The 115,343-nt window shown below is 62.0% G+C and carries 101 protein-coding genes and 1 pseudogene (2 of these 102 only partly in view); 32 read left to right on the top strand and 70 right to left on the bottom strand.

The annotated features are described in order from the left end of the window. Together FJ977_RS26550 and FJ977_RS26545 are read right to left on the bottom strand one after the other, a co-directional pair. A protein-coding gene (locus tag FJ977_RS26550; protein WP_140775114.1) for a sugar ABC transporter ATP-binding protein crosses the window boundary here: on the bottom strand, positions 1-352 show its 5' portion. Its footprint begins 1,244 nt before the window's first position; the window shows 352 of its 1,596 coding nt (coding positions 1-352); its start codon is at positions 350-352; the stop codon falls past the left edge of the window. 11 nt (positions 353-363) lie between these two features. Beyond that, positions 364-1,065 carry a GntR family transcriptional regulator gene (locus tag FJ977_RS26545; RefSeq protein WP_140775113.1) on the bottom strand — a complete coding sequence of 234 codons (702 nt, stop codon included), beginning with the start codon at positions 1,063-1,065 and terminating at the stop codon, positions 364-366. 209 nt (positions 1,066-1,274) lie between these two features. Here FJ977_RS26545 and FJ977_RS26540 point away from each other — a divergent pair, with 209 nt between their 5' ends. From FJ977_RS26540 to FJ977_RS26530, 3 genes are read left to right on the top strand one after another with little or no spacing between them, the layout of a single operon-like run. Then, a complete protein-coding gene (locus FJ977_RS26540; RefSeq protein ID WP_140775112.1) occupies positions 1,275-2,501 on the top strand; it encodes an iron-containing alcohol dehydrogenase in 1,227 nt (408 codons plus the stop codon). A 17-nt stretch (positions 2,502-2,518) separates the two neighbouring features. Next, on the top strand, positions 2,519-3,997 hold the full coding sequence (locus tag FJ977_RS26535) for an NAD-dependent succinate-semialdehyde dehydrogenase (protein ID WP_140775111.1): 1,479 nt from the start codon (positions 2,519-2,521) through the stop codon (positions 3,995-3,997). A 10-nt stretch (positions 3,998-4,007) separates the two neighbouring features. Beyond that, positions 4,008-4,832, top strand: coding sequence for an alpha/beta hydrolase (locus FJ977_RS26530; RefSeq protein WP_140775110.1), 825 nt, complete (start codon positions 4,008-4,010; stop codon positions 4,830-4,832). A 378-nt stretch (positions 4,833-5,210) separates the two neighbouring features. On the opposite strand, the gene FJ977_RS26525 is transcribed toward FJ977_RS26530, so the two are convergent. The 8 genes from FJ977_RS26525 to FJ977_RS26490 all read right to left on the bottom strand — a co-directional run bounded on the left by FJ977_RS26525 (position 5,211) and on the right by FJ977_RS26490 (position 16,299). Then, entirely contained in the window at positions 5,211-6,593 is a 1,383-nt protein-coding gene (locus FJ977_RS26525; RefSeq protein ID WP_140775109.1) for an aminotransferase, read from the bottom strand. Positions 6,594-6,717: 124 nt separating this feature from the next. Beyond that, positions 6,718-7,785 (bottom strand): sn-glycerol-3-phosphate ABC transporter ATP-binding protein UgpC, encoded by a 1,068-nt coding sequence (gene ugpC, locus FJ977_RS26520; RefSeq protein WP_140775108.1) that lies wholly within the window; start codon positions 7,783-7,785, stop codon positions 6,718-6,720. A 48-nt stretch (positions 7,786-7,833) separates the two neighbouring features. Then, positions 7,834-9,132 (bottom strand): aspartate aminotransferase family protein, encoded by a 1,299-nt coding sequence (locus FJ977_RS26515; protein WP_140775107.1) that lies wholly within the window; start codon positions 9,130-9,132, stop codon positions 7,834-7,836. 45 nt (positions 9,133-9,177) lie between these two features. Further along, positions 9,178-11,100 (bottom strand): hydantoinase B/oxoprolinase family protein, encoded by a 1,923-nt coding sequence (locus tag FJ977_RS26510; protein ID WP_140775106.1) that lies wholly within the window; start codon positions 11,098-11,100, stop codon positions 9,178-9,180. Between the two features lie 51 nt (positions 11,101-11,151). Continuing rightward, complete coding sequence (locus FJ977_RS26505; protein WP_140775240.1) at positions 11,152-13,170, bottom strand: hydantoinase/oxoprolinase family protein; 2,019 nt, start codon at positions 13,168-13,170, stop codon at positions 11,152-11,154. A gap of 63 nt (positions 13,171-13,233) precedes the next feature. Next, complete coding sequence (locus tag FJ977_RS26500; protein ID WP_140775105.1) at positions 13,234-14,061, bottom strand: carbohydrate ABC transporter permease; 828 nt, start codon at positions 14,059-14,061, stop codon at positions 13,234-13,236. Continuing rightward, positions 14,058-14,930 (bottom strand): sugar ABC transporter permease, encoded by an 873-nt coding sequence (locus FJ977_RS26495; protein ID WP_181180080.1) that lies wholly within the window; start codon positions 14,928-14,930, stop codon positions 14,058-14,060. Before FJ977_RS26495 ends, FJ977_RS26500 begins: the two co-directional genes overlap by 4 nt. Before the next feature lie 70 nt (positions 14,931-15,000). Continuing rightward, on the bottom strand, positions 15,001-16,299 hold the full coding sequence (locus FJ977_RS26490) for a sugar ABC transporter substrate-binding protein (protein WP_140775103.1): 1,299 nt from the start codon (positions 16,297-16,299) through the stop codon (positions 15,001-15,003). A 303-nt stretch (positions 16,300-16,602) separates the two neighbouring features. Here FJ977_RS26490 and FJ977_RS26485 point away from each other — a divergent pair, with 303 nt between their 5' ends. From FJ977_RS26485 to uxuA, 3 genes are all read left to right on the top strand, one after another. Continuing rightward, entirely contained in the window at positions 16,603-17,304 is a 702-nt protein-coding gene (locus FJ977_RS26485) for a FadR/GntR family transcriptional regulator (RefSeq protein WP_140775102.1), read from the top strand. Between the two features lie 166 nt (positions 17,305-17,470). Beyond that, positions 17,471-18,949 (top strand): mannitol dehydrogenase family protein, encoded by a 1,479-nt coding sequence (locus tag FJ977_RS26480; protein ID WP_140775101.1) that lies wholly within the window; start codon positions 17,471-17,473, stop codon positions 18,947-18,949. A gap of 11 nt (positions 18,950-18,960) precedes the next feature. Then, positions 18,961-20,133 carry a mannonate dehydratase gene (gene uxuA, locus FJ977_RS26475; protein ID WP_140775100.1) on the top strand — a complete coding sequence of 391 codons (1,173 nt, stop codon included), beginning with the start codon at positions 18,961-18,963 and terminating at the stop codon, positions 20,131-20,133. A 189-nt stretch (positions 20,134-20,322) separates the two neighbouring features. Here the strand turns inward: uxuA and FJ977_RS26470 are convergent, their stop codons facing one another. Further along, a complete protein-coding gene (locus FJ977_RS26470) occupies positions 20,323-20,982 on the bottom strand; it encodes a ThuA domain-containing protein (RefSeq protein WP_140775099.1) in 660 nt (219 codons plus the stop codon). 241 nt (positions 20,983-21,223) lie between these two features. On the opposite strand from FJ977_RS26470, the gene FJ977_RS26465 reads away from it, so the two are divergent. Continuing rightward, entirely contained in the window at positions 21,224-21,724 is a 501-nt protein-coding gene (locus FJ977_RS26465) for a VOC family protein (RefSeq protein WP_181180079.1), read from the top strand. Between the two features lie 24 nt (positions 21,725-21,748). Here FJ977_RS26465 and FJ977_RS26460 read toward each other — a convergent pair whose 3' ends face one another. From FJ977_RS26460 to FJ977_RS26440, 5 genes are all read right to left on the bottom strand, one after another. Continuing rightward, positions 21,749-22,549: an IclR family transcriptional regulator gene (locus FJ977_RS26460; RefSeq protein ID WP_140775097.1), complete on the bottom strand. Its 801-nt coding sequence runs from the start codon at positions 22,547-22,549 to the stop codon at positions 21,749-21,751. 209 nt (positions 22,550-22,758) lie between these two features. After that, on the bottom strand, positions 22,759-23,562 hold the full coding sequence (locus FJ977_RS26455) for an ABC transporter permease (RefSeq protein WP_181180078.1): 804 nt from the start codon (positions 23,560-23,562) through the stop codon (positions 22,759-22,761). Position 23,563: 1 nt separating this feature from the next. Beyond that, positions 23,564-24,475 (bottom strand): ABC transporter permease, encoded by a 912-nt coding sequence (locus FJ977_RS26450; RefSeq protein WP_140775095.1) that lies wholly within the window; start codon positions 24,473-24,475, stop codon positions 23,564-23,566. Positions 24,476-24,477: 2 nt separating this feature from the next. Then, on the bottom strand, positions 24,478-25,530 hold the full coding sequence (locus FJ977_RS26445; protein ID WP_140775094.1) for an ABC transporter ATP-binding protein: 1,053 nt from the start codon (positions 25,528-25,530) through the stop codon (positions 24,478-24,480). Positions 25,531-25,584: 54 nt separating this feature from the next. Beyond that, positions 25,585-26,631 carry an ABC transporter substrate-binding protein gene (locus tag FJ977_RS26440; protein ID WP_181180077.1) on the bottom strand — a complete coding sequence of 349 codons (1,047 nt, stop codon included), beginning with the start codon at positions 26,629-26,631 and terminating at the stop codon, positions 25,585-25,587. Positions 26,632-26,850: 219 nt separating this feature from the next. On the opposite strand from FJ977_RS26440, the gene FJ977_RS26435 reads away from it, so the two are divergent. The 4 genes from FJ977_RS26435 (at position 26,851) to FJ977_RS26420 (ending at position 30,760) form a co-directional block, all read left to right on the top strand. Then, positions 26,851-27,246: a hypothetical protein gene (locus tag FJ977_RS26435; protein ID WP_140775092.1), complete on the top strand. Its 396-nt coding sequence runs from the start codon at positions 26,851-26,853 to the stop codon at positions 27,244-27,246. After that, the gene (locus tag FJ977_RS26430) at positions 27,239-27,883 is read left to right on the top strand and encodes a 4-carboxy-4-hydroxy-2-oxoadipate aldolase/oxaloacetate decarboxylase (RefSeq protein ID WP_140775091.1); all 645 of its coding nucleotides are present in this window, start codon (positions 27,239-27,241) and stop codon (positions 27,881-27,883) included. The genes FJ977_RS26435 and FJ977_RS26430 overlap by 8 nt, the downstream gene beginning before the upstream one ends. Before the next feature lie 65 nt (positions 27,884-27,948). Next, positions 27,949-29,586, top strand: coding sequence for a choline dehydrogenase (locus tag FJ977_RS26425; protein ID WP_140775090.1), 1,638 nt, complete (start codon positions 27,949-27,951; stop codon positions 29,584-29,586). Continuing rightward, positions 29,573-30,760 carry a serine hydrolase gene (locus FJ977_RS26420; protein WP_140775089.1) on the top strand — a complete coding sequence of 396 codons (1,188 nt, stop codon included), beginning with the start codon at positions 29,573-29,575 and terminating at the stop codon, positions 30,758-30,760. Before FJ977_RS26425 ends, FJ977_RS26420 begins: the two co-directional genes overlap by 14 nt. Before the next feature lie 395 nt (positions 30,761-31,155). Here the strand turns inward: FJ977_RS26420 and FJ977_RS26415 are convergent, their stop codons facing one another. From FJ977_RS26415 to dsbD, 16 genes and pseudogenes are all read right to left on the bottom strand, one after another. Then, positions 31,156-32,640 (bottom strand): NAD-dependent succinate-semialdehyde dehydrogenase, encoded by a 1,485-nt coding sequence (locus tag FJ977_RS26415; RefSeq protein WP_140775088.1) that lies wholly within the window; start codon positions 32,638-32,640, stop codon positions 31,156-31,158. Between the two features lie 403 nt (positions 32,641-33,043). Next, the gene (locus tag FJ977_RS26410) at positions 33,044-33,994 is read right to left on the bottom strand and encodes a LysR substrate-binding domain-containing protein (RefSeq protein ID WP_140775087.1); all 951 of its coding nucleotides are present in this window, start codon (positions 33,992-33,994) and stop codon (positions 33,044-33,046) included. A gap of 7 nt (positions 33,995-34,001) precedes the next feature. Next, positions 34,002-35,879 (bottom strand): hypothetical protein, encoded by a 1,878-nt coding sequence (locus FJ977_RS26405; protein ID WP_140775086.1) that lies wholly within the window; start codon positions 35,877-35,879, stop codon positions 34,002-34,004. Beyond that, positions 35,876-36,340 (bottom strand): hypothetical protein, encoded by a 465-nt coding sequence (locus FJ977_RS26400; RefSeq protein WP_140775085.1) that lies wholly within the window; start codon positions 36,338-36,340, stop codon positions 35,876-35,878. Before FJ977_RS26400 ends, FJ977_RS26405 begins: the two co-directional genes overlap by 4 nt. A gap of 28 nt (positions 36,341-36,368) precedes the next feature. Further along, a complete protein-coding gene (locus tag FJ977_RS26395; protein ID WP_140775084.1) occupies positions 36,369-38,564 on the bottom strand; it encodes a flotillin domain-containing protein in 2,196 nt (731 codons plus the stop codon). A gap of 59 nt (positions 38,565-38,623) precedes the next feature. Beyond that, positions 38,624-39,313 (bottom strand): bacteriorhodopsin, encoded by a 690-nt coding sequence (locus tag FJ977_RS26390; RefSeq protein WP_140775083.1) that lies wholly within the window; start codon positions 39,311-39,313, stop codon positions 38,624-38,626. Between the two features lie 9 nt (positions 39,314-39,322). Continuing rightward, positions 39,323-40,723, bottom strand: a complete 1,401-nt coding sequence (locus tag FJ977_RS26385) for an ABC transporter permease (RefSeq protein WP_140775082.1) — start codon at positions 40,721-40,723, stop codon at positions 39,323-39,325. Further along, positions 40,720-42,099, bottom strand: a complete 1,380-nt coding sequence (locus FJ977_RS26380) for an ABC transporter permease (protein WP_140775081.1) — start codon at positions 42,097-42,099, stop codon at positions 40,720-40,722. Before FJ977_RS26380 ends, FJ977_RS26385 begins: the two co-directional genes overlap by 4 nt. 23 nt (positions 42,100-42,122) lie before the next feature. Next, a complete protein-coding gene (locus tag FJ977_RS26375; RefSeq protein WP_140775080.1) occupies positions 42,123-43,079 on the bottom strand; it encodes an alpha/beta hydrolase in 957 nt (318 codons plus the stop codon). Positions 43,080-43,100: 21 nt separating this feature from the next. Then, positions 43,101-43,505 (bottom strand): hypothetical protein, encoded by a 405-nt coding sequence (locus tag FJ977_RS26370; protein ID WP_140775079.1) that lies wholly within the window; start codon positions 43,503-43,505, stop codon positions 43,101-43,103. 35 nt (positions 43,506-43,540) lie between these two features. Next, positions 43,541-45,715 (bottom strand): YbhB/YbcL family Raf kinase inhibitor-like protein, encoded by a 2,175-nt coding sequence (locus FJ977_RS26365; protein WP_181180076.1) that lies wholly within the window; start codon positions 45,713-45,715, stop codon positions 43,541-43,543. Between the two features lie 97 nt (positions 45,716-45,812). Then, a complete protein-coding gene (locus tag FJ977_RS26360) occupies positions 45,813-46,991 on the bottom strand; it encodes an ABC transporter substrate-binding protein (RefSeq protein ID WP_140775077.1) in 1,179 nt (392 codons plus the stop codon). Positions 46,992-47,226: 235 nt separating this feature from the next. Further along, positions 47,227-47,313: pseudogene (locus FJ977_RS26355) on the bottom strand (IS6 family transposase); the annotation flags it as partial. A gap of 82 nt (positions 47,314-47,395) precedes the next feature. Next, a complete protein-coding gene (locus tag FJ977_RS26350) occupies positions 47,396-48,061 on the bottom strand; it encodes a L,D-transpeptidase (RefSeq protein WP_140775239.1) in 666 nt (221 codons plus the stop codon). Positions 48,062-48,075: 14 nt separating this feature from the next. Next, complete coding sequence (locus FJ977_RS26345; protein ID WP_140775076.1) at positions 48,076-48,720, bottom strand: DsbA family protein; 645 nt, start codon at positions 48,718-48,720, stop codon at positions 48,076-48,078. A gap of 26 nt (positions 48,721-48,746) precedes the next feature. Beyond that, positions 48,747-50,519: a protein-disulfide reductase DsbD gene (gene dsbD, locus FJ977_RS26340; protein ID WP_140775075.1), complete on the bottom strand. Its 1,773-nt coding sequence runs from the start codon at positions 50,517-50,519 to the stop codon at positions 48,747-48,749. Positions 50,520-50,631: 112 nt separating this feature from the next. Between dsbD and FJ977_RS26335 the strand changes: the two genes are divergently transcribed. Together FJ977_RS26335 and FJ977_RS26330 are read left to right on the top strand one after the other, a co-directional pair. Then, positions 50,632-51,294 (top strand): response regulator transcription factor, encoded by a 663-nt coding sequence (locus tag FJ977_RS26335; RefSeq protein ID WP_140775074.1) that lies wholly within the window; start codon positions 50,632-50,634, stop codon positions 51,292-51,294. Beyond that, positions 51,291-52,616 (top strand): ATP-binding protein, encoded by a 1,326-nt coding sequence (locus FJ977_RS26330; protein ID WP_140775073.1) that lies wholly within the window; start codon positions 51,291-51,293, stop codon positions 52,614-52,616. Before FJ977_RS26335 ends, FJ977_RS26330 begins: the two co-directional genes overlap by 4 nt. 21 nt (positions 52,617-52,637) lie before the next feature. Here FJ977_RS26330 and FJ977_RS26325 read toward each other — a convergent pair whose 3' ends face one another. From FJ977_RS26325 to FJ977_RS26285, 9 genes are all read right to left on the bottom strand, one after another. Beyond that, on the bottom strand, positions 52,638-53,903 hold the full coding sequence (locus FJ977_RS26325; protein WP_140775072.1) for an FAD-dependent oxidoreductase: 1,266 nt from the start codon (positions 53,901-53,903) through the stop codon (positions 52,638-52,640). Between the two features lie 23 nt (positions 53,904-53,926). Further along, on the bottom strand, positions 53,927-54,709 hold the full coding sequence (locus FJ977_RS26320) for an aldolase/citrate lyase family protein (RefSeq protein WP_140775071.1): 783 nt from the start codon (positions 54,707-54,709) through the stop codon (positions 53,927-53,929). Between the two features lie 17 nt (positions 54,710-54,726). Continuing rightward, positions 54,727-56,421, bottom strand: a complete 1,695-nt coding sequence (locus tag FJ977_RS26315) for a GMC family oxidoreductase N-terminal domain-containing protein (protein ID WP_140775070.1) — start codon at positions 56,419-56,421, stop codon at positions 54,727-54,729. A 14-nt stretch (positions 56,422-56,435) separates the two neighbouring features. Continuing rightward, positions 56,436-57,914, bottom strand: coding sequence for an aldehyde dehydrogenase family protein (locus FJ977_RS26310; RefSeq protein ID WP_140775069.1), 1,479 nt, complete (start codon positions 57,912-57,914; stop codon positions 56,436-56,438). An 85-nt stretch (positions 57,915-57,999) separates the two neighbouring features. Beyond that, positions 58,000-58,857, bottom strand: a complete 858-nt coding sequence (locus FJ977_RS26305; protein ID WP_140775068.1) for an amino acid ABC transporter ATP-binding protein — start codon at positions 58,855-58,857, stop codon at positions 58,000-58,002. Continuing rightward, on the bottom strand, positions 58,854-59,507 hold the full coding sequence (locus FJ977_RS26300) for an amino acid ABC transporter permease (protein WP_140775067.1): 654 nt from the start codon (positions 59,505-59,507) through the stop codon (positions 58,854-58,856). The genes FJ977_RS26305 and FJ977_RS26300 overlap by 4 nt, the downstream gene beginning before the upstream one ends. 74 nt (positions 59,508-59,581) lie before the next feature. Further along, a complete protein-coding gene (locus tag FJ977_RS26295; protein WP_140775066.1) occupies positions 59,582-60,424 on the bottom strand; it encodes a transporter substrate-binding domain-containing protein in 843 nt (280 codons plus the stop codon). A 28-nt stretch (positions 60,425-60,452) separates the two neighbouring features. Continuing rightward, the gene (locus FJ977_RS26290; protein ID WP_140775065.1) at positions 60,453-61,445 is read right to left on the bottom strand and encodes a proline racemase family protein; all 993 of its coding nucleotides are present in this window, start codon (positions 61,443-61,445) and stop codon (positions 60,453-60,455) included. Between the two features lie 3 nt (positions 61,446-61,448). Next, complete coding sequence (locus FJ977_RS26285) at positions 61,449-62,129, bottom strand: GntR family transcriptional regulator (RefSeq protein WP_064987884.1); 681 nt, start codon at positions 62,127-62,129, stop codon at positions 61,449-61,451. A 112-nt stretch (positions 62,130-62,241) separates the two neighbouring features. Here FJ977_RS26285 and FJ977_RS26280 point away from each other — a divergent pair, with 112 nt between their 5' ends. Then, positions 62,242-63,672, top strand: a complete 1,431-nt coding sequence (locus FJ977_RS26280) for an NAD-dependent succinate-semialdehyde dehydrogenase (RefSeq protein ID WP_140775064.1) — start codon at positions 62,242-62,244, stop codon at positions 63,670-63,672. Positions 63,673-63,784: 112 nt separating this feature from the next. Here FJ977_RS26280 and FJ977_RS26275 read toward each other — a convergent pair whose 3' ends face one another. Then, positions 63,785-64,258 (bottom strand): RidA family protein, encoded by a 474-nt coding sequence (locus FJ977_RS26275; RefSeq protein ID WP_140775063.1) that lies wholly within the window; start codon positions 64,256-64,258, stop codon positions 63,785-63,787. Then, positions 64,255-65,037 carry an aldolase/citrate lyase family protein gene (locus FJ977_RS26270; protein ID WP_140775062.1) on the bottom strand — a complete coding sequence of 261 codons (783 nt, stop codon included), beginning with the start codon at positions 65,035-65,037 and terminating at the stop codon, positions 64,255-64,257. The genes FJ977_RS26275 and FJ977_RS26270 overlap by 4 nt, the downstream gene beginning before the upstream one ends. A 418-nt stretch (positions 65,038-65,455) precedes the next feature. Here FJ977_RS26270 and FJ977_RS26265 point away from each other — a divergent pair, with 418 nt between their 5' ends. After that, positions 65,456-66,595: an amino acid deaminase gene (locus FJ977_RS26265; RefSeq protein WP_210243870.1), complete on the top strand. Its 1,140-nt coding sequence runs from the start codon at positions 65,456-65,458 to the stop codon at positions 66,593-66,595. Between the two features lie 51 nt (positions 66,596-66,646). After that, a complete protein-coding gene (locus tag FJ977_RS26260) occupies positions 66,647-67,474 on the top strand; it encodes an SDR family NAD(P)-dependent oxidoreductase (RefSeq protein ID WP_140775060.1) in 828 nt (275 codons plus the stop codon). 44 nt (positions 67,475-67,518) lie between these two features. On the opposite strand, the gene FJ977_RS26255 is transcribed toward FJ977_RS26260, so the two are convergent. From FJ977_RS26255 to FJ977_RS26230, 6 genes are all read right to left on the bottom strand, one after another. Further along, positions 67,519-68,262 carry a GntR family transcriptional regulator gene (locus FJ977_RS26255; protein ID WP_140775059.1) on the bottom strand — a complete coding sequence of 248 codons (744 nt, stop codon included), beginning with the start codon at positions 68,260-68,262 and terminating at the stop codon, positions 67,519-67,521. 97 nt (positions 68,263-68,359) lie between these two features. Further along, positions 68,360-69,409 (bottom strand): oligopeptide/dipeptide ABC transporter ATP-binding protein, encoded by a 1,050-nt coding sequence (locus FJ977_RS26250; protein ID WP_181180075.1) that lies wholly within the window; start codon positions 69,407-69,409, stop codon positions 68,360-68,362. After that, the gene (locus FJ977_RS26245; RefSeq protein ID WP_140775057.1) at positions 69,406-70,407 is read right to left on the bottom strand and encodes an ABC transporter ATP-binding protein; all 1,002 of its coding nucleotides are present in this window, start codon (positions 70,405-70,407) and stop codon (positions 69,406-69,408) included. Before FJ977_RS26245 ends, FJ977_RS26250 begins: the two co-directional genes overlap by 4 nt. After that, complete coding sequence (locus FJ977_RS26240; protein WP_140775056.1) at positions 70,404-71,255, bottom strand: ABC transporter permease; 852 nt, start codon at positions 71,253-71,255, stop codon at positions 70,404-70,406. The genes FJ977_RS26245 and FJ977_RS26240 overlap by 4 nt, the downstream gene beginning before the upstream one ends. 8 nt (positions 71,256-71,263) lie before the next feature. Further along, entirely contained in the window at positions 71,264-72,283 is a 1,020-nt protein-coding gene (locus tag FJ977_RS26235) for an ABC transporter permease (protein WP_140775055.1), read from the bottom strand. Positions 72,284-72,322: 39 nt separating this feature from the next. After that, the gene (locus FJ977_RS26230) at positions 72,323-73,942 is read right to left on the bottom strand and encodes an ABC transporter substrate-binding protein (protein ID WP_246683338.1); all 1,620 of its coding nucleotides are present in this window, start codon (positions 73,940-73,942) and stop codon (positions 72,323-72,325) included. A 377-nt stretch (positions 73,943-74,319) separates the two neighbouring features. Here FJ977_RS26230 and FJ977_RS26225 point away from each other — a divergent pair, with 377 nt between their 5' ends. The 3 genes from FJ977_RS26225 to FJ977_RS26215 all read left to right on the top strand — a co-directional run bounded on the left by FJ977_RS26225 (position 74,320) and on the right by FJ977_RS26215 (position 78,292). Next, positions 74,320-75,198: an SMP-30/gluconolactonase/LRE family protein gene (locus tag FJ977_RS26225; RefSeq protein WP_246683337.1), complete on the top strand. Its 879-nt coding sequence runs from the start codon at positions 74,320-74,322 to the stop codon at positions 75,196-75,198. Positions 75,199-75,264: 66 nt separating this feature from the next. Continuing rightward, positions 75,265-76,728, top strand: coding sequence for an FAD-binding oxidoreductase (locus tag FJ977_RS26220; RefSeq protein ID WP_140775054.1), 1,464 nt, complete (start codon positions 75,265-75,267; stop codon positions 76,726-76,728). A gap of 16 nt (positions 76,729-76,744) precedes the next feature. Continuing rightward, entirely contained in the window at positions 76,745-78,292 is a 1,548-nt protein-coding gene (locus tag FJ977_RS26215) for an acetolactate synthase large subunit (RefSeq protein WP_348643231.1), read from the top strand. Positions 78,293-78,497: 205 nt separating this feature from the next. Here the strand turns inward: FJ977_RS26215 and FJ977_RS26210 are convergent, their stop codons facing one another. From FJ977_RS26210 to FJ977_RS26160, 11 genes are all read right to left on the bottom strand, one after another. Next, positions 78,498-79,427 (bottom strand): LysR substrate-binding domain-containing protein, encoded by a 930-nt coding sequence (locus tag FJ977_RS26210; protein ID WP_140775053.1) that lies wholly within the window; start codon positions 79,425-79,427, stop codon positions 78,498-78,500. Between the two features lie 58 nt (positions 79,428-79,485). After that, positions 79,486-80,400 (bottom strand): SMP-30/gluconolactonase/LRE family protein, encoded by a 915-nt coding sequence (locus tag FJ977_RS26205; RefSeq protein WP_140775052.1) that lies wholly within the window; start codon positions 80,398-80,400, stop codon positions 79,486-79,488. Between the two features lie 15 nt (positions 80,401-80,415). Next, the gene (locus FJ977_RS26200) at positions 80,416-81,918 is read right to left on the bottom strand and encodes an aldehyde dehydrogenase family protein (protein ID WP_140775051.1); all 1,503 of its coding nucleotides are present in this window, start codon (positions 81,916-81,918) and stop codon (positions 80,416-80,418) included. A 21-nt stretch (positions 81,919-81,939) separates the two neighbouring features. Continuing rightward, complete coding sequence (locus tag FJ977_RS26195; protein ID WP_210243875.1) at positions 81,940-83,400, bottom strand: aldehyde dehydrogenase; 1,461 nt, start codon at positions 83,398-83,400, stop codon at positions 81,940-81,942. 35 nt (positions 83,401-83,435) lie between these two features. After that, entirely contained in the window at positions 83,436-83,813 is a 378-nt protein-coding gene (locus FJ977_RS26190; RefSeq protein ID WP_140775049.1) for a carboxymuconolactone decarboxylase family protein, read from the bottom strand. 29 nt (positions 83,814-83,842) lie between these two features. Next, entirely contained in the window at positions 83,843-84,250 is a 408-nt protein-coding gene (locus FJ977_RS26185) for a hypothetical protein (RefSeq protein ID WP_140775048.1), read from the bottom strand. A 1-nt stretch (position 84,251) separates the two neighbouring features. After that, positions 84,252-85,925 carry a GMC family oxidoreductase gene (locus tag FJ977_RS26180; protein WP_140775047.1) on the bottom strand — a complete coding sequence of 558 codons (1,674 nt, stop codon included), beginning with the start codon at positions 85,923-85,925 and terminating at the stop codon, positions 84,252-84,254. A gap of 36 nt (positions 85,926-85,961) precedes the next feature. Next, the gene (locus tag FJ977_RS26175; RefSeq protein WP_202323747.1) at positions 85,962-86,930 is read right to left on the bottom strand and encodes an ABC transporter permease; all 969 of its coding nucleotides are present in this window, start codon (positions 86,928-86,930) and stop codon (positions 85,962-85,964) included. A 2-nt stretch (positions 86,931-86,932) separates the two neighbouring features. Beyond that, positions 86,933-87,883, bottom strand: coding sequence for an ABC transporter permease (locus FJ977_RS26170; RefSeq protein WP_140775045.1), 951 nt, complete (start codon positions 87,881-87,883; stop codon positions 86,933-86,935). Continuing rightward, positions 87,880-89,421 (bottom strand): sugar ABC transporter ATP-binding protein, encoded by a 1,542-nt coding sequence (locus tag FJ977_RS26165; protein WP_140775044.1) that lies wholly within the window; start codon positions 89,419-89,421, stop codon positions 87,880-87,882. Before FJ977_RS26165 ends, FJ977_RS26170 begins: the two co-directional genes overlap by 4 nt. A 73-nt stretch (positions 89,422-89,494) precedes the next feature. Next, positions 89,495-90,709 carry a substrate-binding domain-containing protein gene (locus FJ977_RS26160; RefSeq protein WP_181180074.1) on the bottom strand — a complete coding sequence of 405 codons (1,215 nt, stop codon included), beginning with the start codon at positions 90,707-90,709 and terminating at the stop codon, positions 89,495-89,497. Between the two features lie 315 nt (positions 90,710-91,024). On the opposite strand from FJ977_RS26160, the gene FJ977_RS26155 reads away from it, so the two are divergent. From FJ977_RS26155 to FJ977_RS26135, 5 genes are all read left to right on the top strand, one after another. Next, on the top strand, positions 91,025-91,789 hold the full coding sequence (locus tag FJ977_RS26155; protein WP_140775042.1) for an electron transfer flavoprotein subunit beta/FixA family protein: 765 nt from the start codon (positions 91,025-91,027) through the stop codon (positions 91,787-91,789). 3 nt (positions 91,790-91,792) lie between these two features. Then, a complete protein-coding gene (locus FJ977_RS26150; RefSeq protein ID WP_140775041.1) occupies positions 91,793-92,761 on the top strand; it encodes an electron transfer flavoprotein subunit alpha/FixB family protein in 969 nt (322 codons plus the stop codon). Position 92,762: 1 nt separating this feature from the next. Continuing rightward, positions 92,763-94,718, top strand: coding sequence for a (Fe-S)-binding protein (locus FJ977_RS26145; protein ID WP_140775040.1), 1,956 nt, complete (start codon positions 92,763-92,765; stop codon positions 94,716-94,718). A gap of 69 nt (positions 94,719-94,787) precedes the next feature. Beyond that, positions 94,788-95,711, top strand: a complete 924-nt coding sequence (locus FJ977_RS26140; protein ID WP_140775039.1) for an NAD(P)-dependent oxidoreductase — start codon at positions 94,788-94,790, stop codon at positions 95,709-95,711. A 104-nt stretch (positions 95,712-95,815) separates the two neighbouring features. Continuing rightward, the gene (locus FJ977_RS26135) at positions 95,816-96,508 is read left to right on the top strand and encodes an N-acyl homoserine lactonase family protein (protein WP_246683336.1); all 693 of its coding nucleotides are present in this window, start codon (positions 95,816-95,818) and stop codon (positions 96,506-96,508) included. Positions 96,509-96,734: 226 nt separating this feature from the next. Here FJ977_RS26135 and bktB read toward each other — a convergent pair whose 3' ends face one another. The 8 genes from bktB to FJ977_RS26095 all read right to left on the bottom strand — a co-directional run bounded on the left by bktB (position 96,735) and on the right by FJ977_RS26095 (position 105,752). Then, positions 96,735-97,919 carry a beta-ketothiolase BktB gene (gene bktB, locus FJ977_RS26130; RefSeq protein WP_140775038.1) on the bottom strand — a complete coding sequence of 395 codons (1,185 nt, stop codon included), beginning with the start codon at positions 97,917-97,919 and terminating at the stop codon, positions 96,735-96,737. A gap of 250 nt (positions 97,920-98,169) precedes the next feature. Then, positions 98,170-98,940 (bottom strand): enoyl-CoA hydratase-related protein, encoded by a 771-nt coding sequence (locus FJ977_RS26125; RefSeq protein ID WP_181180072.1) that lies wholly within the window; start codon positions 98,938-98,940, stop codon positions 98,170-98,172. Continuing rightward, positions 98,937-99,542 carry a 2-hydroxychromene-2-carboxylate isomerase gene (locus FJ977_RS26120; RefSeq protein ID WP_181180071.1) on the bottom strand — a complete coding sequence of 202 codons (606 nt, stop codon included), beginning with the start codon at positions 99,540-99,542 and terminating at the stop codon, positions 98,937-98,939. Before FJ977_RS26120 ends, FJ977_RS26125 begins: the two co-directional genes overlap by 4 nt. Before the next feature lie 4 nt (positions 99,543-99,546). Beyond that, positions 99,547-101,154, bottom strand: coding sequence for a carboxyl transferase domain-containing protein (locus tag FJ977_RS26115; protein ID WP_140775035.1), 1,608 nt, complete (start codon positions 101,152-101,154; stop codon positions 99,547-99,549). A 2-nt stretch (positions 101,155-101,156) separates the two neighbouring features. After that, on the bottom strand, positions 101,157-101,654 hold the full coding sequence (locus FJ977_RS26110) for a biotin/lipoyl-containing protein (protein WP_140775034.1): 498 nt from the start codon (positions 101,652-101,654) through the stop codon (positions 101,157-101,159). A gap of 2 nt (positions 101,655-101,656) precedes the next feature. Further along, complete coding sequence (locus FJ977_RS26105; protein ID WP_140775033.1) at positions 101,657-103,144, bottom strand: biotin carboxylase N-terminal domain-containing protein; 1,488 nt, start codon at positions 103,142-103,144, stop codon at positions 101,657-101,659. Then, positions 103,141-104,973 carry an acyclic terpene utilization AtuA family protein gene (locus FJ977_RS26100; RefSeq protein WP_140775032.1) on the bottom strand — a complete coding sequence of 611 codons (1,833 nt, stop codon included), beginning with the start codon at positions 104,971-104,973 and terminating at the stop codon, positions 103,141-103,143. The genes FJ977_RS26105 and FJ977_RS26100 overlap by 4 nt, the downstream gene beginning before the upstream one ends. After that, positions 104,970-105,752: an enoyl-CoA hydratase-related protein gene (locus FJ977_RS26095; protein ID WP_140775031.1), complete on the bottom strand. Its 783-nt coding sequence runs from the start codon at positions 105,750-105,752 to the stop codon at positions 104,970-104,972. Before FJ977_RS26095 ends, FJ977_RS26100 begins: the two co-directional genes overlap by 4 nt. 223 nt (positions 105,753-105,975) lie before the next feature. Here FJ977_RS26095 and FJ977_RS26090 point away from each other — a divergent pair, with 223 nt between their 5' ends. Next, a complete protein-coding gene (locus tag FJ977_RS26090; protein ID WP_140775030.1) occupies positions 105,976-107,184 on the top strand; it encodes an acyl-CoA dehydrogenase family protein in 1,209 nt (402 codons plus the stop codon). Then, positions 107,181-108,047 carry an SDR family oxidoreductase gene (locus tag FJ977_RS26085; RefSeq protein WP_140775029.1) on the top strand — a complete coding sequence of 289 codons (867 nt, stop codon included), beginning with the start codon at positions 107,181-107,183 and terminating at the stop codon, positions 108,045-108,047. The genes FJ977_RS26090 and FJ977_RS26085 overlap by 4 nt, the downstream gene beginning before the upstream one ends. 13 nt (positions 108,048-108,060) lie before the next feature. Here FJ977_RS26085 and FJ977_RS26080 read toward each other — a convergent pair whose 3' ends face one another. Together FJ977_RS26080 and FJ977_RS26075 are read right to left on the bottom strand one after the other, a co-directional pair. After that, positions 108,061-109,059: an NADPH:quinone oxidoreductase family protein gene (locus FJ977_RS26080; protein ID WP_140775028.1), complete on the bottom strand. Its 999-nt coding sequence runs from the start codon at positions 109,057-109,059 to the stop codon at positions 108,061-108,063. After that, complete coding sequence (locus FJ977_RS26075) at positions 109,056-109,721, bottom strand: TetR/AcrR family transcriptional regulator (RefSeq protein WP_181180070.1); 666 nt, start codon at positions 109,719-109,721, stop codon at positions 109,056-109,058. The genes FJ977_RS26080 and FJ977_RS26075 overlap by 4 nt, the downstream gene beginning before the upstream one ends. A 243-nt stretch (positions 109,722-109,964) precedes the next feature. Here FJ977_RS26075 and FJ977_RS26070 point away from each other — a divergent pair, with 243 nt between their 5' ends. From FJ977_RS26070 to FJ977_RS26045, 6 genes are all read left to right on the top strand, one after another. Further along, positions 109,965-111,041, top strand: coding sequence for a phosphotransferase family protein (locus tag FJ977_RS26070; protein WP_140775026.1), 1,077 nt, complete (start codon positions 109,965-109,967; stop codon positions 111,039-111,041). Continuing rightward, a complete protein-coding gene (locus tag FJ977_RS26065) occupies positions 111,038-111,511 on the top strand; it encodes a hypothetical protein (RefSeq protein WP_140775025.1) in 474 nt (157 codons plus the stop codon). Before FJ977_RS26070 ends, FJ977_RS26065 begins: the two co-directional genes overlap by 4 nt. Before the next feature lie 126 nt (positions 111,512-111,637). Next, positions 111,638-113,248 carry an AMP-binding protein gene (locus FJ977_RS26060; RefSeq protein ID WP_210243869.1) on the top strand — a complete coding sequence of 537 codons (1,611 nt, stop codon included), beginning with the start codon at positions 111,638-111,640 and terminating at the stop codon, positions 113,246-113,248. A 111-nt stretch (positions 113,249-113,359) separates the two neighbouring features. Beyond that, the gene (locus tag FJ977_RS26055) at positions 113,360-114,562 is read left to right on the top strand and encodes an acyl-CoA dehydrogenase family protein (protein ID WP_140775024.1); all 1,203 of its coding nucleotides are present in this window, start codon (positions 113,360-113,362) and stop codon (positions 114,560-114,562) included. Continuing rightward, the gene (locus FJ977_RS26050; protein ID WP_140775023.1) at positions 114,559-115,017 is read left to right on the top strand and encodes a MaoC/PaaZ C-terminal domain-containing protein; all 459 of its coding nucleotides are present in this window, start codon (positions 114,559-114,561) and stop codon (positions 115,015-115,017) included. The genes FJ977_RS26055 and FJ977_RS26050 overlap by 4 nt, the downstream gene beginning before the upstream one ends. Next, positions 115,014-115,343: the 5' end (the start) of a hypothetical protein gene (locus FJ977_RS26045; RefSeq protein WP_210243868.1), read on the top strand. The gene runs 678 nt beyond the window's last position; only the first 330 of its 1,008 coding nucleotides appear in the window; the start codon lies at positions 115,014-115,016; its stop codon lies off the right edge, out of view. Before FJ977_RS26050 ends, FJ977_RS26045 begins: the two co-directional genes overlap by 4 nt.

The raw sequence follows: 115,343 nt of genomic DNA, 5'->3' as shown, positions 1-115,343 counted from the left end.
TCAACGCCTCGGCGAGCAGGATCTCCTGATGCACCAGTGCGATGCCGGCATCCTGGGCCTGGCTGGGTTTGGTGAATTTCACCGGGTGGCCGTTCATCGACAAGGTGCCGCTGCTTGGCTCGACATAGCCGGACAGCAGCCTCATCAATGTCGACTTGCCGGCCCCGTTTTCGCCGATGATGGCGTGGATCTCACCGGGCAGGACGTCGAGCGTGACGTCCGCGAGCACCGTCACCGGGCCGTATTGTTTCGACAGGTGCCCGGCGCTCAGCACCGGCTCGACGGCGCCCGGCATGTCACCAGAGGGCAGCGTGCTTCCTCCCTCCCCTGCGATATTGGCGGCAATGGACATCGGTTCCAGCCTCAATCGAATGCCGGAAGCAAGCGATCGCGGGAATGCTCGATATGGACGCGCATAGCCTCTTGGGCGGCGTCCGGGTCGGCGCGACCGAATGCGGCGAGAATCGCCTCGTGTTCGTCGAGCGCTTCCTCGGTCACGCGGGAATGGTACATCAGGCGGAAGATGTGGAAGTGGGTGTGCTGGTGGCTCAACGTCTCCCGAATGAGTTCGTTTTCGGAAAACTCCATGATCTTGTCGTGGAAGATCGCGTCCTGCCGGGCGAAATTCGAATAGCGCAGGCGATCGTCCTTGCCTTCGCGCCGTGACATCACGCCGGCCGCTTCCAGCAAAGTGTTGAGCTTCGCTTCGTCCATGGCAGCGGCGGCTTTCGCCGCGGCATGCGGTTCAAGCAGAAGGCGCATCTCGTACAATTCATCGAAACGGCGACGGGTAATCTGGGGTGCCGCTCGGTAACCAATGAGATGCGTCTTGAGCACCAGGCCTTCACCCTCGAGGCGGCCGAGCGCCTCCCGGATCGGCGTGTGCGAGACGTTGAATTCCTTGACCAGGCTATCGACGGTGATGCGTGAACCCGGCGCGATCTTCAGCGCCATAAGCTGAGCGAAAATCGCTTCGTAGACATCCTCGACCAAGCTGTTGGAACGCTGGATGCGACCGCCGCCGGCGGTCGTTTCAGTCGTGTCGGTTAAGTTCGCGGTCTGCATCTTTTTGCCTCTTGACAGTGAGGACTGCTAACACGATGCTCTGGCCGATGCAATCCTATATCCTATACGATTTTAAAGCGGATATGTTTTTTGAACCGTCACGAGGGTGCTGCAGGGCGTCCAAGAGCCTGTGCGGACAGATGGCGGATCCGTCGCGATAGCCTTCCCCAGTTCCCAGTTGAGCCGCCGTCAAAGGACAAAAGATCATCATGAGCCTCTTCGCCGCCCTCCGGCTTCCGCGTGAAATCCTTTTCGGGAAAGGCCAGCGCCACGCGCTGCCGACAGTCGCCGCCAGGTTCGGGCGGCGCGCGCTGATCTGCACCGATGAGCGTTTCGCCGGCACCGAGGTGTTCGCGGAGGTGGTCAAATCGCTCCAGGCCGCCTCGATCGAAGTGCTGGTGCACGACCGCGTCCTACCTGATGTGCCGCGTGACACCGTCAGCATCTGCGTCGACGAGGCGAAAGCGTTCCGGCCTGAGATGGTGATCGGCATCGGCGGCGGCAGCTGCCTCGACTTTGCCAAATGCACCACCTTGCTGCTCAGCCATGGCGGCAAACTCCAGGACTATTATGGGGAGTTCAAGGTGCCCGGTCCCACGCTGCCGCTGATCGCCGTGCCCACCACAGCGGGCACCGGCTCCGAAGTGACGCCGGTCGCGGTGATCTCCGATCCCGACCGGACGCTCAAGGTCGGCATATCGAGCCCGTATCTGATCGCCACGGTTGCCTTGTGCGATCCCGACCTGACGATGACCTGTCCGCCCGGGCTGACAGCGATCGCCGGCGCCGACGCATTGACACACGCAATCGAGGCCTTCACCGCCATGCGGCGCGGCGAGGACCCGGACCTGCCGCAAAAGCACGTGTTCATCGGCAAGACGGCGTTGACCGATCATTTCGCGCTGCTGGCCATAAAGCTGCTGGGGCGCAGTCTGCAGAAAGCCTGCACGGACGGCACCGATGCCGATGCGCGTGCCGATGTGATGATGGGCGCGTTGGCGGCAGGGTGTGCATTCGGCACCGCCGGAACGGCGGCGGCGCATGCCGTGCAATATCCCGCCGGGGCGCTCACGCACACCGCGCACGGCTTGGGTGTGGCAACCATGATGCCCTACGTCATGACCTACAACAGACGTGTGGCCGCCGCCGAAATGGCCGAGATCGGTCGCGCGCTCGGGCTCTCCGCGGATGGGCGCAGTGAAGACGAGCAGGCCGGCGCTGCCATAGAGGAGATCAGGCGGCTGTTCGCGGCGATCGGCATCACCTCGACGCTGGCGGATCTTGGCCTACCCGCTGATAAACTAGACTGGACCGCCGAGCAGGCGCTCGGCATCGACCGCCTCATCAAGAACAATCCGCGCCCATTCGATCTCGCCACCATGCGACGCCTGGTTCAGGCAGCCCACGACGGCGACCTCGCGGCCTGCGCCAATTGAACGAACGGAACAAGATGATGAACCTTGCCCAGCAAATCGACCAGGATGGCTATGACGTGCGCCGGTTTTCGCACGGGCTCTACATCGACGGCACGTGGCGCCCCTCTTCCGATGGCCGGCTCATCGATGTGGTCGATCCGTCCTCGGGGGCCGTGATCGCGGCGGTTCCCGATGCAACGCTCGAGGATGTCACAACGGCCGTCGAGGCCGCAGCCAAGGCCGCCAAGGGATGGCGAGAGACAGCGCCGCGCAAACGCTCGGAAATCCTTCGGCGCTGTTTCGAACTCATGGTCGAACGGTCTGAAACGCTCGCCATGCTGATCTCGCTGGAGAACGGCAAGGCGTTGCGGGACGCGCGTGGCGAGGTGGCGTATGCGGCCGAGTTCTTTCGGTGGAACGCCGAAGAAGCGGTCCGGATCACCGGCGAATTCGGCACCGCACCCTCCGGCACCAACCGGATCGTGGTCGACTATGAGCCGATCGGGATCTGCGTGCTGATCACGCCCTGGAACTTTCCCGCCGCGATGGCGACCCGCAAGATTGCGCCGGCACTGGCGGCAGGTTGTACGGTCATCCTGAAACCCGCCAGCGAAACGCCACTGACGGCCTACGCTTTGGCCGCGCTCTACAGTGAGGCCGGGGTGCCGGCCGGCGTCGTCAACGTCCTCACCACGACCAGTCCTGGTCCGCTGACATCGGCCATGCTGGCCGATCCGCGTGTCAGGAAGCTCTCCTTCACCGGCTCCACCGGGGTCGGCCGAACCTTGCTCGGCGAGGCCGCCAAGCATGTCATCTCCTGTTCCATGGAACTCGGCGGCAATGCGCCCTTCGTCGTTTTCGACGATGCTGATCTTGATGCGGCGCTCGACGGCGCAATGATCGCCAAGATGCGCAATGCCGGCGAAGCATGCACCGCCGCCAACCGCATCTATGTCCAGTCAGGCATCCACGAACGGTTCGCTGACGGGCTTTCCAAACGCATGGCGGCGCTCAAAGTGGGAGCGGGAACCAATGCCGATACCGAGTGCGGTCCGATGATCACAAAAAAGGCCGTGGACAAGATCGACCGTCTCGTCAAGGACGCGGTGGAGCGGGGAGCCAAGGTGCTTTGCGGCGGCTCGATTTTGGACAGCGAAGGCTTTTTCTATCCACCGACCGTACTGTCGGCGGTATCGCCCGAAGCCGAAATGGCGCATGAGGAGATCTTCGGGCCGGTGGCGCCCATCACCATGTTCGAAACCGAGGCGCAGGCCATCGCATATGCCAATGACACGGAATATGGCCTTGCCGCCTATATCTATACGCGCGATGTGGGACGTGGAATGCGTGTGGCGTCGGGTATCGAGGCCGGCATGATAGGGCTCAACCGCGGGCTGATGTCCGATCCAGCGGCGCCTTTCGGCGGCGTCAAGCAAAGCGGCCTTGGCCGTGAAGGCGGTCAGCATCACGGCATCGCTGAATTCATGGAGGCGAAATACATCGCCGTCACCTTCTGATCGGGCTCCCATGCAGAAAGACCCCTTCCGCACCCGCGACCACGTTGCCGATTTTGATGACATCGTGGCCGATATCGTCGCGCGCAGCGCCGCGACCCGGGCGACGCTGGCCATGGCGGGCGATCTCGCCTATGGCGAGCACCCTGCCGAGAAGCTCGACCTGTTTTTTCCGCCCGGCCGGGGCAGTAATCTTCCGGTTCATATCTTCATCCATGGCGGCTATTGGCGCATGTTCTCCAAAGCCGACTATTCCTATGTCGCGGATACCGTGACCAAGGCTGGCGCGATCGCGGTGATCGTCGACTATGCGCTGATGCCCGAGGTCAGGATGGCGGCGATCGTCGATCAGGTCCGGCGCGCCAAGCAATGGGTGCTGGACAACATCGCCAGCCATGGCGGCGACCCCGGCCGGATAAGCCTCAGCGGCCATTCCGCCGGGGCGCATCTGGCGACATTCCTGTTCGAAAAGACGCCGGCGCCGTCACACATCCGTGCAGTGCTGCTGCTGAGTGGCCTCTACGACCTGAAGCCCCTGCAGACGTCTTTCCTCAAGCCACTAATCGGCATCACCGACGAGGAGGCTTTAGCCTTCACACCAATGACGCGGCAACACGATCCTGATACCGCCGTGACGATCGTGGTAGGTGCCCAAGAAACGCCGCCATTCCAAAAGCAGGCGGCTGATTTCGCCACGCGATTGCGCGCGCACGGGCTCGGTGTCCGCAACCTGTCCCTGAAAGATCGGAACCATATGAATAGCGTACGGGATCTGGGCATCAGCGGCACGCAAGCTGGCGATTGCTTACTAGAAATTATCGAAGCGACGCGCGACTAGAGCATTTCACCGTTTCACGGAAACGGCGAACCGCTCTAACTCTTTGTTTTGACGCAATTCCCAAGGGCAAGCGCTACGCGCTTGTCCCGGGAAAACCGTTCACACTTTTCCTGGAATTGCTCTAGTCCGGCTGGGTTTCCGCGCAATGCCATAGACGGCGGCGGGCGGTATGTTCCGCAGCGTCCTTCCGATCCATCTTGCTTCCAACCCAAAGGTCTTCGAGCATCGCCAGGATCAGATCCGCCGCGTCAACTCCCTGGCGCAGCAGCGTGCGCGTGAGGACGCCGGTTGGCCCGAGTGACCGGTCCGCTCCATATGGCACGACCGATGGTGCCTCCTCTCGACTTGGAGGTTTTTCAGCCCCCTCACCCGCCGGATCTAGCGTACAACGCCGACGTAGTCTTCGACCTCCAACAAGGTCCGCTCAAAGAGGCAGGCTATCTCGTCGATATCGTCGTCGCCGATGATGAAAGGAGGACAAAACGCGATGATATCGTCTATCGGGCGAATGACGAGACCGTTGGCAAGCGCCTTGCGATCGAATTCCGCCCCGACCTTGAGTTCTGGATCGAATCGTTGACGCGTCTCTTTGTTCTTGACCATCTCAACCGCGAGCATGAGGCCTTCGCCGCGCACCTGGCCGACAATCGGGGAATTCGCGCCGATGGTTTGCAGCCGACCCTTGAGGAGTTTCCCGCGCTCCCTCACATGCCCGACGACGCCCATTTCCCTGTAGATCGCCAATGTTTCGAGCGCGACCGCCGCTCCCACCGGGTGGCCGCAATTGGTGAAGCCGTGGCCAAAGACGCTGCCGTCGCGGTTGAATTCGCGCACGCTCTCATAGATCCGCCGGGACACAATCACCGCCGACAGGGGGAAGTGCGATGACGTGATGCCTTTCGCCAAAGCCATCATGTCGGGTTTCATCCCAACGGTCTCCAGCCCGAACATGTTGCCTGTGCGGCCGAAACCACAAACGATCTCGTCGTCGAGGCAGAGAATTCCGTATTGGTCGAGCACTGCCTGGATCGCGGGGAAATACCCCGCCGGCGGCACCACGACGCCACCGCCGGCGTTTATCGGCTCGGCGATGAATGCCGCAATCGTCTCCGGCCCTTCCGTTTCGATCATCTCCCGCAGGTCTTCGACAAGCCTGGCGACAAATTGCCCTTCGGTTTCGCCCTGTCGCCCCTCGCGATAAAAGTCCGGGCAGCCGGTGTGGAGAAAGCCTGGCAAGGGCAGCCCAAACTCCCGATGCAGGCGCGGCAATCCCGTCAGGGACGCGCCAACGACGGTTGAGCCGTGGAACGCACGCTGGCGCGAGATGATCTTTCTCCGCGACGGGTTCCCATTCTGGGCGTGGTAAAGCCAGGCAAGCTTTACCATCGTTTCGATGGCTTCCGATCCCGACGTCGCGAAATAGGCCCGCCCATCTTCGAAGGGCGACATCTTGACGAGCTGCTCGGCAAGATCGACGCTTATCGCGGGCGTCTTCTGATTGAAGGTGTGATAGAAGCCCATCTTCTTGTACTGGTTCGCGGCCGCGTCTCCGAGCCTTTGGTTGGCGAAACCCAGCGAGGCACACCACAAGCCCGCCATGGCGTCTATCAACCTTCTGCCACCCTCCTCGAAGACATGGGCGCCCTCCCCATGCGTAAAGATCATCGGCCCTTGCCGTTCGAGGACGATGGGGCTGGTTTGGGAATGGATATGATAAAGCGTGTCGCGCTCGGCTACACTGTGATTGCTGCGGTCATTCATCATAAACTCTTGCCTCTGGCGGATCTGGCTTCGCGGCTCGCCCGGTTCGGAAAGCCGGAGGCCGGTCGGCAAAGCTCCGCGCTACCTGGAGCTTCGGCGCTCCAGGCGTTGAAAGTGGAGCGGCTCAGTTCAGCCTTTCGCCTGTCGCCTCGTCAAAGAGATGGACGTTCTGGAGTGAAATGCTGATCGGCAGTATCGACCCAGGACCCACGGTCAAACGTTCGCGAGTCGCGCAAATCACATTCTGGCCCGCCAGTTTTCCAATGATCTGCGTTTCCGAACCCGTCGGCTCCACCACGACAACTTCGAGCGACAGTTTTCCGCTTGGATCGAAAGCGAGATGTTCCGGGCGGACGCTATAGATGGCCGGCGCCCGGCTCATACTTCCGGCCGAAGGCGAAAGAGGCAATCGAGTGCCGTCCTGCGCAATGAAACTGGCCGGCTCGTCATGGCTGACCTTGCCCTTGAGGAAATTCATTCCCGGGGAGCCGATAAAGGAAGCAACAAAGAGATTCTGGGGCCGATCGTAGAGTTCAAGCGGCGCTCCGATCTGCTCGATAACGCCTTGCCGCATGACCACGATCCTGTCAGCCATTGTCATGGCCTCAATCTGGTCGTGCGTCACGTAAACGGTTGTGGTTCGAAGCCGCTGATGGAGCTCCTTGATTTCCGTGCGCATCGCGACGCGCAATTGCGCGTCCAGATTCGACAGCGGTTCATCGAATAAAAAGACCGCCGGGTCCCGCACAATGGCCCGCCCCATCGCGACGCGTTGGCGCTGACCGCCCGACAGTTGTTTAGGGGTCCGTTCCAGCAGTTCCTGCAAGCCAAGGATCTCGGCGGCCCGCGCAACGCGTGACGCGATTTCGCCGGCGGGCATCTTCTTGATCTTGAGGGAGAACTCCATGTTCTCCCTCACTGTCTTGTGCGGGTAGAGCGCATAGTTCTGGAACACCATGGCGATGTTCCGGCTCTTCGGAGGAAGATCGTTGATCACCCGGTCGCCGATCCGGATCTGCCCTTCGCTCAGATCTTCCAATCCGGCGATCATGCGCAACAGCGTCGATTTTCCACAGCCCGACGGTCCGACAAGGACGACGAATTCGCCGTCCGATATATCGAGCGAGACCTTATGCAGGACGGTCACATTGCCGAAGCTCTTCTTGACGCCATCGATTCGTAGAGAACTCATTTCTTGCTCCTGCAAATTGGAGCCCTCACGCGAGGGGACCAAGGACCGTTAGTGCCGCTGAAGAACGCCTTCGATGATGTCGAGACCCTCATCGGCCAGCTCGTCCGTGATCGTCAAAGGGGGCGCGATCCGAACGACGTTGCCGAAGCGGCCGATTGGCGCCATCGCGGACAAACCGGCCTGAAGCAGTTCGCGAACGAACTGCTGGGTGAACTCCGGATCGGGCTCCTTTGTCTGCTTGTCCTTGACGAATTCCAACGCGAGGGCGAGGCCCATGCCACGGACGTCGCCGACGAAGCGGTGGCGTTCCTTCATCTCGTTCAGGCGCTTGACCATCTTCTTGCCGACGACCTCGGCGCGGTGGGCGAGATTCTCCTGCTGAATGACCTCGATCGAGGCGATACCGGCCGCGCAGGACAGCGGATTGGCGCCGTAGGTGCTGCTGAGCGAGCCGCGCTTCAATCCGTCCATGACGGAGCGGCGCGCGACGACCGCGGCGGTTGGCAGACCGCTGGCGATACCCTTGCCGAGGACGACGACATCCGGAACGATCTCGTAGTTCTCGAATGCGAACATCCTGCCAGTACGCCCGAAGCTTGCCTGGACCTCGTCGAAGATCAAAAGAATATCGTGCCGTTTGCAGAAGTCGCGCAGGCCGTGCACGAAGCGCTTCGAGGGGATGATCGAGCCGGCGCCGCCCTGGTAGGCCTCTGTGATGAGCGCCGCGACGCTGCCGGTCGACTGGGTCTTGAGCACAGTTTCGAGGTTGGCCAGGCAACGCGCATCGATTTCTTCTTCCGTGCCTTCCATACGGTAGTAATCGGGGAACGACGCGCGCAGGATGCCTGGAACAAGCGGCCCGAAACCAGCCTTCGAGCCCACCATGCCGCCAACCGACATGCCGCCAAACGTGCGTCCATGGAAGGCGTTGTCGAACGCAATGACTTCCTGCCTTCCGGTCGACACGCGTGCGATCTTGAGGGCTGCGTCGATGGCCTCGGAGCCACTGCTGAGGACCAGGACGCGCTTGAGGTCTTCAGGCATCAGGGAGGCCAGCTTCTCGACGAATTTCGATCGCAGGGGGTGGGCGGAGTCGTAGCAGTTCAAGAGGACCGCTGCCTGGTCCTGAACAGCCTTGACGACCCGCGGATGGCAATGGCCGGTATTGGTGACCAGCACGCCAGAGGTGAAATCGATATACCGATTGCCGTCGACATCGGTGACGATACAGTCCTTCGCGCTTTCCCAGATGAGCGGCATCGGGGTGCTGATCGAAGGCGAAAGGAACTGCTCCTGGAGGTCGAGGACGGCCGTGCCTTTTGGCCCGGGAATCTGGTAGCTTTGCATGGTGGTCTCAATTCTCAATAATGGTTGGTGATCAGGGCGCGCGCCTTATGCGTCGGCCTCTTCGGAGAACCCGTAGACTTCACGGGCGATTTTTTCAGAGATGAACCCTTCCAGCAGGTCTTCCTTGACCTGCTCCCTGCTGCGGGCTGAAGGATCGCCATAGCCACCACCGCCCGGAACGGTGATCTTGATGCGATCCCCGTCTAGAACGCGGATGTTGGCGAACTTGCTGGTCGAGACCTTGTTGTAGGCTTGCGACACGGTCTGCCATTCCTGGCTCCCGTTTTTTTGAATGAACGTCGAACCGAGGCCACCCGTTTGGCCGCCGAACAGCGACCATGGCGCAACTTCGTGGTGGTCGGTGCATTGACTGACGGTGATTTCCTTGGCGGTCGCCACCAGGGTGCGGGTAAAACCAAGGCCGCCGCGGTGGGTGCCGGCGCCACCGGAATCCTGGCTGATCGCAAAGTTCTCAACGCGCCAGGGGTAACGGGTCTCGAAGACCTCGGTGGGGTTGAGGCGGCAATTGCCGCTGATCACGACGACAGCGTCGTTTCCGTCGGAGTCGGCTCGCCCTCCCCAACCGCCGAACATGACATCGTAGCAGACGTAATAGTCATCTGTGTCGGGATGCCGCCCGCCGAACACAAAGTTGCCGCCGGTGCCGGCCTCGGACGCCATCACACGATCCGGAACACATTTCGACATCGCACCGAAGACGATGCCCGCGAAACGGGGATGCAATTCCGTATTGCCGGCCACTTCGGGCGCCGGATAGTTCACGTTGGCCAGCGTCCCCGGCTTGGCGACAATACGAAGTGGGCGGAATGCGCCGGAATTCTTGGGGATCGACGGGTCCGTCAGGTGAAGAAAGGCGTTGTATGTCGCGCCCATGGCAACGCCAAGCGTTGCATTGATCGGTCCGCGAGCCTGCGGATCCGTCCCGGTGAAGTCGGCAACGATTTCGTCACCCTGGACATAGACATCGACATGCAGCTTATGTCTTTTGCCCGCCTCGATACCGTCGTTCTCGACGAAATCCTCGAAGGTGTAATGTCCGTCGGGGAATGCCGCGAGTTCGGCACGCATGCAAGTCTCGGAATAGTCCATCAGGTCCTGGCAAGTCTTGACGAAGACGTCCTTGCCGTATTTCCGGACCAGTTCGGTGATGCGGCTGACACCGAGATCGACCGCGCCGATCATCGCGCGAAAGTCGCCGTAATTGTGCTTTGGTGTCCGGACGTTGGCGAGCAGCATCTTCCAAACGTCGACATTGTCCTCACCTTTGACCCTGATCCTTACCGGGGGAACACAAAGCCCCTCGTGGAAAATCTCGGTCGCCTCGCCGTTGAAGGCCCCAGGCACCGTGCCTCCGATTTCGGCGACATGGCCGATGCAGGCGGCAAAGCCCAGCAGTTCGCCATCGACATAGAATGGCTTGATGAGTGTGTGTTCCGGCAGATGCAGGCCACCGCGGTGGGGATCGTTATGCATCACGACGTCACCCTCGCTGAAGGAGTCGAGGGGTATTTCCTTGGTGATGGTTTTCACGATCAAGGGCATACCGCCGATCATCGAAGGGCAGAATTCGCCGACCGCGATCAGATCGCCATTGCGGTCCGCAAGCGCGCAGGTGAAATCCAGACCTTCGTTGAAGATTGTCGAATAGGACGTCTTCATCATGAGAATGCCCATCTCCCTGCAAATGGAGACCATCGCGGAATCGAGGATGTTCATGGTGACGACGTTGCGGGTGCCAAAAACGCCGTTGGCCTCCCTTGGGAGTGGAAGGGGGGCCGGCGAAGTGCCGCTCTCACGCCGATCGAACCACTCGACGCACCACTCGGAACAGAACAGGCCGCTTGTGCCGCCGGCTTTCCTTGTCAGCCCGTCCTTGTAGATAAGAAGTCCGCAATTGCAGCACTTCACGTATCGCTCGACATAGTAGCCGTTGTCGGACAGTTTCATTTCAGGGACTCCGCAAAATTCTTGCCGTGCACGATGCTCGCCGGTGAGACGTCACTTCTTCTCTATGATGATGTGGCCATAGGCATCGATTTCCGCCCGGTGCCCCGGACCGATCACGGTGACCGAAACGGCCTCTTCGATCAGCGCCGGCCCGGCTATCTTCACGCCGGCAAGAAGGGTCTCGCGCTTGAAGATAGGGACCTCGATGGCGCCTTCTTCGAAATGCACCAAGCGTCGGGCGACCGGTGTCGCCGAACCATCGCCAACGGCAAGCTTGTGAAGCTGGGGGGTTGGCGTGTGTCCGATGGCCGTGACGATGAAATTGACGATCTCGACGGTTTCGCCCGGAAACTTGAAGCCGAAGCGGGCTTCGTGGGCATCGTGGAAACTGTTCCAGAGCCTATCTTCCTGGCTGGTCTCGAAGAGCTTCCGATCGATCGGAAGCTCCAATTCGTAATTCTGGCCGTGGTAACGCATCTCCAACGAACAGAGCACCGCGATGCTATCGGACTTCTGCTGTCGCGAGAGATCCGCGAGCGTTTCCTCGATCAACTGGCTTAGAACCGTGGACGCACGTTTGGCATCATAGTCGAACGATGTCATATGCGTCGTGCGTTGGCGGTCCACGCGGGCATCGGTCAAGGTGAAGCCGAAGGCCGACTGCTGGCCAGGATGGTTTGGCACGAGGCCGCGAGGGATGCCCGCCATATCCATGAGTTCGCTGATATGCAGCGGACCGGCGCCGCCAAAGCCCATGAGGGTGAAATCGCGCGGGTCCAGCCCACGCTCGATCAGCACGCTACGCAGGGCTCCTTGCATGTTGTTGTTGGCGATATGGACGATCGAGAGGGCGGCCCGCTCGCGCGTCAGGCCGAGCGGCGCGGCGACCTTGTCCATGGCATCCATGGCCGCGGCGAGATCGAGTTTCATCTTGCCGCCCAGGAAATTCGCGGGATTGATGCGTCCAAGCAGAACGTTGGCATCGGTGACTGTTGGTTCCGTGCCACCCTGGCCATAGCAGGCAGGTCCAGGGAAGGATCGCGAACTTTCCGGTCCGACACGCAGCATGCCGCCCTTGTCGATCCAGGCGATGGAACCACCGCCGGCGCCTATCGTGCGCACGTCGATCATCGGAATCTGGATCGGCACTCCCCACTCGATCTCAAACTCCGTCGTGAAGGTCTCCTGTCCATCGCGGATAGTGGCGCAATCCGTCGACGTGCCGCCCATGTCGAAAGTCACGAGCGACGGCAATCCAAGCAGATTTGCCAGGTGCTTGGCGGCGACGACTCCACCGGTGGGACCGGAAAGTGCCAGTTGAATGGGGGTCTCGGATGCCGCGTCCAATGTCATCTCGCCACCGTTGGAGCGGATGACCGACACCGATTTGCCGATGCCGTTCTCCTTCAGCCGGTCGCGAACGCTGTCCATCTGGCGACTGACGATCGGCTTCAGCGCCGCGTCGGCGATGGTGGTTGATGCCCGCTCATATTCCTTCCAGCGCGGAAGCACATCATAGGAGATGGAAACCGGCAGCGCCGGTGCCTCTTGCGCGAAAATCGCCTTGACGCGCTGTTCATGGGACGGATTGACGTATGAAAAGAGCAACACGACCGCCACGGCTGCGATGGTTTCGTCGTTCGCCAGCTTCCTGGCGAGTTCGCGAACCTGCCCGTCGTCGAGTGGCGTGACCACGTTGCCCTTGTTGTCGATACGCTCGTCGAGCTCGTAGCAGTCCCGGCGCTTGACCAGCGGCCTGGGCTTCTTCCAGCTCAGGTCATAATGGAAGCGGCGATGACCGCGCTGGATAAAGAGGACGTCCTTGAAGCCGGCGGTGGTGACATAGGCGATTGGCGCAACAGTACGCTCAAGCAGCGCATTGGTCGCAACGGTCGTGCCGAGGCGCACGACATCGATCCTGTCACGGTCCTCGAACTGTTCCAGGCCCCGCAGGATACCGGCGACCGGGTCGCCGGATTCCGACAGTGATTTCCAGACGGTCGTCTTGCCTGTCGCGGCGTCCTGCGCAACGAAGTCGGTAAAGGTCCCGCCGACGTCAATTCCCAACATAATCGTCACCGGATATGCTCCTGAAAAAGGTAACTGCTTGTTTATCGAGGCGGATGATCGAGGCTACTTCACGCCACCCATGGTCAGACCGCGGATCAAGTGCTTGCGGGCAAGCAGCGCGAAGAAGGCCACCGGCACATAGGTGATGACGGCGGTCGCACACAGATTGCCCCACAAGACGAGCCGGTCGGTGACGAAGCCGGCAGCTGCCACCGGCAAGGTCTTCGCGTTGAAGTTCGTCAGGATCAATGCAAACAGGAATTCGTTCCAGCAGAAGATGAAGCAAATGATGCCGGCCGCCGCGATGCCAGGTGCTGCCAGAGGCAACACGACCTTCAAGAATGCGCCACCGCGAGAGCAGCCATCGACCATGGCCGCCTCGTCGATTTCGGCAGGAACTTCGCTGAAGAACCCACGCAGCAGCCAGATGACGAAACCGATGTTGAAGGTGGTGTAGGCGACGATCAGGACGAGCTTGCTGTCGAGAAACCCGAAGGAACGAGCGATCAGGAAGAACGGCAGCACGACGGCAACAGGAGGCGTCATTCGCGTTGAAAGGAAAAAGAACGCGATCTGTTCGCGGCCGCGGAAATTGAAGCGCGCCAGGGCGTAAGCCACGGGTGCTCCAAGCGCCACGGAGAGTACGGTGCTCACCGTTGCGACGATCGCGCTGTTCATGAGGCTGCGCCAGAGCACCGGCTGCGAGAAAATCTGGCGGTAGTATTCGAAGGTGGGAGTGAAGAAGAACGCGGGCGGGTTCTGCGGGATGAGGTCAACGGGTTTGATCGATGTCAGTACCGTCCAATAGATCGGAAAGCCGAAGAACAGGACGATAACGGCGACCGCGGTATAGATCAGGATGTTCGAGAGAAGGCCTCTGGTGCGCATCATGCCACCGCCTTGGAATTGAACGAGCGGATCATGATCCTCACAAGGACGGTGATGGCAGCGACGTATATCAGCGAATAGGCCGCCGTCTGACCGATCTGGAAGTATTTGAAACCGTAGATGTAGATGCGGAACCCAAGGAGTGCCGTGTCGTTGGCGGGTCCGCCATAAGTCATGATGAAGACCTTGTCGACGAAGCGGAAGCAGTCGATCAGACGCAGCAGGACCACCGAGACTATGATGGGTTTGATTGCCGGCAAGGCGACATGCCACTGGACCTGCAGCCAGTTCGCCCCATCCAGCCGGGCCGCCTCGATGCTGTCCTGGGGAACCGATTTCAGGCCCGCCAGGCAAACCAGGAAGACAAGCGGCGTCCACTGCCATACGTCAGTGATGACAAGCGAGGCCATGGCGAGGCCGGGCGTCGTCAACCAGGACAAACGCTCAAAGCCGAGCACTTCCAGGAAGTAGTTCAAAATTCCGTATTCGGCATTGTAGATCCATCGCCATATGAGGCCGACAACAACCTCGGACATCACCATCGGCAGAATAAGAATTGCGCGGATCCAGCCCTCGCCCTTGAAATTCGTGTCGAAAAGAAACGCAATAGCGAGGCCTAAACCCACCTCAAGCACCATGCAGGACGTGACATATATCACTGTCCTGCCGATGGAATGCCAGATGTCGCTGTTGAGAAAGAACCCCAGGTAGTTTTGCAAGCCGACGAATTGGAACGAGTTCAGCTTGGCCAGATTCCAGGTATGGAAGCTCAAATAGACAGTATAGACCAACGGGCAGATTGCTACGATCAGCATCAGCACCAGTGCGGGACCGACAAGATAGAAAATGCTGCTTTTATCTGCTTGGTTCATCAAGGCACTCGTTGCGATCGGGTCAAAGAGCGGTGCGGCTCCAGGCCTCGGCCTGGAGCCGTATCCGTCTTCAGTAGCCGGCATCCTTCATGAACGATGCGACGCGGGTTGCCGCTTCGTCCAATGCTTCCTTCGGGCTCTTGGTGCCCGCGAAAGCCGCGGAAAGTTGCTCGCCGATGATCTGGTCGACAGCTGCCCATTCGGGAATGAGCGGCACCGGCCGCGCCGTGTCGATCGTCTTGGTCTCGATGTCGCCCTTGACCGAAGGATACATCTGCTCGATGTCCGCGTCGTTGTAGATTGACTTGCGCCAGCTCATCGCACCTTTAAGCGTGGCGGCCTTGGCGCGTTCGACACCCTGTGCCCAGACCGTGAAGAGGTAGGCAGCTTCCGGGTTTGCGGCGCTGGTGGGAACAGACGCCGTGATGCCGGCCAGCAAGCTCACACGTTTCCCGTCATGCGAGACCGGCGGAGCGCATTCGAACTTGTCGATGATCTTGGAGTCCTTTCGAGCAACCGAAGCCAGGTCCTGGAACGTCCAGGCCATCGCGGCATGACCCTGCATGAAGGAAGTCCATTCCTCGGTGATGTGGTAGGCGCCGACACCCGGAGGCGAAAGCTTGCCAAGCGCAATATAAGTCTCGAGCGCCTTGACTCCTTCCGGGCTGTTGAAGATCGGCTTGAAATCCTTGTCGAAGAAATCACCGCCATACGTCCAGAGATAACCGGACCAATCGTAGACGATACGAGGTTGTTTTGCCGACATCACGTATCCGTAGGTGCCATTCTTCGGATCGTTCATCGCTTCCGCGTATTTCAGCAGGTCGTCCATGGTTTCAGGCGGCTTGTCAAAACCAGCCTTCTTCAGAAGATCCGTGCGGTAATAAAGCGGATTGAAGCCTGCGATCCACGGAATTCCGTATGTCCCCTGCGGTAGCTTCCAGACGTTGTCCTTTGCATAGGCACCGGAAATTTCCGTGGCGAAGAAGTCGTCGGGATAACCGAAGTTGGCGGGGGTGAGTTTACTGTCCGAAAGATACGGCGTCAGATCGCGGATCCATCCGGCTTTCGAGAATTCCGGGGTCCACATCGTGTCGTACCAGACGACATCATAGGTCGGGGCGCCACCGACGAAAGTCGTTTTGAGCTTTTCGTACATGACATCGAAGGAGATGTCCTCGAACTCGACTTTGATGCCTGTCTGCTTGGTGAATTCGGGCGCCATCGCCTTGAAGACATCGGCCCACTGACTTGACTGTGTGCCAACGTGGATCGTAACGCCATCATAGGGCTTGTCCTGCGCAAAGGCGGAACTACCCGCATAAACTGAAGCTGCGATCGCAGCTGCAACGACGAGAGTTTTTTTCATATTTGGTTCCCTTTTTTACAATTTTCACCCACATCCACCCGCGCTCCCGCACAGGATTCCGAACGCGTGATCGTCGAGTAGAGCTCCAATCTCGCGCAACTAAGCACTTGATTTAAAGAATTTTTATATCGTTCCCTTGGCGAGCGATGGCTCGCTCGTCCTTGTCGTTGAGCGTCATCAAATATTCAAAAGTCGAGGGTGTCAAGAACAAATTGGCCTTACCACCTTACCACCAGATAGCTTAAACAGCTTGACCAAATTTGAGACGCCCGCTAGGTACGAAACGGGAAGGAATCTCCGTCGATGCTCCTGCAGACAGTCGAAACACAGCGCCTCTACCAACTCGTCGCCCAGCAGATTGAAGACATGATACGCACGGGCAAGATCGAGGCCGGGGCCCGCCTGCCGTCGGAGCGAGAGCTTGCCGCCCAGCTTGGCGTCAGCCGTCCCTCCGTCAGGGAGGCAATGATCGCTCTCGACATAGCCGGGCTCGTGGAAATCCGAACCGGATCGGGCATCTATGTGCGACATGATCTGCCGCCGAAAGGCGATGACAGTGTTGCCGCCCCGTCAATGTCCCAAAGAGATGCGGGGCCGTTTGAAATCCTGACGGCCCGGATGACCATTGAACCGCACGTGGCGGCCGAGGCGGCACGGAATGCCACGGCCGAGGATATCGCCGCGCTCTGGCGGATCATTGAAAAAATGAAGGAGCCGACAGATCCGCGAACCGGGCTCGAACGCGATCGCGAGTTTCATTTCCTGGTGGCCTGCGCCACCAAGAACATGACCCTTGCGCGGATCGTCGATGAATTGTGGTCGCATCATTTTACGCCGATGCATTCCGGGATCTCGACCTTGACGGGGCTTTTCCATACGGACGCCATGGATATCAGCGACCACACGGAGATCGTCCGGCACATCGAGGCTCGATCCGTTGTCGCCGCTCGCAAATCGATGAAGGCTCATCTTAATCACGTTCGAGCAATCTTGTTGAAGGCCTAGTGCCGATCGACATTTATGGATTAGGCGCGACGCAAGCCAGGCGAAGCCAATCCTGGTCATAGGCGCCGTTGCCACCTCCACACTCCAAGAGAAAGCGCGCGACAATGGTGTTTTGGCGGCATTCGGAAGTCCGGCGACATGGCGCCTTTTTGCGAGCGATACTGCCATGAGCGCCCGTCTCGGTGACGCAACACTGTCATTGCTTGCTCCTGGCGTAGTCACGCCGGCTTATCGGCGATCGGCTGTCACCCCGGGTATCGTTCACCTGGGGGTGGGTGCGTTTCATCGCGCCCATCAGGCTGTTTTCGTCGATGATTGCTTAAACCGCGGCGAGCACGAATGGGGCATTGTCGCGGTCTCGCTCCGCAGCCCGGAAACGCGAGACGCCCTGAAACCGCAGGATTGCCTCTACACACTGATCCAGCGCGACGGATCTGGGGATCGTCTCAGAGCGATCGGTTCGCTGCTCGATGTCGTCGTCGCGCCGGAATCGCCCGAACAGGTGCTTCGGCACCTGGCCGATCCGCGCATACGAATCGTGACGCTGACGATAACCGAGAAGGGGTACACGGCGAATCTGGCCACAAGGACGGTGCTTTGGGATCACCCCGATATCCAGCACGACCTCGAGAACCCGGGCAGGCCACGAACCGCGCTCGGTTACCTGACCGAAGGACTCAAACGCAGGCGCGATCGTGGCATCGCCCCCTTTACCGTGCTTTCCTGCGATAACCTTCCATCCAACGGCAGAACGCTGAAGGCCTTGCTGGTCCAGTTCGCTGGTAACGGCGATCGCCTGCTTGCGAACCATATCGAACAGCAGGTGGCCTTTCCATCGAGCATGGTGGATCGGATCGTACCGGCCACGACCGACGACGATCGGGCCGAGGCGGCGTCACGTCTCGGAGCCGAGGATGCATGGCCCGTTGTCGCCGAACCGTTCTCCCAGTGGGTCATCGAAGACCATTTTCCGGAGGGCCGGCCCGGACTCGAAGCAAGCGGCATGGAGTTCGTGACCGACGTCGAGCCCTATGAACACATGAAGCTCCGGCTTCTGAATGGCGCGCATACCACCATTGCGGCGATCGGGCAGAGCGCGGGACTGGCGACGGTGGCGGACGTGTTTGGCGAGCCTGTCGCGCAGCGCTTCATCTCGGCCTACTGGAAGGAGGTTTCGGCCACGCTCGACGCGACGGTCGACGCGGTTCGTTACTGCGAGCGTCTGGCCCAGCGATTCCTGAATCCGGCATTGAGACATCGGACGGCCCAGATTGCCATGGATTCATCACAGAAACTTCCGCAGCGCATCCTTGCTCCACTCGCCGAACTCACCGACGCGCGAAAGCCCGCTGGCGCCGTCGCCTTCGCCGTCGCCATCTGGATGCGGTCCTGCCTTGGCGTGAACGAAAGCGGTGTCGCGAATTCCGTCAGCGACCCAGCGCTGGCCGCCTGGCGCCGGGATCAGGACCTGTCGGCCCTGTCGGCTGCCGAGATCGTCGATGCGTTCCTTGGCCTTTCTTCTGTCTTCGACGCGCGATGGCGAGAGAGAACCGGGGTTCTGGACGAGATCACAAGCGCACTCGAGCAGATCAACCGCGTTGGAACGCTGTCGGCGATTGCCGGGGCATTTCCAGAGAAGACTTGAAAGGAAAGGCAGTGGAGCAGACCTGGCGATGGTTTGGCGAGCAGGATCCCATTCCGCTCGACCATGTCAAACAGACCGGAGCAACCGGTGTCGTCACCGCCTTGCATCACCTGCCGGCTGGACAGGTGTGGCAACCCGAGGAGATTGCGAAGCGCAAGCACGTCATTGAAGAGGCCGGCCTCAGCTGGAGCGTATGCGAGTCGATCCCGACCGAAGACAGCATCAAACGCGGCGACGCCAATGCAAGACGAGCGATCGACACATGGAAGGACAGTCTCGCCAATCTGGGACGGGCCGGTGTTCCGGTCGTGTGTTACAACTTCATGCCGATCCTCGATTGGACCCGGACCGACCTTATGTTTCGGCTCCCGACGACCGGTTACGCGCTTCGCTTCGATATGATCGATTTCGTGGCCTATGATGTGTTCATGCTCAAGCGCAATCGCGCTTCGCAGAGCTATGACCCATTGCTTGTCGAGAAAGCCGAACAACGAATTGCCGGGAAAAGCGAGGAGCAGAAGAAGCTGCTCGAGACGAATATCATCGCCGGTCTTCCCGGCGGCGCTTCGGCGCAGACACGGTCTTCCATCTCGTCGCTGATCGAATCCTTTCAGGGTATCGATGACGAAACCATGCGCGGCAATCTCTTCGCCTTCTTGAAAGAGATCGTTCCGGTGGCGGAAGAGTTCAACGTCAGGCTCGCGATTCACCCGGACGATCCCCCCTTCCCGCTGTTTGGGTTGCCTCGCGTCTTATCGACGGCATCCGACATCAGGAGGCTGCTGACAGCATACGAAAGTCCAGCCAATGGCATCACGCTATGCACCGGTTCGTACGGCTCTCGCCCGGACAATGATCTTGTGGCGATCACCAGGGAATTTGCTCATCGGGTGAACTTCGCGCATCTGCGAAACACGACGGTGGAACCCGATGGCTCATTCTATGAGGCCGAGCATCTCGAAGGAGATACCGACATGGTGACGGTCATCGAGCTTCTCCTGAGGGAAGAGGAAGAGGCTGGGCGACAGGGTCGGCGTCCGCGCATCCCGATGCGGCCGGATCACGGCCATCTCCTTGCCGGAGATATAGATCGCCAGACCAATCCTGGCTATTCCTATAATGGACGCCTCAAAGGTCTGGCGGAACTCAGGGGCGTCATACGCGCCTTGACGCGCGGCATTTAAAGCTCGTCGACTGAAACCTTGCGACGCAGATCCCTATTCCAATGCGCCGCACTTTCCCCGCTTGCCGGACGCGTGGATGCTGCCGGCTTGCGCACGCCAGCGCGCCGGGCCTTGGCGGCTGGCGATGGTGATCGTTGTCCACCGCCCGTGCATCGGCTCACGGCAACGAGCGCCGCGCGACGGTTCTACCTACTGAGGCCGAGACCTCGTGCGGCTGGCCCAATTCAGCCCTCGCCGCAGGATAGTACCCATGGACGGATTGTCGAATTCCTCAGGGACATGGCCGAGTGCGCTGAAGAAGACGCGGCCGTGGCCGAACGGCTTTTTCCAAACTGTCGGCATAACCACGCCGTCGATCCAGGGATAGTCCTCGCCGGTGAAACGGACGGTCGCCAGCACCTCGTTCGCCGGATCAACATGCATGTAGTACTGCTCAGAATGATATTCGAAGTCGGAAATACCAGCCATGATCGGGTCGTCCCGGCGTGCGATCTCAACCGTATAGCGTTTTATGCCGCCGGGTTCGCGCACATAGGCGCCGCCGACCATGTAGCGGAACCGGTCGTTGTCACGGAATCCGTCGGCCATGCCGCCATGGAAGCCCCCAAGTCCGACACCCGACCAGATTGCCGCCCAGAGCTTCTTTGAGGTGTCGACACTCATCTGGCCCACCGTCCAGTTGGGAACGATCAGGTCATAGCCGGCGAGATCTTCCAGGTCATAGGCACTGAGCGTTTCGCTATGCGTCACGGCGAATCCGTCTTCCTCGAGCATCGACCTGACGCGCTCGCCGGCCTCGACGGCGCGATGCGGCGCGTAGCCTCCGGAAATGATCAGACACCGCCTCATGAAATCCCTCTTCACCTTTTGGCTATCCACATTGTGGATGCGCATACCGTATAAAACAACAATTGTATCAAATTTTCAAGGCGAACGAAGGCGTTATCGCGAGAGGTCTCGCTTATCGATCCTTGACGGCTTCCCTGATGCATCTCATAGAACAATTATTGTTGATATTTATTCCAAGTTGCGCGATGTTGCCGGGGATTTCGGCCGACGAACGGCCGCACCCGCCCCGGAGGAGCGAATGATGAGCCAACGACCGCAGTCAGCCACACTGAACCATGTCAGCATTCCCGCCCACGACCTTGCGGAGTCGGAGGCGTTCTATCGCGAAGTGCTGGGATGCGAGCGCGTGCAGGCGCCGAATTTCGGCTTCCCGGTGTGTTGGATGCGGCTCGGCAATTTGCAGCTCCACCTCCAGCAGGTCGGCCCGACCGCCGGCGTGCGCACCTACCAGCATTTCGCGGTCGAGGTGGCCGACTTCATGGGCGCCTACCGGGCATTGCAGGCGCGGGGCGCCTTCGAGGAAGGCACACGCTATGCCGACCTGTGGCTTTTGCCGTCGGGCGAATTACAGATGTTCGTGCGTGATCCCTCGGACAATCTGTTCGAGATCGACCATCCCGATGCCACGCAGCTTGACCTGTCGGCCTTCGAGACTCCCTTGCGCCGGCTGGAGAACGAGCAGGAACAGTCGCAGCAGAACCGGCTTGCCACCCTCTTCCTCTACCGCAAGGCGGCAGCCTGATCGCGGGCGTGCAGGGCGCGCGTGCTACACGGCAAGATTCGTGGTGATCTCGTTGCCCATCGCCTGGATGGAATGGATCAGATGCTCGAACCTGCCGGGTTCCGCGCCGACCAGCGCCGTCACGCAGGTGATGCCGATCGAGGCGACGGGAATGTTGTCCTTGCCAAAAATCGGGCGGGCGACGCAGGTCAGCCCCTCGTGGGTCTCGTTCGCGTCGATCGCATAGCCGCGCTCGCGCGTGACCGCCAGATCGATGCGCAGTGCATCCGCGTTCATGATGGTGTTGCCTGTAAGGCGGACGAACTCGATGTTGTTGATCAGTGTCTCGCGCTGTTCCTGCGGCAGGAAGGCGAGCACGGCCTTGCCCACGGCGGAACTGTAGAGCGGCTCGAGAACGCCGATGCAATGGCGGATCGAGATGATCGAATCCGACAGCGCGAAATCGGCTAGCAGCACCCGGTCGTTGACAAACAGCCCCAGATGCGTGGTCTGCTGGGTGATGCTGGCCAGCCGCTGCAACTGGTCGTGGAAGGAATCGATCAGCCGCGTTTTCTCGCGCAGCCGCGACGCCCAATAGTAGATGCGCCCGCCGACGTCATACTCCTTGGTCGTGGTGTCCTTGCGCAGGAAGCCGCGATGCTCGAGCGTCTGCAGGAAACGGAAGGCGGACGCACGATCCATGTTGAAGCGCCGTACAATATCCGACAGCTTGAGCGGCGCCGGCGCCTCGATGATCTCATCGAGGATCCGCAGGCCTTTTTCGAGGCTCTGGATGTGGCCGGCCGGACTCTCGCCCTCGTGCGCGGGGTTCGGATTGTCCAACATTGTCTCCCGAAAGTTTGATTATGAAACAATGGAATAGGCTGTCGCCCATCACCTGTCAAACGAACAAACCGGGCGCGTCTGGTTGAGCTCTGCGCCAATTCTGGCAGATTGTCGATCCGATCGCCCAGGGTGCGCCAGACACTGACAAGGTCCCCAAGACAACAATTGTTTCTCAATGACTTTGCAAACACGCCTGAACTCGGGCGACCTCAGGCCTTCAGCGCCGCCACACCCTTTCGCAGGATGACGATCACCGCCAAGGTCGCGACCACCAGCAACACCGTCGACACGACGGCGATGGTCGGGTCGATCTTGTCGCGCAGCGCGGTGAACATCACCTTGGGCAGCGTCGCATTGTTGCCGCCGGACACGAACATGGCCACCACCACCTCGTCGAGCGAAGTGACGAAGGCAAGCAGGCCGGAGGCGACGATGGGTCCGCTCACTTGCGGCAGCACGACCCTGAGCCAGGCCTGGTGCCAGCGCGCGCCCAGGCTGCGCGCGGCGCGTTCCTGGCTGAAATCGAACTGGCTGAAGGCGGCGCTCATCACCACGAACACCACCGGGATCGCCAGCGCCACATGGCCTAGCACCAGCCCGGTCATGGTGCCGACCATACCGATGCGAGCCAGCACGAAGAACAGGCCGATGGCGATGAGGATCGACGGTATCACTGCCGGCAGGACGATGAGCCCGCTGACCAGCAGCCGCCAGCGCTGGCTCAGTTGCGTGGCGCCGTAGGCGGCGAAGATGCCGATCGGCACCGACACCAGCGTGGTCAGCGTACCGGCGGTGAGCGACGCGCGCGCCGCCTGGGTCCAGGTGATGGAGTCCAGAAAGTATTGATACCAGCGCAGCGACAGCGACGGCGGCGGAAACGCCAGGAAATCCGACGATGAAAACGACATCGGTATGACGATGAAGGACGGCGCCGCCAGGAACACGACCAGCAGAATGGCAAGCAGCCATTTCAGTCGCTCGATAAGCGGCGTGTCCTCGAACCCATCAAGCATGTCAGCTCCTCTGCCGCGAAAGCAGGACGCGCTGCACCGCATAGCTCAGCGCGAACAGCAAGGCCGTGAACACCAGCAGCAGCACGCCGAGCGCGCTGGCGGCGCCCCAGTTGGAATAGTTGGACAGGCTGCGCGCGATGCGCATCGAGATGACGTTGACGTTGCCGCCGCCGAGGATGGCGGGCGTGACGTAGAAGCCAAGGCTCATCACAAAGACGAGGATCGCGCCGGCCGCAATGCCCGGCACGACGAGCGGCAGGAAAATCCGGCGATAGGTATAGGACCTGGACGCCCCCATGCTGGCCGCGGCGCGGATCAGCGCGCGGTCGATGTTGCGCATGGCCCCCAGCACCGGAAGGATGAAGATCGGCAGCATGATGTGGGTCATGCCGAGCACCGTGGCGAAATGGTTGAAGGCAAGCTCCAGCGGCGCCTTGGTGATGCCAAGCCACATCAGCATCGAATTGACGATGCCGGTGCGCTGCAGCAGCACCAGCCAGGCATAGGCCCGCACCAGCAGCGAGGTCCAGAACGGCAGCAACACCGCCGCCAGGAAAATCACGGAGCGCCTGGGCGGCAGCCCGTTGATGAAGGTGGCGAAGGGCACGCCTATCACCACGCACGCGGCCACCGTTGCCAGCGCGACCTGAAAGGTCGTGACGAAGATGCGCGCGTAGCTCGCTCCATCCAGGATGCGCTGGTAGTTCTCGAAACTTGGCTTGCCGTCCGCGCCGAAGGCCGACAGGAAGAACAGCCAGGCGCAGGGTACGAGTACGCAAAGCGCCACGACCGCCAGGCAAGGCAGCGTGAAGGCCAGGGAGACGAAGCGCTCAAGCCTGGCGTCCCATGCCAGCCGCCCGCCATTGTCGGCTTGCGCCGCAGAGTTCGGAATGGTCGCATTCAGGGCGGACATGTCTACACCTGAAGGAAATGCACGCGGTCGCGCCGAACGTGCAGGTCGATGGGCTGTCCCACCTGGAGGTCGGCGACCTCGGAACTGAAATGCTTTTGCGCGCGCGCCGTGATGGCTTGCCCGCCGGCAAGGTCGACCTGCAGCAGCCAGCTGTCGCCTTGGAAGACGACGCCTCGCAGCAGGCCGGCGACCGCAAACCAGTCGCTCTCGTGGCCGCTCCTGGCCAGGCAGAAATCCTCGCTGCGCACCATCAGCGCATGCGCCGAAGGCGCCACCGCACCGAGATCCCCAGACACAACGCCGCGCGCCTCGGCCAACGGCAATATGGTCGCCTCGCCGATGAAGCGGGCGACGAACTCGTTGGTCGGCCGCCGGTAGATGGTTTCGGGACTGTCGAGCTGGACGATCCTGCCCTTGTCCATGACGGCGACGCGATCGGCGATTGTCAGCGCCTCGCGCTGATCATGGGTCACGTAGAGCGTGGTGATCTGCAGCTTGTTGTGCAGTTCGCGGATTTCGATCTGCATCTCCTCGCGCAGGATCTTGTCGAGGGCCGATAGCGGCTCGTCCATCAGGAGCACCTTGGGCTCGAACACGATGGCGCGGGCGAGCGCCACGCGCTGACGCTGGCCGCCCGAGAGTTCGCCGATGCGCCGCGATCCGTAGCCGCCAAGCTTGACGACGTCGAGCGCCGCTAGTGCCCGCTTGCGCGCCGCGTCCTGCGGCACGCCGCGAACCTCCAGCGGAAACGTCACATTGGCCATGACGTCCATATGCGGAAACAGGGCATAGCTCTGGAAGACGACGCCGAAGCCGCGCTGGTTGGCGGGAAGCCTGACGATGTCGCTGTCGCCGAAGAAGATCCGCCCGCGATCGGGGCGGATGAAACCGGCGACGGCCATCAAGAGCGTGCTCTTGCCTGAGCCCGAGGGACCGAGAATGGCGACGAATTCACCGGCCTCCACCGTCAGGCTGACATCGTCGAGGGCGCGGAAATCGCCATACATCTTGGACACGGCCTCGATGCGGACCGATTCTGCGGAACGACTGCTCATATGACCTGTCTGGCTGCGGGTGGAGGCCGGGGAAAGAAGCATAGGGGACAGCGCCTATTCGGTCATCATGTCTTCGAACAACTGCTGGACGTGGTCGTTGTTCTTCGCCCACCAGTCGATGTCCTGAACGATCATCGCGCCCGAATTGGCCGGGCTCGTCGGCAGCACGGCCTCGGCTTCCTTGCTGATGATGCCGGTCTTGTAGGCGCCCTGGTTCAGCGGACCGTAGGAGACGTATTTGGTGAGGCCGGCCTGCGACTGCGCCGACGACATCTCGTTGATCATCTTCATCGCCTCGGCCTTGTGGGTCGAGCCCTTGGTCACCGCGAAACAGTCGTAAGTCAGGATGCCCTGGTTGTAGGTGTAGTTCACCGGGCCGCCAGCTTCCTTGGCGGTCTGGAAACGGCCGTTCCACCCGGTCGTCATGTCCACCTCGCCGTCCTTCATCAACTGCCCATGCTGCGCACCCGAAGACCACCAGACGGAGATACTGGGCTTCAGCGTTGCGATCTTGGCGATGGCGCGTTTGATTCCGTCCTCGGTGCCCAGCACCTTATAGACATCCTTGGGCGCCACGCCGTCGGCCAGCAACGCCATCTCGACCTGCGCCTCCGCGTCGGAACGCATCGAGCGCTTGCCCGGAAATTTCTCGACATTCCAGAAATCGGCCCAACTCGAAGGCGCGTCCTTGGCGTAGGTCTTGGTGTTCCATGCCATCACCGCCGCGTAGCCGTAGATGCCGACGCAATAGGGCGCCGCCGTTCCCGGCAGGAACTCGGAAGCGTCGACGGCCTTGTAGTCGATTGGCTCCAGCATGCCTTCGGCCCCGGCGATCGCCGCCTGGTAGCCACTCATGATGATGATATCGGTCTTGACCGAATTGGAGCCCACCTCGAGCCGAAGTACGTCGAGGGCGTTGTCGGCCGTCTCTTCCTTCACCTGGACGCCGAGCTTCTTGGCAGCCGGCCCCCAGAGCACGGCGCGCCCACCTTCCTGTACGGCACCGCCGGGCGTGTTGAGCGTAAGCGTTGCCTCCTCGGCGGACGCCGTTCCGGCAAACGCGGCCGCAAGAATGCCTGCAGCCAGTATCGAACCACGCATAAATCGTCTCCCACTCTTGTTCATGTCGTTGGCAATTGTTGTTTTTAACACAACGTTTATGCCTGACAATTCGATGTAAGGCCACAGAGTCACCGATTGTCAAGCAATTTCGTTGGCTTTTTGCGATGATCGCAATTTGTTTTTCTTATAAAACAATTTCTATTGATCAAGATTCCGGCGGTCGATATGGGTAACCCTGACCAAGGAGGATGGCGCCAGATGAGTGACGGCGAGGCAAAACTGATCAATCTCGCATTCCGCGTCGGCAGCGTGGCCGAAGCGGAGGCGCTGGTTGAAAGCACCGGCGGCTGGTCGAAGCGGGCCATGCACGACATCGATGGCGAACAGTTCCTGGAAGCCCGCTTTGGCGGCATCAGCATCAATTTCTTCGAGACCGCGCTCTATGACGGAAAGAACGTGCCTTCGGCCGGCGGCTTCCTGCACGCAAGCTTTGCCGTGCCGAGCCTTGCCGCCATTCTCGAAAATCCCGACTGGAACGCCAGGCTTATTTGGGGCCCCTCCACGATTCGTGGCGGCTTCGGCCATCGCCGGATCGCCTTTTTCGAACCACTACCCGGCTGCCGCATAGAATTGATGGAGGAAATCGATGATTGAAGCATCGCAGTTGCGGTTCTTCGCCCGCGCCGGCGCGGCCACCGTCTATGAAGCTTACGGGCGCATCGGCGATCTCGATCCGGGCGTGCGGACGATGGTGCCAGGCCTCGCGATTGCCGGTCCGGCCTTCTGCGTCAGCTGCGAGCGCGGCGACAATCTGGCGCTGCACCGCGCGGTGGCCGAGGCAGCGGCCGGTGACGTGATCGTGCTGTCTGGTCATGGCGAGGCCTGCGGCTATCTCGGCGACATCCTCGCCGAGGCGGCGGCATGCCGGGGCATTGCCGGCGTGGTGGTGGACGGCTTCGTGCGCGACGCGGCGGAGCTAAACAAGATGCGCTTTCCCGTATGGGCCCGGGGCCTGGCCATCCGCGGCGCAACCAAGATCCATGCCGGATCGATCGGTGCCCCGGTACAATGCGGCGGCGTCCGCATCGCGCCCGGCGACCTTGTGGTCGCTGACGACGACGGTGTGTGCGCGGTGGCGAGCGTCGATCTTGGCCGCGTCTTCGAAAGCACCGGAGAGCGCCTTGCACAGGAAATCGCGATGCGCGACCGGCTGCGCCAAGGCGCGCTGACGCTGGATCTTCTCGATCTTCGCAAATATCTGTCGGCCGCCGGCGAGGATCTGCCGCGATGATCCATTGCCGAGACTGTCGCCGGCCGCCCGCGTGCCAGTCCCTTTCGTGTCCGAGGTCATAGACGATGCCCGATGCCCAGAATGCCCTGCCGCTTGATGGCGGCCCCTATGACTTCATCGTCATTGGCGCGGGTTCGGCCGGTGCGGTGCTGGCCGCGCGCCTTAGCGAAAGCGGCCGCAAAAAGGTCCTGCTGCTCGAAGCCGGCCCCAGGGACCTGAACCCCTGGATCCACCTGCCCATGGGCTATTCCAAACTGTTCACCGACAGCCGCTACAACTGGATGTACGAGAGCGAGCCGGAGAGCGCCCTTCAAGGACGCGTGCTCTACCAGCCGCGCGGTAAGGTGCTGGGCGGATCGAGCTCCATCAACGGCATGATGTATGTGCGCGGCAACGCCGAGGATTTCGACGATTGGGCAAAGGCCGGCTGCGACGGCTGGTCTTATGACGAGGTTCTGCCCTATTTCCGCAAGGCCGAAGACCAGTCGCGCGGCGCCGACCATTGGCACGGTGTCGGCGGCCCGCTGAAAGTGTCGGACCAGTCGTTCGAGCATGAACTGCCGAACGCGCTCTGCGCGGCGGCGGTGCAGGCCGGGCTTGAGCGCAACGACGATTTCAACGGCGCCGCGCAGGACGGCTTCGGTTACTACCAGATGAACATCCACAGAGGCCGGCGCTGGAGCACGGCGCGCGGCTATCTGACCCCGGCCCGCAAGCGCGCCAACCTCAGGATCGTCACCGGTGCCCGGGTGGAGCGGATCGTCGTCGAGAACCGCGTCGCCACAGGCGTATTGTTCAGCCAAGGCGGGCAGAGGCGGATCGCGACGGCTGGCGAAATCATCCTGTCGGCAGGCACAATCGCCTCCCCGCAACTACTCATGGTGTCCGGGATCGGGGCCGCCGCGCCTATGCAGGATCTCGGCATCGGCTGCGTCCTTGACCTGCCGGAAGTCGGCCGCAACCTGCAGGACCATACCTGCGTCCAGCTGATGTTCCGCTGCACCAAGCCGATCACCGTCAACGACATCGCCAACAGTCTGGCGAGGCGGATCGGCGTCGGCATGCAATATGCTGTCACCCGCAAGGGCTACCTCGCCGAGACTGGCATCTATGTCGGCGGCTTCGCGCGTAGCGACGACACGCAAGACCGGCCGGACATCCAGATGGCGATGGCGGCCTGGAGCGTCGGCGAGCGCACGGCCAAAGGTGCGAAGCCGCATCCGTTTTCCGGCTTCAGCTTCAGCCCCGAACATGTCAATCCCGATGCGCGCGGTGCGGTCACGTTGCGCTCAGCCGATGCCATGGCCGCGCCGAGGATCAGCTTCAACTTCTTCCAGACCGAATACGACATCCGCGCCATGACCTTCGGCATAAGGTTGGTGCGCAGGATTTCCGAGCAGCCAGCCATGAAGCCCTACGTCGCCTCGGAATTGCAGCCGGGCAAGGACGTACAGACCGATGACGAGATCCTCGACTTCATCCGCCAGAAGGCGGGCTCCGACATCCATGCCGTCGGCACCTGCCGGATGGGCCCTGATGCCGGCGCCGTGGTCGATCCACGCTTGCGCGTGAACGGCATCGCTGGCCTGCGCGTGGTCGATGCCTCCATCATGCCACGCATCGTGCGAGGCAACACCCATGCCGCCGTGGTCATGATCGCGGAAAAGGCGGCGGACATGATCCTGGCCGATGCGCGATCCTGAACCCGGGCGCCTGCCCCGTCCCGAGGACCTGACACTGGCCAACTGGGACCGCGCGCCTCGCAATCGCTGGGCCTACCAACATGTGAGCGATTTCCTGCCCACGGCCCCCATCGCCGGCGCGGAACCGATGCCGCTCATAGCGGCGCACACCGGCCTCCACCTCGCCGCCCTCACCTTCGCCGACCATCGCGGCGACAGGGTCAATGCGGCGGCCGTGCTTGACGGTTCATGGACCGACGGCTTTCTCATCCTGCATCGCGGCCGGGTCGTCGTCGAGGATTACAGGAACGGCATGCGGCCCGGCAGCGTGCATCTGACGCAGTCGGTTTCGAAATCGGTCGTGGCAGCGCTGGCGGGCATCCTCCATCACCGGGGCAGTCTCCCGCTGGACAGGACCGTGGCGGCCTATGTGCCCGAATTCTCGGACTGCGCTTATCGTGACGTTACCATCAGCCAGTTGCTGGACATGACCAGCGGCGTGCACTTCCCCGAGGATATGGCCGACCCCGTGTCCGGCATCGGCCTGATGGATATCGCGGTCGGCTGGAAGCCCGCGTCGGCGGAAAATACGAGCCCGGGGACAGTGCGCAAGCTGGTGGGATCCTTGCGCGGCCTGTCGCGCCCGCACGGCCAGGAGTTCGAGTACCGGTCGATGGAAACCGAAGTGCTGGGTCTTTGTATCGAGGCGGCCGTGCGGGGCAGGCTCGCCGACCTCGTTTCCGAACTGATCTGGCGACCCATGGGCGCCGAGGACGAGGCGAATTTCGCGGTCGATCCGGAAGGATATGCCATCGCCGACGGCGGCCTGTCGGCAAGCCTGCGCGATCTCGGCCGCTTCGGCCTGATCTACGCGCAGGACGGCTGCACCAACGGCAGGCAGATCGTGCCGGAGCAATGGGTGGCGCACACACGCATCGGCGACACCAGCCTGTTTCCCGAGCGCTACCGGGCCGACCGCCCCAATGGCGCCTACCGCAACCAGTTCTGGATCGCCGATGTCGATGCCCCGGTCATCCTGGCGCTGGGGGTCTACGGGCAGATGATCTATATAGATCATCAACGGGATTTCGTCGGGGTGAAACTGTCGACCTGGCCGGAGGCTATCAACCCGGACATGCGCATCGACATGCAGAACCTGATGGGGACGATCGCCGAGAATCTCAGTTCGATCTGAAGGCGGTCTGACGGTTTCGGCTGAAATTCGGAGACGTGCGGTACTCGGTTTGGCTCTCGGGCTTATGTGGCTGAAGGTCGCTGTGCTGACCGCTTGCCGCCGTTGCTTTCTCCCGCGCCGCGCGACGGTTAATAAGGGCGAGACCATGAACGGATTGTAGAACTCCTCCGGGGCCAAGTGCGCTGAAGAAGGCGCGGCCTTGGCCGAACGGATGGCGACATCACTATGTTCAAGAACATCGGTGGCAGTCGTTGGCGCTTCACGCCAGGGTTTCGAGTTCTGCGTCGTGAGCTGACATCACTCTCGTTTCGAGGTACCCGGAAATCCCTGTTTCCAAGCAACGGCCCCTGGGATCCCACATGCATCTCCACACATGAGCGCCAACCCTGCGCGCGTTAAGCGATACCGCCGAAGCAGAGATATTTGAGTTCCGTGAAGTCATCGAGGCCGTACTTCGAGCCTTCCCGCCCAAAGCCTGACTGCTTGATGCCGCCGAACGGCGCCACTTCCGTCGAAATCAGGCCAGTGTTGATGCCGACCATGCCGTACTCAAGGGCTTCGGCCACAGCCCAGACGCGCGACATATCCTTGGCGTAGAAATAGGCCGCCAGCCCAAACTCGGTGTCATTCGCCATGGCAATGACATCCTCGACGGTATCGAAACGGAACAGGGGTGCCAGGGGACCAAACGTTTCTTCACGGGCTACCGCCATTTTGGCTGTCACGTCGGTCAGGACGGTCGGCCAGATGAAATTGCCGCCCAGGGGGTGGTCCGGGCCGCCGGCCACGATGCTGGCGCCATGAGCGACGGCGTTCTCGATGTGGCGCCTGACCTTGGCCACGGCGCGATCGTCGACCAAGGGACCGATCTCGGTGCCTTCCGCGAAGCCGTCGCCCACCTTGAAAGCTTTCACACGGCGGGCAAGCTTTTCCGCAAACTCCTCGTAAATGCCGGTCTGCACGTACAGGCGGTTGGCGCAAACGCAGGTCTGTCCGGCATTTCGATACTTGGAGACCACGGCTCCCTCGACAGCAGCGTCGATGTCGGCATCGTCGAACACGATAAACGGTGCGTTGCCGCCCAGCTCCATGCTGAGCTTCATCACCTGGGCCGATGCTTGCGCCATAAGCGTGCGGCCGACTTCAGTGGATCCGGTAAAGGTGAGTTTGCGTACCTTTTCGTTTTCGCAGACCTCATCACCGAAGTCCGAACTCTTGGTGATCGGGACCACGCTCAGCAAGCCGGCCGGGACCCCTGCCCTTTCCGCAAGCACGGCCAGTGCCAAGGCAGACAGAGGGGTCAGGGCTGCCGGTTTGAAGACCATCGAACAGCCGACCGCCAAGGCCGGAGCGATCTTGCGCGCCACCATCGCCGAAGGAAAATTCCAAGGCGTCACGGCCCCGACGACGCCTACGGGTTGCTTGATTACGACGATCCGCTTGTCACGAGCATGCCCAGGGATGGTGTCACCATAGACGCGCTTGGCCTCCTCGCCGAACCATTCGATGTAGGACGCGCCGTAAAGGATTTCGCCTTTCGACTCTGCGAACGGCTTGCCCATCTCGGCGGTCAAGATGGTGGCCAGATCATCCAGATTCGCGATTGTGAGATCGTACCAGCGACGCAGAACGGCAGCGCGCTCCTTGCCCGTACGGGCAGCCCATTCCTTCTGCGCCACATAAGCTGCGTCGATGGCTTTCGCGATTTCCACTCGCGTGAAATCCGGCAATGTCGCCAGCACCTCGTTCGTTGACGGGTTGGTAACGTCGAAGGTTTGGCCGGACTGCGATCGACCGAGCCATTCTTTGCCGATCAATCCCGCTTCGCGGACCAGGTCCTTATCCTTGATCCTGCTTAGGAGCGTCGCTGATACGGCCATGACTATTCACCTTTACTGGATTGCTGGCGCCCGCAATTAAACATCAGGCGCTCCGCGCGATACGGACTTGGGGACGAACATCCCCGCGGCGTCGAAGAGCCCCAGCGAACGTCTCGAGCGGTTCCGAACTGCCGCCGGCGACAAGTTGCGTACGGGCTTTTGCGCAGCGGAGACACGTCTTGCGGGGGCGGTTTCCACTACGATCTTGGCTCCCCATGATTCAGGTGACGGTCGTTCCATCCAGCGCGCCTGGCATGGCTCGCTCCCTATCCTGCTTTTCCGATACCATCGCACCGGAAGGGGGCTCTCCGTCAAATAGCGTTTTGTAATGGGAGATATAGCGAAACGGCACACTCGGCTCCCTACGGGGTGATGGTAGGGCCACGAGGCAATGCCTCTTATTCTAGGCCTGTCCCAGCGGCACCGTGTCTGCGCTACCCTGCGATTTCTTCAGCCGCTGCGCCAACCGGCGGATTTCGTCAATCAGGATGGGGAGGACGACGTGCTGGGCCGCGCTTTCCTGCGGCCGCACCAGGGCGATGGTTCGCGTCATGTCCCTGTCGGCGATGGCGGAGGCACTCAATGCGTGTTGAGAGAGTTCACGGGCAACGCTTGAGTGAGGCAGAATGGTTGCATATTGCGTGGCCTTATCCGCGATCACGGTTTTGACCGCGCCAAGGGAATCGAGTTCCAGCTCCGGCTTGAGGGCAATGCCCCTTGCCCGGTAGACCCGATCGATAATTCGCCGCAACTCATGGATTTCGCTGGGGAGGATCAGCTTCAGACGGCTGATATCGCTGAGCTGGCGCGGTGGTTGGAGCTTCACGCCGGCATAGGACGTTACAAGTACAAGACGCTCTGAGAACAGATCGACGATATCGAGCCTTTCCGGCGAAGTGGGCCGATAGGTGAGCGCGGCGTCGAGACGTCCGCCCCGCATGAGGCTGGCGAGGTCGCCGCTGTAGGCCTCGACCACGTTCAGCGTCACGCCCTGACATTGACCTCCGACGAAACTGCGGATGTCCTCGAGGAACAGCGAAGCGATAGTTGGGCAGATGCCCAGCGATATCTCGCCTTTCAGTCCATTGGAACGCCGACGCATCTCGCGAACGGCGTCATCCAGGCCATCAATGTGAAGGCGGGATTGACCCAGCAGGAACCGGCCTTCTGCCGTAGGCTCGGCGCCCCGTCCGCTGCGGTTGATCAGGGAAACCCCGACCTCCTTCTCAAGCAGTTTGATCTGCCGCGTCAGCGAAGGCTGCGCTACGCCGATGGATTGGGACGCGCGAGAAAATCCCCCGTGCTCGCACACCGCAATGAAATAGCGCAGGCGCCTGAGATCGATGCCCTCCATCTCCCCGCTACCTGCCCGTGACACGGTCAAGGAGCCGGGCAATCCACGGCGTCGTGGTTGGCTCAAACAAGGGGTTGACGTCAGGCATGAGGTTGATCTGGTGGCGCGGCAGTTGATCTATCACGGATAGCCGGCCCTGATAGGCTAGCCACCACACGATGAAGACGCCGACGAACCAGAACAGGACCTGCCAGATTAGCAGCGATGGCACGCCCGGCGCCACGACAGCTCCGGCAAAAATCGGCTCGCTGAAGAACTTGTTGCCTAGGATCGCTCCAGGCCCGAGCGCGAAGAACGCCCAGAGCAGGGTCAGCGACCATTTCGCGGTCGTGGCCGCAGGGTTGCCATTACGCGCCGGTTGGCTTTTCTCAAATGCATCGTGGAGGCGGTCCCTGCGATCTCTTTCAGCGCCACTTCGCGTGAACAGAGAGACCAGGAGGCACGCCGCAAAATTCGGGATCAGCCCCCATCCGGCCGAATGCACCGATAGAGGCCAACGACCCCACGGCAGGTCGATGAACAGTCGCTCGAACAAGACCAAGCCGAAGCTCTCTGTAAACACCACGAAGAGACCTCCGACAATTAGCCCCGTCAGCACACCGCTGCGGCTAATCCAACGCACCCAGCAAAGGCCTAGTACTGCCGGCAGGAGCTGCACGGACAGACTGAGCGTGAGAGACGAAAAGATCGTCGCGCCAAGCGGCGCATAACTCGCGGCGATGGCGACGGCGCCATAGACGAGGGCCAAGGTTACACGTGCCGCAAACCGCATCGTGCGTTGGTCCATGCCCGGAACAATGTAGCGGGAAGTGAGCTCGAGCGTGCAAATGGAAGCACCCGATCCGGCGAAAAACGCCACGGCAATTTGGGATGCCGCCACCAAAAGAACAATGAAGCCCACCGCCACCATCTGGTCGAGCGATGCCAGGCGCGTGGTGAAGGCGGCCAGGCCCCCTCCTGCCGCGATCTCGCCGGCCAGGATCGGCCCCACCAATATCAGTGCACCGGCCGCGACCCCCGCGATCATCCAGACCTGGCCAAATGCAAAGCCGCGATGCGGCTTACTTGTCATGCCGAGGAAGCTGAACCCGGGACTGATGGCGATGCCGCCCAAGGAGAGTGCGAACGTCAATCCCGCAAACGTCGTCCAGATGCCTCCGATCGGGAGTTCCTTGCCGATACCGGCTGTGAACTGGATCACTCCGGGGATCATGTCGGGCAGCACGCCCCCGGTTGTCGCAATGCCGCCAGCGGTAAACGCGAGCTTGCCAACTGTGAAGCCCGTGAAACCGCCGAAGAACAGAAGGAGGGCCAAGGCCAGCAAGGACTGGGCGGCAACGAAATAGGCGGTGCCGCGCCAGCCGCCGATCACGCTGCAAACGAAGAGCGCAAACGCAATCGCCCAGATTGCAAGCCCGGACGGGATGTCGCCCGCGGTTGAAGCGTCCACCAGTTCGCCCGCCTGAGACAGAGCCATCGCCGCGAACGGGATGGTGAAGAGAAACAACAAGACAAGCATGAAAATGCGCAGGGTGGTGCTGCCAAAATAATCGCCGAGCAGGTCACCCAGGGTTCGCAACGAGGTCAGTCTCGAAGCGAGCCAAAGGCGCTTCTGCGTGAGGGTTGCGACCAGGGCGACACAGATGATCCCGACAGCAATCTGATTGTATTGCAGGCCGAAGGTGGAGAGCAAAACCAGGTGGTCCGAAAGGCTGAGACTTGCCAAGGTAATGCCGGCACCAGCGAAGATGATCACCCAAGGCGGCAATGATTGACCGCCGTCCACGAAGTCAGACGCCTGCTGGGTGTGACGGCCGCTGATGGTTGCGAGATAGAGACCGAAGACCGCAACGATAGCGAGTATGGAAACCAGCAGGGGGGTCATTCGGAGGCTCGCGTCGAACGGGTTGAATCTCGGTCGCCCGAACGGAAGTCGCGGATGGCGTCGAACCCTTCAAATGCCTGTCGCGCTCCATACCGGATGATCAGGTAGAAAATCACCACGGCCCCTGTGGTGATAAAGCCGACGCTGAGCGGCATGAAGTTATGCACGGCCAATGGCGCGCCAACGAGCGACAGAGCTACGAAAAGGACGAGGCCGAATCCATAGATGATGAGGCCAAGTCCCAATTCGCGGGGCGAGAACCCTGTGCCGTAAACAGCATTGACGATCACATGCGCCACAAATCCCGCCAGAATAATCGCGAACCCGGAGAGGAGATAAGGCGCCCCGCCTTGGCCGAATCCGTAGTCAAACAAGAATGCGGCCGGCAGGGCCGCTGCCAACCAGCACGCCATAACCAGGGCGTGGCGGTCTAGCGTTTCATTTGGGCCGAGCGGGGTCATGAAAGGTTCTCGCTAAAGCGGGCCGCGTTCAGTCGTCCTTGTCCTTGGGAGCATCCGGCCCCTGGAAGTTGCGGAACGACATCCCGCCCGCGCTCCCGAGATTCTCGATCGGCAGCCCGAGGTCCTTCATGAGCCCGTCTACGAACGCTACCTGGGTGCGGTACTTCATGGCGGAGTTCACGACGCGATCCGTCATGTTGCCGCCACCCGAGCCGCCATTGCCCGCGCCAGCCGTTTCCGAGGGGCTGTTGAGGCCTGGCAGTCCATCGACCTGCAGGATCTTGATAGATTCGATATTTTCCATCGGCTTGACCGTCTCGCGAATAATACTCGGCAGATTGCTGACGAGGTTCTCGTAGATGGCACTCCGCCTGCTGGCGTCCGAACGGGTGTTTTCCGACTCGTTGAGCATGCGCTGCCCGGCGGCGTCTTTGGCGTAGCGGATTTCGGCTGCGTTGGACTCGGCGATTTCAGCCTGCGCCCTTAGTTCCGTAGCTTCCTTCTCGGCTTTTGCCGAAGAGACCACGCGTTGGGCGTCGCGCTCGATCCTGGACGAAGACTGGATAAGCTCGATCCGCTTGATGCGTTCGGCCACCTCTTCTTCGCGTGCGCTGTTGACCTGCTCTTCCTGTTCAACCTGCTTTTTCAGGGCTTCCGCGGCTTCCGTCTTCGCGTAGGCTTCCTCGATCGACTTGTTGATCACCGCGATGAGCCGTTCCTTGTCGACGATTTCAACCTCCTTCTGCTGTTGGATCTCATACTTGTCGACAAACTTCCGCGCCGCGATGCGCAGCTCATCAATCTGGCGGTTGGCCTCGATCGACGCGTCCTGGATTTCTTGGAATGCCTTGGTCTCGGCAAGCTTGATTTTCTGGTTTTTCTCGATCTCGAGTTGCACGATTTCCTCGTCAACCCTCAAGCGTTCGACGTCGACATCGTAACGCTTCTGCAGGCGCGCCTTTTCCTGGTCCGCTTCGGCAAGCTCATTGCTGATGCGAACTTCTTTTGACTTCGCCACGGCCAGCAATTCAATGGTTTTGTCGGTTTCGATACGGTGTGTCTCGGTGACCCGTTGGCTCTGCAGTTTGGCCTGGTCGATCTCGGCCGATGACGTCGTCTCAATAATCGACAACTCCTGTCGCGACCGGATTTCCGACTCCTTCACATGCTGCTCGTTTTCGATCCTCTCGGCCTCGACTTCCCGGCGGTTCTGGATCCGTTGCATCTCCAGCTCGCGGCGCGACATGATCTCCGTCAATTCAGTCTCTTGCTGTTTCTTGATCTCCAGCGACCGCACCTCCGACTGGGTAGTGATCCGTTCGGAATCAATCAGTCGGTCCTTGGCGATCCGGATCCGCTCGCCTTCTTGCTCGCTGCGAATCCTGGCGTTTTGAATACTGATCGTGGAACTGGACCGCTCTGCCTCGATTTCCGCCAGCTGGGAGGCCTTGCGGATTTCGATTGCCTGCGTCTGTTCAATGCGGGCGTACTCAAGGTCACGCTCGATCTCCAGAGCTCGCTGCTCTGTCTCGAAATCCTTGAGCTTGATACCGATCCGCGATTCGTTTTCGATGCGGTTGCGGAGCTGACGGCGCTCCTCAATCTGCTCGGTCAGCTGCGTCAGTCCTTCAGCATCGAACGCGTTGGACGGGTCAAATACAGAAATGGCGGTCTGGTTGAGGTTGGTCAGCGAGGCGTTTTCAAGCTCGAGACCGTTGGAGCCGAGAGTTGTCGCCGCCAGAGCGGCGACCTCGCTCATGTAACGACCGCGGTTGGTGTGGATCTCATCCATCGTCATTGTGGAAGCGATGGCCGACATTGCGTCGACGAACCGGCCCTGAACGATCTCTTTTAACGCGGCCGGATTCTGGGTGCGCTCGCCGAGCGTCCGGGCGGCGGTCGAGACACCGGCTTCCGTCGGCACGACCCGCACGAAGAACTCGGCGATGATATCGATGCGCATCTTGTTCCTGGTGATCAGGGATTGCTCGCCGAGCCTCCTGATTTCCACCGGGATCGCGTTCATGTTGACGCGAGTGATGTCGTGGACGATCGGGATGATCAGCGCACCACCGCCCATGACCACTCGCTCGCCCCCGAGGCCGGTCCGGACGAAGGACTGGTCTTTTGACGAGTGTCTGTAAAGCCAGTGCAGCAGATAGACACCGATCGCGATGATGATCGTTATGAGAATAACGATTGCGATCACATCTGAGCCATTCATGGGAAGATCCTCCACTTAACCGCGGGCGCCGAGCAGATTGGCGCGAAGATTGACAGCCCTCAGAAACGCTCCTCGCCGGCGACGGCAAGTACGATCATTGAGACGGCGATGAGATTGATAAGGTCAGCAACGGTGTAGAGCACGATGATCGGCGCCACATGTCCCGTGCCGATAACGACATCCACGAAATGCAGGATCGAGTAGATCGCCCAACCGATGGTCAGGATCAGCCTGATCCAGAAATAACCGAGCCGGATTGGCCGCGTCGACTTGCTGACGGCATCCGCCATCGCGCCGAAATACATCTCGCCGAGAATGTAGAGCCAGAAGGCGATCGACAGCAGCACGCCAAGGGTTGGATTGAAAATCCGTGCGTCACCAAGGTACCGTGCGAGAACCATCAGGATTGCAGCTGCCAGTGTCCGCCAGAAGACACCGACAGGCACTTTTCCCGCGATACTCGCAAAGAAGAACACCGAGGCCACCTGCATCGGCTGAACCACAAACCACGCAACATAGCGCGAAGCCGCACTGAGCTGCTGGCCCGTCAGCCAGATGTTCGATGCGGCGTAGTATTCAATACCCGATGCGAGAAGCGCGACGCCTGACAGGGCCAGCGGAACCCGCCACCGCTCGGACGTCCACGTCAGGCCCAGCATCGCCAGGGCAGCGGTTGCAAACGTGGCAAGGGTAGCAACGCTGAGCGCGGTGCTCACAACGGCGCTGGACTGAAAGAGTGTTCCAAACATGGGCTTTCCCTAAACTTGGGCTCTGATGTCTGGGGCGCGGCCGTAGAGCGCGACCATCGGCAGGATCAGAAGACCGAAAATGAACTGTTGCCATTCGTATTTGAGCCCGATGCCGATCAGGAAGGCACTCAGGACTTGCAGGACGAGAACCCCGATCACTGTGTAGCCATAGCCGCCGTACCCGCCCATGAGCGAGGTTCCGCCGATCACCACCGCTGCCAGGGTTGTGAAAAGATACTGGTCACCGACCCCGATGAATCCGCCGCCGCTCCATCCCAGCAGCAGGCATCCTGTCAGCGCGGCCGAGAAGCCGCTTATGGTGTAGGCCACGGTCCAGTATTTGAACTCAGAGACACCGATGAGCTTGGCGGAACGGCGATTGCCGCCAAGAGCATAAATATACCTGCCAAAGGCGGAATACCGCAGTCCGACAATGACGATGATCGCAATGACGATCCACAGGAGGATTGTCGGCGGAACGGCCAAACCGAAGGTACGACCATTCATGGCGGCGAGGTTCTGGAGCCATTTGGGCACTGTCCCAAAAACATTGCCGCCAAATGACGATCCGATGCTGGTCAGGATCTGGACCAGACCTGCAATCGCAAAGCCCATGCCGAGCGTCAGGATCAAAGCCTGGCCCTGCAGCCTGTATGACAGGACGCCGTTGAGGAAACCCAGAGTGGCGCCGATGATCAGCACAAAGACGACTGCCAACCACGATGGCACGCCGAGCCCGATCAGGAAGAGCAGCCCGATATTCGAAGACCCGATGACAAATGGGATGGACAGGTCCAAGCCGCCCAGCAGCGCAACCAGCGTTTGGCCAACACAGGCGATACCCAGGAAAGCGGCAAACAGCAGAATTGCCTTGATATTGGGAGCGGAGAGAAACCCGTTGATCGTGAAGGAGCTGATCACAATCAGCGCCAGCAGGACAATCAGCCCGATAAACGCACTCCGGCCGTGAGCGAAACGGTTGCTGACCTTGAACGCGAAGACCAGGATCGCTTCCAGCAGCAGGAAGGCGATCAGGTTGCCAAGGCTTCTGAAGGACGGGACCGTAGCGGTGATCAGCAGGTACACAATCAGCATCACCGACATGGTGATGATCAGAACCCGGTTACCGGCCCAGACGCCGCCGGCAGCGGTGGGCGCGCTCCCAGACTCCAGTGACGAAGGCCGCGGCTCAAATATGACCGCGATGTAATTGATGAGCCAGAAAAGCACAGCGGCCAGCACGACCGTGTAGAGAATGACAACCTGGGCGCTGATTCCCTGCCAGAATCCCAAGCCAAAGCTGATCGCGGCGACTACGAACGTGACCGCCAGGTTAAGCCACACCAGAGGGCGCGATCGCGGAACAAACAGGCCGCCACTGCGGCTGCCGTCGCCAAACGTCTGGGTCATGTCGGGATCCCCACCAATTGTCCTGCCGCCATAATGCCGGCCGCATGGCTTTGCTCGCCGACGACCAGAAACAGGAGCAGGATGAGTGCCGAGACGAACACATAGATGAACGCGCCGAGGCGCACTGATACGGCTTCAGACACGACCACACGGACCGTAAAGGTCAGCACGGCCAGTATCGCGGCGAAGCCAAAGACAGCCTTTTGAAGCGGGGAAAGGTCGGGCAAAGCGGCTCCGCTTCCCGGTTGCGGGGGCAGCAGCAAATAGCGGGTCAACACGTCCGGATTGGTCTTCAAGGCATCATTGGCTACCGCCGCCACGCCATAGGTATCGCGGGTGCTGACATACAGCATGATCCCGAGAACCACGCAGCCCAGGACGACAAATGCCGCAAAGGGCGAAATGAAATAAAGGTATCGCCCGATAACAGGGACGAGCAGGGTCAGCAGCAGCGAGAGAACGAGGATCAGCCCATAGAAAAGCTGCGTCACAAACGCTTGCGTCGAGCCGAAATTGAACGTGGCGAGCACATAGCCGATCAGGAAGAGGTTGAGCGCGCCGAGCAGCCCACCCGCCACGCCACCGCGCCCGCCGGACAGGCTGACGCCCCCGAGCACGAGGGCGGTCACCGCCGTCAGCGTCATGGTGGTGCCCTGTGTCGGATCTCCGGAGGAAATCAGCGCGGTATAGCAGATCGCGCCGAGGCCGACGAAGAGACCGGCGATGACATGAGCACCGATCCGAACCACGTTGATGCGCACGCCGCTGGTGTAGGCCGCGCGCTCATCGTAACCCATCAGACGCAGGTTTGCGTAGAACGAGGTCATGGTGAACAGCAACCATGCCGCGATAGCCAGCAACACGATCAGAAGGACCGGTGAAAAGATGGTGTTGCCGAGGCCCCATGACGACATCCAGTCAGGCGCGGTGCCGCCAGGTCTCGGGAGGATGACGAGGTTGATGCCGGTCAGGGCCAGAAAGCCACTCAGCGCTACAATGATCGGCTGGACACGCACGAATATGATGATGAGGGCGAAAAAGAGCTGGTAGAGCACGCCGATCCCAAGGGCGACCAGGATGACACCAAAGGGACCCGTCACGATGCCAAGCCCGTTGAGCTTGACGATCGTGACATTGATGAAAGCGAGCAGCGGCCCGATTGCCAAGTCGACAGTGCCGCGTCCCGCCACAGCCAGGGCCATGAGGGAGAATGTCGCCAGTATCAGGGGCGCCGACACGATGATCGCGCTGCCGAAACCCGATAACGATACGAGGTTCGGCCCCCTGATGACCGCAGTGCTCAGGAGCAGCGCGATCAGCAGGATCGGGACCAGCAGGTAGGTGTTTTGGGAGGCCCTGGACTGCGACATTACCATTTGTCTTTCGTTGCTAACGCAACCTAGAACTCAATGACCTTCCGGCCCTCGTTGGGCCGCTCGTTGCGAGACGATGACCGGCTTTCGGAAATGCTCCGCCCCGACAGGGCATTGCCGCCTTGACCGCGCCTTTCCGGATCCGCATTGAGGATTTTCTTCAGCACGGGAGAGATGACCTCCTTGAATTTCGCCGGGTCTTCCGACGTCGGGAAGTGACCGCCGCCAAAGATGATGCATTCGGAATTCTTGACCTTTTCGGCGGTACGCTGGGTCATTTCCGGCGTACAGGCGAAATCGTACTCGCCAGTCAGGAAGTAGATCGGCACCTTCCCCGAGATTTTCTGGCACTGGTCGCGGAAATCCGAATCGACGCTGTAGAAATAAAGGTCGCCCTTGAAAATGCCCGGGCCGCCCTGCGCGTAGTACCACCAGGTCTCCCACCGGTAATCGTCGGGAGAGAGCGGCGCCATCAGACCGAACACCGAGGTCGCGACCACTTCGCCACCATGGATGTGGGGGTGGTGCAGCGGATCGATCCACCATCCCGGCGAATAGTCGCAGGCTTCAAGAGCGATGAAGGCAGAAAACTCGCTTTCATAGCGCAGTGCCAGTGCCAGGCAGATGTTGCCGCCCATTGACTGGCCCATCAGGACCGGCTTGCGCAGATCCAGCGCCCGGCAGAACGCCACGATGAACTCACAATAGAATTTGGTCGTGAGTTTGTATTCGTCTTCCATCAGATGGAAGTCTGCCGGCGGGATCGATTTGCCATGCCAAGGCATGTCGAAGGCGATGACACGGAAATTCTGGATGATATCGGGATCGCACAGCTGATGCCGGTACTGGCGCCCGTCAGTGCCGGCGGTATGCAGGCAGACCATCGGAATGCCTTCGCCGTGCTCCTCGTAGTAGGTGCGATACGTTTTGCCTTCGCACTGGACATAAACGTAACGCCCGACAATCGGATCGTGTGTATTCATGACAACTCTCCTGCGCTGCCGTTAAACTTGTCGCATCAGCGAGAGCATACGCGTCAGCGCCCGCAGATTCTGCCAGAAGGGGAGCGAATTGCCCTCAATAATCAGCTGCTTGTGCAGCGGATGCGCCATCGCCCAGATGTCGTTGAACATCGGCGGCGGGACTTCCTGGGCAAACTTCGACCAGGCGCTGCTCGGAGCCTTGAGCCAAAACTCTACGCCCATGTCATTGGGGGTGAGACCCTGTGCAATCTTCTGAATTTTGCCTCCCCGAACATCCACCAGATACTCGGTGTCATCGAAACCCAGGACGAATTTGCTCGTAAAAAAACGGCCGACAACCGGCAGGATACGGTCATCGTTGACCTTCCTGGCCCATCGCTCGATCCATTCCAGATCAAAGCTGCTCCTGCTTCCATATCTACTCATATGATCCTCCTGATTGGGGAATTCCTGACCCGTTCCTAACCGGGTAGTGACTTCTTTGCGGGCCCGTAAACTGCCACGAACGACGCTGCATCGATCGCAACCGGCATCACTGCAGCCGCAAATACCGCGAAATCGGCTTCGGCCGGCAACTCGACTTTGTCCACCTTCAGCGCATAGAGCGTGAAGAAATACCGGTGCGCTCGGTCCGGCGGCCAAGGTCCGCCGTATCCCTTGCCAAATCCCGGGATCTTGAATGTCACGAAGTCGCTGTTGAACTCGACAGCGCCGTGCGGCATTCCCAGACTCCCGCTCGCCCCTTCCGGCAGTTCCCTAAGTTCCGCCGGAATGTTTGCCACCAGCCAGTGTGCAAACGAGCGGGGGAAATTAAATGCTTCTGGCAGATCAGGATCGGTGATGGCCAACGCGAAGCTGCGCGTGCCTTCCGGAGGACCCGACCAAACCAACCTGGGCGAGAGGCGGTTGTCTTCGGCGAACCGGTCAGGGATAACGCGCCCCGGCGCAATATCCGGACAACTCAGCACGAAAGATGGTGTTGCCGCCATATGGTTCACCTCCTGGTTCAGCAGGGTCACAGACCTCGGCACCGGCCGGCCCTGCTCAAGTCTCGGACTGTGGCTATCTGCGACCGGCATCGGGTTGTCCGGGTCATTCTCGTTGGCGGCCTCCCCGGGCAACCGCGCCGTTGCGCGGCGACCGAACATGGCATTGAGGATGACGTGTCCGTCGAACGGCGGCTCAAAATCAGCCGAAATCGCGCCATTGCGAAACACGTGAACCCGCGTACACAGGTTCAGGAATTCTTCGAGCTCGCTGGATAGGAACACTACCGCGTTGCCGCGGGCCGCGAATTCCTTGAGGTTGCGGTAAAGGTCCAGCTTGGCCCCGACGTCGATGCCGCGGGCCGGATCGTTGAGCACCAAAACTACCGGCTTTTCGGCAAAGGCCCTCGCAATCAGCACCTTCTGCTGGTTGCCGCCGGACAGCGATGTGATCAGGTTCTGGGGGCTTCCCATCTTGACGGCCAGCTTGCTGGACTCCCACTCGAAAACCGGCGTCAGCTTGGTCCGGTTGATGAAGTTCAGCACACCGCCGGACCGGAACTCGCGATACACCGGGAGCAGCAGATTTTCGTATATGCTCAGATTGGCGAAGATGCCTTCTTTCTTGCGATCGCCGCTCACGTAGCTGATGTTGTTTCGTCGCGCCGATGCGAGATCAGTAACCTCGCTGGCCTTGCCGTCATTAACCACCACCAGCCGGCCGGCAATCGGAGACTGGATGCCGGCGATGCACCTTACGAAATCCGCCTGCCCTTGCCCGTCCAGGCCGGTGATCCCGATGACCTCGCCAGGGTACACCGTGAAATTGACAGCTGCAGCGTCTGACCAGACCCGAAGGTCAGTCGCGCGCAGGACCGGTCGGTCGCCAAGGCGCGTCGGCAAAGACTGGTCACGGCTGGTCCCGCTGCGCTCGGCACCGGCAATCAGCTCGAGAATCCTGGACTCGGTGATCTCCTCTTTGGCCAGCTTGCCGACATCCACGCCGTCGCGCAGGACCGTCGCGCGGTCTGCAATACGCACCAGCTCGGCGATACGGTGGGTGACGATCAGAATGCTCGCCCCCCTTTGCTTCAGCTGCCGCATCTTGCGGAACAGCCTCTCCGTGGAATCGAAGTCGAGCGCGGCGGACGACTCATCGAGGATCAGGACCTTGGGATCGGTCAGGAGAGCCCTGGCGATCGTGACCCACTGTTTGACGCTCAGGGGCAGTTCGCCCACGAGGCCGGAGAGGTCGATGTCGAAGCCGAGGAGCTCGCGCATCAGCGCGGCCGCCTTGGCTTCCTTTTCCTCCCGGTTCATGGATGAACCCAGCAGGCTGTCCGCGCCTAGGTAAAGGTTGTCCAGGACCGAGCATTCATCTGCAACAAGCACCTCCTGAAAAACATTGGAGATGCCGAGTTGGCGTGCTTCGTGTGGAGACGTTGCCGACTTTCCAAGGATTGAAACCTGGCCGCTGTCGGGAATCAGAACGCCCGAAATAACCTTCGCGAGCGTGCTTTTGCCTGAGCCATTACCGCCAATGATCGCGTGAACCTCGCCCGCATAGGCCGTCAGGTTGCACCCGCCGAGCGCTACCGTCGGCCCGAAGGTCTTCCTGACCGATGAGAGTTCAACCGTGGGGTACGACATCATAGGTCCAGTTGGCCGACGTTGGTCGGCTAGACTTGCATGGAATGAAGGAAATGCCACCCCGTCGGCGTCGAAGGGGTGGCCAGACCAGTGGCGGTCACTGCGCCTTGAAGGCTTCGGGATCAGCCGGGCGCAGGAAAAACTGGTCCAGGTAATCCTTGCCTGCCCAGTTCTGGGCGCCGACGTTGTACCAGCCGTCAGAGTCTTCGCTGCAGTCGGCCGGGACGGCCTTTTCGAGCTGCTCGTAAGTGAGCGTCTGCGGCTTCGTGAGGATGGACTGGACCTTCGGCCCCTGTCCCTGAAGAGTGCGCATCATGATGTTCCATGCGAACTCAAAATCATCACCTGGGGGCCATGCCTGGACCGCCTGGCTGACGAAATCCTTGTTGTTGCGCCAATAGCAAAGCGCACCGATTTCGCCGCCGATCGAGAACGGCACCATGTCGCGTCCACTCTGTTGCAGAGCGCGCAAGGCACCCAGTTCAGACGCCGACTGGATGATGATGCCGTTCAGATCGCCCGGATTGGTGGCCAGCCATTTCTGGATCTCGGACTGGGCAACCTGGTCGGTCCACATGCCGGCGACTTGACCCACCACTTTGATGTCGGGGTATTTCGCCAGAGCCTTCAGCACGCCAACGTTCTGGGAATCCGATGCCGAAGCGCCGGGAATGCCTTCGACAACAAGGACGTTGCCCTTGCCATTGATCTGCTTGGCCATCCATTCGCCGAGCATGCTGCCACCCACCACGAAATTCGCGGAGGCGTTCACAGCATATGGAGATGTCAGATACCCGGTGGCCGAAAACACCGGTATGTCACGCTGGTGAGCGTATTCAACGGTCTGGTTCAGCGAGGTCGGATTGGAGCAGCAGACAATGATTGCGTCGACGCCCTGGTCAACAAGCTGCCGCATCTGCTGGATCTGCGTGGAGTCATTCAGGTTCGACTGGGTAATGATCACGTCCTTGACGAGGCCGAGCTTCTTCCATTTCGGAATGAGCTCCTCCTGCAGACGTTTCATCACGTCAGCGCGCCACGTATTGCCCGCATATGAGCTCGCATAGCCGATCGTCCACGGCGGACCCTTCTTTGGCTTCCAATCGCGATACGCACTCTCCGCGAGCGGCTGCATCGGATCCATCATGTCCTTGTTGTAAAGTTCGTCCTGGATGTTCTTGGGTAGCTCATCCACGCCACCGGCAAATGCCGGACTGAAGCTGGCGATCGTTGCGACAGCGGCAAGCGATCGCAACATAGTTGCGAATGTCGTCAATTTTTCCTCCCTTAGTGCCGGGCGTTGAGCCGTGTGCACGCTGAGTTCAGTGGAACCCGCGAGGGACTATCGGGCAATCAGGACCTTGGAGGTAATACATTTTTCAAATGCGCTCTATACGCTTTCGCTATGGAGATCTCTCCGCTGAATGGTCCAAGACCGAAGCTATGGGAGTTTCCCAAGGATTGGCGTGTTTTGAGGCCGGAAGCAGCCAGTCAGCTCTTGAGCGATAGAACAGATCCCGCAGGCTCAAGCCATGGGCCAGATACCAGCGCACGCACGGCAAGATTACCGAACGATCAAAATGGCGGCCCTTGGATATCCTGCGATCTCCGGAAAACGGAGATGTTCTCATGGCTGCCGCCGACTGCTGAAGAGTTTGCAGCGGAACCCGAAGGGCGCCGTCATGCTCCTGCGCCCTGATTGGCCGGGAGCACAACAACCTTGGCCCCGTCCGGGACACGGCCGTAGAGATCGATCACATCCTGGTTCATCATCCTGATACAGCCGGACGACATGGCTTTTCCGATCGACCAAGGCTCGTTCGTCCCATGGATCCGGTAGAGCGTGTCCTTGCCGCCCTCGAATAAATAGAGGGCTCGGGCACCAAGAGGATTGCGGTCGCCGCCATCCATGCCGTTTGCCCACTTCTGGTATTTCTCTGGCTCGCGGGCGATCATGTCCTGCGTCGGCGTCCAGCGCGGCCATTGTCTCTTGTAAGCTATAGTGGCGGTGCCCGACCACGCCATGCCCTCGCGGCCGACCCCAACGCCGTATCGCAGCGCCTTTCCATCCTGCTGCACCAGGTACAGATAGCGGCTCTGCGGATCGACGACGACGGTTCCGGGCGGTTGTCCGGTCGGGTCGTCGACAAGTTGACGCATATATTGCGGCTTCAACCGTGACGATGGCACTGCCGCGACTGGAAACAGCTCGTCGGTCACGGCGCCATATCGGTGATTTTCAGGCCGTGTTTCAGGTGTGACGGCCGCGACAGGCGTGGTCTCGGCGGTCGATGCGCAAGCGGCAAGCAAGGTGGGAAGTGCGATGGCGACCAGCCCCGCTCTCATCGAAGATGCAATCGTCATTCCGAGATCCCCTGGCCGGCGGCCTGACGGCGCCGCGCTTCCGCCAAGGCCTGCTTGAAGCCGCCATAGTCGAGTGTGGACGTCCGGAACGGGCCGATCAGATAGGTCGGCGTGCCTTGCATCCCAAGCGCATCGGCCTGATCAATGTTTCGTTTCAGGAGAGCTGCGATTTCGTCATTGTGTTTCTTCAGGTCGGCATTGAGCCGAGCCATGTCGACGCCCGACGCCTTCACCGCTTCCAACATCTTGGCGTCGGGGATCTGCTTGCCCGGAATTCCCATCAGGGCGTCATGAACGGTTTCGTACTTTCCCTGGTATTTGGCCGCGAGTGCCAGTCGAGCACCATAGACGGAGGCCTTGGTCAGGATCGGCCAATCCTTGTAGACAAGCCGAACCTTACCGTCCTCGGCGACGATGCGCTTCAGGTCCGGGGCGGACTTCTTGCAGTAGGGGCAGTTGTAGTCGGTAAAGGCGACGATCGTGACGTCGCCCTTCGGATTTCCGCCCTCCGGTGCATCAGGATCATGCAGCACGGCCTTGACGTCGACATTTTGCGCGGCTGCCTTCGTCGACAGGAAGGGAGCGAACGACAGCATCGGCGATGCGGCAAGGATCAGTCCAAGCAGGTTTCTTCGGTTCATGGGAAATGTCTCCGTTTCTTTGAGTCTCAGGCGCCGGCATCCGTCAAGCGCTTCGAAATGTCTTCCACGGTGATGCGGCCGACGAGCCGCGAGCCCGGTTGCTCCGCGCCTCGGGCGTCCAGGACGAACATGGTCGGCGGGCCGACGATCCCGAAGCGCTTCATCAACGCCTGCTCCGTTCCGCTCTGTGCCGTGACATCGGCGACGATCACCGGAATGCCGGCCAGGCGCTTGCTGACGGCCGGTCCGGCCAGGATGGCTTCGTTGGACTTGCAGACCGTGCACCAATCGGCGGTGAACGATACAAAGATCGGCTTACCGCCCTCGCCTAGACGCGCGACGGCGCGATCGAATTCTGCCGACGAGGTGATACGGTCCTGGGCGGTTGAAGTGGACCGCGCTGAAGACGAGGATGACGTCAGGTAGGCAAGCGGCCTTGAAGGATCCGTCCCGCCTCCGGCATAGCCCACGATGAGGATCGCGCCATAAAGTGCGGCAACGAGGCCGATCGATTTGGACAGCCTACCGGACCATGCGCCAGCACGTTCCATCCTGTCGAAGGCGCCGATGAAAACGCCGAGGCCTATCGCGAGCACGCCCCACATGGCCATCGCCACGGCATCTGGAACGAGACGCGCCACCAGCATCACTGCCACGGCGAGGAAGACGAACCCGAAAGCGCCTCTGACCTGTCCCAGCCACACGCCGGACTTCGGCAAGAAGCGAGGCCCAAGCGATCCAAATGCAATCAGAGGCAATCCCATGCCGAGGCCAAGGAAAAATAGCGCGATCGCGCCTCTCCATGGGTCGCCGCTCTGCACGCTGTAGAGGATGGCGGCGGCAAGCGGGGGTGTCACACAGGGACTGACAATCAGCGCCGAGCCGAACCCGAGCGCTGCTGCGCCGGCGATGGATCCTCCGCGACGCTGTACGGAGATCCTCGCGGCCAGACCGGACGGCAAGGTCAGGTCGAAGACCCCGAACATCGATATCGCCAATGCGACGAATACAGCGGCCGAGATCCCCAGCGCCCAGGGCGTCTGCAACATCACCTGAAGGTTCGCCCCCGACAGGCCCGCGGCGAGGCCGACCAAGCCATAGGCGGCTGCCATTGCGGTCACGTAAGCGGCAGAGAGTGCAAACCCTCGCATGGCAGTCAGCCGCGTGCCGGTCCCGGCAAGCATCGCGGAGAGAATCGGAATCATCGGAAGGACGCACGGCGTGAAGGCCAGAACAAGCCCGAACCCGAGGAAGGCGGCGGCCATTGTCAGCATGCCACCGTTCAGAGCTGTCGTCGCATCGTCGTTGGTGGAAGCATCTGATGGCGCGGCTGGCTCGGCAATCGACGCCCCGCCGAACGAGGGGCTGTCCGACGTGATGGCGAGGCTCGCCAGATCGATGTCCTTGGAGATCGGAGGATAGCAAATCCCGGCCTCCGCACATCCTCGGTAGGTGACGCTGAGGTGTCCTGCGGCGGGTGCTTCGACGGCCACATCGAGCGTGTTGTGATAGACCTCCACCTCGCCGAAATTGGGATCGTCCTTGCGCTCGCTGGCCGGTGTCTGAAGGGAAAGCGTCTCATCCCCCAACTTCGCCTCGATGCTGTCCCGATAGAGATAGTTGCCTCCATCGATCGCCCAGTGGAGCTTCAGCCTGCCGTTTGCGGCTCGCAGGACGCTCAGCTTGAACACGTCATCCGCTCTCGGCGGCGCCTTGCCGAAGCCAACCTCACCGAAGGCAGAGATTGGCAAAAGGACCAGCACAACCAGAGACCACAGGAGGCGCAGGAAGAACGGCATTTTGTAAAAGGCTCCGTTTCAATTCATGGGCGGAATCTCGACGCCCACCTTAAGGCAGGCTTAAGGTGCGGATCGCACGGAGCCGCATGGCGAAACTGGCGAGCACCATTGAATGCGCATCTTGATCGTGGAAGATGATCCGATCCTCTCGAACGGACTGATCGCCGGCCTCAGGCTTTGCGGCTGGGCAGCCGACGACGTGTCCACTTGCGGTGACGCGGACGCCGCGCTCGCAGCCGCCACCTTCGATGCCGTAGTCCTCGACGTGATGCTGCCGGACGGTTCAGGGATCGATCTGCTCGAAAGGCTGCGCGCAAGGGGTGACCAGACGCCTGTGATCCTGCTGACGGCGCTCGACGAAACACATGACCGGATTCGCGGTCTGGATTCCGGCGCCGACGACTATCTGGGCAAGCCATTCGATCTCGATGAACTTACCGCACGCCTGCGGGCGCTCACGCGCCGAAGCAACGGGACTGCCAGCGCATCGTATCAGGCGGCCGGCATCAGGGTGGATCCCAAGACGGCGGTGGTCATCTCCAACGGCTTGACGCTGTCTCTCTCGCGACGCGAGTTGAGTATCCTGATCGCCCTCATGGAGCGCCCCGGCACGATCCGCTCGCGCGGCGAGCTGGAAGATCGGCTTTACGGCTGGCAGGAGGAGATCGAAAGCAACGCGGTCGAGGTGCATGTTCATAATCTGAGAAACAAGCTTGGACGCGATGTCATCGAGACGGTGCGTGGCCTCGGCTATCGATTGCGAGACAGGCCATGAGATCGCTGCGCGGCAGACTGTTCGCTTTGCTCCTCGGAGCGACCGGCATCATATGGCTCTGCGCCGTTGTCTGGATCGGTCTGGGCAGCAGGTCGGAGCTGGAGCATGTTCTCGACACCCGACTTCAGGAAGCCGCTCGCATGGTTCATTCCATGGTGGCGAGCGGCAATGTCAACGCATCCTCGACGCTGCCGGCCCTTGAGGACGGCGCATACGAACGTCAGCTCTCCTGCCAGATCTGGTCACTTGACGGCCGCCTCGTTGCCCGATCGAGCGGCGCCCCGGATCAAAGTCTGGCAGAGGACCAGGAGGGTTATGCGGACAGGACCGTCAGCGGTGAGCTTTGGCGGGTCTACACCATCGTCGATCATACCAAGGGCGTAAGGGTCGCCGTCGGGGACCGGATCGGGCTACGCGACCGGCTGGTGCGCGACATCCTCGTCGGCCTGATCGGGCCTGCCCTGCTGATCGCCCCGATCTTCGGGATTTTGATCTGGCTTGCGCTGGCGCGGGGGCTCGCGCCTCTGAGGGCGGTCACCGATGAGATCGCCAAGCGGGATGGCGAGGATATGCGACCGCTTTCTCCACGCGATCCGCCGGAAGAGATCAAACCGCTGACATCCGCTTTGAATGAGCTATTCTCCAAGGTCGAGGCAGCCCGGCGTCATGAACGGGAAATCACGGCGTTTGCGGCGCATGAGCTTCGCACTCCCTTGGCGGGCTTGAAGACCCAGGCACAGGTGGCGCTTGCAACCCCTGATGGGCCCGGCCGCGAACAGGCGCTTCGTCATATCGTCACGTCTGTCGACCGCACCAGCCGAATCGTTCGTCAATTGCTGGCGCTCGCAGCGCTCGAAGCGGCGCCGCCGCCCTCCGCAGGCGCGATATGCAATATAGGCAGCGTCCTGCGCGACATCGTCGGATCGATGCCCAGATCCGATCTCGTGTCGGTCGTGATCGATGATGCTCTCGACGCCGTAACCCTGAACGGTGATCCCGACGACCTCAAACTCGTGCTTCGCAACCTGAATGAAAACGCGCTCGAGCATATGGCGAATGCGGGGCGCATTACGTGGTACGCGCTGCCTGACCGAAATGGCGTGGCGATCTCCGATGAGGGACCAGGCGTGGATGACGATGAGTTGCCACGCATCACCGAGCGGTTCTATCGAGGGCGCAACAAAAGCGCTTCCGGCACCGGGCTTGGTCTTACGATCGCAACAATGGCGGCGGCGCGACTGGGAGCGATCCTCAGTTTCCGGAAGCGATCCGACCGGCAGGGACTGATCGCCGAGTTACAATGGCGCACGACTTCCCGCTGAAGCCGCGTCACGTGTCCTGAATCAGAACCTATCCGCCCGGAAAGGTGTCAGATCGATCGCCGGCGGCAAACCGGCGGCAAGTTGCGACACGATCTTGCCGGTGACAGCACCTCCGATCAGACCCTGATGGCCATGGCCGAAGGCGTAGATGACGTTCTTCGCCCGCGACGCCCGGTCGATGACCGGAATGCTGTCGGGGGTTCCCGGCCGATGACCCATCCAGCGCGTAACCTCGCCGACCTCCAATTTCCTGAACATGGTTCTCGCCTGCTTCAGGAGAACATCCGCCCGGTTCATGTTCGCGGGCGCCTTCAAGCCGGCGAACTCGACATTGCCGGCGATCCGCAGGCCATCTTCCATCGGCGAGGCGACGAACTTGCGGTCGGCCGAGATGGTCTGGATGCGCAGGCCGGTATCGGCGCCCTTGACCATGATGTGGTAACCGCGCTCGCTCTCAAGCGGGATCCGGTCGCCAAGCTTGCGGGCAAGTTCGCCCGACCAGGCGCCGGCGCAAATCACCACGGTCTCAACTGGCATGCGATCGCCGCCTTCAAGTCGCACCGCCGAAGGACCGCTGGCCCCCATGTCGAAGCCGATGACTTTTGCCCTGACAAACCGTGCACCCTGTCGTGCCGCGTGTTCGGCAAGCCTGGCGACAAGCCGGCCAGGATTGGGGCACTGCCCCTGTTCGGGCAGATAGACCGCGCTCTTGAAGATCGGTGCCAGGGCCGGTTCGAGCTGGCGGATTTCGTCGGCATCGAGGATGTCCACCCTGACGCCGTGCTCGCGCCGCAGCCCGAGGCCATAGGCACCCTTCGACGGACCATCGGCCGTTTCGTGGACGAAAAGCTGGCCGCGCTTCTGCAGAAGATCCTCGCAGCCGGCGGCCTTGATCAGCGGCTCGTAGCACTCGAATGTGTAGCGGTGCAAAGAGCGCATCGCCGCTGATATCTCCTCGACGCGCGGTCTGCGGCTGGCGGCGAGGAAGCGCAACAGCCAGGGCAGCGCGTGCGGCAGATAGGCGAGCCGCACGATCAGCGGACCTTCCGGATCCATCAGCCATTTCGGCACGTTGCGAAGCACACCCGGCATCGAGTTCGGGATGCAGGATCCCGGGCAGATGCCGCCGGCATTGCCGAAGGAGCACTGCTCCTCCGATCCGGGCAAGGCCGGATCGACCACCTCGACGGCAAAACCCTGCTCGAGCAAATAGTTCGCGGTGCAGACGCCGATGATGCCGGCGCCGATGACCGTCACCTTGCCGCGCGACGTGCTTGTCGATGTCATGGCGATCGATCCGGATGTGCCGATCAGGGCGCGATCGCGCTCGGCGTGCCGGCGCGGAAGGCCGGCAGCGACCGCGCCACCATCTGCTGCAGCATGCGGAAGTCGGAGAGATAGGCCATGAAGCGATAACCCATCTTGCGCATGTCGACGCCATAGGCGACCGAGCCGCAATGGATGCCCGGAATGACGCCGGCTTCCTTGCACTTGGCGGCGATGTATTCGATCGCCTCGTAAACCGGGGGATAGCGCGGATCGAAACCGGGCGCCTCGCCCATCGTCACGGCAAGGTCCGACGGGCCAACGAAGATGGCGTCGAGGTTCGGCGTCTTCAGAATGTCTTCCAGGTTCTTCACGGCCTGGTCGCTCTCGATCATCGCCATGGTGATGATGGTGTCGTTGGCGTGCTGGAAATAGTCCGCCCCTGCATAGAGCGAGGCGCGCAACGGGCCCACGCTGCGGCCGCCCTTGGGGAAATAGCGGCAGGCCTTGACGAAGGCATCCGCTTCCTCGGCGGTGTTGACCATCGGGCAGATCACGCCATAGGCGCCGGCATCGAGCACCTTGCCGATGATCGCCGGATCATTCCACGGCACGCGCACCATCGGCGTCGTATCCGTCGTCGAGATCGCCTGCAGCATCGGCACGGCGTCGACATAGTCGGTCGCGCCATGCTGGAGATCGACGGTCAGCGCGTCCCAGCCTTGCTGGGCCATCAATTCCGCCGAGATCGACGACGGGATGCCGAGCCAGCCCGTCACCACTTCGCCGCCCGCGGCCCAGATATCCTTCACCTTGTTCTTGCGCATGGAATTCAAGTCCTTTGCTATTGTCGGGAATTCAAAATCAGGTCCGCCGCCTTTTCAGCGATGGCGATCGTCGTGATGTTGGTGTTGGCGGCGATGATCGTCGGCATGATCGAGGCATCGACGACGCGCAGGCCCTGCACGCCGCGCACGCGGCATTCGGCGTCGAGCACCGCCAGCGGGTCGCTGTCCGCGCCCATCTTGCAGGTGCCCGAGACATGCCAGCCCGACCAGACGGATTGCTTGACCCAGTCGGCGATCAGATCTTCATTGCCGAGCATCGCCTGGATACGGTCGGTGGTGCCGAACTTGCGCTTGAGCAGGGTCTCTCGGAAGAACGGCGCATAGTCGAAGAGGTAGGCCGCCATCGCGGTCTTGACCCAGTTCGACGGCTTGCGGACGCTGAGCGCACGCGCCTCGTCGCTGTAGCCGGCCAGGAACCAGGTGTTGACGTGCTGCTGGACGTCGGGCGACTGCATGATCTTGCAGATGCGCTTGAAGCCGTCGACAAGGCGCATCAGGTCGCGGCCGTCGGAGGCCATGTTCAGATCGACGATCGGTTCATCGGTCTGGATCGAGGATTTCAACGTCACGGTACCGCGCGAATAGGATTTGTTGACGCAGACATTGAGCGCGCCCATCGCCTTGCCGAGTGGATGCCAGCCGGCGCGGTTGACGGGCATCAGCAGCATGTCGCCGGGGTGACAGTTGGCATGGTTCGAAGAATATCTGACGCCCAGAAATATGTGGCGCCGCTGACCGGGCTTGAGCCGCGCGGATTTCTTGAAATGCGCGCCGACGGCCAGATGCGGATGATCGGTCAGGTTCTCGCCGACACCGGGGCGGTCGGTGATCACGTCGATGCCCAGCCGCTTAAGCTGCGCCGCCGGACCGATGCCAGCGCGCAGCAGGATGGCCGGCGAATGCAGGGCGCCAGCTGAAACGATCGTCTCGTTGGCGCTATGGATCTTCGTGCGGCCGGCGATCGTGACCTCGACACCGGTGATGCGCGTCCCCTTGGTCACCAGTCTCTCGACAAAGGCATTGGCGAAGATGTGCAGGTTCTTGCGGGCACGCGCCTCGGCGTCGAGATAGCCGATCGCGGTCGAGACGCGGCGGTCGTTCTCGTTCGACAAAGGCAGCGGGAACGAGCCGTCCTCGAAACTACCATTGTAGTCCGGCCGGTAGGGGTATTCGCTTTCCGTCACTTTGAGGACGGATCTGGTGAATCCGGCCCAGTCCTGCGGAAAGACGCGGCGGATCGGAATCCGCCCGGTCTTGTTGTGAAGCTCGCCATCGAAATCGAGATCGCGTTCGAGCTTCTTGAGGTAGGGCAGCATGCTGTCCCATCCCCAGCCGGGCAGGCCGAGACCTTCCCATTCATCATAGTCGTGCGGCATGCCGCGCACCGCGAACTGGCCGTTGATGCTGGAGCCGCCGCCCATCACCTTGGCCTGTTCGAGTTTGGCCGTCTTGACCACTTGCGCATTCTGCTTGGGCGAGCGGTTGAAGACGCGCAGTTCGGTCCAATGGTATTTCGGGTCGAAATAGGACAGGCCGGGATAGCTGTCGGCGATCACCTCCGGAACGTCATCCGGCGGGGTGTCGGGCCCGGCTTCGAAAAGCGCGACTTGCTTCGTGCCGTTCTCCGAGAGACGGCTGGCGAGCACGGCACCCGCCGAGCCGCCGCCGACAATGATGTAATCGAATTGCATGTGCTTGCGCTCGCTCAGCCGTAATTGGCCCAGATGGCTTTCTGGCGCAGGAACGCCTCGATGCCGGCACGACCCATGTCCTTGCCGAAGCCGGAGCCCTTGTAGCCGCCGGCCGGATAGGTGAACTCCGGGCCGCGCCCGTGCTGGTTGATCCAGACCATGCCGGCCTCGATCGAATCGGCCGCCTTGAGCGCTTTCTTCAGGTCGGTGGTGTGGACGCTGGCGGCGAGCCCGTAGACCGGATGCGCAGCCAGGGCGAAGCCTTCCTCAAGATCGGCAAAGGTGCGCACCGTCAGCACCGGCCCGAAGAATTCGTCCTTGAAGCCGATATTGTCGTCGGCGACATTTTCGAGGATCGTCGGCGCGAAAAAACTGCCTTCGTTGCGTCCTTCCAGCACCGTGCCGCCAGTGACGACCGAGGCGCCTTCGCTGATGCTGGTGCGCACCATCGTATCGATGCGCTCGAGCTGCTTGCGGCTGATGATCGGCGCGAAGGTGGTCGTCTCGTCCCAGGTCGGTCCCGCCTTGATCGCCTTGGTCCGGGCAATGACGCGTTCGAGAAGTTGATCCGCGATCTTGTCCTCGACGATCAGCCGCGAACCGGCCGTGCAGACCTGGCCCGCATTGTCCATGAACGCCGCCGCGACGCGGCCGGCCACCACATCGATGTCGCCGGCATCGGCCAGCACCAGCTGCGGGCTTTTGCCGCCGAGTTCGAGCGTGACGGGCTTGATGCCGGACTGGGCCGCGAGCGTCATGATCGCGGCACCGGTCTGCGTCGAGCCGGTGAAGGAGATTTTCAGGATGTCGGGATGGCGCACGATCGCCGCACCGGTCGTATGACCATAGCCGTTGACGACATTGAACAGGCCGGCGGGAATGCCGGCCCTGGCGGCAAGCTCCGCCAACGCCAGAAGGCTGTACGGCGTCAGTTCCGACGTCTTCATTACAACCGCATTGCCGGCGGCCAGCGCCGGGGCGAATTTCCAGGCCGCGGTGATCATCGGGAAGTTCCACGGAACGATCGCGCCGACAATGCCGTAGGGCTCATGCTTGACGATGCTCAGCGCATTCGCCTCGGTCGCGGTGACCGTGCCTTCGATCTTGTCGCAGAACTCGGCGTAGTAGCGCACGACGCCGGCGGTACGTACCGCGTCGCGGACGATCGTCATCGAGATCAGCCGGCTCGATCCCATCGCTTCCAGCTGTCCGAGATAGGTCGCGTTCTCTTCGATCAGCGCTGCAAAACGCATGAGCATGGCGGCACGGTCACGTGGCGCGATCTTCGCCCAGCGGCTTTGCGCCAGCGCCTTCTTCGCGGCATCGACGGCTTGCTGTACCGCCGCCTCGCCGCCATCGGTGATCAACCCCATGGGTTGGAGATCGGAAGGGCGAAGAACCTCGATCTCCACGCCAGGCAGTTCAATGGACTGCCCGCCGATGTGATGGCCCCTGGGAATGGCGATTGTGGCCGGATCGAAACTCAGTGTCATTGGTGTCTTCCTTTTGCGGCCAGCTCGAAAGGGGGGCGCATTCGACGATGTCCGCTTGGCTGTTTTCGCGTGAAGCGGCGTGCCTTCAGCACGCCTTCTCGGCTTCACGCGCCTCGAGGAACGGGCGAAGCAGGTCCGCCGATTCATGGAAGCGTCCGACAAATGTCTTCAGACGCGGATGTTCGGGATGGAGCAGCACCTTGGCGGGTGGCCCCTGCTCCGCCACCAGCCCCTGATCGAGGAATACGACCCGATCGGCGACCTCGAAGGCGAAGCCCAGCTCATGGGTGACGATCACCATGGTCATGCCGCTCCTGGCCAGCTCGACCATCGCCTTCATGACCTCGCCGACCAGTTCGGGATCGAGCGCCGAGGTCGGCTCGTCGAACAGCATCACCTTCGGCTGCATGGCCATGGCCCTCGCGATCGCGACGCGCTGCTGCTGGCCGCCGGAAAGCTGGCGCGGATATTTTTCGACGTGCTGCGACAGCCCCATGAGATCGAGCAGTTGCAGCGCCTTCTGGCGCGCCTGCTCCTTCGGCTCCTTCTTGACGATGACCGGGCCTTCCATGACGTTTTCGAGCGCCGTCATGTGCGGGAAGAGATTGAACTGCTGGAAGACCATGCCGGTCTTGGAGCGGATGCGGTTGACTTCCTGCGCTGGTATCTGGGCACCCTTACCGTCGGCCTGCCTGTCGAACAGCGTCTCGTCATCGATGACGATGCCGCCGCTGCTCGGCACGTTGAGCAGGTTGATGCAGCGCAGCAGCGAGGTCTTTCCCGACCCGCTGGCGCCAATCAGCACGACCACCTCGCCTTCGACGACCGAGAGATCGATGCCGTTCAGCACACGCTTGTCGCCGAATTTGAGGCAGATGCCGTCCAGCCGCAGGACAGGCTTGTCGCCTTTGTCGATCACGGCGCTTGGTTCGCTGATGCTCATTTGAGGCTCCCGCTCTTTTCGAGCTTCCGGGACAGCAGTGTCAGCGGCACCAGGATGATCAGGAAGATGACGCCGACGGCGGTGTAAACTTCCATCGGCCGATAGGTGAAGCTCGAGATGTAGCTCGCCTGATAGAGAAGGTCGGGAACCGTGATCATCGACAGCAGCGTGGTGTTCTTCATCTGGATGATCGACTGGCCGGCCAGCGGCGGGATCATCTTGCGGAAGGCCTGCGGCAGGATGATGCGGCGCATGCGCTGGCCGTAGGACATGCCGATGGCGGTCGCCGCATCCGTCTGGCCGGGATCGACCGACTGGACGCCGGCTCGCAGGATTTCGGCGTAGAAGGAGCCGACGTAGCAGCTCAGCCCGATGAAGCCGGCCCAGAATTTCGTGACATTGATGCCGGCGAAAATCGGGAAGGCGTAATAGACCCACAGAAGCGTGACGAGCAGCGGAATGTTGCGGAAAAACTCGACATAGATCTGGCCGAGAATGACCAGCGGCTTGAACGTGCTGAGCTGGATAAGCCCGATGAACAGGCCGATCAGCATGCCGGCACCGATGGTGATGACGGTGAAGTACAGCGTCATCAGCAGGCCCTGCCAGAGCAGCCCGATATTGTTGGTTATGACTGTATAGTCGAACATGGCGTCCTCACTGGTTCGATGCACGTCCAGTGGTGGCCTGACCGCCGCACCAGGCGGCGGTCAGGCTGTTGCGATCAGAAGGAGAACCCTGCCGGAAGGATCGACAGGTCGATGCCGCGGGCTTCCCACGAGCGGGCAAGCTTGCCCTGGGCGAGGCCGAGCGAACGCTCCTGCAGGATCCAGTTGGTCAGGAAGTTGATGTAACCGGCATTGCCCGGCTTGCGGGCGACGGCCAGCGTCGCCGGATTGCGCAGGATCGGCTCGGGCAGCGAAACATTGCCGATCTTCTGGTTGGTGATCTGCAGCGCATCGAAGATGGAAAGCACGACGCCATCGGCGCGGCCGGCCTGCAGTTCCATCAACGCCAGGCCACGATCTTCCACCGGCGTGATCTTGGCCTTCGGCAGCAGGGCTTCGGCGACGACCTGCATGGTGCTGCCCTTCTGGACAACGACGGTCTTGTCGGGCGTGTTGAGCTCGGCCCAGGTCTTGACCGGCTTGCCGGGAGGCGTCAGCACGGCCCAGGCGTCGGTGAACAGGGGCTCCCACAGATAGTCGACGACGAGACCGCGCTTCGGGTTCGGATTGACGCCGATGGCGATGTCGATCTTGTTGGACTGGAAGTCGGCGGCCAGATTGCCCCAGGTGGTCTCGACAGGCTCGAGCTTGACGCCGAGCTGGGTCGCGATCTCGCCCAGGAATTCGTAGTAGAAGCCGCTCCATTGGCCGGTAGCCGGATCCTTGATGTAGCCCGGCTCCTCGCCGGTCATCACAGGAACCTTGAGCACGCCGCTGGCGCGGATCTGGTCGATGACGGCGGACGGATTGTCGTCGGCGGAAGCAGCGATCGGCGCGGTGAGCAGGCCAAGACCGATGGTCAAAGCGGCCATGAACGTACGCATTACTGTGAGTTTCATGTCATTCCCCTTTCTGAGTTATTTGTGGTTAGCGGGCTAGAAATCCCTTCGAGAGGGGGTCGCCCTTCTCGAAGTAGATTGTCTGGGTCGAGGTGATGAAGGCCGAGCCCTCGATCTCGATGATCATCGCCTCGCGGCCTTGCTCCTCGACGCGCCTTTGCAGGCGCGCCTCGAACGGAATGCCGAAGATATTCTTGGCGTGATAGGTCTGGTCGGGGTCGATCAGCCCCTTCCCGAGCAGGTAGGTCAGGCGCGCAGAGGTGCCGGTACCGCACGGCGAGCGGTCGAACTTGTTGGTTTCCAGGACAAGAAAATGCGTCGCCGAATGCGCGCTGTCGGCATCGTGGAAAAGCACGCTCGGCGCGGCAGCACCTGCCAGCAGAGGCAGGTCCTTCGTCGCCGCCTTGATCGCGTCCTTGATCCTGGCGCCGGCCTGCATCAGGGCCGACGCATTGTCCGGGATCAGCTTGAAGCCGAGCGGCGCGGCGTCGACCAACGCATACCACATGCCGGCATAGACGATCGCGGCATCAACCTTGCCGATGCCTTCGACGGAAACGCTCAAGCGCTCCAGCCCGACATAGCTCGGGACATTGGCTATGCGCACCCGGTCCAGCGAGCCGTCTTCGCTCCAGATCAAATGAACAGTCACGATGCCCGCCGGCGTTTCCAGCGTGAAGCTGTCGCCCGTTTCGACAGAGATCTGGCCTGTGAAGGCCAGCGTCCTGGCAAGGCCGATCGTGCCGTGACCGCACATATCGAGATAGACATAGGACGAGATGAAGAACGCGCCATAGTCGGCGACATCGGAGGCGACCGGCACCAGACCGACCATGGCGGCATGGCCGCGCGGCTCATGCAGCAGCGCCGGGCGAAGATGGTCGAAGCGCCGGCGGAAATGGTCCCGCTTCTCCCGCACGCTCGAACCGTAGAGTTTCGGAACGCCACTCAGGATGACGCGCGTGGGGTGGCCGGCGGTATGGGAATCGATGACGCTGAACGCTGACGAGAAGCTGGACACGGACTAGCCCTCTCCGAAGGCGTCGCGAATGCCGGCCCGCATGCTCTGCCAGATTTCCCGGATGAGGTTTTCGGTCATGGCCTTGGCGCTTTCGCCATCACCGGCGGTGATTGCATCATAGATGCGGGCCGTGTCGTCCAGCGACAGCTGGATGATCTTCGGATCCTGCTCGTAGGCGTGATAACGGTAACGCAAGGCCTGCTTTTCCAGCCCGCCAAGCAGGCGTGTCAGCGTCTTGTTGCCGGCCAGCGTGTAGGTCAGGAAAGAGCCGCGCACGTCAACGATGAAGAACTGCCGCGCATCGTTCCTGGCCTGGGCCTGCTTCAGCTCCGACAAAAGGTTCTTGAATTCGGCCTTCTTTTCGATGTCGGCGGATTCTGCCGCCTGCTTGGCGACCAGCCCTTCGAGTTCGATGCGGCAGGTATAGACCTCGTCGAAATCGCGCTGCGACATCGGTGAAACCCAGATGCCGCGCCTGGCCTCGCGCATCACCAGGCCGTCGCGCTCGAGCAGCCTGAGCGCCTCGCGCACCGGCGACCGGCTGACGCCGTAGCGCGCGGCGACCATTTCCTCGGTCAACCGCTCCCGCGATTTGAGGCGGCCGAAGATGATCTCTTCCTCGAGCATCTCGGCGAGATTCTCCGGGATGGCGACCGACAATTTCTGGATGCGCGCTAAAATCATGTCGACACCATACTGTATACAATGTACAGGTCAAGCCATCGCGGAAATTTTCTTGTGACGTGCAATCCGCCGGCGGCTTTCCGCGCCCCGCCGGGCTGAAAGGGCCAGGAACATGTATCCAGAGACGATCGAGCTGCTGATTGACGGCGTGTGGCGCCAGGGGTCGGACGGCAAGTCCGAACCATTGATCAATCCTGCCACCGAGGAGGTGTTGGCCACCGTGCCGCATGCCACGGAGGCCGATCTCGACCGTGCTCTCGCCGCATCGCTCAAAGGCTTCAAGCTTTGGAAGACGATGGCCGCGATGCAGCGCTGGGCGATCATGGACAAGGCCGCCGACCTGATCGAGCAGCGCAAGGAGACCATCGCCCGTATCCTGACGATGGAAAACGGCAAGGCGCTGGCGGAGGCCACCGGCGAGGTGCAGTTCGCGGCGGACGCGACCCGCTGGTATGCGGAAGAAGGCAAGCGCGCCTATGGCCGCATCGTCCCTGCCCGGCTGCCCGGCGTGCGGCAGATGGTGTTCAAGGAGCCGGTCGGGCCTGTCGTCGCCTTCGCTGCCTGGAACTTTCCGGCCAGCAATGTCATCCGCAAGATTTCAGGTGCGCTCGGCGCCGGCTGTTCGATCATCCTGAAGCCGGCGGAGGAAACGCCCGGAACCGCCGTCGCCATCGCCCGCTGCTTCCAGGACGCCGGATTGCCGGCGGGTGTGCTGAACATCGTGTTCGGCGAGCCGGCCAAGGTCTCGTCCTATCTCATCGCCTCGCCGATCCCGAAGAAGGTCTCGCTGACCGGATCGACGGCCGTTGGCAAGCTGTTGCAGAAGCAGGCGGCGGATACGCTGAAGCGCTGCACCATGGAACTGGGCGGCCACGCCCCGGTCATCGTTTATGAGGACGCCGATCTCGACAGGACGCTCGATACGCTCGTCGCCTTCAAGTTCCGCAATGCCGGCCAGGTATGCACCTCGCCGACCCGCTTTTACGTGCATGAGGCTGTCTATGGCCGCTTCATCGAAGGCTTCGCCTCGCGCGCCGAAAAGCTCAAGATCGGCGACGGCCTCGATGCAAACGTGCAGATGGGCCCGATGATCGCGCCGCGACGGCTGGACGCCATGGACGGCTTCGTCAGCGATGCGACAGCGAAGGGGGCGAGCGTCGTCACCGGCGGCAAGCGGATCGGCAACAAGGGTTATTTCTACGCTCCGACCTTGCTGAAGGACGTACCGGATACGGCGCGCATCATGTCCGAAGAGCCGTTCGGGCCGATCGCGCCGACCACCACCTTCTCAACCTTCGACGACATGATCGAACGGGCAAATTCGCTGCCTTACGGCCTGGCCTCCTTCGTCTTCACCCGCAATCTCAGCCTTGCGCAGAAGACCGAGGCAGCGCTGGAGGCCGGCATGGTCGGCGTCAACCACATGATGGTGTCGACGCCGGAAACGCCGTTCGGCGGCGTCAACGAATCCGGCTACGGCTCGGAGAGCGGCATTGAAGGCCTCGACGCCTATCTGCGGACGAAGTTCGTGACGGAGATGTAGAGCGCGCAATCGATGCGTGCAGAGATGATTGTCGAGCGTGGGGATCAAGGCGGGGCATGGCTTCCGTTTTGCGATCACCTGCCGAACGCGATGCCGAGCCACCAGACGATTTTCAATCGACCGCGAGAGCAACGATCATCTCGATTTCCACTGTGATCTGGTTGGGCAGTGAACCTGCTCCGATGGCCGATCGGGCATGCATGCCTTGTTCTCCAAACAGGGAAACGAGCAGATCCGAACAGCCATTGATGACAGCGGGATGGTCGGTAAAATCTGCAGCCGCGTTGACAAATCCGAGGACCTTGACGATCTCCGCGACCCGGTCGATCGAGCCGGCCGCCGCCTCTGCGACGGCCAGCAGATTGAGCGTGGTCAGTTGAGCGTGCTGGTACGCCTCGCTTACGCTGACGTCGAGGCCAACCTTGCCCGTATACCTCACGCCTTCATGGCTCACAGGACCTTGCCCGGATAGGAAAAGCAGATGTCCATACTGCTTGTAAGGCAGAAAGTTGGCGACCGGCCTTCTTTGCGGCGGCAACGTCAGACCTAGCTTTCTCAACCTCTCCGATGGCGCCTCGAACGTCATCGGGCGGCCTCGCCGGCAGCGGTCTGGATTTGCCGGACCGTTTCCTGGGCGATCTTGCCAAGGAGGGTGGCGTCGCTGGTGATAGTGATGACGCGGAATCCCAGCCCTATCATACGCGCGGCATAGGCAGGGGCGGCGTTGTGGAGACCCGCGATCAGACCGCGCCTGCCGGTCCCCTCTATGATCCGCGCGTAGATATCCAGGATTTCCGGTTCTTCCCGATCCAGCGTGGGAGACATTCCGAAGGACAGACCCAGGTCGCTGGGGCCGACATAGACACCGCTGATCCCAGGTACATCCAGAATCGCTTCGAGATTGTCGACCGCTTGCCGTGTCTCGATCATGGGCAGAACAAGCAGCTCGTCATTGGCGAACCCTTGATAGAGATTGCCTGGTTCGCCATAGCCGCCAGCGCGGACTGGACCGTTCGAACGATTGCCTTTTGGAGGATAAAGACAGGCCGCGACCAAGGCTCTGGCTTCCTGCGCGGTGTTGACCATCGGGCAGATGACACCCCACGCCCCGGCATCAAGAACCTTGCCGATGATTCCAGGCTCATTCCAAGGCACGCGAACCATGGGCGTCACGGGATATGGGCCCATAGCCTGAAAACATTGAACCATGCTGAGATAGTCCTGGACACCGTGCTGCAAGTCGACGGTCACGCTGTGCCAACCTGATCGAGCCATGACTTCCGCGGAAAAACCGGAAGGGATCGCAAGCCAGCCGTTCAGGCAGGCCTTGCCGGCCGCGAGCCGGGCTTTGAGGGCGTTCTTCAAGAGAATTCTCCATCAGGGTTCAGTGCGCGTGGCGCCTGTCACTGCTAGCCCAAGATTGGCATTTTTGAAATATCAAAAATAGGAAATTTTCCCGCTTGTCGCCCGTGCCCGAGTTCAGCAGAAGGCGAGCAACCTAACATCAACGTGCTCTCGGAGCGCCATTTTGGTCGCATCGGACAAATTTCAATGGGAGACCCTACTTGCCGAAGCAGGCTGAAGAATGTATCAATCATATATCAAAATAGGTCTTTAGTGGATGCCATCGCTTCTCAACTCCATGGATCTCCCCTTGTCCTCCCTGGACAAGGGCGTCCCGCCAATGAGCGGACCGACGCCAATCAAGGATGTAGCGGCAAAACACTGGAATCTGTTGCGGGAAGACCTGCCACTTCCCGTTGCGGTCCTCAGGGATCAGGCCGTGCGGGACAACAGCGCATGGATGAAATCCTTCCTGGCCGATGCCGGCGCGATCCTGTCGCCGCACGGCAAGACCACGATGTGCCCTGCCCTGTTCGACCTCCAGCTTGCCGACGGAGCCTGGGCGATTACCGTCTCGACGCTGCATCAGATCCAGATCGCCCGAAGCTTCGGCGTCAAGCGCATCTTCCTGGCCAACCAGCTTATTGGACGGCAGGCGATCGACTATGTGATGAGCGAACTGGCCGCGGATTCAAGTTTTGAATTCCTGTTTCTCGCGGACTCGCAGGACAACATCCGCACGATTGCCGACGCCGCCCGCAAGGCAGGATCGAAGCGCCAACTGCACGTGCTGGTCGAACTCGGCTATGCCGGAGGGCGTACCGGATGCCGCGGCCTCGACGAGGCCGTGGAGCTCGCTCGTTGTATCGAGCGCACCGAAGGGGTGCTTGCTCTTCGCGGCATAGAAGGCTTCGAAGGTCTCCTCAAGGGCGCTGACAACAGGGCGACGCTGAAGCTTGTCGAAAATTTTGTCGGACAGATGGTTTCGCTGGCCCGCCTTTGCGATGCCGAAAACCTCTTTGCCGCCGAACCAATAATCCTGAGCGCCGGAGGCTCCGCCTTCTACGACGTGGTGGTCGAAGGACTTGGCGCCGCGGCGTTGTCGCGGCCAAGCATGGTTCTGGTGCGATCCGGCTGCTACATAACGCACGATTCCGTCCTTTACGCCAAAGCCGTCGATGCGCTCAGGGAACGCAATCCCGGGCTTGCCAGCTCTCGCGGTGGGCTCACGCCGGCTCTCGAAGTCTGGGCTTATGTGCAATCCCGGCCGGAGGAAGAAAAGCTGATTGCCGGACTCGGCAAACGCGACGTTTCCTACGACGACCAGCCGGTGGCGCTGACATGGTTCCGGCCTGGAGGCGGCATGGAAAGCCCGCAGAGACTATCGCCGGATCATACCGTCACACGCCTGAACGATCAGCACTGTCACATGACCATCCCGGCGGGCTCGCCGCTCAGAGTCGGCGACATGATCGGCTTCGGCATCTCGCATCCTTGCCTGACCTTCGACAAATGGCGCGTCATGCATGTCGTTGACGAGAGCTACCAGGTGGTCAGTTCCGTCCGCACCTATTTCTAGCAGGTTTATCGTCCAGGTCGCAGTGCCTGGCCCACAAGAGACAGAGGCAAAATGAAACCGTCCAAACCAAAGGTCTTTCTCATTACCGGCGCGGCAAGCGGCATCGGCGCGGCTCTGGCCAGGTTGGCGGCCGAAGCCGGCAACACGGTGGTGCTGGCCGATATCAACCTCCCCGGCGCGACGACGGTTGCGAAGGAAATCGGTCCTGCCGCCTCGGCGGTCAAACTGGACATCTGCTCTTCTGAGCAGTGGGAACAGGTGCTCGGGCACATCTGGGAAAAATTCGGACGCCTTGATGTTCTGGTGAACAATGCGGCGATCGTCCACACGGGTTACGCGCGCGACCTGACGATGGAAAAGCACGAGGACACGATGCGGACAAACTTCTTCGGCCCCGTCAAAGGCATGATGGCCGCATTGCCGAAGTTCAACGCACAAGGACATGGCCATCTGGTCACCGTCTGCAGCATGACGGCATTCCTGCCGTTTCCCGGCATTGCGAGCTATGCCGCGGCAAAACATGCGCTTCGTGCGTATCATCTTGCCCTCGCGCTCGAGGAGCGCGGCAGCCCGGTGAAATTCACGATCGTTCATCCGACCTCGACCGAAACACCGATGCTCGACAAGGAGGCCGAGGACGATGCGATGGCGCTGTCCTTTGCCGGAACGCCAGTGACCGCGGAGTTTGTCGCAGGCATCGTCCTGGAAGCCATTCGCAAGAATACGATCGAGGCCTTTGCGCCGCTCGAACGCGGCAAGGTCGTCAAGAAGCTCGGGGCCAGTCCGCGCAGCCTTTGGAAGATGATGGACCGGAATGCGGCAATCGGGGCAGAGAAGCTCAAGGCCCGCCGCGCAGCCAGGACGACACCGTCAAAATAGGGCCGACACCGACCGCGCCACTGCGGCCACCAGGAGCGGACCGATCAAGCCTCGGCCTTCTTGCGTCGGGACTTTTTCACATGCCCTGCATTGGCCTCGTTCTTGATCTTCTCGAGGATCACATAGGACCCTTCGCGCAGATCCCGGACGACCAGTTCGCCGGTTTCACCGGGCGCCCGGCGTGCGAGAGCGTCGATAATCAAAAGATGCGGATGCACGCTGTGGGCCGCGCTGCGGACAAGGGGGTACTGATTGTTCACGAACGGGCCAGCCAGGAGCCACAGATTCTCGATGCAGCGGACCAGCACATCATTGCCTGATGCCCGGTAGATGGTGAAATGAAACTCCTGATTGGCGGCCAAGGCCTCCTTCCAGCGTTCCTGGTTTTCGGATTGAACGAACCTGTCGTGTAGTGCCTTCAGGGCTTCTATGTCGTCCTCGCTGATATGGACGGCGCCCAGTTCCGCCGCGAGACGTTCAAGCGGCGCCCTGGTCTCACGGATGTTGATGTATTGGGGAATGGTCAGGACAGGCACGCGCGGCTGATGGCCAAGCCGCAATTCCAGCGCGCCCTCGCGAACGAGTTGAACGATCGCTTCCCGCACCGGGGTTGGAGACATATCGTAGGCGGCGGCGAGCCGGCGAATATTGAGCCGGCTGCCAGGCTCGTATTGTCCGGTCATCAAATCGATGCGCAACCGCGCATAAATGCGCTCCGACAGACTGTCGCGGTTTGCATCCTGTCCCTCAGGCTCCAAATCGATTTCTTCCGTCGCCGGGGAACTCATGACTGCTCATCACATAGGGCCAAACCGCGAAATGCTCTTTCTCCCATAGCATAAGTCTGGAGGCGTTCCATCGCTGCGCTAAAGCTCGGAACAAACCTTATCTCACGTCGGGCTCCGGAAAATGGCAAGCGAAAGTAGACCTGCCGACGGTGCGCAGCATGGGTTCTTCGGTTGCGCATAGATCCTGTGCCTTCCAACACCGGGTTCGGAACCTGCAGCCGCTTGGCGGCGCAGCAGGGCTCGGCAAGTCCCCCTTCAAGACGATCCGCTGTCGCTGACGCTCGCTCCTTGGATCAGCAGTGGGCACGGCGGAAAGCAACGCGACGGTATAGGGATGTCTGGGGCTGTCGAATATCTGCTCCCTTGGCGCGAGTTCGACGATCTTTCCAAGGTACATGACCGCGACCCGGTTCGAGATATGACGGACCGTGGAAAGATTGTGCGCGACGAAAAGGTAGGAGAGGCCAAGCCGTTCCTGCAGATCCGCAAGCAGGTTCAGAATGCCGGCCTGAATGCTGACGTCGAGCGCGGAGACAGGCTCATCCAGGATCACCACCTTGGGATTGACCGCAAGCGCACGTGCTATGCCCACGCGTTGCCTTTGACCGCCCGAAAGCTCGTGCGGGAAGCGCTGAAGATGCTCTTTGTTCAGCTTGACCAGGTCGACAAGTTCGTGAAGGCGCTCCAGTCGCTGCTTCTTCGTCATATCGAGAAGGCCCAAAGGCTCTGAAATGATCTCGCCGATACGCATGCGCGGATGAAGCGATGCGAACGGATCCTGAAACACCACCTGGAGATGACGGCGCTGGCGGCGCATCTCCTCCTCGCTGAGTTTTGCGAGATTGACGCCGTTGAGGAAGACCTCTCCCGAGGTCGGGGGAGACAGCCGCAGGATGCAACGCGCGAGGGTCGACTTGCCGCAACCGGATTCGCCGACAAGACCCAGCGTCTCTCCTGTCGCCAGATCGAAACTCACTCCGGCGACCGCGCGGATCACCGGCGCGTTCTTTGATCCCGAAAACGCTCCCCCAGTACCGAATTCCTTGACGAGATTTTGCACTGAAAGCAGAGCCGGCCTGTCCGCTTGCGACGGGCTTTCGTCGGCGGTTTGCTTCAGTGTCGGATCGTCGCGTGTGGCCGACGTCATGCCGTTTTCCTTCGGCTGTGATACTGCGGCAGCGTCGGTGCCAAATGGCATGCCACATCCGAGGCGCCAGCCTTCATCAATGATGGAGATTCGCTCCGGCACCGATCGATAGCGAAATGACAACGCGGGTTGAACGCGCAACCTGACGGTATGGTCTGAGCCGTTGGCGGAGCACCACCAATGTCGATGAGCCGGCCGATCTCGCCTTTCATTTCGGGAAGCGAGCCCAACAGGCCTCGGGTATAGGGATGGCCGGGCCGATCGAACAGATCGTCGACGGCGGCACGCTCGACGATCGATCCCGCATACATGACCGAGACCCCTTCGGCCATGCCGGCGACAACGCCAAGATCGTGCGTGATCAGAACCAGCCCGGTGCCCTGCTGGCGGCAGAGCTGCCTCAAAAGCTCCAGGATCTGAGCCTGGACCGTGACGTCGAGCGCCGTGGTCGGCTCATCGGCGATGATCAAGTCCGGCTTGTTCGCGATGGCGATGGCGATCACCACCCGTTGACGCATGCCACCGGAAAATTCGTGCGGGTATTGCTGCATGCGCTTTTCCGGAAACGGTATCGCGACTTCGGAAAGCAACGCGAGCGCCTGATCATGCGCCTGTTTCGCCGAGATCGTCGGATTGTGGATCCGTATCGCCTCCATGACCTGGTCTCCGACGGTCAGCACCGGGTTCAAGGCGGTCAGCGGATCCTGGAAGATCATCGACATCCTGGAGCCGCGCAATTGCTCGAGTTTCTTCGCCGGGCAGCCTATCAATTCGCTGCCGAGCAATTTTACCGAGCCGCTGATACGCGCGGACGGCGGCAAGAGCCCCATGACGGCACGCATGGTGATGCTTTTGCCGGACCCGGATTCGCCGACCAGGCTGATGATCTCGCCCTTGCGAATGGAAAACGACACGCCGCGCACGGCGTCGACATATCCGAACGGTGTGTCGAACGCGATCTTGAGATCCCGGACATCGAGAAGCGCTTCATCCTTCATGCATGCTTCCTCGGATCCAAAATGTCGCGCACCCGGTCGCCGATGAAATTCAGGGCCAGCACGACGCTCAGAATGGCGGCCCCCGGGGCTGCCGCGATCCACCAGTAGTAAAAATTGACCGCGCCGTCAGAGACCATCGCTCCCCATTCCGGCGCCGGCGGTGCGGCTCCAAGCCCGATGAAACTCAGGGAGGCCGCCAGCAAGACGACCTGGCCGAAATCCATCGTCGCGTTGATCAGAATGGGCGTCCAGCAAAGCGGCAGAATGTAGCGGGTCAACAGCCGGCGCGGCCTGACACCAGACGAGATGGCGGCATCGACATGCTCCATCTGCTTGACGCTTATGACCTGTGCCTGCATCAGCCGCGTGTAGAGTGGCCACCAGACGGCAATCATCGCCAATGTTGCGGTCCACAGCCCCGGTCCGAGAGAGGCGGCCACGGCCATGGCCAGGAGCATGGGCGGAAACGATAACGTCACGTCGACCAGGCGCATGATCACCGTGTTGGTCCAGCCGCCGAAGAAACCGGCGACGGCACCGAGCAGGCTGCCAAAAAATGCGCCGACCGAGACGACGAGCAAAGCGATGGGGATCGAATAGACGGCGCCAGCCATGGTGCGCGAAAACACATCGCGGCCGATCGCATCGGTACCCAACAGATGCGCGAAGCTTGGTGGTTGCAGGCGCCGGCCGACCATGTCGAGCGGAGCATAAGGCATCCAGTATTGGGACGTCAGCGCGGCCATGATCCAGAACAGGATGATGACCAGGCCGATATAGCCCGGGACGACAGACCAAAGGTCACGGCGGCGGCGCTGCCGGGACGGGGCGAATATGATACTGGCCATCTCGCCGCCTATTGGAGTTTGATTCTTGGATCGACCAGCACGTAGGTGAGGTCGGTCAGGAGATTGGTCAGCAGGAAGGCGGCGCCACCGAGCATGGTCACGCCCATGATCGCCGGATAATCCAGGGCTCGCGCCGAATCCACGGCATATGAGCCTATGCCTGGCCACGAGAAAATGGTCTCGGTCAGAACCGCGCCAGTGATCAGGAATGCAAAGGAATAGCCGATCACGGTGATTGCCGGGATAAGTGCATTGCGCAACGCGTGATGGAAGAGCACGCGTTTGCTACTCGCCCCCTTTGCCCTGGCCATCATGATGTAATCCTGGCCAAGGACGTCGAGCATGCTGGCCCTTACCAGCCGCGAGATAATGCCGGTGATCGACCAACCCAGAACAGCAGCCGGAAGGATCAGATGCGAAACGGCCTCGAAGAAGCTGGAGATGTTGCCATGCAACAGCGCGTCGACGGTGTAGAACCCGGTGATTGGATCCACAGGAGTGGAACGTGAATCGAGCCTGCCTGGCCCAGGCAGGATTCCAAGCTGCACGGAGAAGATCGACAGCACCGCCAGACCCGACCAGAAGACGGGAATGGAAGAGCCGAGCAGCGCGAACAACCTGACCAGGTGATCGACAATCGTGTCTCTCATTCTGGCTGCCAGCACACCCAGCAGAATACCGGAGACCGAACCGACAAGCAGGGCTGCGATGACAAGCTCCAGCGTGGCCGGCAGACGCGCCAGGAGATCCTGCGAAACCGGGCGCTTGGTACGAAAGGAAATGCCGAGATCGCCGGTGACGACGTTCTTGACATAAAGGACGTATTGCTCGACCGGGCTCTTATCGAGCCCCCATCTTGCCTTGGCGGCCGCCACGGCCTCGGGATTGCTGAGCTGGCGCTCCGGCAGGATCGATGACAAGGGATCGGCCTGCGTGCCATGTGACAGGATGAAGGCGACGGTCAGAACACCAAGCAGAAGCGGCGGCAACCCGATCAAGCGACGAAAGACATATCGGTAGGCTTGCATGAATTCGAACTCTCGATCAGGCCACTCCGCGACTGGGCGCTATTTCTTGATGCTGAGATCCTGCAACGGCAGCACGGCGGTGACGCTGTACTTCATGCCTTGCACCTTGCTGCTGTAGGCAAGCACCGTATCCGGCCCGACCAACGGGACGATGACGCGATCCTTTATCATCTCCAGGGCGATCTCATTGTAAAGTTTGTCACGCGCCTCGGTGGGCGATGCGACAGCTTTGTCCAACAACGCCTTCTCCTCCATGTTAAGGACGCCCTGCACCCGCTCCGCTCCCGAACGCTTCAGCCAGCGCGTGCCCGGGATCATGCCAAATGTCTTCACATACTGGTCGGTGCCGTAATAGTCGGGCGCGTAGAAGGACGCCGTCAGCGATGTTCCATCGCCTTTGACGGTATCGAGCCAAACGGGGAAGGTAACCGGCTTCAGCTGAAGCCGGATGTTGACCTTGGCCAGGTCCTGCTGGACGAGCTGCATCAAGGTCGACATGTCGACGCCATAGTAATTCTCGTTTGGGAACACTGACTCGATGTCGAATCCGTCCGCCAGTCCCGCTTCCTTGAGGAGGGCCTTTGCCTTCTCCACGTCATGGACCGGCATCGGCAGACCGTCGGTCCCCGGGAAACCGTTCGGGATTGCCACCGGCACCATCTTGCCGGCGCCGCCGATGGTGAAGTCGATAATGCCCTGGTAGTCGAGCGCGTAGGCGATCGCCTGGCGGACCTTCGTGTCCATCGGGACCTTGTTGGATTTCGCTCCCGGGCTGATCGCCATGTAGATGAAATTGTACGAGGGAACAGTCTCGACGGTAACGCCAGGCACATTGATCGTCTTTGCCGTGTCGGGCGCGATCTGCATGGCTATATCCACATCGCCACTCTGCAGGACCTGGGCCTGGGCAACCGAGTCCTTCGTCTGCTTGATGACAATCTCCTCGATCGCCGCCGGCTTGTCCCAATAGGCCGCGTTACGCTTGAACCGCAGCTCATCATTGGGGCTGTAGGATTCCAGCGCATAGGGGCCACTCCCGGCGGAATTGGCGAGGAACCAGGGCTCGGCGGAGTCGGTGGCGGCATCGTCCTTGCCGGCCTTGGCGCCATGCTCGATGGCGACGTCGCTGTTCACGATACCAGCGTAGGGCGCAATCACCTTCCCCAGAAATTCGGAGTCGGGCTGGGTGAGCTTGACGACCACCGTGTGAGCGTCCGGCGTCTCGATCGACTTCACCGTTTCAAACAGCCAGGCCATGCCGCCTTGCAAATTGGTCAGCCGATCCCACGACCACTTCACATCCTTGGCTTCGACCGGCGACCCATCGGCGAAAACAGCCTTCGGGTTGAGATGGAAAGTGAACTCCGTGTTGTCGTCGTTGACTTCCCACTTCTGCGCCAAGGCCGGAATGATGGTCTTGTTGTCGTCGCCGAGGCGCACCAGCGTCTCGTAGACGGCATAGAGGAAGATATTGCAGGTGTCGCAGGAGGTCCGCGCCGGATCGAGCGAATTGACCGCGAGGTTGCGCGCGATGATCAACGGCTTCTCCTGCGCCGACACGGCGCCGAGCGAGGAGGCCAGCATCACAGCCACCGTGGTTGAGAGAAGGACGGCCCGGATTGCACGCCCGGTGCTGGGCATATCGGCTGTTTTGATCATTGCTCATTCCCCTTGTTGTCCGCCTGATTCAGTTCAGGGCGCCTTATTTGATATATCATAGATGCCAATCCCGAACGTCTGTCAATCTCTTTTTAAGCGACAAGGCAGACCGGCTCGACCTTGAGCGCACTTCGGCAGAATCCATGCCTATCCCCATTTTATGGTGCGATTCCTGGCATAAATCTCTGATTCTGATGACATTCTGACAACCAAACACCAGGCTGCCTTGCCCAAAATCCTGCCGAAAAGCCCCCTTTTCGAGAAATATGACGGCCATACGCATGATCGGCAGTCGACAAAGATAGCTATTTTGCTATATCAAATTTCTAACATCACATCGGACGCCGACTGTCTTGGAGTGCAAGGTGGAGATAGACGTGCCCATAACGACCAATTCGTTCGAGACCTGCATCGATTTCGGGCTCGAGATTGGCGAGAGTCCGGTGTGGGACCCCATTCGATCCATCCTCTGGTTCGTCGATATCCTGCGCCCGGCCATCTACAGCCTTGATCCCATCTCCAGGAGCATCGCGCACTACAGGATGCCGTGCGAGGTCGGCAGCATCGGCAGGGCAAATGGAGGCCTCCTCGTCGTCGCCTTGCGCAGCGGCATCCATCTCTTTGATCCGGCAACGCAGCGTCTCGACTTCCTGGTCCATCCGGAACCCGAGATGACCATGAATCGTCTCAACGATGGAAAAGTCGGACCGGACGGCTGTTTCTGGGTCGGCAGTATGCACGATGCGGTGCCAAGGGCGCCTTCGGGCGCCCTTCATCGCATCACGCCTGATGGGCGAAGCAGGAAGGTTCTCGATGGGCTTTACGTCTCGAACGGACTGGCCTGGAGCCCCGATGGACGGACCATGTATCACGCGGATTCCCGCGGCCCCTTCATCCAGGCGTTCGATTTTGATGCAGCGACCGGGAACATTTCAAATGGCCGCATGATCGCCCTACTCGACGAGATGAAGGGGTTGCCGGACGGCGCGGCCGTCGATCAGCATGGCACATACTGGAGCGCCGGTGTCTCCGCGGGACGGCTCAATAGAATAACGCCTGACGGTTTCATGCTCGACCCGGTGAAAGTGCCGCTCGATGCGCCCACCATGCCCTGCTTTGGGGGGAGCGATCTGCGAACCCTCTTTGTGACGTCTCTCTCCACGATCGCGCCCGGCAGGACCAACAGCGGCTCGCTGATAAGCTTCAGGGTGGCCGTGCCCGGAGCACCTGTCGGGCAGTTCGGATGGCCCGGCTGAGGCGCATCGACTTTCGCCGGCGAACAAACGCGCTCCAGTCCCAGCGGAAACAACGGAACAAGACATATGTCAGTCCTTGAGATCGAACGCCATGTTGCTGAACTGCGCGCCATACTCGGCGACAACGGCGTGCTGACCGGCACCGACATGGCCCCCTATGAAGTCGGCGCCCGGGTCGATCAGGGAAAGTCGGCCTTTGTCTTGCGTCCGGCAACGACGCAGCAGGCCGCAGCCGCCATCTCCTACTGCGTGCGCGAGAGAATCCATATCGTGCCGCAGGCGGGAAACACCGGAGTGGTCGCGGCATCGACACCCGATGCCAGCGGCCGGCAGGCGGTTCTGAGCATCGACCGAATGAACCGGAAATTCGAACTTGACCTCGACAACCGCTCCGTTCGCGCCGACGCGGGCATGCGGCTGTCCGAACTCAATGCGAAATTGGAAGGGCACGGGCTGTTTTTCCCCATCGATCTTGGCGCGGATCCGCGGCTGGGCGGCATGCTGGCGACCAACACCGGAGGCGCACGCTTCCTGAAATTTGGCGATGTCCGCAAGAATACTTTGGGCTTAACGGTCGTCCTGGCGGACGAAAACGGAACCGTCCTCGACCTGAATTTCGACCTGCGCAAGAACAACACCGGCGTCGACTGGAAGCACTTGTTCATCGGCACGTCAGGGGTTTTCGGCCTGATCACGGAATGCGTCCTCAATCTCGAGCGGCTGCCCCGCCAGACGGCGGCGGCGCTGCTGGTCCCGACGAATCCGGCCAAGATCATGCCTCTACTCAATGCCATGGAAGCGCGGCTGGGCGCATACCTGACCGCCTTCGAAGGCATGTCGGGGAATGCGATCGCAGCGACCTTGGCCCATATCCCATCGCTGAGAAACCCGTTCCAGGGCGGCTTGATACCCAGCTATGTCATCCTCGTCGAGATCACGCGCAGTTGGGACCCGAGGCAGGGCGAGCAGCCCCTCTCCGAGACACTCGAAAGCGTGCTCGCTGAAATCTGGGAAAGCGCGGACTGTCCGTTAGCGGATGCGATCTTCGGACCACCGCATGAGATCTGGTCACTGCGGCATGCGATCTCCGAAGGGGTCAAGCATCTGGGCAAGCTTGTCGCCTTTGATCTTTCGTTCCGCCGTGGGCAACTGATGGCGTTCTGCGAACGAATGGCGATCGAGATCCCGCAAAAATTTCCCGACGTTTCCATCTGCGATTTCGGCCATATCGGCGATGGCGGCGTGCATTTCAATCTGGTCGCGTCGAAGGGCGGTGCAAGTGCCGCCGACAGCACCTTCGAAAGACGCGTCCGCGACTGGGTGGTCGATATCGTCGTCAACGATTTCGGCGGCAGCTTCAGCGCCGAGCACGCAATCGGCCGCAAGAACCAAGCCTACTACGATGCGTACACACCACAGAAACTCAAGGATCTCGCCTCCGCCCTCAAGGCCGTCACGTCCCCCGCGGGGATCGGCATAGCGCGCTACGACGGAGCCGCCAGCCGACCGACCTCGAACGCGACGTCTTGAAGGATCGGACAGAAAAATGATGAACGGTGCCGAGAGTCTGGTCAGGACCTTGCTGGCGTGTGGGGTGAACACGTGCTTTGCCAATCCGGGAACCAGCGAAATGCACTTTGTCGCGGCGCTGGACCGCATTGCCGGGATGCGCTGTGTACTTGGCCTGTTCGAAGGCGTGGTGACCGGCGCCGCGGACGGCTATGGACGAATGACCGGCAAGCCAGCCGCCACCTTGCTGCATTGCGGCCCGGGCCTGGCAAACGGCCTCGCCAACCTTCACAACGCACGCCGTGCGAACACACCGATCGTCAATCTGGTTGGTGACCAGGCGACCTATCACCGCCCGCTGGACGCACCGCTGACGGCCGATACCGAAGGCTGGTCAAGGCCGGTTTCGCGATGGGTCAGAACATCCACGAGTTCGCACGCCGTTGGAGAAGACGCCGCGGCCGCCGTCGAAGCCTCGCTGCAAAGCCCGGGCGGCACGGCTAGCCTGATATTGCCGTCGGATGTCTGCTGGAGCCCGGGCGGTATTGTGGGGTCGCCCCGCGCCGTCTCTGGCGCCCCGCAAGTGAGCCCCGACGCCGTTATGACGGCAACGCGCCTGCTGCGTTCAGGCAGGCAGACGGCGATCATTCTTGGCGGCGTGGCGTTGCGCGCGCCGCAGCTCGAACTGGCGAGCAGGATCGCCGCCGCAACGAATGCCAGGCTTTATGCTCCCGTTTCAAATGCCCGCATTGAACGTGGTGAAGGACGATATCCGATTGCTCGGCTCCCTTATCCCATAGACCAGGCCGTCAAGGTGCTGTCGGACGTTTCAAACGTCATCCTTGTGGGCGCAACGCGTCCGGTGGCATTCTTTGCCTACCCGGACAAGCCTGCTTCGGCCGAGCCAAGAGATGCGGTCGTTCATGTCCTTGCCCGACCGGAACAGGATCTGAATGATGCCCTTTTGCGGCTTGCGGACGAACTGTGCGCCACTGATCATCCGATCTTGCCTGCTGTCAGGGAAAAGATATCGCCTCCGACCGGGTTGATAACGTCGCATGCGGTCGCACAGGCCTTGAGCGCCCTTTTGCCCGGGCAAAGCGTCATTGTGGATGAGAGCGTCAGCTTCGGCCGCGATTTCTTCTCCGAAACCCAGAATGCCGCTCCGCACGACTGGCTGCAACTTACGGGCGGCGCGATTGGCGCCGGTATTCCGCTCGCCACGGGAGCGGCCATTGGCGCGCCCGGGCGAAGGATCGTCAACCTGCAAGCGGACGGATCCGCTCTTTATTCCGCACAGGGGCTGTGGACGCAGGCACGCGAAAACCTCGATGTCACGACGATCATTCTTTCCAATCGCAAATACGCAATTCTGCTGGGCGAATTGGCCAATGTCGGAGCCGATCCGGGGCGGGTCGCGCTCGACATGATGAGCCTTGAGAACCCGTCGATCAGCTGGATCGATCTGGCAAAGGGCTACGGCGTCGAAGCGGCACAAGCGGCTTCGATGGAGCGTTTCACGCAATTGCTGACGATGTCGTTTCGACGCAATGGGCCATTCCTTATCGAACTGGTTGTACCCTGATCACATGGCTGGCAACCGAGTTGCGTGCACGCTATCGCGAGTTTAGCCAATGTGCTGGCCTCAAGCCCGACACCTCGACAATCGCCATAGAGGTCTCACCGTCACTCGAATGCTGACGGGTAGTTCAGGGCATTCGGCATCGACCCGACGGATAAGCGGGTTGCGGCCGATCTTTCCACCCGATCGGGAATGACGGCACCAACACTCATTCAGGATAAGTTGTCGGTTTCCAGATGTGGGTGGAAATGATGTCCCGCAGTTCCGTGCGCACCGCGCGGAAGAGCGGGCGAAAATTCGAGGACATCGGTCGCTGCGACGAGGTCGCGAGGATCAGCTGCCGGGTAATCGGCGGGTCGAATGGCCAGACCTCGATGCGGCCTGCCTCGACAAGGAGATGGACGGAAGCATAGGGCAGAACCGTATAGCCAGTGCCCTCCTCGACCAGAAGCAAGGTTGAAGGCATTGCCTCCAGCTCCATCTCGACGCGCGGATAGATGCCATGCTCCGCCAGGGTGTTGTCGATAAGCCGCCGCAGCCCGTGCGGGCGGCTGGGCAGGATCATCGGCAGCTCGGCGAAGATGTTGAGGCCGACCGGCCCGCGCGGCAGCACGCGCTCGGACAAGACCGGTCCGATCAGAAACAGCTCGTCATCGGCGAGCGGCTCGGTCAGCACCGAGGGATGGTTCGGCGAATTGTAGAGCACGGCGGCATCGATGCGGCCGGCGATCAGCCATTCCAGGATATGGCCGCTGAAGCCTTCGATCACCTGCAGCGCGACATTGGGAAACTCGTTCTTGATCTTCTTGACCAGCGGCACCGTCAACACAGTGCCGACCGAAGGCGGCACGGCCAGCACCAACCTTCCCTTCGGCGAGGATTTGAGGTTCGAGACGGCATTTTGCGCCAGCCGCATCCGCTCGACGATCTCGTCGGCATGGGCCTTCAGGAGCACGCCCGCCTCGGTCAGCACGACACCGCGGCCGTTGCGATAGAACAGCTCGACCCCGAGTTCCTCCTCAAGCCCGCGAATATGGCGCGTGACCATCGGCTGGGTGACGCTGAGGTCGAGTGCGGCCTTCGAGAAGCTGCCAGCCGCGCCGACGGCGATGAATACCTGTAGCTGCTTCGTGTCCAACTTTCACCCCAACCATCCGCTGCCGCAGCGCTTCCAAGCTCCCCCAGTGGTGTCCGTGTCACGTGCCGAACGGGTACTTCTGGCCTCGGACATTCAGGAACACGGCATAGACCGATGTTGTCGCCGTGATGAACAGCCGATTGTTGCGCGGCCCGCCAAAGGCCAGGTTCGCAACCATTTCCGGCACCTGGATTTTCCCGATGAGTTCACCCTCGGGCGTATGGCATTGTACGCCATCCCAAGCGCTGATCCAGAGATTGCCCATGACATCAACGCGAAAACCATCCGGAATGCCAGGCGATATGTCGGCGAAGATGCGGGAATTTGCCAATCTGTCGCCGTCAACGTCAAACCGCCTGACGTGATGGGGAGCGCTGCGGTCGGTTAGAAAACCGGAGTCCGAAATATAAAGGTGCTTCTCGTCGGGCGAGAAGGCGAGCCCGTTCGGCATGGAAAAATCATCGGCAACGACGGTGATCTTCCCCGATAGCGGATCGATCCTGTAGACGCGGCAGCCCGGTTGCTCCTGCAGGCCCTTGCGCCCGACATAATCGGAGATGATCCCGTAGTTCGGATCGGTGAACCAGATGCTGCCGTCGGACTTCACGACAACATCGTTCGGCGAGTTCAGCGGCTTGCCATCATAGGCGGAGGCCAGCACCGTGATCGAGCCGTCCCATTCGGTACGCACGACGCGGCGTTCCCCCTGCATGCAGGTGACCAGCCTTCCGCTGCGATCGCGCGTGTTGCCGTTCGGGTTGGAGACATGGCTTCGGAACAGCGAAACCGCGCCCGTCTCCTCGTCCCATCGCAGCATGCGGTCGTTGGGAATATCACTCCAGATCAACGAGCGAAGGTCGGCGAAATAGACCGGCCCCTCCGCCCAGCGATTTCCCGTGTGGATGGTTTCGAGGAATGCGACCGGATCGATCAGATCCCCGAACCGCGCATCGATCGTCTCGTAGCAGGACATCGGCCGCCCCCTCGCCTATGGCAGCCGGATCGCGACGGTCTTGGTCTCGGTGTAGAGCTGGAGCGCCTGTTCGCCAAGTTCGCGCCCCCAGCCCGATTGCTTGAACCCGCCGAACGGCATGGTGACGTCATTGAAGTTGTGGCAGTTCACCCAGACCGTGCCGGATTTGATCTTTGCGGCCAGCCGATGCGCGGCGCCCAGATTGTTGGTCCAGATCGATGCGGCCAGGCCATACTCGGTGTTGTTGGCATCCCTGGCGAGTTTGTCCAGGTCCTCGTCGTCGAAGGGCATCGCGCAGGCCACCGGCCCGAATATCTCTTCGCGGATCACCGACATGTCAGGCCGCGTACGGGAAATGACCGTCGGTTTGACGAAATAGCCGACGTCACCCGCACGCGCGCCGCCAGTGACGATCTCGGCGCCATCGCTCCTGCCTTCCGAGATCAGCCGGGTGATGCGTTCCATCTGCTGCTGAGAGACGACGGGGCCAAGCTCCGTCGCAGGATCAAGCCCGGCGCCGAGCTTCAGCTTTTCGGCGCGCTCCGCGATCCCGGACATGACCTTGTCGTAGATCTTCTTGTGAACGAAGAAACGCGTTCCCGCGCCACAGCTCTGCCCGGCATTGAAGAATGCCGCGCTTGAGGCGCCGGCCACCGCCATGTCGATGTCGGCATCGCCAAGCACGATGGTCGGCGCCTTGCCGCCAAGTTCCAGGCTGACCTTCTTGAGATTGCCGGTCGCGGCGCGGGCAATCAGCCGGCCGACCTCGGTCGAACCGGTGAATGCCACCTTGTCGATGTCGGGATGGGCAGACATCGCCGCACCGACGGTTTCGCCAAAGCCGGTCAGGATGTTGACTACGCCTTCCGGAAAACCGGCGTCCTGGACCAGCCTGCCGAAATAGAGCGCGCCGAGCGGCGTCTGCTCGGCCGGTTTGAGCACGATTGTGCAGCCGGCCGCCAAGGCCGGCGCCACCTTCCAGGCGAGCATGCTGAGCGGGAAGTTCCACGGGATGATCTGGCCAACGACGCCGACCGGCTCGCGGCGGGTGTAGGCGTGCCAGTCGCCGGGCGCGTTGATCGTCATCGTCTCGCCATTGATCTTCGTGGCCCACCCCGCATAGTAGCGGAACGTCTCGGCCGTGAATGGCACCTCGCCATTGCGGGAATCACCGATCGGCTTGCCGCTCTCATAGGAATTGAGCGTCGCCAGCATATCGACATTGGCATCGATCAGATCGGCGAGTTTCCAGATCAGCCTGGCGCGCTCGGCCGGCACCATTTTCGACCAGGGGCCGTCGATCGCCTTGCGCGCGGCCCGGACCGCCAGATCGACGTCGGCGCTGTCGCCGGCCGGCACGGCGGCAATGATCCGGCCGTTCGAAGGATCGACCACTTCCAACGTCTTTCCCGAGGCCGCCGGGAGCCACGCGTTGCCGACAAGCATCGCATGGCTGCCGCCGACGAACGCCGCCACCTTGGGATCGAGTGGCGGCACGGCATCGAAACGTATGGTCATGGTTTCCTCCCGAAGCATCGATCAGCGCTGGACGAACGGCGCGGGAATGGAATTCCCGGCATCGATCCAGATGCTTTTTTCCTGAAGATATTCGTAGATGGCGGTCTGGCCGTTCTCGCGGCCGATGCCCGACTGCTTGTAGCCGCCGAAAGGCGAGAGATAGCTGGTGGCGCGGTACATGTTGACCCAGACGCTGCCGGCCTCTAGCCGCTCGGGCAGGCGGATCGCCCGACCAAGGTCCTGCGTCCACATCCCGGCCGCAAGGCCGTAGATGGTGTCGTTGGCGATAGCCACCGCCTCGTCCTCGTCCTCGAAGGGGATGACCGACAGCACCGGTCCGAAGACCTCTTCCTGGGCGATGCGCATGGACTGCTTCACGTTGCCGAAGATCGTCGGCTCGACGAACCAGCCGTCGGCAATCGATGTGTCCTCGGGTACCTTGCCGCCGAGCAATCGCGCGGCGCCCTCGCCATTGGCGATGCCGATGTAATCGAGCACCTTGGCGCGCTGCGGCAAGGTGGTGATCGGACCCACCTGGGTCTCGGGATCGAGCGGATCGCCGATCCTGGCGGTCTTTGCGAAGGCGACCAGCTTCTCCGTCACCTGGTCATAGACCGAGCGCTGCACGAGCGCTCGCGATCCGGCGATGCAGGTCTGCCCGGTCGCGGCGAAGATGCCCGAAACGAGGCCGGGAATGGCGGCCTCCATCTTGGCGTCGGCAAAGACGATGTTGGCGGATTTGCCGCCGAGTTCGAGCGTAACCTTCTTGAGCCCGCCGGCGGCGGCCTGGTAGACGCGGCGGCCGGTCGCGTCGCCGCCGGTGAAGGCCACCTTGGCGACATCGGGATGCGTGACGAGGCGGTCGCCGATCTCGTGGCCGAAGCCGGTGACGATGTTGACGACGCCCTTGGGAAAGCCCGCCTTCTCGAAAAGCTGGCCGAAGAACAGAGCCGACACCGAGGAGAATTCCGACGGCTTCCAGACGACCGTGTTGCCCGCGGCGAGCGCCGGAGCAAGCTTCCATGTCGCCAGCATCAGCGGCGAGTTCCATGGGGTGATCGCGGCCACCACCCCGAGCGGCTCGCGGCGCGTGTAGTTGAACACGCCCGGCTTGTCGATCGGGATGACGCGCCCCTCGATCTTGTCGGCGAGGCCGCCAAAGAAGCGGAACCATTGCGGGATGTATTTGCACTGCATCCGCATTTCATTGATCAGCTTGCCGTTGTCGCGGGTTTCGAGAACGGCCAGGGTCTCGGCCTCCTCCGCCACGAGGTCGGCAAAGCGCGTCATGATCTGTCCACGCGCTGTTGGGGTCATTGTCCGCCATTCGCCGCGGAAGGCGGCCGCGGCTGCCTGAACGGCCGCATCGACATCGGCTATCCCGGCGCGCGGGAGGAGCGCCCAGGCCTTGCCGGTGAAGGGATCGAAGGATTCGAAATAATCCCCCGACTGAGCGGCGGCCTGGCGGCCGCCGATCAGCATCGACAGCTTTTCCGTGGCGAGCGGCGGACGGGTTGTCATGCTCCGACTTCCTGCAAAGCTTCGCGCGCCACCCGGAAAGAATCCACGCCTGCGGGCACGCCGGCATAGATCACGACCTGTAGAAGGACTTCGCGGATTTCGTCCTTGGTCACACCGTTGGTCAGCGCGCCCTTCACGTGCATCTTGAGCTCGTGCGGACGATTGAGGGCAGCGAGCATGGCGAGGTTCAGCATGCTGCGGGTCTTCTTGTCGAGCGTGTCGCGGCCCCAGACGGCGCCCCAGCAATATTCCGTCACGAGTTCCTGCAGCGGACGATTGAAATCGTCGGCGCTGGCGAAGGACTTCTCGACGAATTCTGCGCCCAGAACCGATTTGCGGATTTCAAAACCCTTGTCGAATACATCTTTGCTCATTGGATTGTCCTTTCCGGTTGATTGGGAGATCAAAGGCCGGGAGTCGGCCGATATTTGCGGCCGCGCGCAATGACGTGGCCGAGCGAGCCGTCGGTCAGGTAAATCTGCGTCGCCTTGGAATCGTAGGGGACGTTCTCCTGGCCGGGATAGCCGATCAGTTCGCGCACGCGCGGGCTCATATAATAGGTGGCGATGGCAATCGTTGTGATCGCCGAGAAGGCTTCGCCATCCTCCTTGTTGAGGCTTTCCAGGCAAGCCTCTGCGCCGCTGGCCGGATCGACCGCGATGCCGCGCGCAAAGCCCGGCTTCAGGTCCGTGCGAAAATCCAGCGATTTCTCGACGTCGGCATAGCCGCAGACGTCGCTGAACTTCGGCATCTTGCCATATGCGGGGATGAGGAAATCGGCGAGCGCGAAGAAGGTGTTCTCGTTCGACATGTCAGGCCACCTCCTGGTTGCGGCGCTCGGCGATCATGCGTCGCGTGTTGCGCAGCGCGACCGCCATGATGGTCGCCGTCGGGTTGGTGGCGCCCGAGGTCGGGAAGGTCGATGCGTCCATGACGTAGAGGTTGGGCACGTCGTGGCAGGCGCCCCATTGATCGACGACCGAGCGCTTCGGATCGTCGCCCATCACGGTGGTTCCGATCAGATGCCAGCCTGATTCACGCACCGGTGTCGAAACCAGCGTCTCGATGGCGCCGGCGGCGCGCACCGATTCCAGGCAGCGATCGATGTTGAACTTCAACAGCCGGTTGGAGTTCTCGTTGACCTTGTAGACGATCTGTGGCGCGGGCAGCCCGTCGGAGTCCGTCAGATCCTTGGACAGGATCACCTGGTTGCTCTCTTCCGGAAGATCCTCACCGACAATGCCCCAGATCAGCGAGTGGCCGAAGCGGCGCGCCACATTCTCGTGCAGGTTGGCGCCCCAGAAATCCTGGAACCGGCCGCTCTCGGCGACATAGACCTTGGATCCGGTTGCCCCGGATACGCCAACCGGTCCGCCCGAGGGCATGCAATTCCATTTCGAACCGCGCACGAAGCCGCGGCTTTCGTCGGTCTCGTAGAACTCGAGCGAATAGACCTGCTGGCCAAAGGGGCCGCGCCAGGAATCGAGCGGATCCGCGTAAGAGGCAAGCACGCTGGCGAAGGGATGCATCATCAGCCTTTTGCCGACCATGCCCGATGAGTTGGCAAGGCCGTCCGGATTCCTGGCCCCTCCCGACATCAGCAGCAGTCGCGGCGTGCCGACGCCATTGGCGCACAGGATGACCACCTTGGCGCGCTGGCGCCGCTCCCGGCCGTTCGCGTCGATATAGACGACACCGGTCGCCAGCCCTTGCTCGTTGGTCTCGACTTCCTTGACCCGGGCACGGGTGACCAGCCGCGCGCCGGCTTTCAATGCCAGCGGCCAATGCGACCGGTCGGTCGTGGATTTCGCGCCCTCCGGACACCCGGTAAGACAGGTTCCGCGGCGCACGCACGGATTGAGTTCGCCGAACGTCTCCGACGGGATGGCATTGCTGCCGGGCCACCAGTGCCAGCCCATCTTTTCCATGCCCAGCGCACCGCGCAAACCGACGGAGCCGATGGGCAGCGCCGGGAAGGGATAGGCACCGCGGGGCGGATAGGCCGGATCGCCGGCGAGACCGGAAACGCCCACCTCGCGCTCGATCTCGAGCTGGTAAGGCAGCAGGTCTTCATAGCTGAACGGCCAGTCCTCGGCCACGCCGTCCATCGACCGCACGCGGAAGTCCGACGGCAGGAAATGCATCCACTGCGCGCCATAAAGCGTCGCGCTGCCGCCGACGCCGGCGAACATCAGCGGGTTGATGTCCGTCGTCGACGTATCGACGGGATAGTCGTTGGGATTGTCACGGACGTTGGGATTGGGATGCCAGAGCTTGGTGCTGACAAGCTCGTGCTCCGGACGCGCGCCGGTATAGTCGGCATAATCAGGCCATTCGCCCTGTTCGAGCACGACAACGGAAATGCCGGCACGCGCCAGGTGAAGCGCGGCAACCGAGCCGGATGGGCCGGCCCCGACGATCACGACATCCACTTCCTCGTCGCGCCTTGCCCGCGCACCGCGATCCGCCAGAACTTCAACGGTCATTTTCTTCCTCCCTTGGGGTCCAACGGCAGCATCGGGTCAGGCGAGCCGCGTCCGGTAAAACGCCGCCGCGCCGATGATGATGACGCCCTTGATGATGAGCTGCATCTCGATCGGAAATCCGAGCAGCAGCACGAGATTGTTGATCACCACCAGAACAGCCACGCCAAGCAGCGCCGCGAAAATGTTGCCGCGCCCACCGGTAAGCGCCACGCCGCCCATCACCGCGGCAACGATGGAGTCCAGTTCGTAGCCTTGGCCGACCCAGTTCGAGACGGTACCGACATAGCCGAGCAGGAACAGGCCGCCTATTCCCGCGCAGACCGAGCAGATGACGTAGCAAAGGATGACCACGCGATCGGGCGCGACACCGTTGAGGAACGCGGCCTTCGGATTGCTTCCCACCATGAATATCTCACGGCCGAGGCGCGACCGGTGCAGCACGATGCCGAACGCGATCGCCAGGAATGCCAGGGTGATCAGATTGACTGGTACGCCAAAAATCCGCCCCGAGGCCAGAAAGCCCATGCCCGGCGGCAAGGTGCTGATCGGCGCCCCGCCGGTATAGGCGAAACGAATGCCCTGCAGGATGATCATCATCGCCAGTGTCGCGAGAAACGGGCTGACATTGCGCTTGGCGACGAGCCAGCCGTTCACCAGGCCCACCATGGCCGACAGGGCGATCGCGGCGATGAAGATCATCGGAATCGCTTCATTGGTGGTGGCTTTGAAAGCGGTCGCCAGCACCGCCACCGTCGCCATCAGCGAGGCCACTGACAGGTCCAATCCGCGCACCAGGATGACGAAGGTCTGACCGATCACAACCATGCCAAGCGGTGCCGCGATGGTCAGCACATTGACCAGGTTGGCCGGTCGCAGAAAGGTCGGTGAGGCAAGAGCCGCGACGGTCATCAGCACGACCAGGAAGACCACCAGCCCGTAGCGCTCGAAGACAGACGCCAGGGAAATGCCTTGCGATCGCGGCATCGGGGTATCGAGAGGCGCCATCATTATCTCCGCCTTGGTGTGTGGATGCCGACGGCGATGATGATGATAAGCCCCTGGATGACCCACTGGTAGTAGGACGAGACATTGACGAAGTTCAGCAGGCTGTTGAGCATGGTGACGAGCAGCACGCCAAGGAAAGTGCCAAGCACGCCGCCTCTTCCGCCGGCCAGGATGGTGCCTCCGACCACCACCGGCGTCACCGACTGCAGCGTCAGCGCGGCACCGATGCGCGGGTCGCCAACGCCAGTTCGCGCAGTCAGGAAAATCGCCGCTATGCCCGCGCACAGGCCCGACAGCGCGTAGGCAAGCACCACGATACGATCGACCGGCAACCCGTTCAGCCGCGCCGCTTCCCGGTCGCCGCCGACGAAGTAGATGCTGCGGCCGGTGCGCGTGCGCTGCAGCCAAAGCCCGGCGAGCGCGAAAATCACGACGAGCACGCCGGCGCTGAGCGGAATGCCGCCGACCTTTGCATAGGCGATATCCGCGAAGGCACGCGGTACGGAGCCACCGGGCTCCTTGCGGTACATCAGCGTTCCGCCGAAGATGATCGAGGACATGCCGAGCGTGACGATCAACGGATGGACGCGCAGCACGACCGTCAACAACCCGTTGAGCGCGCCCACAGCGGTCGCGGCGACCAATGCGAGCGGCAGTGCAAGCCACACCAGATCGGGGCGCCATTCGAGGAAGTTCGCCAGAAAGACGGTGAGCGCACCAACCAGCGAACCGACCGCCAGATCGATGCCGCCCATCAGCACGACAAACGTCTGGCCCAGGCTGACCATGCCCAGCACGATGAGCTGCTGGAACAGGTTGCCGATGTTGCGCCAGGTCAGGAACCGATCGGACAAGAAGCCGCCGGCGACCGCAAGCAGGACCAGCAGCACAGCCACGATCAGATAGGAAAGCATCAGCCGGTTGCGGCGAAGATCCATCGCGATCGCACTCATCCTACCGGCTCCGCACGCTGATCAATTTCCGCCTTGCGATGCCCGACAGATCGCACGGCGAGATCCATGATCGCCTCCTCGCCGAGCGCATCGCCTTTGATTTCGCCGACGACATAGCCTTGCGCCATCACGAAGACCCTGTCGGAAAGGCCGACGATTTCGGGCAGTTCCGGACTGATCATCAGCACGCCGACGCCAGAATCCGCCAGCCGGCGCACGATGCGATAAATCTCCACCTTGGCCCCGATATCGACCCCGCGCGTTGGTTCGTCGAGGATAAGCAGCCTGCTGGCGATCCGCGACCAGCGGCTGAACAACACCTTCTGCTGGTTCCCACCGGAGAGATTGCCGATCTTCACGTCAGGCGACGGCGTCGCGACCGAAAAGTCCTGGATCTGCCGCATGGCCACCGCACGTTCCTGCTTGCGGTCGATCAGGCCATGTTTCGTTATGCCTTCGAGGTCGGGCGCTACGATGTTGGCGGAAATCGGCAGGCCGAGAAACAGGCCGTCGTCCTTTCGGCTCTCGGTCAGAAAACCGAGCCCGTGGCGTATCGAGCCCTTCGGAAGCTTCGCCGCAAATGGCTTGCCATCGAATTCGATCACACCACTCTCCACGGCGCGCGTGCCGAAGATCGCCTCGGCGACCTCCGTGCGCCCCGAACCGACCATGCCGGCGACGCCGACGATTTCGCCAACCTTGACGTTGAGGCTGACGTCACGGACGCGCGGACCAGCCTTGAGGTTGCGAACGGTGAGCACATCCGGGCCGCTCGCCGGTGCGGTGCGCCGCGGCGGATAGATCTGGCTGAGCCGGCGACCGACCATCCGGGTGATCATCTCTTCGCGCGTGAGCGCGCTTACCGGGCTCGTGCCGACGAGCTGGCCGTCCTTGAGGATCGTGACCGTGTCGGCGATCTCGAAGATTTCCTCCAGCCTATGGGAGACGTAGACGATACCGACGCCTTCGTTGCGCAGCCTGCGCATGTTCTCGAACAAAAGATCGACCTCGCGTCCGGCGATGACCGCCGTCGGCTCGTCCAGGATGAGCAGCCGCACCTTGCCGACCAGGGCTTTCGCGATCTCGACCATTTGCTGGTCGGCAAGCGGCAATTCGTCGATCCTGGCGTGGGTTGGAATGTCGACGCCGAGCTGTGAGAGAATTTCAGCGGCGCGGACGTGGCGGGCGCGGTTTGAAATGAGACCCAGCATGCCGCGGGGCTGCGTATCGACCAGAATGTTCTCGGCAACGGAAAGCTCGGGAAAAAGAGCAAGCTCCTGATGGATCACGTGGATGCCGGCCGCGCGTGCTTCCTTCGGCGACTGCCAGGAAGCCGGCCTGCCGAGGTAGGTCATGGTCCCGGAATTCGGTTTGGTCACGCCGCCCATGACGCGGATCAGCGTCGACTTGCCCGCGCCATTTTCGCCGAGAAGGGCGTGAATCTCGCCGGGTTGCACGGCGAAATCGACCTTGTCCAGGGGTTTGACTCCAGGATAGTCCTTCTCGATCTGACTGAGTTCAATAACAGACGCTGACATATCCGGTGCTCGAACTGTTCAATGCACGTCCGGTGCGCGCCCAGAAGGGCGCACACCGGGTCGCTTGGGAGGCTTACTTCGGATAGTCGGGATTGAATGTGCTCGGATTGTAGCCGGCAGGCAGCCCGTTGCTTGGCGACAGATCGCCCGGATCGCTCATGCTGACATGGTCGAGCAGATGCCTGTCGCCCTTGACCGAGACTGTATCCGCGCCCGGCGACGTGACGACCTGGAAGCTCACCTCGACCTTGTCCGGGACCGAGATACCCTTGAGCACGTCGAGCGCGGTCTCGATGCCGGTGATGCCCATCGACGTCGGATAGTCGATGCCGACCATCTTGATGTTGTGCTGGTTGGCCAGCTGATACATCCGGGCAACGTCGCCACCGGTCATCGGCGGGAATTCGCCGTCCTTGTAACCGGCGTCAAGAAACGCTTCGATCGCGCCATAGCCCTGTAGCGCGCTGTCGGCCAAGACACCGTCGATGGCCTTGCCGTGCTTCTGGATCAGCGCGGCCATCACCGACTTGCCGGTTGCCGGATTCCAGTCGCAATACTGCTTCTCCAGCACCTTGATGTCGGGAAACTTCGAGAACACTTCCTCGTTCGCCTTGATGCGGATTTCCGCGACGCTCGACCCGGCGATGCCCGGCAGCATCACGATGTTGCCCTTGCCGCCCAGCGTCTCGCACAACCACTGCGCCTCGAGACGGCCCAACGCCCAGTCGGATGCCGTGACGTAGGTGATGTAGTTGGCCGGCGTCTTCACCTTGCGATCGACCATGACAACAGGGATGCCCTGTTCGGTTGCGCGGCCGACGACGGAATCGAGCGCGTCCTCGGTCGAGGCCGCAATGAGCAGAATATCGACGCCCTGGCTGATCAGATCCTGGATATCCGCGATCTGCTTGGAAGGATCGTCATTGGCGTCGGTGACGAGAAGATGAGCGATCTCGTCGCGATGCTGGCCGGCGGACCACAGGACGCCATGCTGAAAGGCGACGCGCCAGGCATTGGAAATCGAAGCATTGGAGAACCCGATCGTGTACGGACCCGCCTTCTTCCATTTCGAGGTGTCGACCATGGTGTTGGCATTGGGGTTCCACATCCAGGTGCGCGGCGCGCCGTAATAGCCAGGCTTCTTTTCCGCCGTCTCTGAAGCGACGGCTGCGCTGGTCTGGGCGAGTTGGATGGCCGGCGCGGCGGCCATGGCTGCCGCCACGGCCGGCATGCCCCGGATAAAGCCCTTACGGGAAATCTTGTGGTCTAGAATGCTCTTTATTGACATTGGTTCCTCCTCCTTAACGCTCGACAGAGCGTTTAAAATTCTCCTCAGATATTCTCGCAACCGAGAAAGTATAAACAAAGAATATATGTTTATATCTCGGGCAAATCGCACGAGCATTCTCCTGACAACCTCCAACTCAGGAAAATTCGATTGGACGCGATTTGACGCAAGTTAGCAGTCGATTACCCATGATCGTCAATCTGCCGTCTTGTAATAGCTGCTATTACCTTTTTGGCCATTGGGAGCAGCGAAGAATACGACTTATCTAGCAGCCGGTTCTGGGCGCTTGAGGTGCGTTCCGTCGGAGGAGAGGCCGTGAATATTCTTGTCGTCTTGCGCATGATCCCGGATTCCGCGGGCGAGCTGCAACTCGCCGAGGACGGCCGCAGCATCGATCGGGAATGGCTGGATTTCCAGCTCAACGATTTCGATGATCATGCCCTCGAGGAAGCAATCCTGCTCAAGGAAGCCGTCGGTGCAAAGGTAACGGCGGTGGCCGTTGGCGAAGGTGCCAACCGGGTCCTGCAGATGGCCGCGGCGCGCGGCGCCGACGAAGTCGTGGCCCTCCAATTCGAGGAGGACGCCATGATCTCCTCACGAGAGATCGCGGCTTCCATCGCCGCGATGGCGAGGGCAAGGTCGGCGGACCTGGTTCTGTGCGGCGTCCAATCGAGCGAGGATGTCTTTGGCCAGCTCGCGCCTTATGTCGGCGCGCTGCTCGACTGGCCGCATGTCTCGGGAACCAACCGTATCGTTGCGAACGGCGCCGTGCTTCGGGTCACGCAAGAGCGCGGCGCGGGTGTCGCCGTCACCTATGAGCTGGCCACGCCGGCGGTGCTCGGCGTTCAGACCGCGTCGAAGGCGCCCCGCTATGTCTCGGGCAGCAAGCTTCGCGAGGCGTCCAAGACGCCCATCGGCCGCGCCACGCCCGAATTGTCGGGCTTCGAGCGTACCGCCGAGATCATCACATTGCGCCTGCCAGTCCAGGGCGGCTCCGGCGAGAACCTCGGCGGCAATGCTGAGACAGTCGCGGATCGCTTGATCACCATCCTGGCAGCCAAAGGCCTGGCGAGGAACTAAGCCATGAAATTGATTGCCTGTACCGAAGGCCATTCCGGCAAGATCGAAGCCTTCTCACTTGAGATGATCGCCGCGGCGCGCTCGCTGGCCCAGGCCGACGACGAAGTCGTTGCCTTTTTCGCCGGTCGTGACGCGGAAGGCGCATCCACTTGCCTTGGTGCCGCCGATCGCCTGATAGTGGCCCGCTCGACAAAATCGGATGTCATTCCCGCCGAGGCCTACGCGCTGCTTCTGCGCGACGTCATCACCGCCGAAAGCCCCGGCCTGGTCCTGGTTCCCTATTCGGCAAACGGACTGGACGTGGCAGCGGACATCGCGGCGCGAACCGGCTGGCCGCTCATCTCCTATGTCAATGAAATCAAGCGGCATGGCGAAGGCCTGACGATCGTCGCGCAGATGTATGGCGGCAAGATACTGGCCGAATGCGAAGTGCGGCTGCCCGCGGTTCTGATGATCAATCCAGGAGCCTTCGCGGCGGCATCGCCGGATTCGATCGCGGCCGTGAACGTGCAAACGATCGATGCCGAACCCGTACTCACCAGCGGCAAGGTGAAGATGGTGGCCATCGACATGCCGGATTATGCCGACGTCGATCTGACGACAGCCGACAGGATCGTGTGCGTGGGCCGCGGCATCGGCGACGAGGCAAGCATCGACCTTGCTCGCAATCTGGCGACGATGCTGGGGGCGGAGATCGCCGGCAGCCGTCCTGTGGTCGACAATGGCTGGCTACCGAAGCTGCGCCAGGTCGGCAAATCCGGCCAGAAGGTGAAGCCGAAGCTTTACCTGGCGCTCGGCGTGTCCGGCGCGCCCGAACATCTCGAGGGCATGTCACAGGCCGACCTCATCATTGCCGTCAACACCGATCCGAAGGCCCCCATCTTCAATGTCGCGCATTACGGCGCGACCTGTGACCTGTTCGATCTCGTCGCCAATCTGAGCGACAGGCTGCGAGCCGGCTCTGGCCGTTGAGATGGCATCGACCCTGCCACTCTGGATCCTGGTCGTCACAGCACTCGCGTTGACGGCCTGGCGCTCTCGCCGTTACGTGGTCGCTCTCGCCAATGCACCGGCAGCGGCCCGCTTCGACCGCCCGATGCTGCGTCTCCAGGGCGTGATGGTCGCCATCGGCATGCACCGGAAAATGCTCCGCAAGCCGCTTTCCGGCGTGCTCCACGCAATCATCTTCATTTCATTCTTCGTGCTGTTCACCGCCACGATCGATGCCTTCGGCTCGCGGCTGTTTCCCGGGTTCTCGCTTGCGCCCATCGGAGGCGAAACCTGGATTGCCGCTCTGCAGGATATCTTTTCGGTGCTGATGCTGGTCGGCGTCGCACTTGCACTCTATCAGCGCTACGTGCTGAGGCCTGCCCGCTTCGATGGCTCGAGCGGCAGCGATGCGGCAATCATCTATGTGTTGATCGTTCTGATCGTGGCGTCTCTGCTGCTCGAGGCGGCGGCGCGCATAGCCGGCGGCGCCGACGGCTCGTGGCGGCCCGTCGCGTCGGCGCTGGCCGGACTGCTCGAGCGTGCCGGCATACCGGGACATGGGGGCGAAGAGCTGTTCTACTGGGTTCACGTCGGCGCCATTCTGGCGTTCCTCGTCTATATCCCCGGCTCGAAACACCGGCACATGTTCCTTGCCGCGCCCAACATCTACTTCCGCAGCCTCGAGCCGCGCGGCCTCGCGCCCGCGGTCCCGGAAGCGCGTGAGGCTCCAGGCATCGACAGCCTGGGACAGTTCGACTGGAAGCAGCAGCTTGACCTTCTGTCCTGCACCGAATGCGGCCGCTGCCAGGCGGTCTGCCCAGCCTATGCGGCCGGTCTGCCGCTCAGCCCGAAGTTGCTGATCACCGACATGCGCGATGCGCTTGCCGCGGGACCATCGGCGGCCCCGCTGGTCGGCGGCGTGATTTCCGAGGAGACGCTGTGGGCCTGCACCACCTGTCGTGCCTGCATGGAAGCATGCCCGGTCGAGATCGAGCATCTGCCCAAGATCATCGACATGCGCCGTCATCTTGTCGACGAAGGCCGTATCAGCCCCGGGCTCCAGGAGGCGCTATCGAACCTGACCCGCCTCGGCAACTCCATGGGCAAGCCTTCCAAGATGCGGGCCCGCTGGACCAAGGAGCTCGGCTTTCCGGTCAAGGACGCGCGCGAGGAGCCTGTCGACGTTCTGTGGTTCGTCGGAGACTACGCGTCCTACGATCCGCGCGTTCAGGAAATCACCCGCAAGGTGGCCGAACTGCTGACCGCGGCCGGTGTCGACTTCGGCATTCTCTTCGATGCCGAGCGCAACAGCGGCAACGATGTGCGGCGCGCCGGCGAAGAAGGTCTGTTCGAGACGCTCGCTCAGTCCAACATCGATGAGATCAAGGCTTGCAGCTTCAACCGGATCATGACCACCGATCCGCATAGCCTGAATGCGCTGAAGAACGACTATCAGCATTTCGGCGCGGCGTTCGAGGTGCTGCACTATACGGCGCTGCTGGCGGAACTCATCGCGGCGGGAAAACTCGACCTGCATGTCGCCGACGGCGCCAGGGTCACCTATCACGATCCCTGCTATCTTGGACGCTACAATGGCGGCTTCGATGCGCCGCGCGACCTGATCCGGGCCGCCGGCTATACGCTTCATGACATGCCGCGCTGCCGGGAGAATTCCTTTTGTTGCGGCGCCGGCGGCGGCCGCATCTGGCAAGGTGACGACGGTGTGACCGAGCGGCCGAGCGAGAACCGCATCCGCGAGGCACTGAGCCTGGGCGACGTCGCTTATTTCGTCGTCGCCTGTCCGAAGGACAAGGTGATGTACACAGCCGCGATCGATGCACTCGGCGTGGCCGACAGATTGAAGGTCGTGGACATAGCGGAACTTCTCGTGCCGCGTACAAGCCAGGCGCTCGAAATGCCCACGGTGGAAACGACCTGACGGAATGCGATCCGGGAAATCGAGACCAAGCACCATGGGCAATAGGCCCCGAAGGAGGAGAGAGCGATCATGTCGACCCTGAAAATCGGCTTTGTTGGCATTGGAAAAATGGGCACGCCGATGGCGACCCGTCTCATCCAGGCCGGCTATGAGGTGATAGTCCACGATATCGACGCCAACGCCGTGCTGGAGCTGACCAATTCGGGCGCAAAGGCCGCGGGCAGCGCAGGCGAGGTTGCCGATGCTGCGGAGATCGTCTTTGCCAGCTTGCCCAGCCCGCAGATCCTGGAAAAGATCGTGCTCGGCGATGGCGGCATAGCTGACGGCAAGGCCGTCCGCATCTTCGTCGACATTTCCACTACCGGCCCGCGAACGGCCGCCAGGGTTGCAGAAGGCCTTGCAGCCAAGAACATCGCCATGATCGATGCGCCCGTCAGCGGCGGATTGAAGGGAGCACGCAACGGCACCCTCGCCGTCATGGTCTCGGGTCCCAAGGCCGCCTTCGAGACGGCGAGGCCGGTCATCGAGAATTTCGGCCGGATATTCTTCATGGGCGAGGTTCAGGGCGCCGCCCAGACCATGAAGCTAGCCAACAACCTGCTTGCGGCGGCGGCCCTTGCGGTCTCCTCCGAGGCGGTGGTGATGGGCGTGAAGGCGGGCCTCGATCCGAAGGTCATGATCGACGTCATCAACGCATCGAGCGGCCGCAACAGTGCCACCGAGGACAAGTTCCCGAAATCCGTCCTGCCGCGCACCTTCGATTTCGGCTTCGCCACCGGCCTGTCCTTCAAGGATGTGCGGCTGTGCGTGGATGAGGCGGAGGCGATGGGCGTGCCTATGGTGGTGGGCAGTGCCGTGCGCCAGCTGCTGAGCGTGACGAACCAGCTCTATGGGCCGGATTCCGATTTTACCTGTATGGTCAAGACGGTTGAGACATGGGCGCATGTGGAGGTCGGCTCAGCCCAGACCCCAGATGTCGCCAAAGCGAGCTGATCATGGGTGACTCCGAACGCTATGAGATCCATGCCGTTCGCTACGGCCATTTCGAACGCCGCTCGGGTGAGAATTTCCTGGGCGGGGACACACATGATGTTCCCATGCCGCTCGACTACTTCGTCTGGGCGATCGTCGGCGAGAAGCGCACTTTCATCGTCGACACGGGTTTCGACAAACCGACCGGTGACAAACGCGGACGCAGTGTCGTGAGGCCCGTCGATGACGGCCTGGCGGCAATCGGCATCAACCACGCCGATGTCAGCGACGTCATCGTCTCCCACATGCATTACGACCACTGCGGGAACCATCATCTGTTTCCGAACGCGACCTTTCACCTGCAGGATGCGGAGATGGAGTTCGCGACCGGCCGCTGCATGTGCCACCATGCCATGCGCCATCCCTTCGAGGCTGAAGACGTCACCACCATGGTGCGGCGCGTCTTTGCCGGAAAGGTTTGCTTCCACGACCCCGAGTCGCAGATCGCGCCCGGCATCACGCTCCACAAGGTTGGCGGCCACTCGCGCGGATTGCAAGTGGTGCGGGTGGAAACCGACAACGGCGCGGTGGTGATCGCGTCCGACGCAGCCCATTTCTACGCCAATATGGAGCGCGAAAAGCCCTTTCCGGTCTTCGACCGACTGAGCGACGTGATCTTCGGGGTGGAACGGATGAAGCAGCTTGCCAGTTCGCCCGCTCACATCGTGCCGGGGCACGATCCGCTGGTGCTCAAGCGCTTCGCGCGCAGCCGCCAGGACGTCGAGGACATTGTAAGCCTTACCCACCCGTTGGACTGATCATGTCGATGCCGTGACGGCTGGGATCCAGCGGCACCTTCGGGAAGCCGGCCGGGTCACAGCCATGAATTGGTTCCCGGCCTCGCCAGGAGCGCGCACCGAGCATTCGGATACGCACGGCCTCACACAGATCAAGGCGATGACCGACTTCATCGCCAGCGCGGTGCGTGGGCGGGAGATCTGTTCCTGCCGAGACAGAGACAGGACGGTGGCCGAAAGCCGCGGCTCAGATCCTTTCTACAGCCAGCGCTATGCCTTGCCCGCCGCCGATGCACATGGTGATGAGCGCGAGACGTCCCCCGGTCCGTTGAAGGTAATTGATTGCCTTGACGGTCAGGATCGTGCCTGTCGCGCCGACCGGATGGCCGAACGCGATAGCGCCCCCTTCGGGGTTCACCTTGGCAGGATCCAGTCCGAGTTCGCGATTGACCGCCAGGGCCTGCGCGGCAAACGCCTCGTTGGACTCGATCACGTCGAAATCCTCGATCTGAAGCCCCGAGCGGGCGAGAAGCGCGCGCACCGCCGGCACCGGACCAATGCCCATGATGCCCGGCTCGACGCCGGCATGCGCGTAGGCCGCGATCCTGGCGAGCGGCCTTGCGCCGCTGCGTTTCACATAGCCCTCGCCCGCAAGGATAACGGCCGCGGCGCCATCGTTGATGCCGGAGGCATTCCCCGCCGTAACCGAGCCGTCCTTCTTGAAGGCCGGTCGCAACGCCGCCAACGATTCGGCCGTCGTGCCCGGCTTTGGATGTTCGTCGGTCTCGAACCTTACCGTCTTGCGGCCAGCCGTGACGTCGATCGGCAGGATCTGTTCCTTGAAATGGCCGGCGTTGATCGCCTCGGCGGCGCGGCGCTGGCTCTCCAGAGCGAAGGTGTCCTGCTGTTCGCGCGATATGCCGAACTTCGCCGCCACGTTCTCGGCCGTCATGCCCATGATGCCGCTGCCGAAAGGATCGGTGAGGACGCCCGTCAGGCCATCGGCCATGGAGACATCCCCCATCTTCTGCCCAAAGCGCCCGACACCAAGATAGTGCGGCGCCCTGCTCATCACTTCCGCGCCGCCGGCAAGCGTCACATCAGCGTCACCGAGCATGATCGACTGCGCCGCCGACACGATGGCCTGCGCGCCGCTGCCGCAGAGCCTGTTCAACGTCATGGCAGGTGTTTCCTTGGGAATGCCGGCGTCGATCGCCGCCACGCGGGCGAGATAGGCATCCTTCGGTCCGGTCGGTATCACATTGCCGAAGACCACATGGCCGACTTCGGAAGGCTCGATGCCGGCGCGCTTGATCGCTTCGGCGGCTACCCTGGCGCCAAGCGCGGCCGGCTCCTCGCCGCTAAGCGTTCCACCGAAAGTACCGATGCCGGTACGTACGCCCGAAAGGATGTAGGTCGTCTGGATGGTCATATGCTGTCACCGTTCCTTCTGGCATCCTGGGGATTTTTCATGCGCCCGGTCTCGAGATGGGCGAGCAAACGCGGATAGAACGCCCGCATGCGAAGACAGCGTCATCGAGCAGCGGCGAAAGCGTGGCGAGGTTCACCGCTCTTTCGAGCGGCCCGCCGCCCCCCGCGTGCCGGGCGGCGAACTCGCGCACAGCGGGATCGTCGCTATCGATGAAGCGGGGCGGTCTCAGCGCTGTCTCCATTGCCGGATCCTACTCTTTCCGCCGGGCGAAAAACTCCGCGATGCGCGCCTTCATCGCCGGAGAACGGCCCGCCTCGCCTTGCAGATCCTGCTCAAGTTGAAGCTGTTCGCTCGCGCCGAAATCAGCCGCGCCCGCTATCAGTTGCTTGGTAGCCGCCACCGCCTGCGCCTCGAGAGCCGCGAGCCGCGCGCAAATCGCGAGAGCGGCGGCATGCAGACCGTCGTCCTCCACGATCTCCCAGACAAGGCCCCATTGCAGCGAGCGTTCCGCTGTGATCCGGTCCCCCAACAACATCATGCCGGACGCGCGTACGCGGCCAAGGATGCGCGAAAGAAAAAGCGTGTTGCCGGCATCGGGCACGAGCGCGATGCCGACGAAAGGCTCGTAGAAATAAGCCGAGCGGGCGGCGATGACGATGTCGGCGGCGAGCGCGATACCCACGGCAGCGCCGGCGCAAGGGCCGTTCACGGCTGCCACGATGGGCAAACGCGACGCCCGCATTGTCTCGACGAGGGGGTTGAAGTGGCGCTCCAGCACATCGTCGAGCGCGGGAGTCTCGCCCGGGTCGATCGTCGACAGGTCGTAGCCTGCCCCGAACGCCCTTCCTTCTCCGGTTAAAAGAACCGCCCGCACATCGCGATCGGAGGCCGCTTCGGTGATCGCGGCACGCAGTTCGTCGGCCGTTTGGTTGCGATAGGCATTGAGCTTCGCCGGTCGGTTGACCGCGACGCGCGCGACCCCGTCGGACACGCTGTAGCTCACGTCTTCGTACCGGTTCATCCACCACCTCCTGCCAGGAACCATCGCAGTTGCGGAAGCCTATCGGCCCCGAAGAACCCTTCTCCGTCGACGAGGATGTAGGGCGAGCCCACGACCCCTGCGTCGATTGCCTCGCGCACGGCGGCCTCCAGGCGCGTACGGCCGAGCTGCCCGTGCATCGCTTCAAGCGCCTCCGCCTCGGAAATGCCAGTCTCGCTGGCAAGGGCGACAAGCGTTGCTTCGTCGGAAATGTCCTCGTGCTCCACGAAAAAAGCGTTGAACAAGCGCCGCGCCAAGACGTCGACGAGCTCCCGGGCAAGCCTGTCGCAGCAGCCGTGGAACAGACGCGCCGCGAGGTGGGATGAGAGCGGCAGCTTCACCGGATGGCGATAGGGCAATCCATGAAAAGCGGCAGAGCGCCGCATGTCCTTGAGGAAATAGTCGCGCTTGGCCGGCGGGTCCATCGGCGCCTGTATCCCAAGCGCCTTGAGGACCGCCCACACCAGGATCGGCCGCCGCTCCACCGGCCGCCCGAATTCCTCGCCGATCCGGTCGATCTCAGCGGCCGCGAAATACGCGAATGGCGACGCGAAGTCGAAATAGAAGCGGATGGGCCCGGCCACCTGCCTAGAACCTGAAGACGCCGTAGCCCGCCTCGCCCAGCGGCGCGTTGAGCGAAACGGAGATCGCGATGCCCAGCGAATTGCGCGTGTCCAGCGGGTCGATGATGCCGTCGTCCCAAAGTTCGGATGTCGAATAGTAAGCCGATAATTGCTCCTGGTAGGCGGAGCGGGTCGCGTCCCAGACGCGCCTGACTTCCGCCTCGTCGACGGTTCCTCCGTTGCGCCGCATCTGGTTCACCTTGACTTCGGCAAGCGTGTTCGCCGCCTGATCGCCACCCATAACGCCGATCTGGTGGTTCGGCCAGGTGAAGAGAAAACGTCCGTCGAAGGCGCGTCCGCACATGCCGTAATTGCCGGCGCCAAACGATCCGTTGCACATGACGGTGAATTTCGGCACCCGGCTGCAGGACTGCGCCATGATCATCTTGGCGCCGTCCTTGGTGATGCCCTTGCGCTCGTATTCGCGTCCGACCATGTAGCCGGTAATGTTTTGCAGGAACACCAGCGGCGTGTTGTTCTGGTTGCAAAGCTCTATGAAATGGCCGCCCTTCAGGGACGAGTCGTTGAACAGCACGCCGTTGTTGGCAAGGATACCGACCTTGAAGCCCCATATGTGCGCGAACCCGCAAACCAGCGTGGTGCCGTAGTTGGGCTGATACTCATGGAAGCGGCTGCCATCGACGATGCGGGCGATGATCTCGCGCATGTCGAAGGACTTCTTGATGTCGTCGGGAACGATCCCGTAAATCTCCTGCGGGTCGTAGGCGGGGTCCTCCGGCGTTTCCCGCTGGCAATCCCACTTCCTGGGTCTGTCCCACTGCGCGACGATCTCGCGCCCGATATGAATCGCCTCCTGCTCGCTCGATGCGGGATAGTCGGCGGTACCCGAGACGCTGGTGTGCATGTCGGCCCCGCCGAGTTCCTCGACCGTGACCTCCTCGCCGGTGGCAGCCTTCACCAGCGGCGGACCGCCCAGGAAAATCGCCCCGGTCTTGCGCACGATGACGCTGTAGTCCGACAAGCCTGGAATATAGGCGCCGCCCGCCGTGCAGTGTCCGAACACCAGCGACAGCTGCTTGACCCCGAGCTTGGAGAGGATCGACTGGTTCCTGAAGATGCGGCCCGCCATGTACTTGTCGGGAAACACCTCGGACTGGAGCTGCAGTAAACCACCGGCGGAATCGCACAGATGGATCACGGGCAGCCTGTTCTCCATCGCGATGTCGAGCGCGCGCACGATCTTCTTGGCTGTCAGCGGATACCAGGCGCCGCCTTTCACCGTCGGGTCGTCGGCGCGCACCACCACCTCGCGCCCCGAGACGATGCCGATGCCGACGATCGAGGACGCGGAAGGCGAATCGCCGTCATAGGCCATGTTGGCGGCGAGCGAGGAAAGTTCGAGGAAGGGCGTGCCGGGATCGAGCAGCTTTTCGATCCGCTCCCGCGGTCGCATCTTGCCCTGGCTGGCCAACCGGTCGAGGTCGCGCGTCGGCCGCTTGTACCGGCTGGCCTCCTGCTTTTCGCGGAACTCGGCGACAAGCCTGCGATTATGCGCGTCGTTGCGGCGAAAGTCCGCCGATGATGTGCTGAGCGCGGACTGGATCTTGCGCATGGTCAGACGTCCTGTGGCTCGAGCATGGCGACGACTTCGTCCTTCTCGAACGTGGCGCCGGAACTGCGCAGTATCTTGGCGACCACTCCGTCGCGCGGCGCGGACAGGACCATCTGCAGCTTCATGCTTTCGATCGTCAGGATGGGTTCTCCACGGACGACCTTGTCGCCGACTTCGCGATGGACATCGACGACGGCGCCAGGCATCGGCGCCTTGATTGCATCCTGCGGGCCTGCTCCGCCCGCCTCGCCGGCGAAGGGATCGACCATGCCCACTTCAAATGTGCGGCCCGCCAGCCGGACGATCTGCCGGTCGTGGAAACCGGCGCGCGCGAAAGCGACGCTGTGCCCGGCTATGCCAAGCACGCGGCGCCCGTCCCCGACATCGGCCACCTGGTCGATTTCGTGCTCTCGGCCGTCGATCGAGATCACCAGGTGCGGCCGCCGGCGCACGATCGTCACTTCGTGGGTATGGCCGTCCAACGTCAGCCTGAAAACCATGCTCAGTTCCTCCAGCCGCCGATGGCCGCGTAGGGCTCGGGCGTGCGGATCGCGAGTTCATGGAAATCGCGGAAGCCGAGCGCCGCCGCCGCCAGCACCTGGACGCGCAGGGCCTCGCCGACCGGAGCCGGCGCCAGGGCACCGCCATGCTCGGTCACAAAGGCTGTATGGAGATCGCCCGCGCGGAACGAAGCATGGCCGAGGACCCGCATCAGATAGTCGACATTCGTCCTGACGCCGAGCACGGCAAGCATGTCGAGGGCGGCTATGGACCGCTCGATCGCCTCGTCGCGGCTTGCGCCGTGAACCACCAGCTTGGCGAGCATCGGATCGAAGTCCGACGTCACCTTCCTGCCCTGGTCCAGCGCGTTCTCGAAACGGAGCCAAGGCTCCTCGGGCACCCCGATATACGCGATCGTGCCCGTCTCCGGCATGAAGTCGCGTTCCGGATCCTCAGCGCAGATCCGGCACTCGATCGCATGTCCGCCGATCTTCGCCTCGTCCTGCCGAAGCGGCAATCCCTTGCCCGCCGCGATCTCTATCTGCGCGCGGACAAGGTCGAGGCCGGTGATCATCTCGGTCACTGGGTGTTCGACCTGGAGGCGGGTGTTCATTTCGAGGAAGAAGAAGCGTCCATCCGCGCCAAGGATGAACTCGACCGTTCCTGCATTGCTGTACTTGGCCGCGGACGCAAGGCGCACCGCGGACGCACAGATCTCGTCGCGCAAGCCGGCGGGCAGGTTGGCGGCTGGTGCCTCCTCGATGATCTTCTGGAAGCGGCGCTGCACCGAGCATTCCCGCTCGAACAGGTGGATCGCCCCGCCTTCGCCGTCCCCAAGCACCTGCACCTCGATATGGCGAGGGCGCTCGACATAGGTTTCGGCATAGATCCGTCCGTCGCCGAAATAGCGCTGTGCCTCGCTGGCCGCGAGGGCGGAAGCGCGGTGCAGTTCGCCGGCTGAGCGGACGATGCTCATGCCCTTGCCGCCGCCGCCGGCCGCGGCCTTGATGAGCAACGGAAAGCCGATGGTCTCCGCCTGCCTCGTGAAGTCCTCTATACTGTCCGTCGGCATCACGGATGGCGCGACCGCGACGCCGTTCGCCGCCGCGAAATTGCGCGCCGAAATCTTGTCCCCCATGAGCGCGATTGTCTCGGAATCCGGACCTATGAAAGTCATGCCGGCCTGCGCCACGGCGGCGGCAAAGCGGGCGTTCTCGGACAGGAAACCATAGCCGGGATGGATGGCGTCGGCTCCGACGGCAAGCGCCGCCTCAACTATCCGGCCGATGTCGAGATGAGCCGCGACAGGCGTCTGACCCTCGATCTCGACGGCTTGTGAAGCCATGCGCACATGCCGGGCGCCTGCCTCGACACGATGATGGATCGCCACGGACTCAATGCCCATGGCATCGAGGGTCCGGAAGACGCGACAAGCGATCTCACCCCGATTGGCAACCAGGACCTTCTTGAACAAAGGGGTCTCGCTCATGGGGCGACATCTTCCTGCCAGGCAGCCAACGGTCTGTCCAGGTCGAGCCAGACGGCGGGAACCTCGATCGGGATATCCATCAGGATTTGCGCCAAGGCCTTGCCCTGCGGATCATGGCGCAGCGAGGCGATGCCGCCCCCGCCGAGACCCTGATGCAGGAGGAAATTCAAACCTTGCAGTCCGGGCCAGTCGTAGCGGACCACCTTGCCATTGGCGAAATGCGCGAAGTAATGCCGCACGGCTTCCTCGGTCAGGCTGCGGCGGATCCATGGGAGATAGTCGCCACGCCTTGCCAGAACGCCGATATTGCCGATGTCGCCCTTGTCGCCGCTGCGACCGTGGGCAAGCGCGATCAGCGGGACGGCGGCGAGAGCAACGCCCGCGGCATCCGCGTCGGAAACGCTCGTCGACCCGCGAACAGACAGGCTTGCGCCGTCGTTCGGGGTGAAGGGGGCGACGACAAGGCTCGTGCCGCCGATCTCGACCGTCGCCGCGATGTCCCCCTTGGGAACGAGGAAGGAGAACAGCCGGATGACCGGCTGCGGCTCCGGGCGGCCGCCCGCGAAGCCGGTGATGCCCTGCGCCATCGCGGTGGCGGCCGGATAGATCTCGCGCGCGAATATCCCGAGCGCATCCTTCTGCGGATGGCGGACGCCGATCTTGAGGATCACTTCGCGCGCGCCGGTCGCGCGGGATTGGGCGCCGTAGTTCGATTCAGCGCCCAGCAGCTCGATCGACGTCTCGGCGAAACCGCCGAACCCCGCGGCGTGCATGAGCCGCTCCGACCGTTTGAGGATCGCCTCGCCCGTTGCCCTCGCCTTTTCGGCGGCATGACGTCCCGCTATCATCATGGTGGCGCCGGCGCGGTAACCGTCCGCATAGGTCGCGCTTGCCTTGTAGCTTGCGGTGGGCGCGGCGCCCCGGGCACCGGATACGCGGACACGCTCGGACCCTGCCTCCTCGAGCTTGACCCCGCTCCAGTCGGCGACCACGTCAGGCAGGATGTAGCGGCTCGGGTCGCCCACCTCGTAGACGATCTGCTCCGCCACCGTGCGCGGCGTGACAAGCCCCCCGGTTCCGGCAGGCTTGGTCAGGACAAAGCTGCCGTCGGCCGAGCATTCCGCGATCGGAAAACCCATGTCGTCCCAGCCTTCCACCTCTCGCCAGTCGGTGAACACGCCGCCCGTCGCCTGCGTGCCGCATTCGACGACATGGCCGGCCAGGCTGCCGGCGGACAGGAGGTCATAGTCGGTCGGCCGCCAGCCGAACTCGTGGATGAGCGGCCCCCGCACGATGGCGGAGTCGACCGCGCGCCCGGTGATGACAACATCAGCCCCGGCATCCAGCGCGGCCGCAATCGGAAAGGCGCCAAGATAGGCATTCACGCTCGAGAGTGACGCCGGCATCGGCGCGTCCGAGAACATCTCGCGAATGCCCTCGGCGCGATAGCGGTCGCAGGAGGCGGACAGATCGTCGCCCAGCACGACGGCGATCTTCAGGTCCACCCCCGCTTCGGCGAAGACGGCCTGCAAGGCTTCGCGACAGGCAAGGGGATTGATGCCGCCAGCGTTTGTGACCACCCGGATTCCCCGCTCCGCGATATCGCGCGCCAAGGGTTTCATGACCATCGAAACGAAGTCGGTGGCATAGCCGAGTTCCGGCCGCTTCGCCTTCATCCGCACCAGGATCGACATGGTGATCTCGGCCAGATAGTCCATGACGAGATAGTCTATCCCGCCAGAGCGGACGAGTTGCGCCGGTCCGTCCGGGCTGTCCCCCCAGAACCCGGCGCCGCAACCGATGCGAACGACACGGCCAGCCGCGCTCATTCCGCGGTCCATTCCGGCGCGCGCTTCTCGTTGAAGGCTGAAAGTCCCTCGCGGGCGTCCCGGGTCCGGACCATGTTGGTCAGCATGAACTGTGCGTATTCGAGCGCGCTGTCCGTCGACATCTCCCGGATCTTTGCCAACGCCTGCTTGCCAAGGCGGATACCTGTGGGCGACTTGTCCACGACACGCGCCAGCAGCCAATCGAGCCGGGTATCCAGCTCTGCGGCCGGCACCGCATAGTTGACCAGATTTTCGGCGGCGGCCGCGCCGGCCGTCATGGCCTCGCCGGTGATGCAGAGCTCCATCATGCGGCGATAGGAAACCGTTCGCAGCAAATAAGGCAGGATCATCATGGGAAAGAGCCCGACCTTGACCTCAGACACACCGACCAGCGCATCCTCGCGCGCCACGACCAGGTCACACGCACAGACAAGCCCGAAGCCGCCCGCTAGCGCGTGGCCGTTGACCCGCGCAATCAGCGGCAGGCGGCAGGCATCCATCCGCCGCAGCAACCGCGCCACATAGTGGCGCGGATCGGCTGCATCAATGGTGAACGGCGTTCCGTCCGCCTGCAATTGCAGGTCACCGCCAGCGCAGAAGGCCTTGTCGCCGGCCCCGGTCAGGACCACCGCGCGTACATCGCGATCGGCTTCCGCCATGTCGAGCCCCGCCTCGATACCGCGCGCCACGGCCTCATTAAGCGCGTTGCGCCGCGCCTCGCGATCGATGGTGATCCACAGGGCCGCGCCACGGCGCTCGATTTTGACCGGCTCCTCCACTCGTCCTCCTTGGTCGCTGGCATCGGCAAACACATAAATGAATTGAATTCATCAGCGTTGTCAATCGCGGCAGCAAGAACATTCCTGTGAAATTTTGGCAATTGCACTATCATACGCCCTGGTGAATGGCCGGTTGACAAGCTCTTCATCATCTGATGATGAAATTGTCTCATTAACGTCTGATGCAGATCGGAACCTTTGGACGAGGGAGGAAGGACGCCAGATGAGCGACGCCACGGGACAGACTGATCCGGCCGCCCGCTTCGGTCTCGACGCCGAACAGCAGATGATCCTCGACAATGCGGATCGCTTCGCGCGCAACGAATTCTATCATCTGTCCGAGCGCATGGACGCGGAGGAGTGGTGGCCCGAAGACGTGTTCCCGAAAATCGGCGACAACGGCCTGTTCGGGATCACAATTCCGGAAACCTATGGCGGCGGCGGGCTCGATCTCGTCGCGGCCGGGCTGGTGCTGCAGGGCTTTGCCCGGTGGAACCATGCGATGGCTCTTGCCTGGGTCGCGCATGACAATTTGTGCGCCAACAACATCTACCGTAATGGTAGCGAGGACCAACGGCGGCGCTACCTGCCGGACCTTTGCGCCGGACGCAAGATCGGCGCGCTGGGGCTGACCGAGCCGGGGGCAGGGTCCGACGCGCTCGGCGCCATGCGCACGACCGCTCGCCGCGACGGCGGCCACTACGTCCTGAACGGCAGCAAGATCTACATCACCAACGGGCCGGTCGCCGATGTGCTGCTGATCTACGCCAAGACCAGCCGGGACAAGGGGACGCACGGTATTTCGGCCTTCATCGTCGAGAAGGGCATGCCGGGCTTCACCGTCGCCCAGAAGCTCAACAAGATGGGATATCGCGGCAGCCAGACCGGCGAGCTTCTGTTCGAGGACTGTCGCGTTCCGGCCGAAAACCTGGTCGGCGGCGAGGATCGCGGCGTTGCCGTCGTGATGAGCGGCCTGGACCTGGAGCGCGCGATGATTGCGCCGCTGTGCCTCGGCGTGGCCGAGCGCGCGCTGGAGCTCTCGGTCGACTACGCCAAGACACGCAGGCAGTTCGGCAAGCCGATCGGCTCTTTCCAGATGGTCCAGTCGATGCTGGCCGACATGTATGTGCAGGTGGAAACCGCGCGCAGCCTCACCTACCGCGTCCTGGCCGCGGCCGCGCCGCTGGAAGTCGGCGGAGGCGGCCGCGGCGACATCCACATGCTGACGGCCGCATCGGTGATGTACGCGGCGGAGGCCGCCCACAAGGTGCTCGATCTCGCCGTGCAGATCCATGGCGGAACCGGCTATATCTGGGAGTCGGAGATCAACCGCCTGTTCCGCTCCACGAAGCTGATGGAGATCGGGGCCGGCACGACCGAGGTTCGCAAGATGATCATCGCGGGCGAATTGCTGAAGGGGATGGACCGGTGAGCGAGCTTGAAGCCGAACCTTTCGGGTTAACCGAGGCCGAACTCGCCGAACACCCTACTGTCTTTGCCGGCGGCACATTCGCGGGCAAGGTTGTGGTGGTATCCGGCGGCGCCGGGGGAATCGGCCGCGCGACAGCCTGGCTGTTTGCCCGGCTCGGGGCGCATGTGGTGGTTGCCGGACGCAGCGAGGGCAAGGTCGCCGATGTTGTCGGCGCGATCGGCGCGCGCGGTTTTCCGTGCAGCGGCCATACGGTCGATATCCGCGAGCCGGACAGCGTCGCGGCTTTCTTCGATCGCGTCTGGACCGACCATGGGCGCATCGACGCACTGGTCAACAGCGCCGGCGGCCAGTTCCCGCAACCCGCGATCGACTTCAGTGTGAAGGGCTGGAACGCCGTCATCAACACCAACCTCAACGGCACATGGTTCATGATGCAGGCGGCCGCGCGCAAATGGCGTGATGCCGGCGCGGCAGGCAACATCGTGAACATCGTTGTCGTGACGACCCACGGCCTCTACGGCGTGGCGCATTCGATCGCCGCCCGATCCGGCGTCATCGGATTGACACGTAGCGTGGCGGTCGAGTGGGCGCCGCTCAACATCCGCGTCAACTGCGTTGCTCCGGGAGCAATCGAAACCGAGGGCTGGAAAGTGTACACGCCAGAGGCGCGGGCGGCTTATCCGCGCTCGAACCCGATGATGCGACCGGGCGACGTCTGGGACATTGCCGAGGCCTGCGTCTATCTGGCGGGGCCGTCGGGCAAATACATCACCGGCGAGCTGCTGACGGTCGACGGCGGCAGTCAGCTCTGGGGCGAGACCTGGACAACCGGAAAGCCCGACTACTTCAAGACGCCGGAATAGTCGGTCCCCTCGCTCAGGGGACGGTCACCACGATCTTCCCGCTTGCCCGGCGCGCCGCCAGTTCGGTAATCGCGTCGGCACCGCGTTCCAGCGGAAAACGGGCTGATACGACCGGCTTCACATGGCCCTGCCGGTAGAGCGCGAAAAGCTCGGCCAGCGCCTCGCGATGACGCCGCGGGTCGCGCTCCATCGCCGCCCCCCAGAAGATGCCGAGCACATCGCAGCCCTTGAGCAGCGGAAGGTTGAGCGGTATCCGGGCTATGCCGGCCGGGAAGCCCACGATGAGGAAGCGGCCTAGCCAGGCAATGCCGCGCAGGGCAGGCTCGGAATAGGCTCCGCCGACCGGATCCAGGACCACGTCCGCCCCGCCGGGGCCGCAGACCTTCTTGAACTCGGCCGCGAGGGCCTTCTGACCGTCGCCTTCCGTCAGCCGCGCATCGTACACAACGCCCGCATCCGCGCCGAGGCTGATGGCAAGGTCGACCTTCTCCTTGCTCGATGCCGCGGCAACCACGCGCGCGCCGAGCGCCTTGCCGATCTCGACGGCGGCAAGTCCGACGCCTCCGGCGGCCCCCAGAACAAGCAGCGTCTCTTTGGCCTTGAGGCCGGCACGGTCGACCAGCGCGTGGTAGGATGTGCCGTAGGTGAGCAGGAAGGCCGCCGCCTCGTCGAGAGGCATTTCGTCGGGTATGCGGGCGCATCGCCAGGCGTCCACCGCCACCTTCTCCGACATCGCGCCCCAGATCGTCATCGCCAGGACGCGGTCGCCAGGCGCGAAATCCGTGACGCCCTCTCCCACGGCTTCGACCGTTCCAGAGAACTCACCGCCGGGGGCGAAGGGCCGCTCGGGCCGGAACTGATACCGATCGGAGATGATCAATGAATCCGGAAAATTGACGCCGACGGCGGCAACGCGCACAAGCAACTGGCCGGGCTCCGCGGCCGGCTCGGCGACATTCTCCAGCACCAGCGTATCGGGACCGCCGGGAGCCTTGCTCAGAAGGGCTTTCATGATTTGAACACCGTTCCCGTGACGAGTTTCATGTAGACATCGACGACAAAGGCCGGCGGCCGCGTGAAATGACCGTCGACAAAGCAGAACCGCGCGCTGAGATACTCGCGCGACGACAGCAGCATCTGCACCACCACCTCCAGTTCCTCCGGATCGGTGACGATCAGGTTGCCGCGTTCCAGTTCGAAAGCCAGCGCGCGGCGATAGCTTGCCGTCTGCTGGTCGAGATGCCGCCGGAAGCCGAGCGGCGCCTGGACGGGCCCCTCGCTGAGTATCTTGAAAAGGTGCGGCGCCGTCTCGAGAAATTCGAAGAAGGCGCTGATGCGCGCCCGTTCCCGCTCCAGCGCGTTGTCGGGCGCCGCGCGGACACGCGCCCTCACCATGTCGTGCAGCTTGTCGCTGATCGCAGGCAGCAGCTGATCCAACAAATCCTGCCGCGATTCGAAATAGTTGTAGAACGTACCCTGCGCGACCTCGGCACGAGATGTGATGAGCGCCACCGAAGTCGCCGCATAGCCGGATTCGCCAACGATCTCCACGGCGGCGTCGAACAGGCGGCCGCGTGTCGCCTCCGCCTTTTCCGCGCGCGTCAGCCTGCCCTTCGTGCCTTTCGCTGGCGCGGCATGACTTCCGGATTCTCCCAGTGTGGCGGGACCATTCATGACGGAAAGCCTAGGTGCGGCCAGCCAGCCTGTCAAATAAAATGAATCATGAACCATGAGTCATTTTTGTTTACAACAGCGAAAATCCGGTTAGCATGATTTGCATCGGAGGCGGTCGAGGAGGATCGCCATCTCCGGCCGCGCCCAGGCGCTGTCCGGGCGGAACCCGTTTCCGGGCAAGCCGCGCTGATCGAGGGAGGAGGCCCCTGTGAGCATGAACGCATCTGCAGGCGATCTTCGCGCATGACCGCCCTTGCCGTCGGCCAGCAGCAGGTGTCGCGCCTGTTCGACGCGACGGATGTAGACGCGGTCCGCGCGGCTCTCGCGGATTTCGTGCGGGTCCAGACGAACGGCCCGGTCGAGATCGGGCCGCTGCGCCGTTTCACCGTCGGTTTTTCCTGGGTCACCTATGGCTTCCAAGCGAAATGGAGCGAGGGCGGACAGGTCCATCAGAAGGACCTCATCTTGAGGGTCGGCCCTCCGACCGGCATCTTCGGCCCCTACCGCGCCTATCCCGAGTTCGTCACCTTGCGCGCGCTTGCCGGCAGCGCGGTGCCGGTTCCACGGGTCTACTGGCACAGCGACGACGATTCTGTCCTGGGCGCTCCGTTCTTCGTGGCCAGCCTTGAGCCTGGCGAGGCGCCGATACCCTGGACGAAAGACGGGGGGCCGGCCTTCGACGATGCGCGACGGGCCGTGCTCGGCGAGCAGTTCGTCGGCGCTCTGGCAGCCCTCCATGGGTTTGAATGGCAGCGGACCCCCGTCGCGAATATCGATGGAACGAAGGATGTCCGGCGCGCCGCCGTCGATCAGGTGGATCACTGGATGGGCCTGCTCGCCAGATGGTCCCCGGAGCGCGTACCCATGCTTGAAATGGCGGCGCTGTGGCTGCGCGAGAATTCGCCCGTCGCGAGACGGATCGCCATCACTCACGGCGACTACCGGATCGGCAATTTCCTGGTGGTGGAGGACCGTATCACCGCGATCCTCGATTGGGAGCTTGTCCGCCTTGGCGATCCGGTCGAGGATCTGGGCTGGATCTGCCTCCAGGCCTGGCGGGGACGCTCGCCCTATATGTGCCATCTGTTCGAGCGAGAGGAATTACGCGACCGTTACGCGGCGCTCTCCGGCCAGGAGGTAAGCCTGGCCGACATGGCCTACTGGGAGGCGTTCGGAACGCTGAAGCTCGCCGTCATGCATTTCGGCGCGACCGATTGTTTCGCCCGGCGCGGCTTCAACGATCTGCGCATGGCGGGCATGGGCGCGCAAATTCCCCGCATGCTCCTCCAGGTCGAGTCCGCAGTGGAGCGCGCCTCATGAACATCCCTCTTTCACGCCTCATCGAAGGTATCATCGCGACCATGCGCAGCGACGTCATTCCGCATGTCGGCGATGCCTACGCGCGCGGCCAGGCGGTCGGCGTGATCGATCTGCTGAACAACATCGCTCCCCGGGTGGAATGGGCGCAGGCGCCCCTGGCCGCCGCGGTCAGGCAGAAAGTCGACCTTCTGGAGAGTGTCTCCGGGGTCATTCCCGAATCTGCCGTCGATGCTGTCGGAAACGATGCCTCGACCGCGGAGGCGCTCCTGGCGCGCAAGGCGGAACTCGATGCGGCGCTCGGGGACGTGCTGGCGCAGGCATGGCCGCGCCGCAGCGAGGAGGATTCCAGCCGGGCCGTCGCCGCGATCAAGGCACATCTGCACGCCGAGGCGGACGCCGAGTTGAAGAAGACGCGCAAGCCTCTGTTCGCGGAGATCGCCGGCGGCAAGGACGGCGCGAAACACGACTAGACCAATTCCAGGAGAAGCGTGGAACGGTTTTCCGTCCGGGATTGTGTAGGAATAAACAGTTGGGGAGTTCGGCGTTTCCATGAAACTGCGAGCTGCCCGTCAAGTCGCTGCAGGGAGGCGGTGACCATGGTCAGTCATCTCGATCCAAGGATGCCGGCACCCGAAGCCTGCGTTCAGCGTTACATGCTGGAACGCTGGGCGACGACGCAGCCGGACAAGATATTCGCGATCTTCGCCGACGGCTCGCGATGGACCTATGCCGAGACACTCGCAAGCACCATCCGCACGGCGAATGCGCTCAAGGCGCTGGGCGTTCGGCAAGGCGATCGCGTTCTGTGCTGGCTGCCGAACGGGGCCGACTGCCTACTCTCCTGGCTCGGGCTCAACTACCTCGGCGCGGTGTTCGTGCCGATCAATCTTTCCTATCGGGGCAACATCCTGGCGCACACCGTCAAATTGTCGGAAGCCCGGCTGGGCATCGTTCATGCCGAGTTGCACCAGAGGCTGGGCGATGTCGAGCGCGCCCGACTGGAGCAGATCGTGGTGCTTGGCGGCAAGGGACACCCGGTCCCGGGCCTGAGGGTGCACCAGGCCGAGAGCTTCACCTCGACCGACGACAACCCGCCGGCGCTAGAGCGGCCGATCGTGCCGTGGGACATGCAGGCGATCGTCTTCACCTCCGGCACCACCGGCCCCTCCAAGGGCGTGATGTCGTCCTACATGCATATCTACAGCATGGCCGTCTCCGCACCTTTCCTGGGCAGCGACGACCGCTATCTCATCCACCTGCCGCTCTTCCATTCCGCCGGCGTGATGCCGATCACCGCGATGCTCATCCATGGCGGGTCGGTCGTTGTGGTCGAGGCGTTCAGCACCGAGGACTTCTGGCCACTCGTGCGTCGCACCGGCGTCACCACGGCCATCCTGCTCGGCGTCATGGGCGGCTTCCTCCTCAAGCGCCCTCCGAGCGGGGACGACAGGGAGCACACGCTGCGGACCTGTACCTACGTGCCGCTCAACGAGACGGCGCTGGAATTCCATCAGCGGTTCGGCACCGAGATCCACACGCATTTCAATATGACCGAGATCTCGATGCCGATCGTCTCCGAGGCCAACCCCAAGGCGCTCGGAAGCGCCGGCAAGCCTCGCGCCGGCGTCCAGGTCAGGATCGTCGACGAGAACGACTGCGAGGTTGATGTCGGCGCCGTGGGCGAACTGGTGGTTCGCACGGATTGCCCGTGGGCGATGAACCACGGCTATGCGCTCGATCCTCAGGCGACAGTAGCCGCCTGGCGCAACGGCTGGTTTCACACCGGCGACGGCTTCCGGCGCGATGCGGATGGCAACTTCTATTTCGTCGACCGCCTGAAGGATGCAATCCGCCGCCGTGGCGAGAACATCTCCTCCTTCGAGGTTGAATCCGAGGTCCTGGCGCATCCTTCGGTACGCGAGGCCGCGGCGATCGCGATCAAGAGCGAGATCGCCGAGGACGAAGTCCTGGCGGTCGTGTCCCTGAAGGACGGCGCCACGCTCGACCCCGCCGAACTGATAGAGTTCCTGCGACCGCGCATGGCTCACTTCATGATCCCTCGCTACGTGCGCGTGGTGGAGGCCCTGCCCCGCACCCCGACCGCAAAGATCGAGAAGATCAAGCTGCGCGAATTCGGGATAACCGCCGACACCTGGGACCGTGAAGCCGCGGGGATCGTCGTCAAGCGCGAAAAGATCGGCGCCTGAAGCAGTCGTGCCCGATGCGCGGTGGCCCGAGAGGATGTCGCGCATCAGAACAAGAACCTGAGGCGAAGCCGGCGCGACGGTACCGGTCCTCTTCGACGGAGTCAGCCGTTCATGTTTGCAGAGCTCTCGGCGCATGCCGCCGCCATTCGAGACCGTCTCGTCGATTTCATGAACGAGCACGTCTATCCGAACGAGCGTGAATTGCTGGCGCCGCCGCCGGAAGACGAGCGGTGGGCGCCGCGACCGCTCGCCATGGCCCTCATGGCCAAGGCCAGGGAGGCCGGGCTGTGGAACCTCTTCTACAACCACGGGCCCGAGGGCGCCGGCCTATCCAACTTCGAATACGCGCAGCTCTGCGAGATCTTCGGCCGATCCCTCGCCGCGCCGGAACTGTTCAACTGCAATGCGCCCGATGTCGGCAACATGGAGCTTCTCGCCGCCTATGGCTCGCAGGAGCAGAAGGATCAATGGCTGCGTCCGTTGCTCGCCGGCGAAATCCGGTCCTGCTTCGCGATGACCGAGCCCGCGGTAGCGTCCTCCGACGCGACCAACATCGAAACGCGTATCGAGAGCGACGGCAACGACTATGTGATCAACGGACGCAAATGGTGGGTGACCGGCGCGCCGTCGCAACGCTGCAAGGTCGCGATCGTCATGGGCAAGAGCGACCCTTCCGCGCCCAAGCACAAGCAGCAGTCGATGATCCTCGTGCCGATGGACACGCCTGGCCTGACGGTGGTGCGGCCGCTCACGGTCTATGGCTATGAGCATGCCCCGCTGGGTCACGCCGAGGTCGATTTCAAGGACGTGCGGGTCCCGGCGCGGAACATGCTCCTCGGCGAGGGGCGAGGCTTCGAGATCGCACAGGGTCGGCTGGGTCCGGGCCGGATCCATCATTGCATGCGTTTCGTGGGACTGGCCGAGCGAGCGGTGGAGAGCATGTGCAGGCGGGCCAGAAGCCGATCCGCTTTCGGTTCGACGCTTGCCGAGATGGGCGGCGTGCGCCAGGCCATCGGCCAGTCCCGCTGCGAGGTGGAACAGGCGCGGCTGGTCACGCTCAAGGCCGCATGGATGATGGACAAGCTCGGCAACAAGGCCGCCCGCAACGACATCGCGGTGGCGAAGATCGTCGTGCCGAGCCTGGCCGGCGCCGTCATCGACCGCGCCATCCAACTCCACGGCGGCGCGGGCCTGTCGCACGACTTCTTCCTCGCCGAGGCCTTTGCCGAAACGCGCTTCCTGCGCATCGGCGACGGACCGGACGAGGTGCATCGCGAAGCGCTGGCGCGCGTGGAACTGGAGCGACATAAATGAACACTGCAGGAACTCCCCTGGTTCAAGGGCTCACCGCCGAGTCGGCGGGGCGCACGATCGGCGAAGGCGACGTGAATTTGTTTGCCGGACTCGTCGGCGATTTCACGCCCATCCACGTCGACGAGACGGCGGCGGCCAGGTCGCCGCACGGCACGCGCATCGCTCACGGACCCCATTCGATGGCGACGGCGATCGGCATGGCCACTCATACCGGCCTGTTCGGTGAACGCGTCATAGGCCTGGTCAACCTGAATTGGGACTTCTTCGGCGCGGTGAGGCTGGGCGACACCATTCGCTCGAGGGTGACCGTGGAAGCATTGCGTCCGACATCGAAACCCGGTCGCGACCTCGCCACCTACGCGTTCGAGGTGCTCAACCAGAACGACGAGATCATACAGCGCGGCCACCTCAAGGTGATCGTCCGCGCCGACAAAGATGAGGAGACTCAGCCGTGAAAGACGGCCAATTCGTCATGCTGCCGCGGCACGAACTGCCGCATGAGCCGGACGGCTCACGGAACTTCAACGAAAGCGTCTATACCAACGCCTTCGACACCGCCTCGCCGGTCGGAGGGTGGATGCGCCTCGGCAATCGCGTGAACGAAGGATATGCCGAGCTTTCGGTGTGCCTGTACCTTCCGGATGGCCGCATCGCATGCCAGTTCGCCCGGCCGCAGATCACCAGCAATGACCGCTTCGACGCCGGTGGCCTGTCCTACGAGGTGATCGAGCCGCTGAAGAGCGTTTCCATGACTTATTCGGGCGACCTCATCATCGTCGAG

Origin of the sequence: Mesorhizobium sp. B2-1-3A, from assembly GCF_006442655.1 — a bacterium.
Taxonomy (GTDB): domain Bacteria; phylum Pseudomonadota; class Alphaproteobacteria; order Rhizobiales; family Rhizobiaceae; genus Mesorhizobium.
This window is presented reverse-complemented; position numbering and strand designations above follow the sequence as displayed.

Bases quoted from the DNA above. Each gene is read 5' to 3' on its own strand.
- bktB (WP_140775038.1), bottom strand. From the start codon at position 97,919: ATGACCATCCAGACGACCTACATCCTTTCGGGCGTACGTACCGGCATC.
- FJ977_RS26345 (WP_140775076.1), bottom strand. From the start codon at position 48,720: ATGAACCGAAGAAACCTGCTTGGACTGATCCTTGCCGCATCGCCGATG.
- FJ977_RS26305 (WP_140775068.1), bottom strand. From the start codon at position 58,857: ATGAGCATCAGCGAACCAAGCGCCGTGATCGACAAAGGCGACAAGCCT.
- FJ977_RS26390 (WP_140775083.1), bottom strand. From the start codon at position 39,313: ATGTTTGGAACACTCTTTCAGTCCAGCGCCGTTGTGAGCACCGCGCTC.
- FJ977_RS26100 (WP_140775032.1), bottom strand. From the start codon at position 104,973: ATGAGCGCGGCTGGCCGTGTCGTTCGCATCGGTTGCGGCGCCGGGTTC.
- FJ977_RS26330 (WP_140775073.1), top strand. From the start codon at position 51,291: ATGAGATCGCTGCGCGGCAGACTGTTCGCTTTGCTCCTCGGAGCGACC.
- FJ977_RS26050 (WP_140775023.1), top strand. From the start codon at position 114,559: ATGAACACTGCAGGAACTCCCCTGGTTCAAGGGCTCACCGCCGAGTCG.
- FJ977_RS26540 (WP_140775112.1), top strand. From the start codon at position 1,275: ATGAGCCTCTTCGCCGCCCTCCGGCTTCCGCGTGAAATCCTTTTCGGG.
- FJ977_RS26440 (WP_181180077.1), bottom strand. From the start codon at position 26,631: ATGCGTGGTTCGATACTGGCTGCAGGCATTCTTGCGGCCGCGTTTGCC.
- FJ977_RS26365 (WP_181180076.1), bottom strand. From the start codon at position 45,715: ATGTCGTACCCCACGGTTGAACTCTCATCGGTCAGGAAGACCTTCGGG.
- FJ977_RS26535 (WP_140775111.1), top strand. From the start codon at position 2,519: ATGAACCTTGCCCAGCAAATCGACCAGGATGGCTATGACGTGCGCCGG.
- FJ977_RS26335 (WP_140775074.1), top strand. From the start codon at position 50,632: ATGCGCATCTTGATCGTGGAAGATGATCCGATCCTCTCGAACGGACTG.
- FJ977_RS26530 (WP_140775110.1), top strand. From the start codon at position 4,008: ATGCAGAAAGACCCCTTCCGCACCCGCGACCACGTTGCCGATTTTGAT.
- FJ977_RS26090 (WP_140775030.1), top strand. From the start codon at position 105,976: ATGAGCGACGCCACGGGACAGACTGATCCGGCCGCCCGCTTCGGTCTC.
- FJ977_RS26280 (WP_140775064.1), top strand. From the start codon at position 62,242: ATGTATCCAGAGACGATCGAGCTGCTGATTGACGGCGTGTGGCGCCAG.
- FJ977_RS26160 (WP_181180074.1), bottom strand. From the start codon at position 90,709: ATGTCAATAAAGAGCATTCTAGACCACAAGATTTCCCGTAAGGGCTTT.
- FJ977_RS26235 (WP_140775055.1), bottom strand. From the start codon at position 72,283: ATGCAAGCCTACCGATATGTCTTTCGTCGCTTGATCGGGTTGCCGCCG.
- FJ977_RS26170 (WP_140775045.1), bottom strand. From the start codon at position 87,883: ATGAGTGCGATCGCGATGGATCTTCGCCGCAACCGGCTGATGCTTTCC.
- FJ977_RS26105 (WP_140775033.1), bottom strand. From the start codon at position 103,144: ATGAGCGAGACCCCTTTGTTCAAGAAGGTCCTGGTTGCCAATCGGGGT.
- FJ977_RS26410 (WP_140775087.1), bottom strand. From the start codon at position 33,994: ATGGAGGGCATCGATCTCAGGCGCCTGCGCTATTTCATTGCGGTGTGC.
- FJ977_RS26080 (WP_140775028.1), bottom strand. From the start codon at position 109,059: ATGAAAGCCCTTCTGAGCAAGGCTCCCGGCGGTCCCGATACGCTGGTG.
- FJ977_RS26205 (WP_140775052.1), bottom strand. From the start codon at position 80,400: ATGTCCTGCTACGAGACGATCGATGCGCGGTTCGGGGATCTGATCGAT.
- FJ977_RS26470 (WP_140775099.1), bottom strand. From the start codon at position 20,982: ATGAGGCGGTGTCTGATCATTTCCGGAGGCTACGCGCCGCATCGCGCC.
- FJ977_RS26495 (WP_181180080.1), bottom strand. From the start codon at position 14,930: ATGAACCAAGCAGATAAAAGCAGCATTTTCTATCTTGTCGGTCCCGCA.
- FJ977_RS26450 (WP_140775095.1), bottom strand. From the start codon at position 24,475: ATGTCCGCCCTGAATGCGACCATTCCGAACTCTGCGGCGCAAGCCGAC.
- FJ977_RS26420 (WP_140775089.1), top strand. From the start codon at position 29,573: ATGCGCGATCCTGAACCCGGGCGCCTGCCCCGTCCCGAGGACCTGACA.
- FJ977_RS26215 (WP_348643231.1), top strand. From the start codon at position 76,745: ATGATGAACGGTGCCGAGAGTCTGGTCAGGACCTTGCTGGCGTGTGGG.
- FJ977_RS26110 (WP_140775034.1), bottom strand. From the start codon at position 101,654: ATGGTTTTCAGGCTGACGTTGGACGGCCATACCCACGAAGTGACGATC.
- FJ977_RS26220 (WP_140775054.1), top strand. From the start codon at position 75,265: ATGTCAGTCCTTGAGATCGAACGCCATGTTGCTGAACTGCGCGCCATA.
- FJ977_RS26445 (WP_140775094.1), bottom strand. From the start codon at position 25,530: ATGAGCAGTCGTTCCGCAGAATCGGTCCGCATCGAGGCCGTGTCCAAG.
- FJ977_RS26240 (WP_140775056.1), bottom strand. From the start codon at position 71,255: ATGGCCAGTATCATATTCGCCCCGTCCCGGCAGCGCCGCCGCCGTGAC.
- FJ977_RS26505 (WP_140775240.1), bottom strand. From the start codon at position 13,170: ATGTTGGGAATTGACGTCGGCGGGACCTTTACCGACTTCGTTGCGCAG.
- FJ977_RS26480 (WP_140775101.1), top strand. From the start codon at position 17,471: ATGAGCGCCCGTCTCGGTGACGCAACACTGTCATTGCTTGCTCCTGGC.
- FJ977_RS26315 (WP_140775070.1), bottom strand. From the start codon at position 56,421: ATGCAATTCGATTACATCATTGTCGGCGGCGGCTCGGCGGGTGCCGTG.
- FJ977_RS26190 (WP_140775049.1), bottom strand. From the start codon at position 83,813: ATGAGCAAAGATGTATTCGACAAGGGTTTTGAAATCCGCAAATCGGTT.
- FJ977_RS26065 (WP_140775025.1), top strand. From the start codon at position 111,038: ATGAACATCCCTCTTTCACGCCTCATCGAAGGTATCATCGCGACCATG.
- FJ977_RS26425 (WP_140775090.1), top strand. From the start codon at position 27,949: ATGCCCGATGCCCAGAATGCCCTGCCGCTTGATGGCGGCCCCTATGAC.
- FJ977_RS26250 (WP_181180075.1), bottom strand. From the start codon at position 69,409: ATGACGTCGGCCACACGCGACGATCCGACACTGAAGCAAACCGCCGAC.
- FJ977_RS26060 (WP_210243869.1), top strand. From the start codon at position 111,638: ATGGTCAGTCATCTCGATCCAAGGATGCCGGCACCCGAAGCCTGCGTT.
- FJ977_RS26375 (WP_140775080.1), bottom strand. From the start codon at position 43,079: ATGAATACACACGATCCGATTGTCGGGCGTTACGTTTATGTCCAGTGC.
- FJ977_RS26395 (WP_140775084.1), bottom strand. From the start codon at position 38,564: ATGAATGGCTCAGATGTGATCGCAATCGTTATTCTCATAACGATCATC.
- FJ977_RS26510 (WP_140775106.1), bottom strand. From the start codon at position 11,100: ATGAAACTGTCCGACAACGGCTACTATGTCGAGCGATACGTGAAGTGC.
- FJ977_RS26500 (WP_140775105.1), bottom strand. From the start codon at position 14,061: ATGATGCGCACCAGAGGCCTTCTCTCGAACATCCTGATCTATACCGCG.
- FJ977_RS26165 (WP_140775044.1), bottom strand. From the start codon at position 89,421: ATGTCAGCGTCTGTTATTGAACTCAGTCAGATCGAGAAGGACTATCCT.
- FJ977_RS26260 (WP_140775060.1), top strand. From the start codon at position 66,647: ATGAAACCGTCCAAACCAAAGGTCTTTCTCATTACCGGCGCGGCAAGC.
- FJ977_RS26400 (WP_140775085.1), bottom strand. From the start codon at position 36,340: ATGACCCCGCTCGGCCCAAATGAAACGCTAGACCGCCACGCCCTGGTT.
- FJ977_RS26295 (WP_140775066.1), bottom strand. From the start codon at position 60,424: ATGAAACTCACAGTAATGCGTACGTTCATGGCCGCTTTGACCATCGGT.
- FJ977_RS26245 (WP_140775057.1), bottom strand. From the start codon at position 70,407: ATGAAGGATGAAGCGCTTCTCGATGTCCGGGATCTCAAGATCGCGTTC.
- FJ977_RS26490 (WP_140775103.1), bottom strand. From the start codon at position 16,299: ATGAAAAAAACTCTCGTCGTTGCAGCTGCGATCGCAGCTTCAGTTTAT.
- FJ977_RS26485 (WP_140775102.1), top strand. From the start codon at position 16,603: ATGCTCCTGCAGACAGTCGAAACACAGCGCCTCTACCAACTCGTCGCC.
- FJ977_RS26415 (WP_140775088.1), bottom strand. From the start codon at position 32,640: ATGGCCGTATCAGCGACGCTCCTAAGCAGGATCAAGGATAAGGACCTG.
- FJ977_RS26435 (WP_140775092.1), top strand. From the start codon at position 26,851: ATGAGTGACGGCGAGGCAAAACTGATCAATCTCGCATTCCGCGTCGGC.
- FJ977_RS26275 (WP_140775063.1), bottom strand. From the start codon at position 64,258: ATGACGTTCGAGGCGCCATCGGAGAGGTTGAGAAAGCTAGGTCTGACG.
- FJ977_RS26380 (WP_140775081.1), bottom strand. From the start codon at position 42,099: ATGGTAATGTCGCAGTCCAGGGCCTCCCAAAACACCTACCTGCTGGTC.
- FJ977_RS26545 (WP_140775113.1), bottom strand. From the start codon at position 1,065: ATGCAGACCGCGAACTTAACCGACACGACTGAAACGACCGCCGGCGGC.
- FJ977_RS26350 (WP_140775239.1), bottom strand. From the start codon at position 48,061: ATGAGAGCGGGGCTGGTCGCCATCGCACTTCCCACCTTGCTTGCCGCT.
- FJ977_RS26310 (WP_140775069.1), bottom strand. From the start codon at position 57,914: ATGACACTGAGTTTCGATCCGGCCACAATCGCCATTCCCAGGGGCCAT.
- FJ977_RS26115 (WP_140775035.1), bottom strand. From the start codon at position 101,154: ATGCGCAAGATCCAGTCCGCGCTCAGCACATCATCGGCGGACTTTCGC.
- FJ977_RS26255 (WP_140775059.1), bottom strand. From the start codon at position 68,262: ATGAGTTCCCCGGCGACGGAAGAAATCGATTTGGAGCCTGAGGGACAG.
- FJ977_RS26455 (WP_181180078.1), bottom strand. From the start codon at position 23,562: ATGCTTGATGGGTTCGAGGACACGCCGCTTATCGAGCGACTGAAATGG.
- FJ977_RS26200 (WP_140775051.1), bottom strand. From the start codon at position 81,918: ATGACCATACGTTTCGATGCCGTGCCGCCACTCGATCCCAAGGTGGCG.
- FJ977_RS26140 (WP_140775039.1), top strand. From the start codon at position 94,788: ATGTCGACCCTGAAAATCGGCTTTGTTGGCATTGGAAAAATGGGCACG.
- dsbD (WP_140775075.1), bottom strand. From the start codon at position 50,519: ATGCCGTTCTTCCTGCGCCTCCTGTGGTCTCTGGTTGTGCTGGTCCTT.
- FJ977_RS26230 (WP_246683338.1), bottom strand. From the start codon at position 73,942: ATGATCAAAACAGCCGATATGCCCAGCACCGGGCGTGCAATCCGGGCC.
- FJ977_RS26055 (WP_140775024.1), top strand. From the start codon at position 113,360: ATGTTTGCAGAGCTCTCGGCGCATGCCGCCGCCATTCGAGACCGTCTC.
- FJ977_RS26070 (WP_140775026.1), top strand. From the start codon at position 109,965: ATGACCGCCCTTGCCGTCGGCCAGCAGCAGGTGTCGCGCCTGTTCGAC.
- FJ977_RS26320 (WP_140775071.1), bottom strand. From the start codon at position 54,709: ATGCGCAAGAACAAGGTGAAGGATATCTGGGCCGCGGGCGGCGAAGTG.
- FJ977_RS26405 (WP_140775086.1), bottom strand. From the start codon at position 35,879: ATGACCCCCCTGCTGGTTTCCATACTCGCTATCGTTGCGGTCTTCGGT.
- FJ977_RS26195 (WP_210243875.1), bottom strand. From the start codon at position 83,400: ATGCTGATCGGCGGCCGCCAGGCCGCCGCTCAGTCGGGGGATTATTTC.
- FJ977_RS26515 (WP_140775107.1), bottom strand. From the start codon at position 9,132: ATGCAAAGCTACCAGATTCCCGGGCCAAAAGGCACGGCCGTCCTCGAC.
- ugpC (WP_140775108.1), bottom strand. From the start codon at position 7,785: ATGAGTTCTCTACGAATCGATGGCGTCAAGAAGAGCTTCGGCAATGTG.
- FJ977_RS26525 (WP_140775109.1), bottom strand. From the start codon at position 6,593: ATGAATGACCGCAGCAATCACAGTGTAGCCGAGCGCGACACGCTTTAT.
- FJ977_RS26145 (WP_140775040.1), top strand. From the start codon at position 92,763: ATGGCATCGACCCTGCCACTCTGGATCCTGGTCGTCACAGCACTCGCG.
- FJ977_RS26465 (WP_181180079.1), top strand. From the start codon at position 21,224: ATGAGCCAACGACCGCAGTCAGCCACACTGAACCATGTCAGCATTCCC.
- FJ977_RS26285 (WP_064987884.1), bottom strand. From the start codon at position 62,129: ATGATTTTAGCGCGCATCCAGAAATTGTCGGTCGCCATCCCGGAGAAT.
- FJ977_RS26370 (WP_140775079.1), bottom strand. From the start codon at position 43,505: ATGAGTAGATATGGAAGCAGGAGCAGCTTTGATCTGGAATGGATCGAG.
- FJ977_RS26460 (WP_140775097.1), bottom strand. From the start codon at position 22,549: ATGTTGGACAATCCGAACCCCGCGCACGAGGGCGAGAGTCCGGCCGGC.
- FJ977_RS26300 (WP_140775067.1), bottom strand. From the start codon at position 59,507: ATGTTCGACTATACAGTCATAACCAACAATATCGGGCTGCTCTGGCAG.
- FJ977_RS26185 (WP_140775048.1), bottom strand. From the start codon at position 84,250: ATGTCGAACGAGAACACCTTCTTCGCGCTCGCCGATTTCCTCATCCCC.
- FJ977_RS26430 (WP_140775091.1), top strand. From the start codon at position 27,239: ATGATTGAAGCATCGCAGTTGCGGTTCTTCGCCCGCGCCGGCGCGGCC.
- FJ977_RS26180 (WP_140775047.1), bottom strand. From the start codon at position 85,925: ATGACCGTTGAAGTTCTGGCGGATCGCGGTGCGCGGGCAAGGCGCGAC.
- FJ977_RS26125 (WP_181180072.1), bottom strand. From the start codon at position 98,940: ATGAACCGGTACGAAGACGTGAGCTACAGCGTGTCCGACGGGGTCGCG.
- FJ977_RS26150 (WP_140775041.1), top strand. From the start codon at position 91,793: ATGAAATTGATTGCCTGTACCGAAGGCCATTCCGGCAAGATCGAAGCC.
- FJ977_RS26385 (WP_140775082.1), bottom strand. From the start codon at position 40,723: ATGACCCAGACGTTTGGCGACGGCAGCCGCAGTGGCGGCCTGTTTGTT.
- FJ977_RS26075 (WP_181180070.1), bottom strand. From the start codon at position 109,721: ATGAATGGTCCCGCCACACTGGGAGAATCCGGAAGTCATGCCGCGCCA.
- FJ977_RS26135 (WP_246683336.1), top strand. From the start codon at position 95,816: ATGCCGCTCGACTACTTCGTCTGGGCGATCGTCGGCGAGAAGCGCACT.
- FJ977_RS26325 (WP_140775072.1), bottom strand. From the start codon at position 53,903: ATGACATCGACAAGCACGTCGCGCGGCAAGGTGACGGTCATCGGCGCC.
- FJ977_RS26175 (WP_202323747.1), bottom strand. From the start codon at position 86,930: ATGGCGCCTCTCGATACCCCGATGCCGCGATCGCAAGGCATTTCCCTG.